Source organism: Mycobacterium sp. smrl_JER01 (assembly GCF_048513595.2).
In the GTDB taxonomy this organism is placed as follows: domain Bacteria; phylum Actinomycetota; class Actinomycetes; order Mycobacteriales; family Mycobacteriaceae; genus Mycobacterium.
In genome coordinates this window covers 453,012-567,085 of record NZ_JBLXXK020000001.1, presented here as the reverse complement: position 1 = coordinate 567,085, position 114,074 = coordinate 453,012, and the positions used below count along the sequence as shown (strand labels likewise).

Genomic DNA, 114,074 nt, shown 5'->3' with positions numbered 1-114,074 from the left:
CGAGCACCTCGAAGGCGCGGTGTTTGGCCGCATCCGGGCTCGTGGCTCCCCCACTGGTTTTCAGCTCGAAGGTGATGACGGTGCCCCCGCCGGTCATCTGCCGCTTGGCGAGGTCGTACTGAGGGTGCGACTCCAGGAACGGGTACTTCACCCAACTCACCGAGGGGTGGCCCTGCAGGAACTCGGCGATGCGGTGCGCAGATGAATTCTGTTGCTGGACGCGAAGAGCCAGCGTCTCCAACCCTTTGAGCAGCGTCCACGCGTTGAACGGGCTCAGCGCCGGTCCGGTGTGGCGCATCAGTTTCTGCACCGGACCGTCGATGTACTCCTTGTCGCCCAGGATGGCCCCTCCCAAAACGCGGCCCTGGCCGTCTATGTGCTTGGTACCCGAGTACACCACCACGTCGACCCCGAGCGGAAAGCCCTGCTGCAATATCGGCGTGGCAAAGACGTTGTCCAACACCACTTTCGCGCCGGCAGCATGCGCGAGGTCACAGACTGCGGCGATGTCGACCAGCGACTGCATCGGGTTCGACGGGGTCTCGAAGAACACCGCCTGGGTCGGCACCGACAGCGCCTCCTCCCACTGCGCGAGGTCGTCACCGTCGACGAATACCGTCTCCACACCCCAGCGCGGCAGGATTTCGTCACAGACCACAAAGCACGACCCGAACAAGCTGCGCGCGGCCACCAACCGGTCCCCGGCGCCGAGTAACGCACCCAGCGAGGTGAAGACCGCCGACATCCCGGTCGCGGTCGCGAAACAGGCCGGCGCGCCTTCGAGCAGCCGCAGCCGCTCCTCGAACATCGCAATCGTCGGATTGCCGTAGCGCGAGTAGACGAAGCGGTCGATCTCGCCGGTGAACGCCTTCTCCGCCTCGGCGGCCGATTCGTAGACGTAGCCCGAGGTCAAGTAGATCGCTTCGGCGGTCTCCTCGAACCCCGAGCGCAGCAGCCCGCCACGGACACCGATGGTGGCCTGGCTGACCCCGTCCGGAAGCGGAGCCGGGGTGCGCACCGATTCTTGGTCGGTCATGACTGCGTCCAGGGCAGTCCGACGGCCTTCCACCCGGTGGCGCCGCGATGCCTGTTCTGATCGAGATTGCCTTCGAAACCGTCCAGGATGTTGTAGGACGGTCCGATCCCGGCCGCTGTCGCGGCTTCGGCGGCGCCGATGGACCGGTTACCCGAACGACACAGGAACACCACGGGACGTTCTCCGGCGGAATCGTCGACACCGACCTGTTGCACGAGGTCGTCGACGAACCCGTCGTTGCGGGTGCCGTCGGTGCGATTCCACTCGATGAACACCGCGTCCCGTTGCAGCGACGACAGGTCCGGCACTCCGACGAACCGCCATTCGGCGTCGGTGCGCACGTCGACCAGTACCGCATCGGGGTTCTCGCTCAGCAGCGTCCATGCCTGCTCAGGCGTGATGTCTCCGGCGTAGCTCACGGTCGTGAGTGTCCCACAGCTAGCTGGGACCGGTCGAACAGACCTTCCAGGTCCCGGCCTCCCGCGCGAAGGTCATCTCGACCGTCTCCTTGGCATCGGGGTCCTGACCGAAATAGTAGGTGATGTCGGCAGTCGCGCGGTCGCCGTCGATGGCCACACCGGCCACCCGGTCGAGGAACCGCTCCCCCCGACGCTCCACCGATTCCCGTTGTCGGTCAAGCACTTCCATCTCATCAGCGAGCTGACCGGCGCAGCTGAACTCGACCAGATCCGGGTAGTCGCTGCGCTGCAGTGCGTCGTTCTGGCCCGAGGCGGCCAGCGCGATCTGCTGTTCGTCGGTCAAGCCGTCACCGGAGAACAGGTTCATCAACCAGATTCCGATCACGGCGGCGACAATTATCGCCAGCGCCCCCAGAAACGGCGCCACCGCCGAGCCGCTGGAGGTCTCGTCGGACCCGGTCACCGGAGCCTGCGCACGGTCGCCGCCACCCGCCGGGCCCGGTCACGGGCCACGATCGGGTCCTGCGCGGTCGCCGAGGACAGGGTCGACCAGCGCCGTTGCCCGGTCTCGGCGGCGGGGAACACCCGGACGTCACTCTCGGCGACGGCCAGCGCATCGGCCAATACAGCGCGCATCTCGTCGCCGGAGACAACCTTGTCGGTTGCCTCGGAGTAGCTCAACTCGACCGCCCCGGGCGAGATCATGATGGTGTCGACCGGCAAGCCGAGGATGGCGCGGGCGTGCAACTCGAACTGCGACAGCCGTTGCGAACGCAGGGTCACCAGCCCGCTGTCCTGCAGTCGCGGTCGGACGTCGGAGAAGTAGACCTCGTCGCCCCGCACCAGCAACTCGACCGCGAACACCCCCCGGCCACCCAGGGAGTTGACGATTCGAGCCGCGATCGACTTCGCCGAATCCAGCGCGGTCGGCGACAGCGGTTGCGGCTGCCACGATTCGAGCGCATCGACGTCGTTCTGGCGGTGGCCGATCGGTTCACAGAAGCTCACCGCCGGCCCCGCCGCGCCGATCGTCCGCACCGTCAGCAGGGTCACTTCGAAATCGACCTCGACGACGGTCTCGGCGATGACGCGCTGCGCTCCGGTCTCCCCACCCACCGCCCGGTGTTTCTCCCCACCCACCGCCCGGTGCCACGCGGGCTCGACGTCATCGGGCCGCAGCAGCACCGACTCACCCTCGCCGGGAGCCGCCGCCACCGGTTTGACCACCAGCGGAAAGCCGGCGTGTGCGGCGATTGCGGCGAGTTCCTCCGCCGAACCGGCGAACCAGAACGGCGCGGTGGGCAGTCCCAACTCGTCGGCGGCGAGCTTGCGCAGACCCTCACCGTCCAGGGACAGCCGGGCGGCGCGCGGGGTGGGATACACCTCGACGTCGTCTCGATCGGCCACCCCGAGCAAGGTGCCGGGGGCGACCGTGGCCGTGTCGGCGACCACATAGCGTGGCCTGCACTGGTCGATCAGTGCGGTCAGTGCCGAAGCGTCCTCGTGCTCACCCACCGTGACGACCTCGGCACCGAGCCGGCGGAACGCCGACGCCAGTTCGGCGCTGCGCTCGCCCCCGCCCAGCAGCATGACCGTGTCGCCGTGCGTCGTTTCAGTCAAAGTCATCTCACCGCTGTCATCTCACACCCAGGCCGTCTCACACCCAGGCCGTCTCACACCCAGGACGTCTCGCCTGATGGGCGCCCGGCCGGATGGGGTCTGGGCCATCATGACGTCGCGCTCATCGGTCTTCCACCCTGCCAGACGGGCCCGGAGAATCCGAACCGGGCGCAAGGGCCGCGCGGAACGTGCTCATCGCATCGATCAGTGCCCCGAAGACCCGGTGGGCGGCCGCCAGATCGCGGTCGGTCAATCCGGCCAGCGCTTCATGGGTGTGCTCGGCCAGCGGGGTGAAGAACGCACCCGCGACCTCCATGCCGTGATCGGCGACCCGCAGCATCACCTTGCGCCGGTCGTTCGGATCGGAGTCGCGCAACAGATGACCCGAGGTGATCATCCGCTCGACGAGGTAGGTGATCGCCGCGCCCGAGGTACCCATCCGCTTTCTGAGCTCACCGGCCGTCAGCGGCGCCCCGGCGCTCTCGGCGACGATGACGTGCAACAGCGCCCGGAAATCGTTGGCTGTCAGCGTGTGCCGGGCGGCGAACACATGCCCGATCCGATCGGACTCCGCCGTCAGCGCTCGAACATCGGCGGCTATCGACGCTTCCAGCGTCATCCGGTCGGCATCCTGCACCACCCTGTCACCATAGCCAAAAAATTCAATTGATTAATGTTTAAATATCTGAAATAGTCTCATCCATGACCCGCCGTCTGTCCTGGTTGATCGCCGTGGCGATCGTTCTCGCGTCCGGCGCCCTGATGGGGCTGCTCGGAGGCGGCGACGCCGAATCACAGTCGCCGGTGGCCGTCCCGCCGTCCGCCGAGTCCGCCCGGGCCGACGCGGCCCGGACGCAGTTCCCCGGCGGCGACCAGGTGCCCGCCATCCTGGTCGTCACCCGCGATGACGGGTCACCGCTGAGCCCTGCCGACCTGGCCGCGGTGGACGAGACCCGCACCCGCGTGCTGGCCGCCGCGGGCATTGAGGCAGGCAGCCCGCCGCCCCAGGTCTCCCAGGACGGTGCGGCCGCGGTGACGACGGTGCCGCTGTCGGCCGACCTGTCCGGATTCGACCTCAACGACGAGGTCAACGAGTTGCGCGCCGCGGCAACCGACGGACTGCCCGGCGACTTGCGGGCCCAGGTGACCGGGGGACCGGCTTTCGGCGCCGACATCGCCGACTCGTTCTCCGGCGCCAACTTCACCCTGCTGGCCGTCACCGCGGCGGTGGTCGCACTGCTGCTCGTCATCACCTATCGGTCGCCGGTGCTCTGGCTGGTGCCGCTGCTGGTGATCGGCTTCGCCGACCGGGTCGCCGCCGTGCTCGGGACGGCCGTCGCCGAGGCGTTCGGAGTGAGCCCGGACGGCTCCACCTCCGGCATCACCAGCGTGCTGGTCTTCGGCGCCGGCACCAACTACGCCCTGCTGTTGATCTCACGCTATCGAGAAGAGCTGGGACGCAACCAGTCCCATCACGTGGCACTGAGCACCGCGGTGCGCCGCGCCGGACCGGCGATCCTCGCCAGCAACGCCACGGTGGTGTTGGCCCTGCTCACACTGCTGTTCGCCTCATCGCCGAGCACCCGCAGCCTGGGTGTACAGGCCGCCGCCGGACTGGTGATCGCAGCGGTGTTCGTGTTGCTGGTGCTGCCACCGGCGCTCGGGATGTTCGGCCGGAAACTGTTCTGGCCGTTCATTCCCCAGCTGGGAGCTGAACCGCTCACCGACAGCGGCGTCTGGCACCGGGTGGCCTCCGCAGTCGCGCGTCGGCCGGGCCCGGTGGCCGCGGTGTCGATCGGTCTGCTGGCTGTGCTGTGCATGGGACTGGTCGGCACTCCCGTCGGCCTGTCACAGACCGAACAGTTCCGGGTCGAGGCGGAGTCGGTCGAAGGGTTCGAAACGCTGTCGGCGCACTTCCCCAGCGGCCTGACCGACCCGGCACGGGTCATCGCCGCCACCGACCGCGCCGCCGAGGTGCAGCGCGCGGTCACCGAGACCCCCGGCGTGGTGTCGGTGATCCCGGCCGGTGAGTCACCGGACGGGCTGAGCCAGTGGTCGGTGGTGCTCGACGCCGACCCGGCGTCCGACGAGGCGTTCGAAACCATTGACGCCCTCCGTGATTCGGTGCACCGCGTCGATCCCGGCGGCCTGGTCGGCGGATCGGACGCGACCGCGCGTGATGCCGCCTCCGCGGCGCGACACGACCGCGTCGTGGTCATCCCGGCGATCCTGGTCGTGGTGCTGGCAGTGCTGTACGTGCTGCTGCGCGCGGCACTGGCCCCGCTGGTCCTGATCGCGGCCACGGTGCTCAGCTCGCTGGCGGCACTGGGCCTGGGCAGCTGGGCCGGCGTGCACCTGTTCGGCTTCCCGGCGCTGGACAACACCGCGCCGCTGTTCGCGTTCCTCTTCCTGGTCGCGCTCGGGGTGGATTACACGATCTTCCTGGTGACGCGCGCCCGCGAGGAGACCCCGGACAACACCCGCGCCGGCACCCGCGACGGGATCGTGCGGGCCGTCTCGGCGACCGGCGCCGTGATCACCAGCGCCGGAATCGTACTGGCAGCGGTGTTCTGCGTGCTGGGCGTGTTGCCGCTGATCGTGCTGACGCAGGTTGGCATCATCGTCGGACTGGGCATTCTGCTCGACACCTTCGTGGTCCGGACCGTCGTCATTCCCGCGCTGTTCACCCTCATCGGGCCGCGCATCTGGTGGCCAGCGCTAAGCGGGGACACCGGATCCGGCGGGTAGCGTCGAAAGATGAACCAGGCCGCCCACCCCGATCTGCCCCCGGTCCACATGCGGCGCGACGGCTTCGACCCGACGCCCGAGTTGCGCCAGATCCGCGACATCGACGGCGTGCGGACCGTCACCAACGCGTTCGGCATGTCGGTGTACCTGATCACCCGCTATCAGGACATCAAGGCGGTGCTCTCCGACCACACCCGGTTCTCCAACGGTCGGCCACCGGGGTTCGTCGTTCCCGGCGCGCCGGCCGTCGACGAGGACGAGGCGGCCCGCAACCGGGCCGGGAATCTGCTGGGCCTCGACCCGCCCGAGCATCAGCGGCTGCGCCGCATGCTCACCGGTGAGTTCACCATCCGGCGGATGCAGCGGCTCCAGCCACGCATCGTCGAAATCGTCGAGGCCCAGCTGGATGCGCTCGCCGCGGCGGGCAAGCAGGCAAGCACGAGCACCGGTGCCCCCTCAGCGGATCTGGTCGAGCATTTCGCGCTGCCGATCCCGTCCCTGGTGATCTGTGAACTGCTCGGGGTGCCGTACCAGGACCGCGACGACTTCCAGCGCCGCAGCGCCCGCCAGCTCGACCTGTCCATCCCGATCCCGGAGCGCTTCGAACTGGCCCGCCAGGGACGCGAGTACATGGGCGGCCTCGTCGGCGCCGCCCGGACCCGGCCCGGCGATGACATCCTCGGCATGCTGGTGCGCGAACACGGAGACGAACTGACCGACGACGAACTCATCGGCATCGCAAGCCTGCTGCTACTTGCCGGGCACGAGACCACGTCGAACATGTTGGCGCTGGGCACGCTCGCGCTGCTGCGTCATCCCGAGCAACTCACCACGGTGCGCGACGACCCGGCGGCGGTCGCTCCGGCGGTGGAGGAACTGCTGCGCTGGCTGTCGATCGTGCACACCGCCATCCCGCGTATCACCACCACCGACGTCGAGATCGCCGGCGTCGAGATCCCGGCCGGACAGCTGGTGTTCGCCTCGCTGCCGGCGGGGAACCGCGACGGCGAATTCGTCGACGCGCCGGACATTCTGGACATCGACCGCGGTGCGCCGGGCCATCTGGCGTTCGGTCACGGGGTGCACCACTGCCTGGGTGCGCCGCTGGCCCGGATGGAGATGCAGATCGCCTTTCCCGCGCTGTTGCGCCGGTTCCCGAACCTGGCGCTGGCAGAGGACTTCGCCGAGGTGCAGTTCCGGTCGTTCCACTTCATCTACGGGGTCAAGTCGTTGGAGGTGACCTGGTGAGCATCGTCATCGCGGACCGCGAGCTGTGCATCCAGGCGGGCAACTGCGTGATGGTCGCGGGCGAGGTGTTCGATCAGGACGATGCCGGGGTCGTCGTGGTACTCGACGAGGAGGTCAGCGGTCCGGTGGCCGAGCGTGCGCGCCGCGCGGTTCAGTGGTGCCCGGCGGGTGCGTTGCGGCTGGAAGATCGATGACGCCCGCGCGCACCAGCAGCAGCAGGCTGACGACCAGCACCCAGAACGGGAACGTCACCGTCATCCATGGCGTGATGTCGCTACCGACCAGAACAGCCAGCGCGAGCAGGTAGGTCGAGATCGCCAGCCACGTCGGCATCAGCCTGGTTCGGAGCCAGATGGTGGCCAGCGACATCATGAACACCGCGGCCATCCGCAGCGCATAGGTGTTCGACAGCGACACCAGTAGCGCCTGACCGAAGGTCGAAACCTCGGTGCGGGCCACGGGCTCGGTGACGCCGCGGGCGGCGATCAAACCGGCCCCGACCGCTGTCGAGGCGAAGATCATGGCCAAGAAGAGCAGGCCGCTGCCGAGGAACACCGTCGAGAAGAACTTGTCCTCCAGGGTGCCCAGACCGTCACGCACCACCCCGATGAACCACAGGAATGCGATGCCGGCGAAGGGCATCAGCACGACGGCCACGCGCAGCCGGTGTTCGGATCCGTCCACCCACGGCGCGCCCAGATGTGCCCCGTCGGGCAGGGTGGTGCGGATCAACACCAGCGCGGTGCCGAACAGCACGGCGAACAGCACACCGGCGAACGCGGCGGCGCGCGGTGTCGTCAGGCGGTGCAGGTGGCGATCGGCGGAACGGGTCACCGCCCCATGCTGACCGATCACGGCTCAGTCTTCAGCCGGAACGGCATCATCAGGACCCGCCGGAACGGCATCATCAGGCCCCGCCGGAACGGCATCATCGGCGGCCACGGTCTGGTTTCCGCCCGCCTGTTTGGCCCGGTACATGGCCGAGTCGGCGCGTTCCAGCAGGCGGCGCACGACGGCGGCCACGTCGCCGTCGACGCGCGCCGTGGCCGCCCCGATGCTCATCGTCGGCACCGCCGCGGCGGCACACCGCGCCACCGTCTCATGTAACCGCGCCGCCACCGCGAGCAGAATCGACGGGCCTCCGTCGATCACCACCACGAACTCTTCGCCGCCGGTGCGCGCGATGACCGACCGCACCCCGAGGTCGGCGACCGCGTCGCGGGCCGCGTCGGCCACCGCGACGAGCACCTGGTCCCCGACCTCATGCCCGTGTCCGTCGTTGATGGTCTTGAACTTGTCGATGTCCACCGCCAGCACTCCCACCCGGGTTCCGCCCGGGGCCACCACCTCGGTGAGGTATGCCTCCAGTCCGCGACGGTTGTACAGCCGGGTCAGCGGATCATGCAGCGAGTCCAGCGCGCCCATCCGCAGCGCCAGCAGGTAGGACTGCACGATGACGGGTACGCCGATCACCGTCGGCACGAGCACCAGGAGGCGCACCGTGATCACCGACACCGGCACGGTGGCCTGAGCGATCGCCATGCCGTAGATCGCCGCGAACACCGCCACCGTGAATGCCAGATGCAGCAGCAGCAACCGCGGACCGTGCACCACGACGATGTAGATGCCGTTGGTCGCCAGCAGTGCCAGCCCGGGCATGGCGGTGAACGCATCCTGATAGCAGGCCATCACGACCACGACCGCGACGTCGGCGTACACGGCGAACGCCAGGGACTGCCGCTCGGTGGGCCAGGGACCGAAGATCCACATGACCCCGAGCACAGCCGAACTCACGGCGATGGCCAGGACCAGGACCCGTGCCACGACGGATCCGCCGTCGAAGAGGGCCCATACCACCGTCAGCAGTGCGGTCAGTCCGTAGAGCAGCGAAAAGCAACCGATGAACACCTGGTGCACGCGCATCAGGCCCTGGGCACGAAAGTGCCGCGCGGTCCATTCGAACTCGTGCGGTTGCCGCCACCAGATCAGGAGGAACTCGCGAAAGCCCTTTTCCATCCAACCCCACGCCGCACTATGGCTGCCCGGGCAACAGCCTGATCATCAACCCGTTGGCCTCGGCGAGTAGCTGACCGTCGGGGTCGCGCAACTCGGCGTTGACGAACGCTTTGCGTCCCTGCGCCTCACGCACCCAACCCCGGGCGGTCAGCACCGTGTCGATCGGTGTCACCTTCCGGTAGTCGACGTGCAGGAACGCGGTCCGGCTGATCGGACGTCCCGCGGCGTGGATCACCATGCCGAACACCGAGTCGAACAGCAGTGGCAGCACGCCTCCGTGCACGGCGTTGTTCCCACCCACCGAGAACCGGCTGAACTGTACCTGCAGTGCGACACCGTCGGGATCGAAACCGACAATGCGATACGGCGGCATCAGCAAGCTGCCCGCGCCGGGTAGCGCAGGCACCCGGTTGGCGGGTCCGACACCTTCGGCGGCCTCGAACGGGCCGAGCAGCTCCACCAGTTCCTCGGTCAGCGCGGCGGCGCGATCCCAGGTCGCCGGGTCGGGGTCCGCCGACACCGCCAGGTCCTGTGCGCGCCGCATCGCCGTCAGGAACCTGCCGAAACCTGGTCCGGGCTCGGCCGGGGTGAAGTTCGGGAAACCGCCGTGACTGTCGTACTCGGGATCAAGCGCCCTGGGATCCTCGCCCGGATCGTTGCCGACGCCCGTACCGGTCACGCCAGTACGTCGCGGCGCACGATGGTCTGATCTCGACCCGGACCGACACCGATGCACGAAACATGGGCTCCGGCAAGGTCTTCCAAACGAAGCACATAGTCACGGGCCTTGGCCGGCAGCTCCTCGAACTCCCGGGCACCGGAGATGTCCTCCCACCACCCGGGCAGTTCCTCGTAGATCGGCTCGGCACGGGCGATGTCGCTCTGGGTCATCGGCATCTCGTCGGTGCGCTTGCCGTCTATCGCGTAGCCGACGCAGATCGGCACCGTCTGCAGGCTCGACAGCACGTCGAGCTTGGTCAGGAAGTAATCGGTGATGCCGTTGACGCGCGTCGCGTAACGGGCGATGACCGCGTCGAACCACCCGCAGCGTCGGGCCCGGCCGGTCGTGACACCGACTTCGCCACCGGTCTTGGCCAGGTAGGCGCCGTGTTCGTCGAACAGCTCGGTCGGGAACGGTCCGGAGCCGACCCGGGTGGTATAGGCCTTGAGGATTCCCAGCACGGTGGTGATCCGCGTCGGACCGATACCCGAGCCCACGGACGCACCGCCGGCGGTCGGATTCGAGGATGTGACAAAGGGATACGTGCCGTGGTCGACGTCGAGCAGGGTGCCCTGCGAGCCCTCCAGCAGCACCGTCTGGCCATCGTCGAGCGCCTCGTTGAGCAGCAACCGGGCGTCGGCGATACGGTGCCGGAACCCTTCGGCCTGTGCGAGCAGGTTTCCTACCACCTCCGCCGGGTCCAGCGCCTTGCGGTTGTAGATCTTGACCAGCACCTGGTTCTTGAATTCCAGTGCGCCCTGGATCTTTTCCGCGAGCAGCTCCGGATCGAGGACATCGGCGACCCGGATGCCCTGGCGGGCAATCTTGTCCTGATAACAGGGCCCGATACCCCGACCGGTGGTGCCGATCTTCTTGCTACCGGCGTAGCGCTCCACGACCTTGTCGATGGCGACGTGGTACGGCATCAGCAGGTGCGCATCGGCGGAGATCAGCAGCCGCCCGGTGTCCACCCCGCGATCTTCGAGGCCCTTGAGTTCGGTCAACAGCACACCGGGGTCGACGACGACGCCGTTGCCGATCACGTTGGTCACCCCGGGGGTCAGGATTCCGGACGGGATCAGGTGCAGCGCGAAGTTCTCGCCGGTCGGCAGCACCACGGTGTGCCCGGCGTTGTTGCCACCCTGGTAGCGAACCACCCACTGGACCCGTCCACCGAGGAGATCGGTGGCTTTACCTTTGCCCTCGTCGCCCCACTGGGCGCCGATGAGGACGATTGCCGGCATCGCAGTCCTTCGCGTCTTCGGGCTGATTTCTCACGCTCGTGCTGCGCTCGATACAGTGTGCAGCCGGTGAGCCACCCTATCTCAAGGAACGCATCGGACCCGTCATCAGTGGCGGTGGTGCGCTCGGCCGGCCGCCGGATTCCGCGCACCCTGCGCGATCTGCCCGTCGTGGACCCCGCCGACACCGACCGTCTGACCGCCTATCGGCGGCTCATCGTCGTGGGCGGCCACCCGGAGCTGTCCCAGGTGCTGACCCGGTTGCTGCGCGCCGACCGGCTCGACATCGAGGTGGCCCAGGTGCGGCGGCCGTGGCAGGCCCGGCAGGCCCGCACCGGCGCCGCGGCCCGGGTTCCGCTGATCCGCGATGAGACCGGGGCGGTCGTCACCGGGGCGGCGCAGTGGCTTCCGGCGCAGGGGTCCACCCTCCGTGGCGAGGCCGTCGTCGACGACGAACGTCTCTTCGACGGCGACGCCTCGGGCGTGCGTATCGAACCGCTCGCGGCCATGCCGGGGTTGCGGGCCGGTGTCCGGCCCGGCCGGCTGCGGCCGCGCCGGTGGGTCAGCGGGCGCGCCGCGCAGCTGGGCACCACCGGCGCGGTGGTGGTGCGCGACGGCGTGGCGGCGACCCGAGCGGTCCGACGCTCCACCTTCTACCGCCACACCGAGGGCTGGCTGCGGGTGGGTCGGGGATAACCGCAGGTAGTTTCGGTGAGGTGAACATCCGTCCGCTGCATCGGTCGGTGCGGCCGAGCCCGGTCTTTCTCGGGCTGATCGGGTTGACCGGGCTGGGCGGTGCGCTGGCCTGGTCGGCCGCCGGACCGATCGGGCCGATCGCCTACCTGGGGGTGTTCGTCTTCGTCATCTTCGGATGGCTGGTGACGCTGTGCCTGCACGAGTTCGGGCACGCCTATTCGGCCTACCGCTTCGGTGACCGCGACGTCGCGCTGCGCGGTTATCTGACGCTCAACCCGCTGAAGTACTCGCACCCGCTGCTCTCGCTCGGGCTGCCGGTGCTGTTCATCGCGCTCGGCGGCATCGGACTGCCCGGCGGTGCGGTCTACCTGCAGACCGCGGCGATGACGTCGCGGCAGAAGACCCTGGTGAGTCTGGCCGGCCCGGCAGTCAACCTGTTCTTCGCCATCCTGCTGCTGTCGTTGGCCCGGCTGCTCTACGACCCGGACCACTCCGTCTTCTGGGCCGGCGTCGCGTTCCTGGGGTTTCTGCAGGTCACCGCGCTGCTGCTGAATCTGCTGCCGATCCCGGGCCTGGACGGCTACGGCGCACTGGAACCGCATCTGAGTCCGCAGACGCAGCGCGCGCTCGCCCCGGCCAGACAGTGGGGGTTCTTCCTGCTGTTGCTCCTGCTCATCGCGCCGCCGTTGAACCAGTGGTTCTTCGGCGCGGTGTACTGGTTGTTCGAGCTGTCCGGCGTCCCGCCGACGTTGTCGGCCCTCGGTGGGCAGCTGACCAGGTTCTGGTCGGCTCTGGGTCAGGGGTGGTGACGGCGCAGCCGCCGGCCGACCGGGACGGTCGACCACGACGATCGACCAGGACGGTCCACTACGCGGGTCGGTAGATCTCTCGGGCGAGCCCGAGCTTGCGCTGTCGCAGCCGCTCGACGGTACCGGTGGCGAAACCGCCGCCGGCGGGTCTGGCCGGCACCTTCATCGCGTCCCCGGCCACATCCGCGACCAGCGTCCACCCCGACCCCAGATCGATCAGCGACTGGTGCTTGGTGACGTAGTAATCCTGGTTGACCGCCAGGGCGACCCCTCCGGCGCCCGCAGCAGCCGCCGCCATGTGCATGTGAAAGCGGGTGGAGATCCACACCTGGTCACCCGAGACCGGCAGGCCTTTCTCCCACACGTCGGCGAACGGATAGAACATGGCCCCGGGCAGTTCGTGCTCGATCAACGCGTAGACCTCGCGGTCCACCCGGGGGATGCCCTCGACCACGCAGACGTCCTCGCCGCTGACCTGCCAGTCGCGCAGCATCGCAAGCACCGCACCGGCCACCGACTGATTGCCGGCCTCACTGAGGTCCGACTGCAGACACAGCATCACCTCGGGCAGCGGCCCGCTGGGCCACACGTCCCGGGGCCGCACGACGTGCTCACGCCCGACACACAGGAACGCGTCGTCGATGCCGGTGGCGATGTCGAGCAGCTCGGCTGAGTGCGCATCGCGTACCTCCGCCACCGTGAACCGCTCGATCAGGGCGCGCAGCAGCGGTCCTGAACCGGCGGGCTCCGGGGTCAGTCCGTGACCGGTCATCGCCGCGCGGGCACCGGAGAGGCGGGCGGCCGCCGCAGCACCCGCGAGGAGGCCGACGTGATGCGGCCAGATCCGGTTGACGTAACCCCCGCCGACGACGTGCACGACGTCGACCTGGCGCAGTGCCATGATTCCCTGGTGCCAGCGCGGCGCCAATCCGGGATTGCCGAGGGCATGCTGCACCCACGCGGCGACCTCCCAGGGATCCTCCGAGGGTGCTTCCCAGCACAGCCGCCACAGCGTGTCGGTGAAGCGCACCTTCGGGTGTGCATCCCCGACCAGCATCTGCGCCGAACCGGGCGAGTGGGTGTCCACCCACACCGTGGCGTGCGGCGCGGTCTCGGCGAGGTGGCGGAGCCACCCTCGAAGGATCAACTCGTCGCCGAAGTTCGGAAACCCCGCTGTGGCAATCAGGTAATACACAGGAGACTTCCAGTTTTCTGGCACCCCGAAATGGTATCCGCCCGGTCACGACGGGACACCTTGCAATACATGCAGACTTACGCATATATTCGGCGCATGGGCGCCGGACACGATCACAGCCACGGTGGGGCGGGCAGCGGGGACACCAAGGTCTCCCGCATGGTCATGGCGGCAGCGATCCTCACCGTCTTCTTCGTCATCGAGTTGACGACCGCGCTGGCCATCAACTCGATCGCGCTGCTCGCCGACGCCGGGCACATGCTGACCGACCTGGTCGCGATGTTCATGGGCCTGACCGCGGTGCTGCTCGCCCGGCGCGGCAGCACCTCCCCGTCGCGGACCTACGGCTGGCACCGCGCGGAGGTGTTCACCGCCGTCGCCAACGCGGTACTGCTGCTCGGCGTGGCAGCGTTCATCCTGTACGAAGCCTTCGAGCGACTCGGGGATGCGCCCGAGGTGCCCGGGGTACCGCTGATCGTCGTCGCCCTGGCCGGCCTGCTGGCCAACCTCGTGGTGGTGCTGCTGCTGCGTTCGCACTCCGCCCACAGCCTGGCGGTCAAGGGTGCCTACATGGAGGTGATGGCCGACACCCTGGGCAGCGTCGGGGTGCTCATCGCCGGCATCGTCACCGTCACCACCGGATGGCCCTACGCCGACGTGGTCGTCGCGGTGCTGGTCGCCCTGTGGGTGTTGCCCCGGGCGATCGCGCTGGCCCGGGCGGCGCTGCGGATCTTGTCGGAATCCTCGCCCGCCCATATCGACGTCGACGAACTGCGCTCCGCGCTACGCGCCGTGGACGGGGTGACCGAGGTCCACGATCTGCACGTGTGGACGCTGGTCCCGGGCAAGGACATGGTGACCGCCCATCTCACCAGCGACCGGGATTCCGCGCGGGTACTCGACGATGCGCGGGCCGTTCTGACCGCCCGCGGACTCGACCACGCCACGGTGCAGGTGGAACCGCCGGACACCGCCGCGCAATGCGAGTGCGAGAGCCGGAGCCGGTAGCCGGAGCCGCCCGAGCCGGTCAGCCCAACCCGAGTGCGGTGCGTGCCGCCGGATCGCAATCGTCGAGCAGATCCAGACAACGCTGGTATTCCGGCAGCTCACCGATCGCCTCGGCGGCCCGTGCCAGCGCCGCCACGCAACGCAGGAAACCTCGGTTGGGTTCGTGGCCGAAGGGGACCGGGCCGAAACCCTTCCAACCGTTGCGGCGCAACGCATCGAGACCCCGGTGATACCCGGTTCGGGCGTAGGCGTACGCGGTGACGGCCTGGTCGGCCTCCAGTGCCTGCTCGGCCAGCACCGCCCAGGCGATGGACGCCGCCGGATGTGCCGCGGCGACGATCGCGGGGTTCTCCGCGGCGTCCAGCTCGGCCTCCGCGGCCGGGTCGCCGGGTAGCAGCACTGGGTCCGGTCCGAGAAGATCACCCATCCGAGTCATGGCCCCATTGTGCAGTGCGGCTCTGCGCGGGCGTCACCGTGGATGGCTAAGCTCCGCGGTATGTCCAACGCTGGAGGGCCTGACGACCCGGACGAGAACACCGACGCGGGAGCCCTGTCCGATGACGGGTCCGCGGAGCGGGCCGACGGCCCGTCCGACGAGCAGGACCCGGCGGCCGCCGACGCGCAGACCGAAGTACTGCCGGGGAACGACCACGAACCCGCGACCGAGGTGTTCGCTCCCGCCGATCCGCAGGGCCCCGACCAGCCGAACCAGTCCGGTGACCGCCGGTTCACCGCACCCTCCGGATTCGACGCCGGCTCCACCACGATCATCAACCGGCCGCATGACCCGGCCACCGAGCAGTTCTCCGTCCACGATCCCGGCGCCGCCCCGACCGAGTCCTTCGCCGCCCAGAAAGCCGCTGCGCCGCAGATGATCCCGCCTCGCGGCGAGGCACCGAAAGCACTGAAGAAGAAGCGCAGCTGGGGCTGGGTGATCGCCATCGCCCTGGTGATCGCCGCGCTGGCGGCGGTCGCCATCCTCGGCACGGTGCTGCTGACCCGCGGCTCCGCACCCGGGGTGTCACAGGAGGACCGGGTCCGGTCCACGATCCAGAGCTATGACGCCGCGATCGAGAAGGGCGACCTCGCGACGCTGCGCAGCATCACCTGCGGCACGACCGCCGAGGCGTACAACAACCTCGACGACCGAAAGTGGGCCGAGACGCACCGGCGCGTCGCCGAGGCCGGCCGCTACCCCGTCGTCGCCAGCATCGACCAGGTCATCGTCAACGGCGACCACGCCGAGGCCAACGTCACGACCTTCATGGCGTTCGCGCCGCAGACCCGCTCAACCCGCAGCTTCGACCTGCAGTTCCGCGACGACGAATGGAAGATCTGCCAGGCACCCGCGTCCTGAGACCAGTGCCGTCCACCACAGTGCCGTCCACCACAGTGCCGTCCACCACAGTGCCGTCCACCGCAAAGGCGCCATATGACCTTCTCCATCTGCGCGTACGACCCGGCCACCGGACAGCTCGGTGTCGGTGCGATCACCGCCGTGCTCGGTGTCGGCAAACTGGTGTGCCATGCGAGGGCGGGCGTGGGCGCGGTCGCCTCGCAGGCCATGATGAACCCCTACCTGGCGGTGGACGGGCTGGAGCTGATGGCGTCGGGTCACACTGCGCAGGCGGCGCTCGACGAGGTCATCGGCCGCGACGACGGCCGACAGTACCGCCAGGTCGGAATCGTCGACGCGCACGGTGACACCGCGGCATGGACGGGCGCGAAAACCGAGGACTGGTCCGGACACCTTCAGCGGGGAACCGCTGTCGCACAGGGCAACCGACTGGTCGGGGCCGAGACGCTGGAGGCGACGCTGGGCGCGTACGCCGACCACGCCGACCTCGACCTCGCACACCGGATACTCAAGGCGCTGCAGGCCGGCGAATCCACCGGAGCGGACCGGAAGGGCTCCCTGTCGGGCGCCATCTATGTCGTCAGCACCGAGGACTACCCGCTCTGGGACGTCCGCATCGACCACGCAGACGACCCGGCCGCCGCGCTGGAGTCCCTGGTCGGCGAATTCGAGGAAGGTCTGCTGCCGCACATCGCCAAGATGCCGACGCGGCACGACTACGTCGGCGAGATGGCCCGCGAAGCGATGGCCGGCGAGTCCTGACCTTCGCCCCGGTCGGGGCTACCCGGACACGCTGCGACCCGCGCTGTGCAGGTCGTTGCAGGCCTCGACCACCCGCTCGGCCATCGAGGCCTCGGCCTTCTTGAAGTAGCTGCGCGGGTCGTAGACCTTCTTGTTGCCGACCTCGCCGTCGATTTTCAGCACCCCGTCGTAGTTGCTGAACATGTGCCCCACGATCGGGCGGGTGAACGCGTACTGGGTGTCGGTGTCGACGTTCATCTTCACCACGCCGTAGCGCAGCGAATCCTCGATCTCGGACTTCAAAGAGCCCGAGCCGCCGTGGAAGACGAAGTCGAAAGGTTTCGAACCCTCCTCCAGACCGAGCTTGGCCGCGGCGACCCGCTGCCCCTCGGCGAGCACCTCGGGCTTGAGCTTGACGTTGCCGGGCTTGTAGACGCCGTGGACGTTGCCGAACGTCGCGGCCAGCAGGTACCTGCCGTGCTCGCCGGCACCGAGCGCGTCGACGGTCTTCTCGAAATCCTCGGACGTGGTGTACAGCTTGTCGTTGATCTCGGCCTCGACGCCGTCCTCCTCACCGCCGACCACGCCGATCTCGATCTCCAGGATGATCTTGGCGGCCGCGGCCTGCTTGAGCAGTTCCTGCGCGATCGACAGGTTCTCGTCGATCGGGACCGCCGAGCCGTCCCACATGTGCGACTGGAACAACGGGTTGGCTCCCGCGCGCACCCGCTCCGACGAGATGTCCAGCAGCGGCCGGACGTAGCTGTCCAGCTTGTCCTTCGGGCAGTGGTCGGTGTGCAACGCCACCGTGATCGGGTACCGGGCCGCCACCACATGGGCGAACTCGGCCAGCGCCACCGCGCCGGTGACCATATCCTTGACGCCCAGACCCGAGGCGAATTCCGCACCGCCGGTGGAGAATTGGATGATGCCGTCGGAACCGGCGTCGGCGAACCCCTTGATCGCGGCGTTGACGCTCTCCGAGCCGACGCAGTTGATCGCGGGGAACGCGAACGAATGCTCCTTGGCGCGGCTGAGCATCTCTGCGTAGACCTCGGGCGTGGCGATGGGCATGAGCGGTCCTTTCCGAGACGGGCTTGCACCCGAGTATTTCAGGAAAGCGATTCCGGCGCGCTGGTCGGCTCGAGATCCTCGTCGGGCTCGCCAACGCCGTCGTTTGTTGCCATGATTCGCTGGTGGGGGTACTCGGACGCCAGGCGGAGTCCGCTGCCGTCGCGGAGTTCCTTGCCGCCACCGCACCCGCGGGCCTGGTGATCAGTGGTGAACGCGGCATCGGCAAGACCACGGTGTGGTGGGACGCCATCGAACAAGCCCGCGCTCTCGGCTGGCAAGTGCTGATGGCCCAACCTGTCGACGCCGAGTCGGAGCTCGCCTATCGAGGCCTGGCCGACCTACTCGCCTCCGTCGATGGCGGGCTGTTCGCCGTCTTGCCGAGCCCGCAGCGGGCGGCAATCGACCGTGTGCTTCTGCGCGGTAAGGCTACGGCCGCGCCGGCCGAATCCCGCGCGGTCGCCGCGGCCTTCCTCACCGTGATCGAGCAGTTGTCCGAGACAGCACCGGTGCTCATCGCCATCGACGACGTGCAGTGGCTAGACCGGTCCAGCGCGACGGCCGTAGCGTATGCAGCGCGTCGAATGTCGGGTGCGCAAGCTGTGTTGACCACGGTGCGCACCGGCAGCGACGCGTCCTGGCTGCAGCTGCCCCGCCCCGACGCCGTCCGGCAGATCACACTCGGCCCGTTGACCGTCGGCCTGCTGCACAAGATCGTCACCGAGCGGCTACACCGGTCATTTCCCCGCCCAACGATGGTGCGGATTGCCGAGTTGTCGAACGGGAATCCGTTCTACGCCATCGAGCTGGCCCGAGCGATGCCTGATCCTCGTGCCAGTGGCGATTTGACCCTTCCGACAACGTTGTCCGATCTGCTGCGCACCCGTCTCGACGGCCTCGACCCGGCAGTCAGCGAGCTTCTCCTGGCAGCCGCATGTGCGGAGGCACCTACCGCCGAGCTGATCGCGCGAGCCACCGGCAACAGCACGGCGCACGTCGACGAGTTACTCGCCGACGCCGAAGCCGACGGGATCGTTCACTTCGACGGCATCCGGCTGCGCTTCGACCACCCGACGTTGTCGGCCGGTATTCGCGCAGGCGTGAGCCCAGCTGAGCGCAGGGCCATGCATCGCCGGCTGGCCGACGTGGTGACCGAACCCGAGTTGCGCGCACGTCATCTCGCACTGTCGGCGGTTGCCGGGGACGAGACCACTTACGCCGCGCTCGACGCGGCGGCGCGATCGGCCAGTGCTCGCGGAGCACCGGCAGCGGCAGCCGAACTACTCGAGCTCGCGATCGGGCTGGGCGGCGACAGTGCCGAACGCCGCATCGAGCTGGCACGACACTGTTTTTACGCCGGCGACGCGGGACGCGCCCGCGAGCTGCTGGAGACGACCATCGCCCGGCTGGACGCGTGTCCCGAGCGGGCGGGGGCACTGGCCTTCCTCGGTGTGGTGCGGCTGTTCGACGAAAGCTTCGCGACCGCTGCCGAGGTGCTCGCACAGGCTCTGGCCGAAGCCGACGACGATGTCGGTCTGCGGGTGCACATTCGCATCACGCTGGCGTTCGCGTTGTTCAACGCCGGAACCGTGGACGCCGCGGTGGTCTGCTGCGACCGTGCGGTCGCGGATGCGGTCACCCTCGACGAGACCCCCGAGGCCGACGATGCGCTCAGCCGGGCGCTGAGTCTGCGCACGGTTCTGCGATTTCTGCGCGGAGACGGGCTCGACGAGACCGTTCTGCAGCGCGCTCTGGAGTTGGAGGACCGATCCGCGGCCACCCCTGTGGCGTTGTCTCCGTTCGCGCACTGCGCGACCTTGCGGGCATGTACCGGTGATCTCGACACTGCGGCCGCCATGCTCGCCGACGAGATGCGGCGCCGTCTGGAACGCGGTCAGGAGAGCGAACTCGTCTATATCGCTTTGCACGCGGTGCTCACCGATGTGTGGCGCGGAGACTTCGTCGCCGCGAGTCTGCTCAGCGAGGATTTCCTCGAGCACGCCGAGCAACTGGGCGGCGAGTTCCCCCGCGCGGTGGCGTTGACCTGCCGAGCCATTGTGGGGGGTCATCTCGGACTGCGAGAAGACGCCGAGCGAGACGCCGCCGAGGCGATCGCCCTGGCCCAGCGGAGCAGCGCTTCGAGGCTCGGTGAGTGGCCACGGATGGCACTGGGTTTCGTCGCGGTGTCCCGGGGCGATCACCACGCGGCGATAGCCGCCCTCGAGCCGCTGCGGGTTGCACTGTTGGCGGCGCCAGCGAACACCGAGATCATCACCGCGTGGTTCGTGCCCGACGCCGTCGAGGCACTGATCGGCGTCGGCCGCCTCATCGATGCCGAACCGCTCATCACCGCGCTGGAACGGAACGGACGTCGTCTGGACCGGGCGTGGATGTTGGCCTCCGGCGCGCGTGGACGTGCCATGCTCGAGGCTGCCTGCGGCAACCTCGAGGCCGCGGTCGACCACATGGGGCGGGCGATGACCGAGTACCAGCGGTTGTCGATGCCGTTCGACATCGCCAGAGCCCAACTGCTCGGCGGCCAACTCGCGCGACGCCAGCGCCGTGACCAGACCGCCGCTACCTTCTTCCGGCGAGCGCTGGAGACCTTCGAGAGCCTTGGCACCCCGCTGTGGGCCGACCGCGCCCGCGCCGAACTGGGACGCGCCAACGTCGGTCCACATTCGGCCGGCTCCCTGACGCCCTCCGAGCGACGGGTGGCCGAACTCGCCGCGTCCGGGATGACGAACCGCGCGGTGGCCTCCGCGTTGTTCATCAGTCCTAAGACCGTTGAGGCCAACCTCGCTCGCGTCTACCGAAAGCTCGGCATCCGGTCACGGGCAGAACTCGGCCATCTGATGGCTCAACTTCCTGATCCCACCGCAGCGAGCTGATGCACGCCCCGGCACAGTCGGTGAAGTAGGGAAACACCCTATTTAGTTGGCACGGGCTCGAGTGCCATCGTGAGGGTTCAGAGTTGCCGATCGCGACCACAGGAGATGTCATGCCCAAGTCATTGCAGCCGATGATTCGTGACAGCGCGACGATCCCGTCCCGTCAAGATCACCAACGACGATTGACATGCCTGGTGCCCAACGCATTTGCAGTAGCGGTTCTCGCTGCTGCGTTGCCCCTCGCATCACCGGAGGCCCACGCGTTGCCACAATTTCCCCTGGCACCTGCATGCAGCAGCTACTCCTACAACAGTCCTGCGATCGAGTTCGCGCAGGACAACAACGTGACGGTGGTGGTCGACAAGTCTGGCGACTTCTTCTCCGGTAAAGCCGGATACACGCAGAACGGAAGTGGGGTGTGGACCAACGGAACCGCCAACGGACGAATCAGTGGCCGCAACATCACCGTCGACTTCACATGGAGCAACGGCTTGACGACCCACTGGGACGGTTACATCGACGATAACCTCACCGCCCGAGGAACCGCCAAGAACAGCGAAGGTGCGGTCAATACCTGGTATTCGAAAGCCAAGTTCCATTGCGTCCCCGCCGCGACACCGCCTGCGCAGTCGTCAGGGCCGGTGGATAACCCTCCACCACCGGAAGAGCTGACAGCCACGGTGAACGCCGATACCGACCTCTACAACAAAGCTAATGACGACGGTGACGCCGTGGTCATCGGCCAGCTGAACGTCGGACAGGTGGTGAAGGTGCAGAGCGCATGCTCACCCAACGCGTGGTGCTTCTTAGTCGAGCCCAGGGGCGCGGCCTGGGGAAGAGATCTCACGAACAACTGATCGCGGAGGCGGCGTTCGGAGGCGCATGACGAATGGGCCTGCAACTGGTCCGCGGATGGTCGCTGCGGATCGGAAGTAAGGCGTTGAACCCTTGAATTAGCCAGCAGTACACGGGATTACCGTGCTGGCCATTCACCCGATTAGGTCGACCGATATGACACCAACCATCACACCGATGGGCCCTGGCGTACCGTGTTACCTGGTCGAATGGTACCAGCCTCCGATGTGCGACGCGGCGCTCACTAGGGCGGTGGCCCGACTGGAGGCCAGTGCCGCGATCATGGCTGCGCGCGGCGTTTCCGTAATGCTGTTGACCATAATCTCAGTTCCCTCCGACGAGGTGCTGTTCGGGATCTTCGCCGCCGACTCCGCCGAATCTGTCGACGAGACGTGCGATCGCGCAGGTCTGTCCGCATCGCGACTCGCGACTGCAACCGCAACGTCTGCGTCCCCCAATGGACCGACGACATTCTAGGACAGCGTCGAAGCCGTCACCGAACGGCTCTCGTAACCCCTCGTCGGCGCCTAAGCCTCGATCCACTGATGAATTGGCTGGTCAGTGAGTGTCGGAACGAGGAAAGTGCCCCTTGAGCTGGGATGATTGGTGTTCTCTAGGCATCAATCAGACCGGTTCAGAAAGGCACTTCCAGTGCAAGTGTCCCATAGGTTCGCCGTGTCCTCGGCAGTGTTCGACGATGCCCATCTCGTGTCGTGCGCTGGGCTTGTGCCGGTGATGACCTTGGCGGAGCAGTGCGGACTGACGGCGCTGCTGGAACGCAAGGTTCGGTTCACCTGCGAGCGGATCAAATCTGGTGCGGCCAATCCGTCACCCAAGCTGAGCACGCTGATCGCCGGGATGTGCGCCGGTGCAGACAGCATCGATGACCTCGACATCGTGCGCTGCGGCGGGATGAAAACGCTCTTCGACAGTGTGTATGCGCCATCCACGATCGGAACTTTGCTGCGGGAGTTCACCTTCGGTCACGCTCGCCAACTCGATGGTGTGCTGGGAGAACACCTGGGCGCACTCTGCGAGCGAGTGCCACTGCTGCCCGGTGCTCACGAACGGGCATACATCGACATCGACTCGCTGCTGCGCCCGGTCTATGGTCACGCCAAACAGGGCGCTTCCTACGGACACACCAAGATCGCCGGGAAACAGATCTTGCGCAAAGGTCTCTCACCGTTGGTGACCACCCTGAGCACCGACCACGGCGCTCCGGTGATCACCGGAGCCCGACTGCGGGCCGGAAAGACCAACTCTGGCAAGGGCGCAGCGAGCATGATCGCTGCGGCCGTGGCGACCGCCCGCGGGGCCGGAGTCAGTGGCCAGATCCTGGTCCGCGGCGACTCCGCCTACGGCACCAGCACCGTGGCCGCGGCCGCCCGCCGCGCCGGAGCCCGGTTCTCGCTGGTGCTGAACAAAACAACAACCGTGGCTGCGGCGATCGAGTCGATCCCCGAGAACGCCTGGACCCCCGTGTCCTACCCGGGTGCGGTCCGCGACCCCGACACCGGTGTCTGGATCTCCGATGCCGAAGTCGCCGAAATCGGCTACACCGCCTTCAGTTCCACCGAAACCCCGATCACCGCCCGCCTGATCGTGCGCCGCGTCAAAGACGCCCGCTACCCCGACGCGTTGTTCCCGGTGTGGCGGTATCACCCGTTCTTCACCGACTCCGACGAACCCATCGATGCCGCTGATATCACTCACCGCCGCCACGCGATCATCGAGACCGTGTTCTCAGATCTGATCGACGGACCCCTGGCCCACATGCCCTCAGGACACTTCGCCGCGAACTCAGCATGGATCCTGTGCGCGGCTATCGCCCACAACCTGCTGCGCGCCGCCGGCGTACTCGCCGGAGGAACCCACGCGGTGGCCCGCGGGGCCACCTTGCGCCGCACAATCGTCAACGTCGCGGCCCGGCTGGCCCGGCCCCAACGCCGACCGATCTTGCACCTACCAACACATTGGCCGTGGACAGACCAGTGGCTGGCACTGTGGCGCAACACCATCGGCTACAGCCCACCAGCAGCCACCCCCGCCTGACCACCGCCGAGAGGCCCGACCAGAAAACCACAGGAAAAGCTGGACAGACCAGCGACTACCTCGTGCTCACACCCCTGCAGACCGAAAAACAGCCACAACAGACACATCAACCACTTCAGTCCACGGATCGAGGCTAAGCACTACGGCGCTTGCTAACCGGCGAAATCCGGGCACAGATGTGTCGTGGCCGCGCTGACGAACAGGGCGCCTTGGCCGAACCGGTGCAGCGACTCCACCCGGCTCATCTCGTCAAGTACCGAGTTGAATCCCCATCGCAGACATAGGGAAACACCCTATTTTTCCGCTGACACGGGCGGCTTACGGTCGAGCCACTGAGTGAGTAGCCGGCGACGGACGAACACCCGAGGAGGCAGCCGTGATCCCCGTTCGAACCTCTAGATATGCAACCCCTGCAGTGGTTCTCGCGGGTGCGTGTGCACTGTCCGGCGTCACGGTGGCACCCGTCGCGCAGGCCAGCCCGCTCGACGGCATCCGAGCTGCCGTCAACGCGGCTCGCAGCGGCTCACCCTGCGGCCCTCTGAACTACAACATCGACCTCGAAGGCGAGGCGCAGCACAGGGTCGGCAACAGGCTGCCCGGGGTGCCCCCGGCAGGCCAGTACAGGGGCAGGATGTACCAAGGTCACGCCTCCTCCGATCCCACATCGAGAGCGACGGAGATCCTCGTCAACGAGATGCGCCCCCAGATCACCAACTGCAGCTACAAGGATTTCGGTGTAGGCATGGCCCGAGACGACGGCGAAGAGACGAGTTTCGTGAGCATTGCGCTGGGCGAGCCCCCTGCCGCGGCCCCGGAACCCGCGGGGAGGCCCATCAAATGCACCGGCGGCCCGACCATCCCGGCCGGCCAAACCTGTCCGCCCAAACCGCCTGCCCCTCCCGTCGAACAAGCGCCGACGAACGCCGTCACACTGGACATCAGGCGCGAGGGCTTACGCACCAAAGTAACCGTGGGAAACACGTCGAATCTGCGGGCACAGTGCACCTACAACGCCACGGAAGTGAACAGACTGGGCATTCCGGTCAACCGAGACTTCGAGGTCAACCCGAAGAGCACCACCCCTCTGGAGTTCCCAGCTCCGCTCATCGGGCAGACCTACACCGTCGTGGTGACATGCCGCGCCAATTTCAACGGCAAGGACATCGAGATCGGTCGGGTGCAGCAGGACTTTTCGAGCTTCTGACGACAATTTGGACCACGTTGCCGCGCCCTCCAGCCGGGAACTCCACCTGCCCGTTCACCGAGATGCGCCATACCGGTCTTGGGGCGCGAGACGGATGTCGGTCGCCGCGGTAAGCCGGTCGGCGGGCAAACCGGCGTGCCGACATACCTTCGAGACCAGGTCGGCTGAAGCGGCACAGAAGACCCCGAAGACCATCTCGTCGTTGGGGACCACGATCATGGACACCAATTGGACCGTTGGGCCCAGCGCCGATGCTGCTGCGGCACTCGATTGCAGGACAGCCGATGTCCGTTCGAGCGATCCCCGCACGACGGCGGGCAGGTACCACTCGACCAGATAGCACGGTTCTGGAGGACCCACAATCGGAGGCTATCGGGTCGCGCGGCCAGTTAAATCGGGCGAATCCCTATCCAGCGCGACCGAGCCGAGCGGCACCGGCTGTGACATGATCCTGGGGTGGCCGCGGGGGTGGTGAGCCGCGATGCCGAATGCGCGGCAGTCGCTGGGTTTCTCGATGCCGCGACCCACGAACCCAGCAGCCTGCTGATCGAAGGCGAGGCGGGAATCGGAAAGACCACCATTTGGCTGGCCGGCGTGGAGCAGGCCCGTGAGCGCGACTTTCAGGTGCTTGCCACCCGGCCGGCGCACACGGAATCGGTGTTGTCCTACGTTGCGCTGGCGGACCTACTGAGCCGTGTCGACGCGACGGTGCTGGACAGCCTGCCTGACCCGCAACGACTCGCGTTGGACCGGGTGTTGCTTCGGGGTGATACCGGTGACGCCCCGACCGATCCGCGGGCGGTGGCCGCGGCGTTCCTGTCGGTCATCGAGACGCTGGCAGAGGTCGGGCCGGTGTTGATCGCCATCGACGATCTGCAATGGCTCGATCACGCCAGCGCGGCCATCGTTTCCTACGCCGCGCGGCGGCTTTCGGGCGCGGTCGGGGTGCTGGCGGCGGTGCGCAGCGAGGCGACCCCCACCATCGATCTGATCGGGCAGCAGCTGCCCCGTCCGGACTCCAGCAGGCGCCTGCCGATCGGTCCGCTGAGCTTGGGGGCGCTACGGACCATCGTCGCGCAGCGGCTCGGTCTGTCGTTGCCGCGACCGGCACTGGTACGCATTCACGACATCTCCCGCGGAAACCCCTTTTACGCTCTGCAGCTGGCATATTCATCCCATGACGGCGAACTCTCTATGCAGACAACGCTTTCCGACCTGGTTCGGGACAGGATCGCCGGAGTCGGTGCGCAGGCGCAGGAAGCTCTGCTCACCGCCGCGTCTGCCGGGTCGCCGACCTTCGACCTCATTGCACGGGCAATAAAGGTCAGTGAATCTCGGGCGATGGAGATCCTCGACAAGGCAGAAGGCAAAGGGCTCATCCACTACGACGGACAGCGGGTGCTGTTCTCGCATCCGCTGCTGGCGGCCGGCATCTACGCCGTTGCATCTCCGGCCCAGCGGCGACAGACGCACGCCGTTCTCGCCGGGATCGTCACCGAACCCGAGCTGAAGGCCCGGCATCTCGCGCTCGCGGCGACCACCGCAGACGAGCAGACGCTGCGCTCACTGGACGCCGCCGCGCTGTCGGCGGCCAACCGAGGCGCGCCCGGCGCCGCCGCAGAGCTGCTCGACCTGGCGATCGGCCTCGGTGGCGACACTCCCGCGCGTCGCATCCGGGCAGCCGGGCATCACTTGCACGCCGCGAACTTCAACGAAGCAGCGACGCGGCTCAACCAGATCATCGACACGCTGCCACCTGGTCGGTCGCGCGCGGAAGCACTGACCCTGCTCGCCAAGGTCCGTACCGCCGAAGAGAACCTCGCAGAGGTAATCGCGGTTCTCACGCGCGTGCTGGCCGACTCCGCTGACGACCCCGCCCGACGCGCGCACGCCCTCATCCTGCTGTCTCACGCGCAACTCAATGCGGCCCAGTTCGACGAGTCGGCCTGCAGCATCGACGAAGCCGTCACGCTCGCCACCGAACTGGACCGAACCGACCTACTGAGTGCTGCCCTGGCCCTGCACGCGATGCAGAACTTCGCCTCCGGGCATGGTTTCGACGACGAGACAATGTCCCGCGCCCTTGCGCTTGAGGATGGTGCGTCCGACATTCCTCTGGTGCTGCGGGCACCCGTCAACAATGCACTCCTCTTGGCGTGGACGGGCCAGCTTCAGCGTGGGCACGATGCGATGATGGCCGTGCGGCGACAGTCGCTGGACCGAGGCGAGGAGCACGAGCTTGCCATCCTCGACTTTCATTGCTTCCTGATGGCTCTCTGGCGCGGTGACCTGGCAGATGCCGGCTTGCTGGCCGAGGACGCGCTCGAACGGGCGAACGCCCTGGGCGACCCGGAGCCCGTGTGCATCGGTTTGACGACGCGGGCCACTCTTGCCGCCTACGCCGGCCACGAACAGCGGGCCAGGGACGACGTCGCGGAGGCGTTGGTGCAGTTGCAACTGCTCGGCACACCCCCGATGACTCGATACCCGCTCGCGATGCTGGCCTTTCTGGAGGTGTCCCTGGGCAACCACGCCGCCGCGCTCAGCGCGCTAGAGCCGGCGTTGGCGCTGATCGACTCGACACCCATGGCGCTGGAAATCATGATCGGTCTGTTCGTTCCGGACGCCGCCGAGGCGATGGTCGCCGTGGGGCGTCTCGACGACGCCGAACGGCTGATCGAACGGTTCCTCGACGACGGCCGACGGTTGGACCGGGCATGGATTCTGGCCTGCGGCGGACGCTGCCGCGCGATGCTGCTCGCTGCCCGCGGTGACGTCGACGCCGCGGCCAACGCTGCCCAGCTGGCGATGCTCGATCACCAGCGGCTGCCCATGCCGTTCGAACGCGCCCGAACGCAACTTCTGGTCGGCCAACTCGAACGCCGGCAACGGCACAACCAGGCCGCCTCCGCCGCGCTCAACGAGGCACTGCAGACCTTCGAGCAACTCGGCACCCCGCTGTGGGCCGAACGCGCCCGCACCGAGTTGGGCCGTGCCAACGTCGGCCCGCACCGCGACGCCACCCTGACCCCTTCCGAGCAACGGGTCGCCGAACTCGCAGCATCCGGCATGACCAACCGCGACGTCGCCGCCGCCCTGTTCATCAGCCCGAAGACTGTGGAGGCCAACCTCTCTCGGATCTATCGCAAGCTCGGCATCAACTCGCGGGCCGCACTCGGCCGACGGATGGCCGAGGAATTGGGAGACTCCTAACCGGCGAAATCGGGACACAGATGAGTCGTGGCCGCGCTGACGAACAGCGTGCCCTGCTGAAACTGATAGCGCGATTCCACCCGGCCCATCTCGTCGAGCACCGGCACACCACCACGCAGGTCTGCGCACGCGGCGAAGCCCGCGGCGATGACTTCGTCGGCGTTCTTGCCCGGCAGCCAGGCGTCGTTGATAACGAGTTCCTCCAGGAAGGTTGCCGGGTCAGCCGCAGCGCTCGGGGCGCACACCAGCATGCTGGCACCGCACGTGATCGCGGCGGCTACCAGCCAGTGAAATCTGGGCATCATGATTCTCGTTCCTCCAGGCGCGGGATTGCGTTGCCATCGGTGCGGCCGACGCTATCCGCCCGGACTGGGACTTAAATCGGGTGTTTCCCTATCACTGCCCCAACAGAAGAACGCCAGAAGAGTAGGGAAACACCCTATTTAGTCGCCGGTGATCAACGGCTTACGGTCGACCCACTGGGACTTATCCGAGGGGAATAGCCGTGACCATGACTCGCACCACTGTATCCATCGCATCCGCAACGCTTTTCGCGGCAACGTGGGCGGTGTCCGCAGTAGCGGTGGCGCCAGTGGCGTACGCCAGCCCGCTCGACGGGATCCGCGCCGCCGTCAACGCCATGCGCAGCGAGTCGCCGTGCGGAGCGCTGACTTACAACATCGACCTCGAGGGCAACGCGCAGGCGGCGGCGGGCAACACCCTGCCAGGAGTACCTCCCGCCGGCCGCTACCAGGGCAGAACCGAGGCGAAAATGGCGACCAATGACCCCACATCCGCCGCTATCCGTCACCTCATCTCGGACATGCGGAGTTCAATCATGAACTGCGCCTACAAAGACTTCGGAGTGGGCATGGCGCGACGAGATGATCGAAGCAGTGTCGTCCTCGTCCTCGGCGAGCCACCCGCCGCCGCACCCGTTCCGGCGCCGGTCCCGGACCAGAGGCCGATCAAATGCACCGGCGGCCCGACCATCCCGGCCGGCCAAACCTGTCCGCCCAAACCGCCGCCGGCGGAGATGGCGCCGACAAACGCCGTCACGCTGGATATCCGGCGCGAGGGCTTGCGCACCAAAGTGACTGTGGGAAACACGTCGAATCTGCGGGCGCAATGCACCTACAACGCCACGGAAGTGAACGGACTGGGCATTCCAGTCAGCCGCGACTTCGAGGTCAACCCGAAGAGCACCACCCCGCTGGAGTTCCCAGCTCCGCTCATCGGGCAGACCTACACCGTCGTGGTGACGTGTAATGCCGACTTCAACGGTAAGAATGTCGAAATAGGTCGTGTGCAGCAGGACTTTTCGAGCTTTTAGAACTTCGTCGCGGCGCACCGGTGGGTGAGCGTCAGCGCGGGATCTGGTGACCGATCTTGCGGGCCAAGTCGACGGCGGCGGCGTTGGCCTCGTCCGCGGACATTGACAGGACGGCGACCTGAACCATGTTGTTGCGGCCGCCGGCCGCGAACTCGACCTGTCCGGGCACCAAGAACCGCATGCCGTCCGGACCCGGTGTACCAACGTCGGGAAAACCGGGCTCCGGCGGCGGCAGGGTGTTGTTCACCGCCGAACCCGGATTGCCGACCTCTATCGCGATGGACTCGTCATTGTCCGGGTTCTCCCAGAGACATCCCGGCATCGTGGGGTCGTTGGAGGTGGACCGCCCGTCGATCGCCGCACCCAGCAGCGCCGAGACATCCTGGGCCGACAGCAGCGCGCACGCGTCGATGGTGGCAGAGCCGGCGGCCACCGACGCGGTCTGCGACGGGTCGGCCTCGGCGTTCCCGTCACCGGGGGTGTGTTGCGCACCGCAACCCGCCACGGCGAGAAGTGACACCCACAGCACGGCAGCGCGCGAGGCATTCGCATGGTCGGTCATCGGTCCGACGCTAGCGTCGACCCACGCGCGAGAAATCGGGTGTTTCCCTATGCCGCGCCCGTCATCGGGCGCGGCTCACACGGTCAGCACCCTGCGATAGCGGGCCCGTCCCTCCTCCATCGCGGCGTAGGCCTGCGCGGCCTCGGCCAGCGGCTGCTCCTCGACGACCGCACGCACCCCGGATTCGACCGCGAACGCCATCGTCTCCTCGACGTCGCGGGAGGTGCCCGACGGGTGACCGGTCACCGAGATGCCGGAGTTGATCAGTTGCAGCGGTGAGATCGGCAGCGGGTCCGCGGTCACCCCGACGATCACCAGCTCCCCCTCGGGCCCCAGACCGCCGACGGTGTCGGCCATCGCCTGCGAGTTCGCCGCCGTGGCCAGCACCACCGCCGCCCCACCCAGGTCCTGCAATCCGGCGCTGACGTCACCGGCCGTCGAGTCGAGGTAGTGGTGCGCGCCCAGGGCACGGGCGTCAGCCTCCTTGGCCGCGCCGCGCGCGATCGCGACCGTCTCGAAACCCATCGCCCGCGCCCATTGGACACCCAGGTGGCCCAGGCCGCCGATCCCGAGCACCGCGACCAGGTCGCCGGCTCTGGCCCGCGTCTTGCGCAGCGCGTTGAACGTCGTCACGCCGGCACACCCCATCGGGGCCGCCTCCACGAACGACAGCCCGGCGGGTATCCGCGCCAGCGCCGTCGCGGGGGCCGTGACCGATTCGGCATAGCCACCCGGATACTGCCAACTCGGCACCTGCAGGTTCTGGCACTGCATGAACTTGCCCTTGCGGCACGGCACGCAGTGCGTGCAGTTGCCGCCGAACCATCCGACGGCCACCCGGTCGCCGGCGCTGAACCCCTCGACGCCGTCCCCGACCTCGGCCACCGTGCCGGCGATCTCGTGGCCGGGGGTCAGCGGCCAGGTCAGGCCGGGAAAGTTCCCGGTGACGAAAGCGTGGTCGGTGCCGCACACCCCGCAGGCGGCGACCTGGATACGAACGTGACCCGGCGGCGGATTCTGCGTCGGGACCTCGGTGAGGGTGAGTGTGTCGTGGGCGGAGGCGACCTGTACAGCCCGATGTGTCGGCATCACCGAACCCTAGGCCGCGAGCGTGGATACCGGGGTGTAGATCACACGGCGGTAACCTGAGAAGCCGTGGTCGTCGACAATCTCGCCCTGATGCCGGGCTTCCTGGAGCCGGTCAACCTGCTCAACTCGTTCGGGACCTGGACGCTGGCCGGGCTGTTGCTCGTCGTTTTCGTCGAGTCCGGATTGCTCTTCCCGCTGCTGCCCGGCGATTCTTTGCTGTTCACCGCGGGTCTGGTCGCGGCGGGCGGTTCCGAGGAGATACCGCCGTTCGCCCCGCTGTGGGTACTGATGGTCGCCATCCCGATCGCGGGCATCCTCGGTGATCAGGTCGGCTTCAACATCGGCCGGCTCGGCGGCGAGCGGCTGTTCACCGAGGACGCTCGGGTGTTCAAGCAGCGCTACCTCGACGAGTCGCAGAAATTCTTCGAGAAGTACGGTCCGGCGACGATCTTCCTGGCGCGCTTCGTGCCGGTCGTGCGGACCTACGCACCGCTGGTTGCCGGGGCCTCGCGCATGCGCTACCGCACGTTCCTCATGTGGAACGTCGCCGGCGGCGTCGTGTGGGGTGCCGGGCTGACGCTTCTGGGCTACCTGCTGGGCCAGATCGGCTTCATCCGCGACCACGTGGACGTCATCGTTATCGCCATCGTCGTGCTGTCGGTCGTGCCGATCGTCCTCGAGGTGACGCGGCGACACTCGCGCAGCAAGGACGACGATTCCACCTACGAGCCGACCTCCTAGCACGGCGGCAATCCGAGTTAAGGCCTGGTCTCTTCCTCGGAGATCCCCAGCCGGCGTTCGATGACGATCAGTCCCACGACGGCCAGAATCCCGGCGACGAACAGCAGCATCGCTACCGGCACGTCGGTCGCCGGCGCCAGCAGATCGCGGTCCTCGGACTGCCACGGCCAGAGCGCCCGCAGTGAACCCACCATGAGCCCCGTGATGATCACCAGCGTGATGCGGGCACGGTGCGCGAGCAGCCACCTCAACAGCGTGACGAACGATCCGAGACCGAGGATGGCGCCCAGACCGAACAGCGCGATGTAGCCGAGGTCGCGGCCGTTGACCGCGCTGATGGTCGGTTCGTACATCCCGATGGACAACAGCAGGAACGAGCCGGACACTCCGGGCAGGACGAGGGCGCAAATCGCCACCGCCGCAGCCACGACGATCACGACCGGGCCCGGGTCGCCGATGGTGGCAGGTGGCACACCGGTGAGCCAGAACAGAAAGACGGCAGCCACTGCCCCGACGACCACATCCTGCACCCGCCATGCGCCGGGGGACGTCCGGACCACCATGTGAGCAGGCACGTAGACACCCGCCAGCACGAGCCCGAAGAACAGCGCGCGCATTCGCACCGGATACTCCTCGAGCAACGGCTCGATGAATCGCGCTCCCAGCACGAGGGCGATGACCATGCCGATCGCCACCGGAATCAAGGTCCGCCAAGGCAGCGCGCGGAATGTGGTCGCGAAGGCACGTGCGGAGGGCTTCCCGGTACCCAGTCCGACGAGTTGACGCAGCGACAGCACGACGTTGGCGATGGCGTTGATCAGGGTCTGGTAGATCCCGACGATCAAGGCAACCGTTCCGCCACTCACACCGGGGATGACCTCGGCGACACCCATCAGTGCACCACGGACGAGGTTGGTTACAGGTAAAAGCACGCACACACGCTAGCGGTTGTGGATTCGGGAGACCGCTACGCTTGCTGGCGGGCCTGCTCCAGGGCCCGAATCAGGCTCGCGGCATCCCACGGGCCCCGGTGCCGGATGCCGTTGACGAACACCGTAGGGGTCGCGTTGAGGTCCATCGCCTCGGCGTCCTCGGCATCGTCTTCCACCCGGTGCAGCACAACCTTGGTGTGCACACGCAGATCCTGGTCGAACTGCTCGATATCGCAGCCCGCCGTCACCGCGTAACGATAGATGTCCGACCACTCCAGATCGTCCTGGTGGGCGAACAGTTCCCGCGCCATCTCCCAGAACCTGCCCTGCAGAGCCGCCGCCTCGCTGGCACGCGCGGCGTCGAACGCCCGCGGGTGAGCGCGCTCCAGGGGGAAGTGCCGCCACACGTAGCGCAGTTCGTCGCCGAAGTGCTCAAGCACCTCGTCGATGGCACCCGTGGCGCGGCTGCAGAACGGACATTCGAAGTCGCCGTATTCGACCAGGGTCAGCGGCGCGTCCGGCCGGCCCCGGATGTGGTCGCGGTCCGGTTCGACTGGCCGCAGCAGTTTGAGCCCGACCGGCTCGGGCGGGCTGAGCCAGTCGGTGATGCGGAAGACGGCCCAGCCGAACGTGAACGCGATCACCGACGCGGCAAGCACACCGATGCGGGCCTGATCCTGACGTGCGGGGTCGTCGATGGCGATGTCGACGATGAACAGCGAGATGGTGAACCCGATGCCGGACAACGCGGCCCCGCCGGCGATGCGGCGCAGCGTCAAACCGGGGGCGAGTGCACCGAGGCCGGTTCGGCTGATCAGCCAGGTGGCCCCGGTGATCCCGACGAACTTGCCCACCACCAGCCCGGCGACGATGCCCCAGGTCAGCGTGGAGCCGAGTGCGGCCGTCAGGCTCTGCCGATCCAACACCACACCGGCGTTGACCAACGCGAAGAGCGGCAAGATCACGAACGACACCGTCGGGCCGACGGCGGCCTGCAGCCGCTCGTTGATGGAGATCGATTCCCGCAGTGAGCGACTCGCGGCTCGCGCGTATTGCGAATTGGGTGACTGCCGGAAGGCGCGGATCTGTTCGACGGCCCGCTCGACCGGACCACGTTCCGGGGTGAACACCGGGATCAGCAACGCGACGGCGACACCGGCCAGGGTGGGGTGTATCCCGGCCAGGTACAGCGCAACCCACAACGCCACGCCGAGCACCGCGTAGGCCGGGCCCCGCGCAACGGGCAGGAATCGCACCAGGGCCAGGGCGGCCAACAGCGTCACCGCGACGATCAGGGGCGCGGCCTGGATGCTGTCGGAGTAGAACACCGCGATCGCGATCAGCGCGCCGACATCGTCGACCACCGCGAGGGTGAGCAGGAACAGCCGCACCCGGGCCGGGAACTTGGGTTTGATGATCGCCAGGGCGCCGACCAGGAAGGCGGTGTCGGTGGAGATCACCACACCCCAGGCGTGCGCGTTTTCGCCGGACGGGTTCAACGCCAGGAAGACGACTGCCGGCAGGATCAGGCCCGCGGCCGCGGCGACGATGGGCACCGCCGCACGTGATCTGTCGGTGAGCTCGCCGATGGTGAATTCGCGGGTCACCTCCAGACCGACGATGAAGAAGAAGAAGGCCATCAACGCGTCGTTGACGAGATGCTTGACCGTCATGTCGAACTGTTCGTCACCGAAGCTGAAGCCGACGTGGGTCTCCAACAGCGCCGAATAGCTTTCAGCCCAAGGCGAATTCGCCCACAGGATAGCGATGACGGTGAAAAGCAGCAGCAGGGCCGCAGCGGAATTGTCGGAGCTCTTGGTGGCTTGGCTGCCGCGGCTCAGGCGCGCCGGCAGCAGCGGGAAGCCCCGCGCGGCGGTCGGCTCAGCCACCGGCACCGGCGATCACGTGCGCCGCCTCCATCAGCATCCACCCCGCCAACTGCACCGACAGGTCCCGCTCGGGGATCTCCGAGGAGTTCACCGCGCCCTCGACGAACTGGGCATCTGCGGTGCCCGCGGTCGGCAGTTCGGCGGACCGGTCCCAGAACGCGGCGAACAGCGGCAGGTTGTCGACGGTCTGGCGGTTGTCCCACGCCGACCGCGCAGAGCTGAGCACCAGGGAGGCGGCGGTCCGGCGGGCCGTGTCGTCGGCGTCGGAGTCACCGGGAAGCGCGGTCGCTACCAGGGCCAGGTATCGCGCCAGGATGCCGTCGAACAGCCCGCCGTCACCGCCACCGGCTCCCTTGATCACCCCGTCGGGTGCCATGTGCTCGGCGACGGCGGTCACCAACCGGTGCACCCGTTCTGCGTGCCGGGGATCCTCGGTGCGCACCGCCAACTCGGTCTCCAGGCCGAGAACCACGCCCTGGCAGTAGGTGTACTGCGCGCGGACCAGCGAGCCTGCCTTGATGCCGTCGAACACCAGGTGGGTCTCGGGGTCGATGAGCACCTCGTCCATCCAGTCGGCCATCTGCTGGGGGCGACGCAGGGGTTCACCCGCAGAGTCGAGATGGCGGGCCAGGAAGATCGCCGCCGGACCGTTGGCCGGGGCGTTGAAGAACTGGTCCTGTTTGCGCCACGGGATGCCGCCACCGTCCTCGGGCACCCATGCGGTCAGGAACTGGTCGGCGAACGTGTCCAGCGCCTTCGGGCGTCCGATCCCGGTCAGGCGCTCGGCGCGTTCCAGGGCGAGCGCCAGCCAGGCCATGTCGTCGTAGTAGTCGTTGGTCCACCTGCCGATGTTGCGCAGCCGCTGACCCCGGATCTGGCGGGCGATGGTCGTGAGCCGCTCGGGTCGGGGATCGCGCACCTGAGCGTCGACCAGGTTGTCCAGAAGATGTGCCTGCCACCAGTAGTGCCAGGTCGCGAACCGTCGGTGCCGTGCGGTGGCGGGCCAGGCGACCACCCCGAGCTGCGTCCCCGGAAAACCCCAGAGCCGTCGCAGGTGCCGGGTGGTGATCGCGGCTTCGGCGCTTGCGGCGCGGTTGGCCCACAGCTGATCCATGGTCCTGATCCTGCCCTAACCTTCGCCATCAATCCATGAGACATTTCTGTCTCATATGAGCTATTGTCGTCTCATGTCTTTGTCACGCGACGAGTTGTTGCGCGCGGCTGCGGATCACCTGGGCCGGCGCCCCAATGCGACCCAGGACGAGATCGCCACCGCGGTCGGGGTCAGCCGCGCCACGCTGCACCGGCACTTCTCCGGCCGGCTCGCGCTGATGACCGCGCTGGAGGAACTCGCGATCGCCGAGATGCGCGAGGTGCTCGACGCGGTGCGCCTGACCGAGGGCTCTGCCACCGAGGCGCTGCGGCGCCTGGTCCGGGCCTGCGAACCGGTGTCGCCCTACCTGGCCCTGCTCTACAGCCAGAGCCAAGAACTCGATCTCGACACCACGTTGGAGGTGTGGAAAGAGATCGACGGCGAAATCACCGAACTGTTCCTGCGCGGACAGCGCACCGGCGAGTTCCGGCCCGAGCTCACCGCGGCGTGGCTGACCGAGACGTTCTACAGCCTGATCGGCGGGACCGCGTGGTCGATCCGCGTCGGCCGGGCCGCCGCGCAGGACTTCGACCGACTCATCATCGGGCTGCTGCTCAACGGGGTGACCACATGACCCGACGCTGGCTCGCGCTCGGCGTGCTGACCCTGGCCGTGCTGCTGATCGGCATCGACGGCACCGTCCTGGCGCTGGCGACACCGTTCATCAGCGCCGACCTCGGCGCCACCGGAACGCAGCTGCTCTGGATCGGCGACATCTATTCGTTCGTGCTCGCCGCCCTGTTGATCAGCATGGGCAGCCTCGGCGACCGGATCGGCCACCGCAAGTTGTTGCTCTGCGGCGCCGTGGCATTCGCGGTCTTCTCGGCCGCCAACGCATACTCGACCAGCCCGGAGATGCTCATCGGGACCCGCGCCCTGCTCGGGCTGGCCGGGGCGACCCTGGCACCCGCGACACTGGCACTGATCCGCGGCCTGTTCCCCGACCAGCGCGAACGCAGCATCGCCGTCGGGATCTGGGCCTCGGCGTTCTCGGCCGGCGCCGCACTCGGCCCGGTGGTGGGCGGCGTTCTGCTGGAACACTTCTGGTGGGGCTCGGTGTTCCTGATCAACATCCCGGTGATGGCCGTCCTGCTCGTGGGCGGGCTGATCCTGCTGCCCGAGCACCGCGATCCCGCACCCGGACCGTGGGACCTGCCCAGCGTGGGCCTGTCGATGATCGGGATGCTCGGCGTCGTCTACGCGATCAAGGAAGGCTTCACCGCGCTGGTGCACGGATTCAGCGGCGACATCGCGGTCGCCGGGGCCGTGGGCGTCGTCGCGCTGTACCTGTTCGTGCGCCGGCAGCTGCGCCTGCCCGCACCGCTGATCGATGTGCGACTGTTCGGCAACCCGAAGTTCTCCGGCGTGGTGTCGGCCAACCTGCTCTCGGTGCTGGGTCTTTCCGGGCTGGTCTTCTTCCTGTCCCAGTACTTCCAGCTGGTACACGGTTACGGACCGCTGAAGGCCGGACTCGCCGAGCTGCCGGCCGCGGTCACCGCCATGGTGTTCGGTGTGCTCGCCGGTGTCGCGGTGCGCTACGTCTCGCACCGCGCGGTGCTGACCACCGGCCTCGCGCTGGTCGGGTTCGCGATGGCTGCGCTGATGGCCTCGCTGATCGTCTTCACTCCGGTCACTCCCTATCTGCCGCTGGGGATCTCACTGTTCGTCGTGGGCGTCGGGCTGGGCCTGGCATTCACCGTCGCCAGCGATGTGATCCTGGCCAGCGTGCCCAAGGAACGGGCCGGCGCGGCAGCGGCGGTCTCGGAGACCGCCTACGAACTCGGCATGGCGCTGGGCATCGCGACGCTCGGCTCGATCGTCACCGCGGTGTACCGCACGGTCGTGGTCGCCCCGGGCATCCCGCCCGCCGTTGCCGACCAGGCCCGTGACTCGCTGCCCAACGCGATCCACGCCGCCCAGACGCTGCCGGCGGATCAGCAGGTCGTCTTGCTCGATGCCGCGAAATCTTCTTTCACACACGGACTTTCGGTGGCTTCCGGAGTCGGGGCGGCGCTGCTGCTGAGCGCGGCGGTGGCGGTGTGGTGGCTGCTGCGGCCGAGTTCACCAGGCGCGGCCGAGGTCGGCGTGCTGCCGGACCCAGGTGTGCATCGCGATCCCGGCGGCGACGCCGGCGTTGATACTGCGTGTGGAGCCGAACTGGGCGATCGAAACCACTAGCGGAGCACCGGTTTTCGCATCGTCGGTGATCCCCGGCCCCTCCTGGCCGAAGATCAGCAGACAGTCCCGCGGCAAGGTGACCTCCTCGATGCGGGCGGCACCGGGGACGTTGTCGACGGCGACGACCGCAAGACCGGCCCGGTCGGCGAAGTCGAGCAACGCCGCGGTGCTGTCGTGATGGCACAGCCGCTGGTAGCGGTCGGTCACCATGGCGCCGCGCCGGTTCCAGCGGCGACGACCCACGATGTGCACGGTGTCCACCGCGAACGCGTTCGCGGTGCGCACCACCGACCCGATGTTGGCGTCGTTGCCGAAGTTCTCGATCGCGATGTGCAGCGGATGCCGACGGCGGTCGATGTCGGCGATGATCGCCTCGCGGGTCCAGTACCGGTAGGCGTCGACGACGTTGCGGGAATCCCCCTCGCGCACCAACACCGGATCGTAGCGGTCGTCGGCCGGCGGCGTACCCACCCAAGGGCCGACCCCGGGGCCTGCGCCCCACTCGGTCGGGCCGGGCGGCTCAGTCATCGGTGGTCCACAGCGCCGCATGCGTACCGGTCAGCGAGACCGTGGCATAGAGCAACGCCGCGTTGATCTCTCCCTGGGTGCACAGCGACACATCCACCTGCACGTTCTCCCGGGAGGCGTCGGGCAGCACCAGCACCGAAGACCCGTACACGTCGCAGGCGCGGCTCAGACCGCGGCCGGGCCGGGTGGGCGCGGTCAGCACCATCATCGGCCCGCCCCGCTGAGCGGAGTCGTCACGGTACCGGGCGGCCAGTCCGCTGATACCGAGTCCGATCAACATGTAGCCGTCGCCCTGGAACGCCGCCGGATCTCCGAGGGCGGCCGGGTTCAGCTTGGCCCCGTCGGCGCGGAAGGCGTCGACGCTGGTCGTCGTCAGGGCCAACCCGGTGTCGGTGCCCGTCGTGGGCGGTACACCGACCGGGAACGCCGCCGGGTAGGCCACGGTGGTGCCCGGCATCCGGTCGCGGGGCGAGTAGACGTAGACGCCGCGCACCTGAGACCGGTCACGCTGGGGGCCAAGGCACACCGTCCCGGTCAGCCGGTCGGGCGTCGGCGCCGCCAGCGGCCGGATGTCCAGGCTCGTCACCCCGTCGCAACCACCGATGGCGTTGGCTTCGATCGGATGCACCAGCGCGCCGTACAGGCCGAACCGGATGTCCTCGGGCGCGGCATGGGGTTCACCTTCTCGCGCCGGCGCCGCCTCCACGTCGACCAGGACGTTCTCGGCATCGAAACGCAGATTGGCCACCGACATGTTCCAGCCCAGGATGGCCAGCGACTCACCGATGGTCGCGGTGGCGGCGGAGAAGACGTCGTCACGGCCGTCCGACTGCGCACATGACGTGACGGCGAGCAGGATCGCCGTCAGGGTCGCGATTATCCGCACCGGTTCTCAGGTCCGGCCACGGCCCTTGCCCACCACTCTGGTCAACGCGCGCACGACATTTCGGGGCACCATGCGGCCGCCGGTGGTCAGCGCCTTGTATTGCAGACCCGGGATGATGACCACCTTGCCCTTGGCGATGTCGGCCATGGTCTCGCGTACCACGTCGTCGACTTCCAGCCACAGCAACGACGGCGTGCCCGCCATGTCGATACCGGCGCGCTCGTGGAACTCGGTGCGCACGAAGCCCGGGCACAGCGCGTGCACACCGACGCCGGTGCCGCCGAGGCCGTTGGCCAGCCCCTCGGAGAACGACACCACCCAGGCCTTGGATGCCGAGTACGTCGACCCGCGGCCCGGCAGCAGGCCGGCCACGCTGGCGACGTTGAGCACCGTGCCCGCGCCGGCGGCGACCATCGACGGCAGCGCGGCATGGGTGAGCTGCATGACGGCGGTGACGTTGACGTCGAGCTGCGACTGCAGCGTGGCGTAGTCGGCCGTCCAGAATTCCCCGGACGTACCGAAGCCCGCGTTGTTGACCAGCACCTGCACGCCTTCGCGCAGGCGTTCGGCCACAGCTGCCCGGTCGGCGGCAGCGGCGAGGTCGGCGCGGATGACCTCGACCTGTGTGCCCGCCTCGTCCCGCAGTTCGGCGGCCAGCGTGTCCAGTTTTGCCGCGTCCCGGGCGACCAGAACCAGGTCGTAGCCGTCCACCGCGTAGCGCCGGGCGAAACCCTCGCCGAGGCCGGACGTCGGTCCGGTGATCAGAGCGACGGGGCGAGACATGCCCAGAGGATACTTATCGCTGATAGTTCGGCGACTGCCGCCCGTTGCGGGGCGGGGGCGGCGGCGTACGCCGCGCGGAATCGGGTCGGGCCGCGTCCGGCCGCAACGGGCCGGTGTCCCCGGACGGCGATTCGGTGCGCCCGGCCGGGGCGGGGGTCAGCGGACGACTCGGCGAGCCGACCCGCCGCGCGACCGGTTGCCCGGTGGCCGCGGACGGCAGCGGCGGCAACACCCGCAACAGGTCGTTGAACTGGCGTACGGTGCGCAGCCCCTCGTCCCACTGGGCGCGGGTGCTGGTGACCGGCATGCTGATCAGGGTCCAGTTCTGTTCGTTCCACATGATCTCGGCGCAGTCGGGCGCGGTGTGGGCGAACGTCACCATCCGGCGGTCGCAGGCACGCCGCGCGGCGTCGAGATTGGTGGAGTACACCATCCGCGGTCCGATCGCGCCGAGCAGCCAGATGTCGCTTTCGCGGGGCTCCTTGATGCCCTTGAGCCGCATGTCGACGACGACGTTGGTGCCGACCTTGCGGTGCAACGCGATGACGGTCGCGACGTCGTCGAGGTCGAAGATGAAGACCGCCTCGCCGCGGATCTGGCCGAGCACCACATTGCGGGCGGTGACATCGCCGACAGTGGACATCACACCGCGCTTCCAGCGCTGGAGAATGTCGGTGGACTCGTGCTCGTAGTCGAAGCCGTGGGACTTCGCCCACGACTTCCGGCGACGGCCGAGCCCACGGCGTCGATCGAGGTCGACCCACAGCAGAACCGCCGCACCCACGAAACAGAGTGCGGACAGCGTGAACCAAAGCGGAACCATTGGGTCAAGAGTATCCGCTTGATGCCGTGCGCTCCGAACTCGAACAGATCACAACCGGGTCACGAGGGGCGATCCCGGCATCCACAGTGCGCTCAGCGCGAGTTTCCGGCCCCGATTCGGCCCCGATGAGGCGCTGAACGCCCCCACGCCGACGAATGCCCCCGCCACACCGGGTGTGGCGGGGGCAAGCGCTCATCTTCACCATCGGGTCTTCGCGCAAGCGCTCATCTTCACCATCGGGTCTTCGCGCAAGCGCTCATCCCAGCACCAGGGCGTCCCCGTCCGCGCTGACGTTGACCGGCACCACGTCGCCGTCGTGCACCTCACCGGCCAGCAGCAGCCTGGCGAGCTGGTCACCGATGGCCTGCTGGATCAGCCGGCGCAACGGACGCGCGCCGTAGAGCGGGTCGAACCCGCGCTGTGCCAGCCACTGCTTGGCCGGCAGCGACACCTCCAGGGTGAGCCGGCGCTGCGCCAACCGCTTGGCCAACTGCTGCAGCTGGATGTCGACGATCGACACCAGCTCCCCGGGCTCCAATCCGTGGAAGATGATCACATCGTCGAGCCGGTTGATGAACTCGGGCTTGAACGCCGAGCGCACCGCAGCCATCACCTGCTCCTCCGAGCCGCCCGCGCCGAGGTTCGACGTCAGGATCAGGATCGTGTTGCGGAAATCGACCGTACGGCCCTGACCGTCGGTCAGCCTGCCCTCATCGAGGACCTGCAGCAGCACGTCGAAGACATCCGGGTGCGCCTTCTCGATCTCGTCGAACAGGATCACCGTGTACGGACGCCGCCGCACGGCCTCGGTCAGCTGGCCACCCTGGTCGTATCCGACGTAGCCGGGAGGCGCGCCGACCAGGCGGGCCACCGAGTGCTTCTCCCCGTACTCGCTCATGTCGATGCGCACCATCGCGCGTTCGTCATCGAACAGGAACTCCGCCAGCGCCTTGGCCAGCTCGGTCTTACCGACGCCGGTCGGGCCGAGGAACATGAACGATCCGGTCGGCCGGTTGGGGTCGGCAACCCCGGCACGGCTGCGCCGCACCGCATCCGACACCGCCTGCACGGCCTGCTTCTGGCCGACGACACGCTTGCCGAGCTCGTCCTCCATGCGCAGCAGCTTGGCGGTCTCGCCCTCGAGCATGCGCCCGGCCGGGATGCCGGTCCACGCCGACACCACATCGGCGATGTCATCCGGGCCGACTTCCTCCTTGAGCATCACGTTCTCGCGGGCTTCGGCCTGCGGAACCGCGGCGTCGAGCTTCTTCTCGACCTCGGGGATCCGGCCGTAGCGCAGCTCGGCGGCCTTGGCCAGGTCACCGTCGCGTTCGGCGCGCTCGGCCGCACCGCGCAGGTCCTCCAGCTGTTCCTTGAGCTCGCGCACGATGTCGATCGCGCCCTTCTCGTTCTGCCAGCGGGTGGTGAGCTCGGCGAGCTTCTCCTTCTGGTCGGCCAGCTCGGAGCGCAGCTTCTCCAGGCGGTCCTTCGATGCCGCGTCCTCCTCCTTGGCCAGCGCCATCTCCTCGATCTCCAGGCGCCGGACCAACCGTTCGACCTCGTCGATCTCGACGGGCCTGGAGTCGATCTCCATCCGCAGCCGGGACGCGGCCTCGTCGACCAGGTCGATGGCCTTGTCCGGCAGGAACCGGGCGGTGATGTAGCGGTCGCTCAGCGTGGCCGCGGAGACCAGCGCGGAGTCGGTGATCCGCACACCGTGATGCACCTCGTAGCGCTCCTTGAGCCCGCGCAGGATGCCGACGGTGTCCTCGACCGACGGTTCGCCGACCAGAACCTGCTGGAAGCGACGTTCCAGTGCGGCGTCCTTCTCGATGTACTTGCGGTACTCGTCGAGCGTGGTCGCACCGACCAGCCGCAGCTCGCCGCGGGCCAGCATCGGCTTGATCATGTTGCCGGCGTCCATCGCCGATTCCCCGGTCGCGCCGGCGCCGACGATGGTGTGCAGCTCGTCGATGAACGTGATGATCTGCCCGGCCGAGTTCTTGATGTCGTCGAGGACGGCCTTGAGACGTTCCTCGAACTCGCCGCGGTACTTCGCGCCGGCCACCATCGAACCGAGGTCCAGGGAGACGACGGTCTTGTCGCGCAGGCTCTCCGGCACGTCGCCGGCGATGATCCGCTGGGCCAGACCCTCCACGATGGCGGTCTTGCCGACGCCGGGTTCACCGATGAGCACCGGGTTGTTCTTGGTGCGCCGGCTCAGTACCTGCACCACTCGACGGATCTCGTTGTCACGCCCGATGACCGGGTCGAGCTTGCCCTCGCGGGCACGCGCGGTCAGATCGGTGGAGTACTTCTCCAACGCCTGATAGGTGCCTTCGGGGTCCGGGCTGGTGACCCGGGCGCTGCCGCGCACCTTGGTGAACGCATCCCGCAGGGCCTGCGGAGATGCGCCGTGGCCGGTCAGCAGCTTGGCGACGTCGGTGTCGCCGGCGGGAGCGGAGCTCGCGGAACCACCCATCCCCCCAGCGAGGCCGACCAGCAGGTGTTCGGTGGAGACGTACTCGTCGTCCATCTCGGTCGCCAGCTGAGTGGCCGCGGTGATCGCGGCGATCGCCTGCGGCGCGAGCTGCGGTTGCGACGCCGAACCGGTGGCACTGGGCAGCCGGTCGAGCAGGCGCTGGGCCTCGGTGCGGACGGTGGCGGGATCGACGCCGACGGCCTCGAGGAGCGGTGCGGCAATGCCGTCGTTCTGGGTCAGCAGTGCCATCAACAGATGGGCGGGCGTGATCTGCGGATTGCCCGCGGCGGTGGCCGCCTGCAACGCCGAAGTCAGGGCCGCCTGGGTCTTGGTCGTCGGGTTGAACGAGTCCACGACACCTCCCTTTCATGTACGTCAGGGCTGCACAGCAGGCCCCTGAGAAAATTGCTTGTCGCCTACTCCAACGTCGTCAAGGTTGAGTCTGTTCCACTCAAGTCTGATTAGTTTTACCAGATTTTTCGCGCCACGGACACGGGCTTCATGCCCCTTTTCGCGGGGTTCACCGGGTTAGCTTCGGTTATGTCCGATTCAGGCATGTCCGATTCCGGCGCCGGCGACTTCGAATTCGAACGGAAGTTCTTCGTCGCCAACATGCCCGCGGTCGCGGCCTCCGATCCGCGACCGGTGCTGATCGCGCAGGCCTACCTGTTCGCCGCGGACGGCTACGCGGTGCGGGTCCGGCTGCAGGGGCCGGCCCCGGCCGAGCTGGACGCCACGCCGCGCGAACTCGTGAACGCATTGGGCGACGAGACCATCGGCACCATGACCGCGAAGGGTCCGGCCGCCGGTGGCACCCGCTACGAGGCCGAACGTGAACTCGACCCACTGGTGGCCGGCCAGATCGTCGCGCGGGCAGCCCACGTCGTCCTCAAGGTCCGCTCGTCGGTCTGGCTGGGTGAAGACGGCTGGGTCCTCGACAACTTCCTGGGCGGCAACGCCCCGCTGGTGCTCGCCGAGGTGGAACGCAACAGCCCGGTGGTCGATCTGGCGATCCCGTCCTTCTGCACCACCGAGGTGTCCGAGGACGACCGGTTCCGCAACGAGTACCTGGCGCATCATCCGTACGGCGGGTGGGCCGAGGACTACCGTCGCGAACTCGACAGCCAAGGACCGAATTTCGTGGACAGCCTGGGCCGCAATCAGTTCGAGGGCACCTGAGGCACCACCCAGCCGGAGCACTTTCGGTCAGGGTGAGCCGAACTCTTTCCGTAATCAACTAAAAGCGTGAAACTGGCGCAGCCACTCCGATGTGGCAGGAGCGCGCCGGTCGCGCGTTCCTCCCCCGCCCCAACCCGGTCCGGGCAGGCAGCCGTGTGCGCCGCGCCCGGCCTTGTTGGTGACCTCACCTCGCCGAGGAGCTCACCGTGTTTCAGCCGTCCGACCTTTCGCCCGGCGTCGGCTTCGCGCTGATGTTGGGCCTGGGCGCCTTCATGTTGGTCGTGGCGTTCACGGTGCGCTCGATGGTCAAGAACACCCACGACTTCGTCATCGCCGACCGACGCATCGGATTCGGGTTCGGCGTCGGTTCGGTCATCGCGGTGTGGACCTGGTCGATGGCGGTGATGATGTCGTCGGCGCAGGCATTCACTTGGGGCACATCGGGATTGATCTGGTTCGTCGTCCCGAATGGTCTGGCCGTCATGCTGATGGTGCCGTTCGCGATCCGGCTGCGGCGCCAGATGCCGGCCGGATACACGATCGTCGAGTTCATCCGGGAGCGTTTCCAGAACAAGCCCGCCACCACGGTGATGCTGGCGGTGATGCTGCTCGGCCTGCTCGCCGAGATCTTCATCAATCTCTTCGGTGTCGTGCTCGTCATGGGCGTGGTCTTCGGACTCAACAGCACGACGGTCCTGATCATCACGCTCGCCACCGTCACGGTCTACTCGTACTTCGGTGGTCTGTGGACTTCGGCGATCACCGCCACCTTCAACACCCTGCTGATCACCGTTCCCGCCGCGATCGTGGTGCTCTACGTACTGAACCAGGTGGGTGGCCCCGGTCTGGTCTTCCGGCAGGTTCAGGAGTCGGGACCCGACGCACTCAACGCCTTCGACACCGCCGCGGCCGCCGGGTTCGGCATCTCGCTGGCGCTCGGGCTGCTGGCATCGACGATGGCCGACCAGACGTTCTGGCAGAAGGCCTGGGCGCTCAAGCCGGCGACGATGGGACGCACTTTCGTCTGGGCCGGGATCTGGTTCTACCCGATCCCGCTCGTGCTGGGGCTGCTCGGCCTGGTCGGACTGGCCTTCGGTGTCAGCGCCGATGAGCTCGGCGCCGCCGGAGCGGGCGGTATCGGACCGTACGTGGTCAGCCACCTCGGTCTACCGGTCATTCTCATCGCGCTCTATGTGCTGATCATTCTGAACGCGTGCTACTCCTCGATCGACGGCGCGTTCGCCGCGCTGTCCTCGATCGTCGCCGTCGACGTCCTCAAACGTGCCAAGCCCGATATCGCACCCACGTCGTTGTTCCGCTGGACGAAGAGCTCGATCATCATCGCCGGCATCATCGGCGGAATCGTGGTGAGCTCCGGCATCGACTACGTCGAGCTCGTCACGACGGTCTTCTTCCTCAAGGCCGCACTGATCATCCCGCTGGGGCTGGCCATCTTCTGGAAACGCATGACCTCGACCGCATTCGTCGCCAGCCTGGTACTGGCCATCGCCGTCGGGTATCCGGTACGGCAGTACGTCGGAGAACTCCCGGGAATCATCACGCTGGAGGCGATTTCATTGGTGACCGCAGTCGGTATCAGTTTGCTGTCCAGACAGACCTTCGACTTCGCGTCACTACGTGACCGGGCGCCCGCGCTGCGTGATCGCAGACATGCGGTCGACTTCGGCGGTGCGGTAGTGCCGGCCGACACCGTCGACCCGGACCCGGTCCGATGATCGCCTTCTGGATCGCCGTCATCGTCGGCGGAGCGGTGGCAATCGTCTATGTGGCGCTTGCAGTTCAGGCGTTCACCCGGGTCCGGCGGGACATCCTCACCGCCCAGGACGGTCTGGGCGCGACCGGGGAACCGGCCGAGCTCGCGGTGGATGCGCCCGACACCGAAGTGCACGGGGTCTTCACCTGGAAGGCCGGGATCGCGGTCGTCACCTCGACGACGGTGATCGCGCTGCTCGGGGTCAACGCCGCATTCTGGTATCTGCCACCGGTTCTCGCGATCGGGACGGCGGTCGCCGTGGCCGCCGCCTTCCTCATCGACCGCGGAGCCCCCCGGGGCGCATCACGCGCCGGGGACGAATCAAGCGACGGGAAGGTCTCCGCATGAGCAAGAGGAAGGCGCACCTGCTGGGATTCGTCCAGCACGGGGTGATGAACCACGCGTCGACGATGTGGGCGCACCCGCGCGACAAGGTCGGCTATCACTGGTCGCGGCCGGAGTACTGGCGCGATCTGGGGCGCACCATGGAGCGTGGACTGTTCGATGCGATGTTCATCGCCGACGAACTGGCCCCCTATACCACCTACAAGGGCAACTCCGACCCGGTGGTGAAATACGCCGGCCAGTGTCCGGTGCACGAACCTGCCACCCTCGTGCCGATCATCGGAGCTTTCACCAAGCATCTGGGGATCGGCATCACCTTGTCGACATCCTTTGTGCCGCCATACATGATGGCCCGCCACCTGTCCACACTGGACCATCTCACCAACGGCCGGGTCGGCTGGAACATCGTGACCTCGTACTCCAAGAGCGAGTTCCAGGCGATGGGCAAGGAGAACCTCACGCCACGCGACAAGCGCTACGAGGTGGTCGAGGAGTACATGCAGCTGCTCTACCAGCTGTGGGACTCCTGGGACGACGACGCGATCGTCTACGACCGTGAGAACGGCGTTTTCGCCGACCCCTCCAAGGTGCGTGAAGTCGACTTTCAGGGCGAGTTCTTCCGATCGAAGGGACGCCACTTCGTGGCGCCGTCCCCGCAACAACGGCCAGTGCTCTGGCAGGCCGGATCATCGGAGCAGGGACGCGAATTCGCCTCCAAGCACGCCGAATCGGTGTTCGGCATCTTCCCGACCCCCAAGAGTATGCGGGCCTACGCCGACGACATCCGCACCCGCGCCGACAATCACGGCCGCGATCCGGAATCGGTGAAGCTGATCTACGGCTTGCAGACCGTCATCGACCGCGACAAATCCCGCGCCAATGACCGCTATGCAGAATTCGTCGAGAAGGTCCAGATCGAGAGTGCACTCGGAATCCTTTCTGGCCACACTGGATTCGACTTCTCGACGTTGGGTCTCGACGACAACGTCGTAGACGCTGACGTCCAGGGCATCCGCGGTCTGTTCGATGCGATCCTGGAGGCCAAGGACGGCGCACCGGTCACGGTGCGCGAGGCCGCCCAGATCTACGGTGTGTCGATGGGCGCGCCGGTGGCCGTGGGAACTCCCGCAGACGTCGCCGATCAGATGGAGCAGTACCTCGACGACGGCGGCTGCAACGGGTTCATGATGCTGGCCACCGACACCCCCGGCTGCTTCAACGACATGACCGAGCTGCTCGTGCCGGAGTTGCAGCGCCGCGGCAGGTTCCGTACCCGTTACCCCGGCACCACACTTCGGGAGAGCTTGCAGGAGTACTGAGCCCTCGGTTGGGGCTATCGGGGCCGTGGGGCAGGTGACCGGAAGACCACCCACCGCAGCGCGCCGTACATGTACACGGCCTCGCACGCACCTGCCATCAGACGCGCGATGCGGTAGTCGATGCCCGCCGCGGTCAGCAGGGTCGACAGCGCCAGTATGAACGCCAGGTAGTTGACCACCACGACAATGATGTAGACGGTGATCTGCGGGCCGACCGGCGCATGCGAACGGAAGTTGAAGTACCGGTTCAGTGCATAGCTCAAACCGAAGGCGCACGCGTAGGCCACGGTCACCGCAACGGGATAAGGCAGCCCGGCGCCGCCGCGGAGCACCGTCAGCAGCACCAGATCCACACCGAACGTGAAGCTGTTGATCAGGCAGAAGCCGAGAAAGGTCGGGGGGACGAATCCGCTGAGCCCGAACGGAAGACGACTGACGATCCGGGCGCACCAACGGTGGAACCGCTCGGGGGCAGCCGCCTCGACCGACACGCGTCCACTGTGCCTGGGTCAGGTGGCGCGGGAGTGAGCGAGCGGCCAACGGTAGGCCACGGCTCGGTGCTCGGCGTCAGTAGTAGACGCGGAACCCGCCGATGAGGCAGATGACGTTGCCGTCCGGATCACCGAATCGGCACAGCCGTACGCCCTTGTTCACCTCGATGATGTCACCGGGCTCCAGTCCGCGCCCGCTCAGCTCGGCGACGTGGCCCGCCAGATCGTCGACGGCGAGATTGAGGTTGTCGGTCCCGGCCCGGTCCGGATCATGGAAAACCTGCACCCACGCGCCGGGCAGCACCTGCCATTCGACCAGCGTCGGCATCGGGTTGTTGTCCTCGGGCCTGCCGAACAGCGAGGAATACCATTGCCTGCTCCTCGATATGTCCGTGACGTGGACGACTGCGAGTACCTGGGCGATCGCCATCAACATCTCCTTTTCCGGCACAAGTACCGACCCCGGCCGGCCGCCGATCTCATCGCCACACCCCGCACCCGGGGATCCGACCGCGGTGCGCGCGTCATCAGCTGGGCCTATCGCCCGGCGCCGGGCACCCGACCTTGCTAGGTTTTCCCGGTGCCGGGTAGCTGGGGACCAATCCTGACGGAACTCGTTCCGCTCGCGCTGGTGATCGCGCTGTCACCGTTGTCGATCATTCCCGCGGTGCTGGTGTTGCACAGTTCTCGGCCGCGGCCTACCGGACTCGCATTCCTGATCGGCTGGCTGTTCGGGCTGACCGCGCTGACCGGTATCTTCCTGCAGCTGTCGAACCTGCTCGGCGGGCTCGGCGACAAACCGCCCAGCTGGGCCTCCTGGCTGCGCATCATCGTCGGTGCCGGGCTCATCGTCTTCGGTCTGTACCGCTGGGCGATGCGTGCGAAGTCCGAACACACGCCCGGCTGGATGGCCCGCCTGAGTGCGTTGACACCGCCCAAGGCCGCCGCGACCGCGGCGGTCCTGACCGTACTCAACCCCAAGGTGCTGCTGATCTGCGCCGCGGCGGGTTTGGCGATCGGATCGGCCGGTCTGGATTCCTCGGCGGTGTGGGTCGCGGTGATCTGGTTCGTGGCGGTGGCGGGCCTGACGGTCGCGCTGCCGATCCTGGGCTACGTGGTCTCCGGGGAACGTCTCGATCCGGCGCTCAACCGGCTCAAGGCGTGGATGGAACGCCAGCACGCGACGCTGATCGCGGTGATCCTGGTGGCGATCGGTATCCTATTGGCGTACAAGGGCATTCACGCACTACTCGGGTAGGCCCAGCTCTTCGGCGGGCGCGCAGAGGTACCGCGTCACGGTAGGCGCGACCAGTCGGACCACGTCTTCGCTGGGGAGTTCGGACAGCGGGGCCACCCGCATCACATAGCGCAGCATCGCGGTGCCCACCAGACTGCTCGCGGCCAGCATCGCCCGCAGCCTGGACTGCTCCCCGCCACCGAGTACCTCCGACACCGCCGTCAGCACGTAGTTCTGCATGAAACCCCGAAACGCTTCGTGGGCGTCGGAATTGGAGGTCGCCGAGGCCACCATCGCGCGCATGGTCTCGGCACTGTCAGGGGCTTCCCACACACCGAGATAGGTCCGCACCATCCGGGTCCCGATGTCGGCGTCCGGCCCGCCGGTCAACGCTGCAACCAGCGCGGCGGGGTCGATGATCAGACGCAGTGCCTCGCGGAACAACGCCTCCTTGGAACCGAACAGGTAGAGCACCATCGACGGGTCCACGCGCGCCTCCGCGGCGATGGCCCGCAAGGTGGTCTTCTCGTAGCCGTCCCGGGCGAACCGCGTCTTCGCCGCCGCCAGCACCGCCTCCCGCGACACCGGTTCCCCCTGACGACGCCCGCGACGCGGAGCTGTTTCAGCAGGTCGTGCCATAGAACGACGTTAGCATTTAAATAACTGTTGAAAAGTGACCCGAAACCGATCTACGCTCAGCGCAGCATCTATTTCAACAGCCACTGAAAAAGGGGCGTCATGACGCGAACGAATCCGGGAGCCACTCACGCGCGCGCCCATGCCACCACCCATGCCCTCGATGCGCCGCGGCAGCCGGCCGCGCTTGCCGCAGGCATCGTCGTCGCCGTCACCGCCCTGCTGGCCCTGGTGGCAATCGCCTTCGCCCTGCCCGCCGCGCGGTCCGGGCCGCACGACGTCCCGATCGGCGCCGCCGGACCTCAGGCCGCCGGCGGCCGGATCGGCGCCGTCCTCGACGAGAAGATGCCCGGCGCGTTCGTGGTGACCTACTACCCGGGCGAGGCCGCGCTGGCCGACGCGATCAGAAGCCGCGAGGTCTACGGCGGCATCGCGCTGCCCGCCGAGCCCGGCGACCGGCCCGCACTGCTGATCGCGTCCGGGGGCAGCCCGGTGATCGCCCAACTGCTGACCCAGGTGGGCGGCGAACTGAGCCGCCAGATCGGTGTGCCGTTGCGCATCGAGGACCTGGCTCCCCCCACCGCAGCCGATCCGCGCGGGGCGGGACTGGCGGCCTCGGCGCTGCCCATCACGTTGGCCGGCATCCTGCCCGCGATCGCCCTGATCCTCACGCTGCGCCGCGCGCTGTGGACCGGGTTCGTCGCGGCCGTCGCATTCTCCGGCGTCGCAGGCCTCACGATCGCGGCGTTGCTGCGCTACGTGTTGGGTTCGATCGACGCAAACCTGTGGGGCGTCGCCGCCGGACTCGCGCTCGGTGTCGCCGCGGCGCTGTTGTTCATGTTCGGCCTGGGCGCACTGTTCGGGCGGGTCGGGCTGGTCATCGGCGCGCTCTTGGCGCTGTTGGTGGGCAACCCACTTTCCGGACTCGCTAGCGCCCCGCAGATGCTGCCCGCGGGCATGGGTCAGCTCGGTCAGCTGCTACCCCAGGGCGCCACCGCGACCCTGCTGCGGTCCACGGCGGCGTTCGGCGGCGCCGGCGCCTCGGCGGCGATCCTGGTGCTGACCTGCTGGGCCGCCGCCGGAACCGCGCTCGTGGTCACCGCCGCCGTTCGGGACAGGAAAGCTGTGCCGACGTGACTTAGGATCGTGCGGCGTGGGACTCGAAGACCGCGAATCGCTGCGCCTCCTCCGGGAGGCGCTCGATCTCGACCTCGGGTCCGAAGCGCTGATCGCCGACTTCTACACCCGGTGGTTCGCCGCCGACCTGTCGGCGCGCGATCTGTTCCCGCCGGACATGGAGAAGCAGCGCCAGGTCTTCGCCCAGGCCCTGTGCTGGCTGTGCGATGAGCTGATCGCCCAGCGCGCCGAGGAGCCGGTGGCCTTCCTGGCCCAGCTCGGCCGCGACCACCGCAAGTACGGGGTCACCCCGGCCCACTACACGGCGCTGCGGCAAGCGCTGGTGGTGACGCTGCGCACGGCGCTCGTCGACCGGTGGGACCGCCGGCTCTCCGAGACCGTCGACGACGTCGTCGCCCTCGCGGTCGGGGTGATGAGCGGGGCCGCCGATGCCGAGACCAGTCCGCCGTTCTGCGACGGCACGGTGCTCGAACACCTGCGACCGGCCCGCGACATCTCGGTGATCCGGCTCAAGATGGATCACGCGCTGGGCTATCACCCCGGCCAGTACGTACCGGTTCAGGTACCGCAGTGGCCACGCCGGTGGCGTTACCTGAGCCCGGCCATCCCCGCCGACCCCGAGGGCTACGTCGAGTTCCACATCCGCTCGGTCGCCGGGGGCATGGTCAGCACCGCGATCGTCGGGGAGACCAGACCCGGTGATCGCTGGCGGGTGTCCAACCCGCACGGCGCGATGCAGGTCGACCGCCAGGCCGGCGATGTGCTGATGGTCGCGGGCAGCACCGGGTTGGCCCCGCTGCGCACCATGATCATGGATCTCAGCCGCTTCGCCGAGAACCCGCGCGTACACCTGTTCTTCGGCGCCAGGTACCCGTGCGAGCTCTACGATCTGCGCACCCTGTGGGAGATCGCGTCCCTCAACCCGTGGCTTTCGGTGACGCCGGTCTCGGAACTCAACTTCGACCCGCCGTGGGCGGCGGATTTCCCCGACGTGACCCCGCCGCGCGGACTGCACGTCCGGCAGGTGGGGCTGCTTCCCGACGTGGTGACGCAGTACGGCAACTGGAGTGACCGCCAGATCCTGCTGTGCGGCCGACCCGAGATGGTGCGGACCACCCGATCGGCGTTGATCGCCAAAGGCGCCCCCGCCGAACGGATCCAGCACGACCCGCTGGCCAACTGAGCGGCACATGGCAGGATCGCGGTATGGACGAGTTCGAAACCGTCACGCTGCGTGATCCGTCGTCCGCGCTGACCGCGACCTATGTTCCCGGGGCCGGCATGGTCGGCACCTCGTTGTCCGACGGCTCGTTGTCCGACGGCACGGTGGAGTTGCTCGGCCAGCGACGCGGCCTTGACGCCTACGTGTCCAACCACAAAACCATGGGGATCCCGATCCTCTACCCCTGGGCCAACCGACTCAGCAGCAACGGCTACGGCGTCGACGGCGCGGTGGTCACACTCACCCCGGGCACCGGCGGGGTGCGCACCGACGAGCACGGGGTGCCCATCCACGGCTTCCTGGCCGCCTACCGGGACTGGACCGTGACGACCCTGCTGGAGTCCCAACTCACCGCCGAACTCGATTTCGCGGCCAGACCCGGATTGCTGGCCGGCTTCCCGTTCCCGCACCTGCTCACCTTGGACGTCACTCTGCTCGACCGCACCCTGACGGTCACCACCACCGTCACCGCGACCACCGGATCCCGGGTGCCGCTGTGCTTCGGATTCCATCCGTATCTGCAACTCCCCGAGGTTCCCAGGGCGCAGTGGCGGATCGAGACACCCGCGATGCGGCACTGCCCGGTCAACGCCTGGGGCATCCCGACCGGCGCCGGAGAGCGCCGGCCCGCGAGCTCAGAAGTGCTGGGTGACAAGGTCATCGATGACGGGTACGACGAGGTCGCGCCGGGCTCGGTGTTCGCGCTCTCCGGTGGCGACCGCCGACTGGAGGTTCATTTCGACGAGGGTTACGGCGCCGCGCAGGTGTTCGCTCCGGCCAACGACGACGTGGTGTGCTTCGAGCCGATGGCCGCGCCCACCGATGCGCTGCGCCGGGGCGGTTACCACGAAGTGCAGCCAGGCGAGTCCGCGGTGGCGCGGTTCCGGATCAAGGTCTGCTGACCGCCACGCCTGCCGACCGCGCGGGTCAGGTGAAGTTCGGATAGTCCTGTACCCAGTGAAATCCCTTGCCACGCAATGTGAAACTGTCCAGATCAGTGCGCTCCAACGATATGTTCACCCGCTGCCCGCCAAGGTCACCCTGCAAGCGCAGCCGGTCGGGTGCCGGCCGGTCGACAGCCAAGGTGGCCTGCTGTCCTGGAATCCTCAACGTGGACCCTCCACCGTCCGACTCGACCGGCTCGATGACCAACTCGCCATCCATCAGCTGATAGGCGATCACGCCCGGTTCGTCGAAAATCACACGCTGCCAACGCTGCCCGTCGGAGGTCAGGGGAGGTAGCGCCTCCCCGTCGGCACTGTACTCGGTGACCGACCAGATCCCGTACAGCTCGGGCTTCCCCCGGCCACCACCGTAGTCGTGCCAGGCGCTCCAGGATTGAGCCACGCACCCGGCCAGCACCCATACCCCTGCCAGCGCGACAACGGTGGTGGCGATCCGGTTGGCGCGAGCGCTGTCGAAAAGTGCCGGCTGGGTCATCGGGTCGGAAGGTCGCTGCAGTACCAGGACGTTCGCCAGCCTTCCAATCTGCGGGGCGATCAAGAACAGGCTCAGCAGCAGCAGGTGGAGCGACAGAATCTTCACCGGGACGTCGTAGGTCATGTTGAGCAGGAACACCTGCGCCATCGCCATGACCGAGACCAGGGCACCCAACGTCGCGGTCCTGCCCCAGAACAGCAGCAGACCGCCGATCACTTCGACCGCTCCGAGTGCCATCTGGTAGACGGGCGAGCTGCCCACCTGCAGCCACAGCACCGACGTGGGACTGAGGTCGCCGAAGGGTTGCAGCAGCGCAGTCAGTGGCGGAGCGGGCATCTGGGTCGGGGTGAGTTTGGCGAAGCCGTAGAACAGCATCTGACCGCCCAGGCAGAGCCGCACGAACAGCAGGAACCACGCGTGCAGCCTGTGGTATTCGACCCTGCGACGGTCGATCACCGACCAGGCCAACGTGGCAAGGGCTGCGACGACGAACAGCACGAAGACCATCACCCAGATCACCGCCTGATCGCCGCTGTTGGAATCCCGGTGCAGCACAGCCTCGATGCCGAAGACGTGCTGCCCGGCCCAGGTCAGCACCGGTTCCAGGATCGTCATCTGCCAGATCACCGATTCCGGCGGCAACCATCGTGCCGCGATTCCCGCATAGACGAACACGATCTGCGCGAACGTCAGGCAGAACAGGCCGAAGTAGACGAAACAGAAGCGGAATGCGATCCGGGTCAGCCAATGCCACGAGTATTCCACGTGTGCCATCCTCGCCGCCCGGGGCGGCAGCCGGCAATCCAGCCCACCCCCCGCTCCGGGGGAGGGTCAACCCCCGGCTACCGTTGGTTGCGCGGCTGCCACACCACCAGCGCGGTGCTCTTGGCGCGGGGCTGAGCCCGCAGCCGCTCGACCTCCTCGCCGAGCTCGCGGACCCGGGCCTGCAGCGCCTCGACCTGGTTGGTCAGCTCGATGATGCGCTTGATCCCGGCGAGGTTGACGCCTTCGTCCTGTGACAAGCGCTGCACCTCGCGCAGCAGCTCCACGTCACGCTGCGAATAGCGCCGTCCCCCGCCGGAACTGCGTTGTGGGCTGACCAGGCCGAGCCGGTCGTAGGTGCGCAGGGTCTGCGCGTGCATACCGGCCAGCTCGGCGGCCACCGAGATCAGGAACGTCCTGGCGTCGTCTTTACGGCTGGGACGGCCGGGGCTCACAGTCCACCGGCCCATCCCGCCCGCGGGTCGAACCCGCTGGCGCGTTCCGCCTTCGCGTACGCCTCCAGTGCTTCAGCTGCATCCCCGTCGAGGTGGGGCGGCACCGCCACCTTCACCGTGACCAGGAGGTCGCCGTGACCACCGGATCGCTTGGGCACCCCCCGCCCCCGAACCCGCAGGATGCGGCCGTCAGAGGTGCCCTTGGGCACCCTGACGCCAACCTTGCCTTCCAGGGTTGGTACGGAAAGCGTTGTTCCCAGCGCCAATTCGTGGAAGCTGACCGGCACGGTCACCGTCAGGTCGTCGCCGTTGCGTCCGAAGACCTTGTCCGGCTTGACGTGCACGGTCACGTACAGGTCGCCTGAGGGCGCTCCGCGCAACCCGGCTTCGCCCTGACCGGCCAACCTGATGCGCTGCCCGTCCTCGACCCCGGGTGGGATACGCACGTTGATGGTCCGGGTTCTGGTGGTCACACCCGTGCCTTTGCACTCGTCGCACGGGTGCTCGATGATCGAGCCGCTGCCACGGCATTCCGTGCACGGCTCGGAGAACCCGAACGCGCCCTGGTTCCGGCTGACCACACCGGCCCCGTTGCAGTTCGGGCACACCTTGGGGCTGGTTCCAGGACGGGCACCGCTGCCGTGGCAGTTGGTGCACGGTGCGGGGCTGGTCAGCCGCAGCGGCATCGCCACCCCCTTGGTGGCCTCCAGGAAGCTCAACGCCGTCTCGGTTTCCAGATCATTGCCCCGACGGGGTCGGGACGGGCGCGGCTGCTGCGCGCCGCGCCCGAACAACCCGCCGAACAGATCGCCGATGTTCGCGCCGCCGGCCTGGCCCGCGGCGTCGAACAGATCGTTGAGGTTGAACTCCTGACCGTCGCCCGCTCCGAAGCCGCCGAAACCCCCGCCGCCGCTGTAGCGGCCGCGACCGAAACCGCCGCCTGCGAACAGCCGGCGGGTCTCGTCGTACTCCTTGCGCTTCGCGGGATCGGTGAGCACCTCTTTGGCCTCGGAGGCTTCTTTGTAGCGCTCCTCGGCTTCGGCGTTGCCCGGATTCCGGTCGGGGTGATTCTCCGCGAGGATCTTGCGGGCGGCCCGCTTGATCTCCTTTTCGTCGGCATCGGAAGCGACGCCGAGCACTTTGTAGAAGTCCTTCTCAACCCACTCGCGTTGGGCCATATCGCGTCACCTCCTTACCTGCTCGTCACGGTTATCGGTCGATTCTCATGATTCTGAGGGCTGTTGCGGCTCGGCGTCGGCATTACCGGACGCGTCGGGCACCGTGTCGACGACGCCCACCATGGCGTGGCGGACCACCTGTTCGCCGACCTTGTAGCCCCGCCGCATCACCGTCCCGACGATCGGATGCGTACCTTCTCCCTCGTGCTGCACGGCCTCGTGCAGCGCCGGGTCGAACTCGTCACCCTCGGCGCCGAAACCGGACAGGCCCAGCCCTTCGAGCGCCGAGACGAGTTTGTCCGCGACGGCCTTCAGCGGTCCGGACTCTAGATCGCCGTGGGTCCGTGCCCGTTCGAGGTCGTCGAGTACCGGCAGCAGCTGGCCGATGACCGTCGCCTTCGCGCGGTCGGCGGCCAACTGCTGATCGCGCAGTGCGCGCTTGCGGTAGTTAGCGAAATCGGCCTGCACCCGCTGCAGATCACCGAGCAGTTCGGCGGCCTTGCCGGCTTCCTCCGGCGTCTCTCCGGCGAACTCGTCGTCCGGGGCCGGCCCGCTGGGGGCCGGCTCCGGCGACGGGTTCTCACGCACCTGCCCCGTTTCGGGGTCGATACGCCGCTTGTCGGTGACGGTGATCGGCTCTTCTACTCGATCTGCGTCACTCACTTGCGCTCGCCACCGTTCGGGTTGTCGTCCTCCACCACCTCGGCGTCGACCACGTCGTCGTTGGATCCCGACGGGCCGGCGGACTCGCCGCCGGACGCGGCCTGCTCGGCCTGGGTGGCCTCGTAGATCGCCTGGCCGAGCGCCTGGCTCTCCTCGCCGAGCTTCTCCATCGCCGTCTTGATGGCGCCGATGTCGGTGCCGGCGAGCGCGGTCTTGGCATCCGAGATCGCCGAGTCGACCTTGGTCAGTGTCTCTTCGGGGACCTTGGAGCCGCCCTCGGCGCTGCGCTGCTCGGCGACGAATTTCTCCGTCTGGTAGACCAGCGACTCGGCCTGGTTACGGACATCGGCCTCTTCGCGACGCTTGCGGTCTTCGTCGGCGTGCGCCTCGGCATCCTTGATCATCCGGTCGATCTCCTCCTTGGACAGGCCGGAGCCCTCCTGGATCTTGATCGTGTTCTCCTTGCCGGTGCCCTTGTCCTTGGCGGTGACGTGCACGATGCCGTTGGCGTCGATGTCGAAGGTGACCTCGATCTGCGGCACGCCGCGGGGGGCCGGCGGGATGCCGGTCAGCTCGAAGGATCCGAGCAGCTTGTTGTGCGCGGCGATCTCGCGCTCACCCTGGAACACCTGGATCTGCACCGACGGCTGGTTGTCGTCGGCGGTGGTGAAGGTCTCCGACCGCTTCGTCGGGATCGTGGTGTTGCGCTCGATCAGCTTGGTCATCACGCCGCCCTTGGTTTCGATACCGAGGGACAGCGGAGTGACGTCAAGCAGCAGAACGTCTTTCACCTCGCCCTTGAGCACACCGGCCTGCAGCGCGGCGCCCACGGCGACAACCTCGTCCGGGTTCACACCCTTGTTGGGTTCCTTGCCGCCGGTCATCTCCTTGACCAACTCGGAAACCGCGGGCATCCGGGTGGAACCACCGACCAGCACGACGTGGTCGATCTCGCCGACCGAGATGCCGGCATCCTTGATCACGGACTGGAACGGCTTGCGGGTGCGGTCCAGCAGATCCTGGGTGATGCGCTGGAACTCCGAGCGCGTCAGCTGTTCGTCGAGGAACAGCGGATTCTTGTCCGCGTCGACGGTGATGTAGGGCAGGTTGATCGAGGTGCTCTGCGAGGAGCTGAGTTCGATCTTGGCCTTCTCGGCGGCTTCGCGGAGCCGCTGCATCGCCATCTTGTCCTTGGTCAGGTCGATGCCGCTGGTGCTCTTGAACTTGTCGACGAGCCATTCGACGATCCGGTCGTCCCAGTCGTCGCCACCGAGGTGGTTGTCACCGGAGGTGGCACGTACTTCGACGACACCCTCGCCGATCTCCAGCAGGGACACGTCGAACGTGCCGCCGCCGAGGTCGAAGACCAGGATGGTCTGCTCTTTCTCGCCCTTGTCCAGCCCATAGGCCAGCGCGGCCGCGGTCGGCTCGTTGACGATGCGCAGCACGTTGAGGCCGGCGATCTGGCCGGCGTCCTTGGTGGCCTGACGCTGGGCGTCGTTGAAGTAGGCGGGCACGGTGATCACCGCGTCGGTGATGTCCTCACCGAGGTAGCTCTCGGCGTCACGCTTGAGCTTCATCAACACGCGCGCGCTGATCTCCTGCGGCGTGTAGTTCTTGCCGTCGATCTCCACAGACCAGTCGGTGCCGATCTCACGTTTGACCGACCGGATGGTCCGGTCGACGTTGGTCACTGCCTGGTTCTTGGCGGGCTGACCGACCAGCACCTCGCCGTTGCGCGCGAACGCGACGACCGACGGGGTGGTCCGGGAACCCTCGGAGTTTGCGACGACGACGGGGTCGCCACCTTCGAGCACTGCGACGACGGAGTTGGTGGTCCCGAGGTCGATACCGACCGCACGAGCCATAGTTACTGCCTCCTGAATAGATGGTTCTTCGGTTCTGAGTGCACCGGACTCAAGACTGCTCCCGCAACCCTGGACCTGTCAACTCAAACTTGAGTCTGTGACACTCAACTGTCGATGGGGTCAACGGACCCGTTTCGGGTTTTGTTCCCGTCCCGGACCGATCGACTGCGGAGTCACGGCCGGGCGGCGCGGCTTCTCGGGGGCCCCAACCGGGGAGTGGTATCAGTTCATGTCGGATCCCGGCTCCACGCCGGTACCCGGGTGCCGCTACGAGGTCTCGGTCGGTGCCGCCCCGAACACGAATCGCCGGCCCGTCACATTCAGTGGACGGATCCGTACGAAGTGGTTCTTGACGGTCGCCGTCCACGGCAGCAGATCGGCGGCCTCGGCCTCGGCGATCTCCTCCTCGGTGCGCAACGAGCGGGCGGTGCCCTTGACAATCACGCTCCAGCCTTCGGTCTGCTGGTAACCGTCGGCCTCGAACAGCACTTCCTTGCTGATCGCCGCGGCGATCAGCTTGGTGCCTTCGGCGGTGCGGAACAGCACCGTGCGGTCCTGAACCGCGAAATTCACCGGGAAGATGTGCGGTTCCCCGTCGACGCTGGTGACCAGCCGCCCCAGCGGCGCGCGTGCCAACAGTTCCCAGCATTCCGACACGGGCAGGATCGAGATCGGCTGACCCTCATGCGACCCCTCATGCGACATGGGCGTGATGTTACCGATCTGACGGGCCATCGGGACTCCAAGAGTGAAGGCGGCGCAACAACGAGCTCTTCTTGTCGTGGTGTTCGGTCATCCGGCACAGGATGTCGTCGAGAACAGTGACCGCTTCGGGGATGTGTGGCCCCTTGTTGAGCATGACGCATTCGGCGCGCTCGGCCATCGCCGCGTCACTGACCTCGGCTCTCGACGGCAATCCGGTCTTGGCGAGTTGCTCGAGTACCTGGGTTGCCCAGATCACCGGCAGGTGGGCGGCTTCGCACAGCCACAGGATCTCCTCCTGTAGCTCGGCGAGCCGCTCGTAGCCGATCTCCACGGCGAGGTCGCCGCGAGCGATCATCACCCCGGTGCGGGGCCGGCGCATCGCCGTCAGCAGTAGTTGGGGCAGCCGCTCGAACGCCGCCCGCGTCTCGATCTTGAGCACCACACCCACCCGATGACCCCCGAGCTCGGACAGCACCTCGTGCAGCTGAAGTACGTCCGACGGGTCCTGGACGAAGGACATCTGAACGAAATCGGCGATGTCGACCGCGGTGGTGAGATCCGACCGGTCCTTGTCGGTGAGCGCCGGGATCGGAAGCCGGGTGTCCGGAACGTTGATGCCCTTGGCAGCGCGCAACTTCGATCCGGTCGGGGCCGCGCGATCGATGCGAACCTGCAGTGCATCCGGGGTGACGCCGCGGATCTGGCCGCCGATCTTGCCGTCGTCGAAGAAGATTCGCTCGCCGGGCCGGGCGTTGTCGAACACCTCCGGCAGCGTGCACCCGATGGTCGGACCGTTCCCGGAAGCCGGGACCGCCGGCGAGCAGTCACGGGTGAGCCGCAGCTGATCACCCGGGCGTAGCAGCAGGAACTGCGCCGACTCGGGCAGCGGGCCGACCTCGGCGCTGTCGCGCACACCGTCGACGCGCAGCGGGGTTCCTGTCGTCAGGTAGGTGGTCCGATCGGCGGTCACCATCCGGGCGCCTGTTTCGGATCGCTCGTCGCCCAGGGTCAGTCGGCGTTTGGCACCGCGGGTGTCGTACACGGTGAGGGTCTCACCACTACGCCGGCGGGCAAGCCAGTCACCCGGCACCGGCAGCACCGGCAGGTCCGGCCGCGCAGCCACGGTGGCTTCCGCACCGGGAGTCAACCAGGCCCGGGCGGGTTCGGTGACGTGTCCGAGGGCGTCACGGCGCGGGTGCAGTCTGACCACCCCCGGGCCCGGCCGGATCGGCCCGGTCCGCAACTTCGGCCCGCCGAGATCCATCGCGATCGCGCACCAGCGGTCGGCGGCCGCACCCGCGGCACGGACGTGGCGCGCCATCGCACGCCAGGTCTGGGGGTCGTCATGGGCGCAGTTGATGCGCGCGACGCCCATCCCCCGGTCGATGAGGTCGCGAACCAGCGTGACATCGCCGGCAGCCTCGGTGGGCAGGGTCACCATGATGCGGGTCTCCCGACCGGACGGGGCCACTCCGAAAAGGTCAGAGGACCTGCGTCGCAACATGTCTCGACCCTCCTTCCACCCGACCGCAGCCGGCTCGGGTGGACGCCAGCCGCCGTGCAGCATGGCCAGGGCCGCCGCCCGCACCAGGCCGAGCGTGGATTCGACGTGTGCCTCACTGCGACCCAATGACGACAGGCCGAAAGCGGACAGCCTGCGCTGCAGTCCGCGAAGATCGATCTGACGGATCGCCCAGTAATGCACCATGTTTCGGGCGCTTGCGCGGTATTGCGGTGCCACCGCGGCGATCGCCGGAGCCCAGGACATCTCCGCGGTGTCCAGGTCGGCCAGCAGGTCGTCGAGATCACCCACCAGCCGGACGAGTTCCCGGTCGGTCGGGTTGTCGTGGGCCAGCGACAGACGGCTTTCCTCCGACACCATCGAACTCCTGTTCCGGCCCGACCTGGGCGCGGCCACGTTAACCGCTGCCGGTTACCTTCCGGTGAACTCCGGTTCGCGGACGGGGGCCGACCCCACCCGCGAGTCCCTTCCGTCACTTACACCACATCCTGCGTAGTCTGGACGGGATGAAACCTCAGGTGGCCATGGCCGGGATGGCGCTCACCGGCGCCCTTGCGCTCGTCGGTTGCCAGTCGTTGACAGAGGGCACCGCGACCCGACCGCCGGACTCGTTCGCCGAACCCGAATTCCCGACACCCCGACCCAGCCGGCCGACCTCGGCGCCCCCGTCCACCCCGCAGCCGGCGCCCTCGACACCCTCGCGACCTCCCGGCGGCGAGGTGCTGCAGCCGCAGAACGGCTACGTCTTCATCCAGACCAAGACCGGCAAGACCCGCTGTCAGCTCGACAAGCAGGAGGTGGGCTGCGAGTCAGCGTTCACCAATGCCCCCGAGATCGACGGCCTCCCGGCCAACGGAGTGCGCCTGAGCGCCGACGGGAACCTGAGCTGGGTGCTCGGAAACCTGGGAGCCATACCGGCGGTGACACTGGACTACCGGACCTATTCGGCGGTGGGGTGGACCATCGACGCCGACGTGAACGGCACCCGGTTCACCAACGACGGCACCGGTCACGGCATGGTGATCAGCGTCGAGGGCGTCGAGAGCTTCTGAGCCCGCCCCGGGTTTGGCGGCGAACCGCTTCCGGGAACAGCAGCCGGGTGCGCACACACGATCTGGTCGTCATCGGAGCCGGGTCCGGCAACATGGTCATCGACGACCGGTTCGCCGACCTCGACGTCGCCATCGTCGATGACCGCAGATTCGGTGGCACCTGTGTCAACTACGGCTGTATCCCGTCGAAGATGCTCTCCTACACCGCGCAGATCGCCGGCACCGTGACACACGCCGACCGGTTCGGTGTCGATGCCCAGCACCGCGGGATGCGCTGGACCGACGTCCGCGACCGGGTGTTCACCCGTACTGACCAGGTGTCGGCCGACGGTGAACGGGGCCGCCTCGACAGCGATTTCGTCACCGTCTATCACGGACGCGCCCAATTCACCGGTCCCCGGCGGCTGTCAGTGGCCGTCGCCGGCGAGACGACGCCGATCGCCGCCGATCGCATCGTGATCGCCGCCGGAGGACGGCCACTGGTGCCCGGCATCGTGGCCGGATCCGGACTTCCGTACCAGACCTCGGACACCGTGATGCGCCTCGACCGGCCCCCACGGCATCTAGCGATCCTCGGCGGCGGATACATTGCCGCCGAACTGGCGCAGGTGTTCGCCGCCGCGGGCAGTCACATCACCATCATCGAGAAGTCGTCCCGGCTGCTCGGCAACGCCCAGGACGACACCGTGGCCGACATCTTCACCGAGCTGGCGCGGTCGATGTTCGATGTGCGCTGCGGGCGGGAACTCACCGCGCTTTCCGGCACACCGGGTGACCTCATCATCGAACTGGACGACGGTTCGGAGCTGCGCGCCGACACGTTGTTGGTGGCAGCCGGGCGGCGATCCAACAGCGACCGTCTCGCGGTGGCCGCCGGCGGCATCGAAAGCCATGACGACGGCCGAATCGTCGTCGACGGGTGCTGCCGCACCACCGCCGAGGGCGTCTTCGCCCTGGGTGACGTCAGCAGCGCGATCCCGCTCAAGCACGTCGCGAACCGGGAAGCCGCGGTGGTCCGGCACAACCTGCTGCACCCTGAGGATCTGACCACGATCAGCCACCAGCTCGTTCCGTCGGCGGTATTCACCGATCCACAGATCGCCTCCGTCGGTCGAACCGAAAAGGCCTGCCGCGACGAGGGTCTCGACTACCGGGTGGGCACGGCTCGGTACGCCGACGTCGGGTACGGGTGGGCGATGCAGGACACCGTCGGCCTGTGCAAGGTCCTCACCGATTCCGCCGGCACCATCCTCGGGGCGCACGTCATCGGCGCCCAGGCCGCGACCCTGATCCAGATCTTCGTCGTGGCGATGAACTTCGGGATCGATGCGGCCGCCCTGGCGACGCGGCCATACTGGGTTCATCCCGCGCTGACCGAGGTGGTCGAGAACGCCCTGCTCGATCTGCGCACGGCGACCAGCTGACCGGCCCGCAAGGGCTCAACAGGCTTGTCGACCCGACCTCAGAAGGGAACTACTGACGATGACCGTCGCCCAACGTGAGCGGGCCGCCCTGGTGGCGACCTTCCGTGACGCCGCCCCGGATGCACCGACGCTGTGTGAGGGCTGGGATGTGCGGGACCTGACCGCACATCTCGTGGTCCGCGAACGCCGACTCGACGCGGCGCCGGGCATCATGATTCCGGCGTTGTCCGGGTACACCGAGCGGGTCCAGGAACAGGTCGCAGCCTCCACCGACTGGGACATCCTGCTCGACCAGGTCGCTGAGGGCCCGCCGCTGTACTCGCCGTTCAAGGTGCTCGACCCCATCGCCAACGTCGCCGAGATGTTCATCCACCATGAGGACGTGCGCCGGGCCCGGCCGGGCTGGGAGCCCAGACCTCTCGACGAGCAGACCAGCGCGGCGCTGCGCAGACCGATCGCGATGATGGCCCGGATGACACTGCGGAAGGCCCCAACCCGGGTGGTCTTTCGCACCCCGCAGGGCGAATCGGTGGCCGCCGTGGGCCGCGGCGCCGAGGTGACCGTCACCGGCGATCCCGGTGAGCTGCTGATGTTCGCGGCCGGCCGCGACGAGGCCCGGGTCAGCTTCGACGGTGCCCCGCAACTGGTCGAACGCCTCAAGGCGGCTCGCGGCGGGCTCTGAGCCTAGGCTGGGGTCGTGGCTCCAGTGGACTTTCGCATTTTCGTCGAACCTCAGCAGGGCGCGAGTTACGCCGATCAGCTCGCCGTGGCACGCACGGCCGAAGCCGCCGGCTACTCGGCGTTCTTCCGCTCCGACCACTACGTCGCGATGGCAGGCGACGGCCTTCCCGGCCCGACCGACTCGTGGGTGACGCTGGGCGGCATCGCCCGCGAGACCTCGACCATCCGGTTGGGCACCATGGTCACCTCGGCAACCTTCCGCTATCCGGGACCGCTGGCGATCTCGGTGGCCCAGGTCGACGAGATGAGCGGTGGGCGTGTCGAATTCGGGATCGGCGCGGGCTGGTTCGAGGCCGAACACCAGGCCTACGCCATTCCGTTCCCGCCGCTCGGTGAACGCTTCGACCGGCTCACCGAACAACTGGAGATCCTGACCGGTCTGTGGGGCACCCCGGCCGGCGAGACCTTCGACTACGCCGGGAAGCACTACGTCATCACCGATTCGCCCGCTCTGCCCAAACCCACCCAGCGGCCACACCCGCCGATCATCATCGGCGGCGGTGGGGCCAAGCGCACTCCCGCGCTGGCGGCACGTTTCGCCGACGAGTTCAACATCCCGTTCGTGCCGTTGGAGACCCTGACCGAGCAGTACCGGCGGGTTGCGGCTGCGGTGGAGAAGGCCGGCCGCGCACAGGACTCGCTCATCTACTCGGCGGCATTCGTGTTGTGCGTCGGCCGCGACGACGACGAGGTCGCCCGGCGGGCCGCCGCCATCGGTCGCGAAGTCGACGAGTTGGGCTCCAATTCGCCGGTGACGGGCACGCCCGACGAGGTGGCCGACAAGCTCGGGCCCTTCCTGGAAGCCGGCGTCCAGCGGATCTACCTGCAGGTCCTGGACATGTCCGACCTGGAGCACGTGCAGTTCTTCGCCGAGCAGGTGATCCCCCGGATCGGCTGACCCGGCACCGGCGACGGGCTCACGGCTACTATCGGTGGCCGTGAGCAGCCGGGACCGTGACGCCGAGCCGGACGAGCCCGCTGTCGCGTGGCACAACCGGACGTCCACACTGCTCGCAGCGAGCGTCGCGGGCCTGGCCGCGATCGCTCTGGTGGTCGCCCTGATCTCCTTTGTGGCCCGCCAGTTCACCGAACCCGAGCCGGCCCCGCTGTACTACGTGCCGCCGTCCTCGGCGGTCAGCGCGACCAAGACCGGTCCCTCGACCACCACCGGGACGATCACCAGCACCAGCCCGCCGATGACCAGCGACATCAATCCGGGTGAGACCACCGAGACCCCGGAGCCGACGACGACCACCAGGAGTACCCGGCCGCCGCGCACCCGGGAGACCGAGCGGACCAGCGACGACGAGACGTCGACCTCGCGCAGCCGGCCCCGCACCAATGTGACACGCACGGTGTACCCGGCTCCGTAGCGCCGAGCGCCTACTATCGGACTCCGTGGCGCGAAACGGCGATTCCGACGACCAGAACTACTACTCCGACGACGAGCCGACCCAGCTCAGCAACTACGGCGCCGGCTACGGCGGGTATGACCAGCCCGGGGACGAAGCTCCGACCCCGTGGTACCGCAAACCGGTGGCGCTGGTGTCGTTCGGCGCGGTGGGAGCGGTGCTGATCGCGCTGGTGGTGTTCGGGCTGGCGAGGGCCATCACCGGAGACTCGACGTCCGATACCACCACGACCACCCCGCTGACGCCGCTGACCACGACCTCGGCGCCCGCGCCCGCGCCCCCGGCCACCGTGACCGAGAGCCCCGCGACGACGACCGCCGAGGCCACGACCACCACCACAACCGAACCGACGACGACAACCACCACAACGACGACCACCACGACGACGCCGCCGACGACGACGACGCCGAGCACCTCGGTGAGCACCAGCACCAGCACGGTCACCCAGACCGAGACGCAAACCGAGACGGTCACCGAGACCCCGGCGCCGCCCGCGCCCTAGCAGAGGCTGTCAGTCTCGCAGTCGGACGCCGGCTCGGACGTCTGCTCGGGCTCCTGCTCGGGCGCGGGTCCGGGCTCCGATGCGGGTCCGGGCTCCGGCGTGGCGGTGGGTTGCGGCTCAGGTTCTGGCGCAGGCGCAGGCGCAGGCTCCGGCGCAGGTGCGGGTTCCGGCGCAGGTGCGGGTTCCGGCGCAGGCTCCGGCGCAGGTGCGGGTTCCGGCGCAGGCGCGGGTTCCGGCGATGGGGCCGGTACAGGTTCGGTCGTCGGCGGGACGGTGAACGCCGGCCACGGCATGCGGGGCTGCGCCGGTGCCGGAGCCGGGACGCCCGGTGCGGGGGCCGTGGCAACCGGTGCCGACTGCTTGCTGAGCACCCGCCCTTGGTCTGACGCCGGGGCGGGCGCGTCGACGCCGGGCGCGGGTGGCGCGGCGACGACGGTTTCGGTCACCGCCACAGGTCCGGGGCCGGCGGCATCGTCGGCGTCCCACTGTTGCTCGGCGACCGGTGCCGCTATCCCCGCGGCACCGGCCGGAGCCGTTTCGGCGTCCATCTGATCTGTGGTCACCACGAGCGCTGTCAGCGCAACCGCGGCCAAGCCGGCCGCGCCGGCGAAGAGCACACCCGGCCGTCGGCACCAGGGCCACGACCGGGGCCGGCCGGTCGGCTCCCCGCTCTCCTCCCCCACGTGATCGAACAGGAGCTCCGGCCGCGCGTACGCGGTGTCGTAGTACGCCAGTTCGGTCGACGCCAGGTCGTCGCTCTCGGCCGACCAGGCCAGCGGCACCGCGGCGGCCGCGACGGTGGGAGCCGACGCGGAGGCCGGTACCAGTGCGGTGGGCGCCTCGATGTCGCCGGCTCGGGCCGCCAACAGTTCGGCACCGGCCGCCGCGGCGGCCTGCGGGTTCGACGGCAGCAGGACCGGCACCCGAAATGCTTCCGAAAGCCGTTGAGCAACAACAGGTATGACCGCCCCTCCGCCGACGGCCAGCACGGCGGCCAGTTGGGCGGGCACGATCCCGCGACGGTGCAGGGTATCGCTCAGCGCGGTCAGGAACATGTCCAGCGGGCCGGTGATCAGGTCTTCCAGCTCGGCGCGCGTCACCCGCACCGCCGTGCGCGCCGTGGCCACCGCGGTCGCCGTGTGCGAGCTCAGCCGCTCCTTGGCGCCTCGACACAGCGTGCGCAGTTCGGCCAGCGCGGCCACCTCCGAGGTGCCCGCGGGGTCGACGTCGAGCGCGCTCAACACCCGGCGCAGCAGCAGCTGGTCCACCAGATCGCCGGCGAAGTCGTCGACCCGCACCGGCTGTCCGATCATCGCCATCGCATCGCCGGCGTCAGCCAGGGTGATGCCCGTGCCGGTGGCCCCGAAGTCGCACAGCACGACCACACCGCGGCCCGGCAGGCCCCGCTCGGACTGCACGGCGCGCAGCGCTGCGACCGCGTCGGGCACCACGTTCGCGTGCGGCAGCCGGGCCCGCATCAGCGCGACAGCCGATGCCGGCCAGTGGGCGGGTACGGCGACCGCGACCGAGTCCGGGGGGCCCCACGGCCGGGCGTGCCGCGTGATCGCCTCGACGGCCTCGGCGGTCAACCGGTCGGCCGGGTGCCGTGAGCCGTCGGCTGCGACCAGCGGTACCGGGTCGCCGACCCGCTCGACGAAGCCGGTGAGCCGCGGACCAGGGCCGAACGACAGCGCCGCGGGCCGGACGGTGGGCTTGCCGTCGGCGACGGCGATCAGGTTGGCTGCGCCCAGCGAGACGCCCAGAGAACTGCGCATACCTGTTGATCGTCCGGCGGTCCGGAAACGTTAGGCCACCCCGGGCCGGTCACCGGTTTCGCGAATATTCCACCACCAGCGCCTCGGCGCTCCGCACCGCCGCGCGGCACGCCCTGGCGGTGAAGGGGTCGTTGAGCGGGTGCTCGGCACGTCGGCGCCATCGCTGAGCCGCCGCGAACGCGGCCCGGGGTCCGTCGTCGAGGCTGCCGGCCGACAAGCCCAGCCGGCTCGCGGCGTCGGTACCCGAGCCCCCGATCACGCGGCGCAGCGACATCATCTCGTCGTCGGTGAGCGTGGTCGACCGGGACCGCAACTGGCTGAGCAGCCGCAGCTCTTCGAACGCGTGGGTGTCGGCGAGCAGCGGTTCGATGTCGACCAGGATCTGCGGGGTCGCGTAGACCGGGTTGCGAGTCACGAACTGGCGCAGCGACAACAACGCGGTGTGCGCCTTGAGCAGGTCCGAGCGCTGGGCGAACTGCTGGTCGATCACCGCGCGCAGGGCCGGCAGGCCGCTGCGCTCGAGCAGTTCGTCGGCCAGTGCCACCGCATCGTCGACCCCGGCGCGCAGCACGGCGATCGCGATCCGGATGCCGAACATCCCGAACCGGTCCAACAGCGCGGCGCGGGTGTCCGCCCCGACCGGCAGCGCCGGGTCCTCGCGCGCAAAACGGTCGACCGAGAGCATCGCCTTCGCCAGCTCGGCCGGCTCGAGCCCGGAGAGCTTCTTGAGCGCCACGTACTCGCTCTGGCGCAGCGTCCGTGCGGTGAGCGCCAGCAGACCGGACACCGGCACCACGGCCTGGCAGATCCCGGTGCGCTCCATCTCGGCGGTGAAACGTTGCGCGACGTCGGCGGCGGACATCATCGCGTCGATCCGGCCGGCCCCGATCTCGTCGGCCCGCGATGCCACACCGATCACGCCGAGAGCACCCGCGGAGCCTCCGACCAGCTGACCGATCTGCTTGAGCAGAGCGATGTCGGCGGCATTGAGGGTGCGCAGCAGGAACACCACCGCGTCGACGCGGGGGACGCCGTCTTCGGGCACCAGCAGCCGCAGCGTGCGGGCCGAGGCATCCTGCGACAGTGAGGACGTACCGGGCGTGTCGATGATCGTCGCGTCGACGAGTTCGGTGGCAGGCCACTCGACGTCGAGGTCGATCACATCGTCGGGATCCAGTCGGGCGAAGTCGAAGCTCAGACCTCGTCCGCCGGTGCTGCGGTCGCGCGTGATCGGGACGTTGGAACGCCGTCCTCCGCGGTGATTGGCCGTCACCTTCGGGGTTGGACCGTGTCGGAACCAGGTCACGATGCGCGTCGCCTCGGTGGCGTCGGTGGGTGCGATCTCATCCCCGACCAACGCGTTGACCAGCGTGGACTTGCCGGCCTTGAGCGTCCCGGCCAGGGCGATGCGCATCGGCTCGTTGAGACGGCGCCCGATCCGCTCCAGTTCGGCGTGCACGTCGGGGCGCGCCCGGTATGCGGGATCGGCCCGATAGGCCCCGATGGTGCCGGCCAGGATGGCCCGCACCCGCTCGCTGGTGCTCAGAGTTCCCCGTCTCGGATCGCACGGTCGGTTGACCGTTCGAGCTTAGTGACGTCAGGAGGCCAGCCTCTGCGTATGGTCGAGGACCTGCCGGAGAATGCCGAGCTGACGCTCCAGTTCCCGGACCCGGGTATGGCGTTCGGTCTCCTCCAGTTTCGCCGCGGCGAGGGCAGCCTGCAGCGACTCGTTGAGCGACCGGGTGGTCTGGTCGGCGATCTCCCGGTAGTGGTCGCGCAGCTGACGCTGGATCCCCTTGAGCCGGTCGCGGGATTCCTTGCCGACGACGAAGGCCACGTCGTCGACGAACCGCCGCACGCCGGCCTTGGCCTCGCTGCGCACCCGCAGCATCCGGTTCTCCATGTCCTCCTTGTAGGCCTTGCGCCCCAGCACGAATCCGGCGCCGAGCGAGAGCGGATTGAACATGCCCAGTCCGGCGAAGGAGGTGAGCATGCCGAACATCAGCACCCCGCCGTAGGAGCCCCGCATACCGACGACAACCTTGTGCCCGAACTTCAGCGGTTTGGCCTCCAGTTGGGTGAGCGACCTGAACTCACCGAAGTCCGCACCCATCTCACGGGCGTCGATGGTCGGCATCCGCACCGCTTCCAGCCCGGCCTCCCGGAAGGTGCGCGCCACCTCGGCGGCCAGCGCCTCGGCGCGTTGAAACGCCCACACGAAGTTGTCGCCCACCGCGGTAGCGACCGCATCTTCGAGTTCGGCGCCGATCGCGGCCCAGTTCTGGGTGGGATCGCAGCTGTCGATGACCCGCTCGGTGTGGAACGTGATGTTGCGGAACCGGTGTCGTAGATCATGGTCCACATCGGCGGTCAGGTCGGAGATGCCGTCGGTGAGCACCTGCTGCCAGAGCGCGGTGTGCTGCAGCGCATCCTGGGCTTCCCGCTTGCGGCGTTCCAGGTCGGCGGTCAGCTGCTCGCGGGCGCCGGGGTCGTTGAGAGCCGAGAGTTCGGACTCCACCGCCAATTTCAGATGTTCGGCCGCCGAGCGCACCTCGCCGAGCACCTGGTCGCGCACCCGATCCCGTTGGCGGGCAAGGACTTCCTCGGAGAGAAATTTCACGATTGTGGGAAAGTTGGATTCCTCGTTGAGCTCTTTGTCGTTGAGGGCCACGGCATGGCTGCGCAGTGTCGAGGACACCGGGACCAGCGCGGCGGTGACGCCGGCGCGTCGCAGATGTGCCCGGTTGGCCTCGATCACCTCGCGCCAGTGCGGGTAGAGGTCGGTCTTGGTGCCCACGATCAGCGCGACGGGGCAGATCTCCAGGGCCTGCCGGATGAACGTCATCTCCGGTTCGGTGAACTCCTGACTGGTGTCGCTGATCATCAGCAGCGCGTCGGCGTCGGGCAGCAACCCCAGCGTCGCCGACAGATGCGGCTGGCCGTGGCCGCCGACTCCGGGGGTGTCGATGAACGCCAGACCGCCTTTGAGCAGCGGGCTGGGCGCGTTCACCTCGACCCGGAGCACTTCGCGGCCGCCGGCCTGGGGGGCCCGGCGCAGATCGTTGCGCAGATCGGCCGTCGGGATCGTCACGACTTCGGGCTCCTGCCCGTGGGGTCGGGCCACGACCAACCGCGCCGACGCCTCCTCGCCGTAGGACACCACCGTGGGCAGGACGGTCGACTCGTCGTCGCCGACCCGCGCGACGGGCATGTTCAGCAGCGAATTGAGCAGTTGGCTTTTGCCTTGTTTGAGCTGACCGGCGATCACCACCCGGATCTGCGGGTCCCCGAGGCGCGTCGCGGCACGGCCCAGCCGATCAGCCAGATCACCGCGTTGCTGGGCACGCGCGATGGTGCTGACGTGGTCGATCAGCTCGCCGATCGCCGTGTTGGCCGGCTGCGTCATGGTGGCCCCTCAGGTTGTGACGTCGCTTCACGGTAGGCGCGCGAACCGGCGGGAACCATGCCGGTTCCCGCCGGTGTCGCGTGGCGGTCGGATCAGAACGCGTCCAGAGCCGCCGAGGTGTCGTTGTTCGAGGCCACGTCGGTGTCGAAGGCGATGCCGGTGTCGATGCCGGTGACGTTGCCCGAGAACAGGTCGGTCTGGTTGCCCGAACCGATGTTGGACTCGAAGCTCGACGAGTTGTCCTCCACCGAGGTCTTCGTCGACGTGGACAGATCGGTCTTGACCGTGCTGTCGACCGAGTTGTCCTCGACGTTCCTGCTGCCCACGTCGCCGTCGATCTGGGTGCCGGTGTTGACGCTGTTGTCGGTGATGATGATGCCGCCTCCATTGCCGCCGGATCCACCGACCGCGTTGCCGCCGCCGATGCCGATCAGGCTGCCTCCACCGTCGGCGCCGCCGCCGTTGCCGCCACCGGTGTTGACATCGTTGAGCACCGGTGCCTTGTTGTCGGTGATCAGGTCACCGCCGGCGGTCTTGGAGTTGTCCTCCACCGCGTTGTCCTTGCCGACCACGACGTTGGAGCCGGAGCCGGCGAGGATGTCGCCGTTGTTCATGGTGTTGCCGTCGCCGAGCACGGCACCGTCGCCGCTGACGATGTCACCGTCGTTGTTCCCGCCGACCACGACCCCGCCGTCGGTGGCGGTGTTGCTCGTCTTGTTCCCGAAGGTGATGTCACCGAAGCCCAGGTTGAACGCGCCGTTCTGGGCGTTGGCGCCGGCATCCTGCACCGGGCTGGCCACCGGCACATTGTTGCCGCTGAGCAGATCGGTGTTGGTCTCCGGGGCGAACGTCGGGGCCCACGACGTCTGCGGGGAGAACGGCGAGGCGAAGTTGGATGCGAGCTGGTGGTGGTCGGCGACCGCGCGCTGCAGGCCGACGATCGGGTCGCCGCCGCCGAGTGCGTAACCGGCCGGGGCGGCGGTGGCGGCCACCGAGGCCAACTGCGCCGCGGTCACGTTCGGCAGGCCGGCGTCGCGCAGTGCCCCGTCCGGGTCCATGACGAACGATGCCGCCGACGCCGGGCTGCGGAACAGGTCGAGGATGAAGTCGATCAGGGTGTTCATGGCGTGCCTTTCCGGATGTGTCTCTCGGTGTTCGCCGGCGGTGTCCCGGCGATCTGGAGACCAGATTATGGACCGGCATCGACCCCGGAAACGGGGTTCGGTCCTATCCCCGAACGGGCACCCCTAGGGGTGGTGGTGGGCATTCCTTAGGGGATTAGGGGCACGCTCGGGGATGTCGTGCGGGCGGTGGCGACGAGGACCGGACAGCAGAAAACCCGCACGGATCTCTCGATCCCTGCGGGTTCTGGCGCGGACTGCGGCGTGGTGGCGGGGTCAGTCGAACGGGTCGAACCCCACCCCGCCATTCGGCGGGTCCTCATTCGGCGGGCCGAAGTCGGCGGCCTGCGACCAGGCGTCCAGCGGATCGGACTGTGCGGCGAACACATCCGCTGCCGGATCGCTCGCCACGTCGACGGCAAGGTCCATCGCGTCATCCAGCCCCGCGGCCGGCACCCCGACCAGATCGCCGGGATCGATCACCGCAGGCACGGACACGCCCGGGTGGCCCCCGTCGACATCATCGAACGCGTCGAACGCCGCGGTGGCCGCTCCACTTGCCCATACGTTGCCCGCCGGTTCCGGATCGAAGGCGTCCAAGCCGTGGACGGGGGCGACCATCGACAGCGACTCGGCCACCACCGGGATGAGGTTCTGCACATCAGCACCGGTCACGCCGGTCAGATCGGCATCGGCGAGGGCTCCGGCGGGGTCGGCGGCATAGCGGGCGGCAGCCTCGGGGTCACGCACCAACGACATCACAAAATCCAGCAATGCGTTCGCCATGGCCCCACCCTCGTCCCGCCGTCGTCTGCGCGTGCCGTCTACTGTCGCTGACGATGCTAGGCGTGTCATCGGCGTGTGGGACCGGTGACCGACCGAGGACCGGCAGACCGCTGTTAGGGGCCATGCCATTAGGGGATCTGCGACATTAGGGGCAGTTCCGGGGCAGACCGCATGCAGGCCGCTAAGGTGGGGACCGGTCCAGACAGGAAAGAGCTGACATGACCGAACCCCTGGGGTTGTCGATCGGGATGACCAACCTGGTCGCGGCCCGTGTGGGTCACCCGCCGGTGACCCGGCGATCCATTCTCAACCTCTACGCCGACCGGGCACCCGAAGTGGGCGCACCGGCCGAGATCGCCGGCTTCACCGAGCCCCAACTCGTCCTCGACGGTTTCGTCGAGCGTGTCGGCGACCCGGTCCCCGTGGTGGCTGCCGACGGTTCGGCACATCGCGGCGAGCAGTCCCTGGCGCGCGCCCTGGATGCGATGGCGCGCCTGGTCGACGGCGGCGCCCCGATCGCCGTCGCGGTTCCCGCGCACTGGGGGCCGGGCACGGTGGGCGCCCTGCGCGGAGCGCTGCGGGGAGAACCCCGGCTGTCCCCCGGTGGCGTCCCGCCGGCCCTGATCCCCGACGCGACGGCCGCGCTGGCCGCGCTGCGGGTGGCACCGGGACTACCGGCACAGGGGGTCATCGTGCTGGTCGACCTCGGCGGCAGCGGATCGAGCGTCACGCTGGCCGACGCCGGCTCCGGCGCCGCCACGATCGGGCAGACCGTCCGCTATCCGGAGTTCTCGGGTGAGGGGATCGACCAGGCACTGCTCGATCACGTGCTGTCCGGGATCGCATCGGCCGAGACCGCCGACCCGGCCGGCACCGCAGGCACCGCCGCAGTCGGTCCGCTGGCCCGGCTGCGCGACAACTGCCGCGCCGCCAAGGAACGGCTTTCCGGTGAGACGGCCACCGCCGTTGCCGTCGAGCTGCCCGGCTTCCAGTCCGACGTCCGGGTGACCAGACCCGAGCTGGAACAGCTGATCTCCGAACCGCTGACCGGCCTACTGTCGGCGATCGAGGATGCCTTGCAGCGCAACGGCATCGCCGCCGGAGACATCTCGGCGGTCGCCACGGTCGGCGGCGGCGCAGCGATCCCGCTGGTGACCCAGCGCCTGTCGGAGCGACTGCGCGCACCCGTGATCACCACCCCCCAGCCGGCTCTCAATGTCGCCGCGGGCGCGGCGCTGGTCGCCAACCAGAGCCTGGCCGCCGACGCGCCGACCGGGATGGCCCCGGCAGCCGACGCGCCGACCGCCATGGGCCATGCCGCCTGGGCGGCCGGCGCCGCCGGATTGGCCGCCACCGAGTCCGCCGGAGACGGAGCCCCGTCGGCGACGTTCCGCGCGCTGGCATGGTCGCAGGACGACGCGCCCGGGGCGGCCGATCCGTTGCCCTACACCGGCGAGGACTACACCTCTGCCGGGACGTATCCGGACCCCGGCGGAACCGCGGCTCGTCCCGCGGTCGATTTCGCCCGTCCGGACGAGCCCTTCGACGACGAAGTCGCCCCGCTGCCCTGGTACAAGCGCCCGCCTGTGCTGTTCGGGGTGGCAGCCGCGGCGGCACTGCTGGCCGCCGGTGGTCTGGCGGTGACGTTGACGAGTTCACCCGGCGAAAGCGGCACCGTCACCGAGACCGCCCCGGTGCCGTCGGAGACAGTGCCGGAGCTGCCTCCACCGGTCACGACGGTGACGGTCGGTCCCGACGGCGTGGCCACGACCACGGTGAGCCAGCCGCCTCCGCCACCACCGTCGCCCGCCCCGACGACGCCGGTGACCACGACCGAGACGACGTCGCCCACCACCACGACCACGACGACCACCACGACCAGCCCGACCACCACCACGACCAGGACCACCACCACCCAGCCGACCACCACCCAGCCGACCACCACCCAGCCCCCGCCGACGACGACGCCACCGCCCACGACACCGCCCACGACGGTGCAGCCGCCACCTACCGTGGATCCACCCGACCCGGTCGTGACCACGGTCATCGTTCCTGAAGCCGGCGCCTGATTGCGCTGATGACCAGTCCGGCGGCGCTACGGCTCTCGGATCTCCCGCCGGCGGCACGCGACGTCGTCGCGGACGTCGACGCGGACCCGCAGGGGGTGGTGAAGCTCGTCGTCGCAGGTGGTGTGGGCACCGGCAAGTCCACCGTGCTGGCCGCGGTGCGCTCGGCGCTGCGCCGGGCCGGCCGACCGGTGCTGAGCCGCTCCCGCGGACCCGACGACCCCGCCGACGCCGCGATCGTCGTCGACGACAGCCATCTGCTCGACGACACCGAACTGGCCCGGCTGACCCAGCTGGTGACCGATCCCGGCGCAACCTTGGTGGTCGCGACCCGACCGCTGGCTCACCGTCGGTCGCTGCGCGAGTTGTTGACCGCGCTCGAGCGCGAGCGGCCCGCCGTGGTGCTGGGTCCGCTGGCGCCGGTGGAGCTCAGCAGGATCGCGGCCGCCACCTTGGGGGTTCCGGCCTCCCCGGAGTTGGTGCGGGCCTTGATGACGGCGACGGCCGGGTTGCCCTTCCTGGTGCGGCCCGCCCTGTCGGCGGCCGCCGAAGGAGGGACGGCCGTCGGGCAAGCGATGGCGCAGGCGGCGCGTTTCGGGCTGATCGAGCGGCTGCGCGGCTACGACGAGCGGTTGCTCGACACCCTCGTCGTGTCATCGCTGAGCTTCGACCTCGGCCCCGACGACGTGGGCGCGGCGCTGCGGCTGCCCTCCGAGCAAGCGCTGGCGTCGGTCGACCAGGCCCGGGCCTGCGGACTCGTCGAGCCGTCATACCCTCCGTTGTTCCAGCGCATCGTCCACGATGCAGTGGCCCAGATCGTCGGCGCTGCCCGACATCACGAGATCGAGCTGGCGGTACTCGCTTCGCAACTTGAATTATCCACTCTCACAAGCGATCTGGCGCTGCGCCTGGCCGAGCACGGACTGCGGGACCAGCGCCTGGCCACCGCCCTGACCGAGCTGGCCGAGCACACCCGGGACCGTCCGGCCCGCACCGCGCGCCTCTATCGCGCCGCAGCCGAGGCCGGGGCCACCACATCGACAGCGCAGCTGGCCGACGCACTCGCCCTGACCGGCGACTGCACGACGGCGGCCCGGCTCGCCGACGAGCTGCTGACGTCCTCGGATCCCGACGAGCGCAGCGCGGCGGTGCGCATCGCGGCCAGCATCGCACTGCACGACGGCGCCGCGGCGCAGGCGCACGCGCTGTTCGGCTGGCTCGGTCCGGTCCCCGACGCCGTGCTGGGCGCCGCGGCGACGATTGCGGCGTTGGCAGCGGGTGACGCCCCGGCGGCGCGGTCGACTGTGCAGGCCCCGCCCTCGGGGCCGCCGACCTCGACGGCGCGCGCGGCAGCCGGCCTCACCGAGGGCCTGCTCATGACGCTGGATCGGCCGTACCCGACCGCCGTGGCCCGGCTCAGCCAGTCGCTGGGCTCCGATCTGGGTCTGGCCATGACCCTGCCCGACACCCCGACCGCCCTGGTGGCCCTGACCGCGTTACACGGTGGCGACGCGGTGCGGGCGCGCAGTGTGGTGGGCCGCGCCGTGCACACCGACGGCCGCCACGAGCCCGCCGATGCCGCGTTCGCCACACTGCGTCACCGGCTGCTGCAGGGCTGGGCGTTGATGCAGGACGGCCACCTACAGGCTGCGGTCGCGGCCGTCCGGCCCGATGACGGGCAGGTGGCGCACCGGCGCGACGCGCTGTGGGCGGCCGCGCTGCGGACCGCCGTCGCCCGCCGCAGTGGCGACAGCGGCGCCATGCAGAAGCACTGGTACTCCGCAATGGAGGTGCTCGCGGAGTACTCGGTCGACGTGTTCAGCATGCTGCCCCTCGGTGAGCTGTGGATCGCCGCCGCCCGGATGCGGCAGGTCGATCGGGTACGACACGCGCTCGACGAGGCGTTCGCGCTGCTGCACCGACTGGGCGATCCGGTGCTGTGGGCCGTTCCCCTGCACTGGGCCGGGGTGCACGCCGGGATCCTGGCCAATTCGCCGGACTCGGTGGCCCCGCATGGGCAGGCACTCACCGCGGCTGCGCCACAGTCGTCGTTCGCGCGGGCGCTGGCCGCCGCCGGCCGGACCTGGTTGAAGGTGCTGGCCGATCAGGTGGAAGTCGAGGAGGTGGCGGCCGCGGCGCGTGCCCTCGCCCAGTTCGGCCACACCTGGGATGCCACTCGGCTGGCCGGGCAGGCGGCGCTGCAGACATCCGACCCGCGCGCGTCGCAGGCAATGCTGCAGCTGGCCCGTGATCTCAAACACACGTCGACGGGTGACACCGTGTCCGACGCCCCGGACGGCGGTAACGCACCGGTGGCCGTGACAGCCTCCGCCCGCCCCACCACGGCCCGGCTCTCCGACCGCGAACGCGAGGTCGCCGAACTCCTGCTGCAGGGTCTGCCGTACCGCGACATCGGCGCTCAACTGTTCATTTCGGCCAAGACCGTCGAACATCACGTGGCCCGGATCCGCCGCCGACTGGGCGCCGAATCGCGCTCGGAGTTGTTGTCCATGCTGCGCGCGCTGATGGACTGATCCGCGCCTGACCGGACGTTCCAGCCACGAGTTAGGCCAGCCTTTGTAGCGGCCTTTCCGCGGCGGATGTCACTATGAGCAGGCACCGAGCTAAAGTTACTGACCAGTAACATACTGTAAGTTACCCACGGGTAACGCGAAAACCGGAGGCCCGCGTGGATACGCAGATGTTGATCAGGATCATCGTCGGGGTCCTGATGATCGCCGTCGTCGGCGTGTTCGCCGTCAAGCGCGTCCTCTGGCTGACCACGTTGATCCGCTCCGGCCAACCGCTCAGCGAGGGCAACAACCGCAAAGACCACCTACAGAAGCGCATCACCACCCAGTTCGAAGAAGTGTTCGGGCAAACCCGGCTACTGCGCTGGTCGATCCCCGGCATCGCCCACTTCTTCACCATGTGGGGCTTCTTTGTCCTGGCGACCGTCTACCTGGAAGCCTTCGGGCTGCTCGTCGACCACGACTTCCACATCCCGCTGATCGGCCGCTGGGATGCGCTGGGATTCCTCCAGGACTTCTTCGCCGTCGCGGTGCTGGCCGGCATCATCACCTTCGCGATCATCCGGATCGTGCGCGAGCCTAAGAAGCACGGCCGCGACTCACGCTTCTACGGTAGCCACACCGGCGGCGCCTGGCTGATCCTGTTCATGATCTTCAACGTCATCTGGACCTACGCGCTGGTCCGTGGCGCGGCCGCCGTCGTCGGCAACCTGCCCTACGGCAACGGCGCGTTCTTTTCGCAGTTCATGGGCTGGATCATGCGCCCGCTCGGGCACACCGCCAATGAGTGGATCGAGACGTTCGCGCTGCTCGCCCACATCGCGATCATGCTGGTCTTCCTGCTGATCGTGCTGCACTCCAAGCACCTGCACATCGGCCTGGCGCCGATCAACGTCACGTTCAAGCGGCTGCCCGACGGCCTGGGCCCGCTGCTGCCGGTGGAGTCCAAGGGCGAGATCGTCGACTTCGAGGATCCCGCCGAGGACGCCGTGCTGGGCCGCGGGAAGATCGAGGACTTCACCTGGAAGGGCTACCTCGACTTCACCACCTGCACCGAATGCGGCCGTTGTCAGTCGCAATGCCCCGCCTGGAACACCGGCAAGCCGCTGTCCCCCAAGCTCGTGATCATGAACCTGCGCGACCACATGTTCGCGAAGGCGCCGTACTTCCTCGACGGCAAGGAGAGCCCGCTGGAGAACACCCCCCAGGGTGGGCTCGGTGAGGAACTCGGCGGTGAAAAGCGCGACGAGAAGCACTCGCACGACCATGTACCCGAATCCGGCTTCGAGCGGATTCCGGCGGACTCCCCGCTGCAGGCCACCCGTCCGCTGGTGGGAACCCTGGAGCAGGCCGGTGTGATCGACCCGGACGTGCTGTGGTCGTGCACCACCTGCGGCGCCTGTGTCGAGCAGTGCCCGGTGGACATCGAGCACATCGACCACATCGTCGACATGCGCCGCTACCAGGTGATGATGGAGTCCGAGTTTCCCGGCGAGCTCGGCGTGCTGTTTAAGAACCTGGAGACCAAGGGCAACCCCTGGGGTCAGAACTCCAAGGACCGCACCAACTGGATCGACGAGGTCGACTTCGACGTGCCGGTCTACGGCCAGGACGTGGAGTCGTTCGACGGGTTCGAGTACCTGTTCTGGGTCGGCTGCGCCGGCGCCTACGAGGACCGTGCCAAGAAGACCACGAAGGCCGTCGCCGAGCTGCTCTCCGCCGCCGGGGTGAAGTTCCTGGTGCTCGGCGAGGGCGAAACCTGCAACGGCGACTCGGCCCGACGCTCGGGCAACGAGTTCCTGTTCCAGCAGCTCGCCGCCCAGAACGTGGAAACCCTCAACGGGCTGTTCGAAGGTGTGGAGCGGGTCGACCGCAAGGTCGTGGTCACCTGCCCGCACTGCTTCAACACCCTGGGCCGCGAATACCCGCAGCTCAACGGCAACTACACGGTGCTGCACCACACCCAGTTGCTCAACCGGCTGGTCCGGGACAAGAAGCTGGTTCCGGTCACGTCGGTGACCGGGGACGGCAGCCCGGCGGGCCAGGAGATCACCTACCACGACCCGTGCTACCTGGGCCGGCACAACAAGGAGTACTCGGCGCCGCGTGAGCTGATCGGGGCGTCCGGCGCGAAGCTGACCGAGATGCCACGGCACGCCGACCGCGGCCTGTGCTGCGGTGCCGGCGGGGCGCGGATGTGGATGGAAGAACACATCGGCAAGCGCGTCAACGTCGAGCGCTCCGAGGAGGCCGTGGACACCGGGGCGTCGGCGATCGCGACCGGCTGCCCGTTCTGCCGGGTGATGATGACCGACGGCGTCGACGATGTGTCGGCCACCCGCGACATCGAGAAGGTCGAGGTCCTCGACGTCGCGCAGCTGCTACTCGGGTCGCTGGACAAGAGCACGTTCACGCTGCCCGAGAAGGGCACCGCCGCCAAGGAGGCCGAGGAGCGCGCGGCCCGGCTCGCGGCACAGGCGCCCGCCGAGGTCGAGGAGGCCCGCGAGGAGGCCGTCGAGGAGACCCGCGAGGAAGCCGAAGCACCCGCAGAAGCCGCAACCGACACCGCATCCAAGCCGGTGACCGGCCTCGGTCTGGCGGGCGGGGCCAAGCGCCCGGGCGCCAAGAAGACCGCAGCAGGTACCACCGAGGACACGTCGGCTCCGGCTGCGCCCGCGCCCGCGAAGGGCCTCGGCATCGCCGGCGGAGCCAAGCGCCCCGGCGCCAAGAAAAAGGCCGCCCCTGCGGCAGCCCCCGCGCAGGCGTCCGCTCCTGCCGAGGCGCAAACCGAGGCGCCTGCCGACACACCGGCCAAGCCCGAGCCCGAGGTCAAGGGCCTCGGCATCGCGGGTGGAGCCAAGCGCCCCGGCGCCAAGAAAAAGGCCGCCCCTGCGGCAGCCCCCGCGCAGGCGTCCGCTCCTGCCGAGGCGCAAACCGAGGCGCCTGCCGACACACCGGCCAAGCCCGAGCCCGAGGTCAAGGGGCTGGGACTCGCCGCAGGCGCCCGCCGCCCCGGCGCGAAGAAGACGCCGGCCAAGCCGGTGCCTGCCGCGACGCCTGCCGAGCCTGAGTTGCCGAACGAGGGCGCCGGTACCGTCGTCCAGCCGCCGAATGTCGACCCGGACCAGGCCGTCGCCGGGACCGAAGCGGCCGACACCGCCGACTCCGACCGGGGTCTGACGCCGTCCAAGCCCGAGCCCGAGGTCAAGGGTCTGGGCATCGCCCCTGGTGCCCGCCGGCCCGGACGGCGCTGACAGCTCCGAAGGCTCCGAACGCTCGCGTCGAGAGTGCGTTCACGGTCGTTGTGATCGCCCAGCAACGACCCTGGGCGCACTCTCGATTCATATTTCGGTGGACGACGGTGCGATCATGAGTTTCGTGAGTACCCATCAGGCGTCGTGGCACACGGGAAGTGGCCAGCATGGGCGCCAGCGTGAGTTCACCCAGTCGAGCAAGCTGCAGGACGTTCTCTACGAGATCCGCGGCCCGATCCACGAGCACGCCTCCCGCCTGGAGGCCGAGGGCCACCGGATCCTGAAGCTCAACATCGGCAACCCTGCCCCGTTCGGGTTCGAGGCCCCCGACGTGATCATGCGCGACATCATCGCCGCGCTGCCCTACGCGCAGGGCTACTCCGACTCCAAGGGGATCGTCAGCGCCCGACGTGCGGTCTTCACCCGCTACGAGCTCGTCGACGGCTTCCCGCGCTTCGACATCGAGGACGTGTTCCTCGGCAACGGTGTCTCCGAGCTGATCACGATGACACTGCAGGCTCTGCTCGACAACGGTGACCAGGTACTGATCCCGGCACCGGACTACCCGCTGTGGACGGCGTCGACCGCGCTGGCCGGCGGCACCCCGGTGCACTACTTGTGCGACGAGACCCAGGGCTGGAACCCCGACATCGCCGACCTGGAGTCCAAGATCACCGAGCGCACCAAGGCGCTGGTGGTGATCAACCCGAACAACCCCACCGGCGCGGTGTACAGCCGCGAGATCCTCCAGCAGATGGTCGAGCTCGCGCGCAAGCATCAGCTGCTGCTGCTGGCCGACGAAATCTACGACAAGATCCTCTACGACGACGCCGAGCACATCAGCCTGGCCACCCTGGCCCCGGATCTGCTCACGCTGACGTTCAACGGGCTGTCGAAGGCTTACCGCGTCGCGGGTTACCGCTCGGGCTGGTTGGTGATCACCGGTCCCAAGGAGCACGCGAGCAGTTTCATCGAGGGCATCAGCCTGTTGGCCAACATGCGGCTGTGCCCGAATGTGCCTGCCCAACATGCGATTCAGGTTGCACTTGGCGGTCATCAGAGCATCGAGGACCTGGTCCTGCCCGGTGGCCGTCTGCTCGAGCAGCGCGATGTCGCGTGGGAGAGGCTCAACGAGATCCCCGGTGTGTCGTGCGTGAAGCCTCGGGGTGCGCTGTACGCCTTCCCGCGGCTCGACCCCGAGGTGTATGACGTCGCCGACGACGAGCAGTTGGTCCTCGACCTGCTGCTGCAGGAGAAGATCCTGGTCACCCAGGGGACCGGATTCAACTGGCCCACACCGGATCACCTGCGTATCGTGACGCTGCCGTGGGCGCGTGACCTGGCCAACGCCATCGAGCGGTTGGGCAACTTCCTGGTCAGCTACCGGCAGTGAGGCCGAGGGCCTCTACCCTGTGCGGGTGGCGCACTCACACCCGCACTCGCACTCACTGAGCGGTCCGTCCCCGCTGGGACCGCTGGCGGCACGGATCGTCGTCGGCCTGCTCGTGGTCACCGGTGTCGCGGTCCTCATCGGTGCCGCCCTGCTGTGGCCCAGCGGCGACAAGGCCGACATCCCGTTGCCCTTCCAGAACGCCGCGGGCGGGGCCGTCACGACCGAGGTCGGGCACGTGGAGTCCACCAGCGCCGCGGTGTGCGGCAGTCCGTCGGCGGGCGCGGTGCTGACTGCGCCCCCGATCCCGGCCGACGGGCAGAACGCCGGATGTGTGCACACGCTGGTGGCCATCGACTCCGGGCCCAACCGGGGGGCCAACACCCTGCTCGAGTTCAGCGGCGGTCCCGGTCAACCTGTCCTGGCCGTCGGCGACGACATCCGTCTGAGCAGACAGGTCGACGACACCGGTATCACCACCTACGCGTTCTACGACTACGAACGCACGTGGCCACTGACCGCATTGGCCGCCGTGTTCGCTGTGGTCGTCGTCGCGGTGGCCCGCTGGCGGGGGTTCCGCGCGCTAATCGGCATCGTGATCGCCTTCGGTGTGCTCGTGGTGTTCCTGCTGCCGGCGCTACGCGACGGCGCGCCCGCCGTTCCGGTATCCCTGGTCGCCTCCTCGGTGATCCTCTACGCGGTGATCTACCTCGCCCACGGTGTCAGCCTGCGCACCAGCGCCGCGCTGCTCGGAACCCTGGCCTCTATGCTGTTGGCGGCGGTGTTGTCCTGGGCGGCAATCGAACTGACGCATCTGACCGGACTGTCTGAAGACCAGAACAACCAGGTCGCTGCCTATATGGGCAACGTGTCGATCACCGGCCTCTTGCTGGCCGGCTTCATCATCGGTTCGCTCGGCGTGCTCAACGATGTGACGGTCACCCAGGCGTCCACCGCGTTCGAACTCGCCGCACTCGGCGATGGGGCCGGACGTCGGGAGATCTTCGTCGGTGCGATGCGGGTCGGCCGCGACCACATCGCCTCCACCGTCTACACCCTGGTGCTGGCCTACGCGGGCAGTGCGTTGCCGCTGCTGTTGCTGTTCAGCGTCGCCAACCGCTCCCTGGGCGATGTGCTCACCAGCGAGAGCGTGGCCATCGAGATCGCCCGCTCCGCGGTCGGGGGTATCGCTTTGGCCCTGTCGGTGCCGCTGACCACCGGCATCGCGGCCGTGTTGGCCACGCCGAACCGCGATCGGCGCTGAACGTTTGGCGCAGGGTGCCCCGGGTACTCGGCGGCGGTGAGTGAGCCCCAGCACACCTCGGACGTGACCTTGGAGGTGGACGGCCACCGGCACGCGCTGACCGTCGATCACCGCCTCACCCTGCTGGACGCCCTGCGCGAGAAACTCGGGGTCACCGCCCCGAAGAAAGGGTGCGACCACGGACAGTGCGGATCGTGCACCATCCTCGTCGAGGGCCGCCGGGTCACCAGCTGCCTGACGTTCGCCGTCGCCGCCGACGGGGCACGCATCACCACCGCTGCCGGACTCGGCACCGCCGACGATCTACATCCGGTGGCGCAGGCCTTCCACGACGAAGACGCGTTCCAGTGCGGCTACTGCACCCCGGGCCAGATCTGTTCGGCGATCGGAATGATCGACGAAGTGAAAGCGGGCGCACCGAGTGTGGTCAGCGACGACCTGGAGGCCTCGCCGGAGCTCACCGCCGACGAGATCAGGGAGCGGATGAGCGGCAACCTGTGCCGGTGCGCCGCGTATCCGAACATCGTCGCCGCGATCAGCAAGGCGGCCGCGTCATGAAACCGTTCCGATACCACCTCGCCACCAGCCCGGACGACGCCGTCGCGACCCTCGCCGGGAGTCCCGACGCGGCCTATCTCGCCGGCGGCACCAATCTCGTGGATCACATGAAACTCGGTGTGGCCCAACCGACTCTGCTCGTCGATGTCAGTCGACTCGCACTCGACGAGGTCGAGGAGACCGAGCAGGGCGGGATACGCATCGGCGCCAACGTGCGCAACAGCGATCTGGCCGCGCACCCGGTGATCCGGTCGCGCTACCCCATGCTGTCGCGGGCGCTGCTCTCCGGCGCGTCGGGCCAGTTGCGCAACGCGGCGACAACGGCCGGAAACCTGTTGCAGCGCACTCGATGTGTCTACTTCCAAAACGTCACCACACCGTGCAACAAGCGCGACCCCGGCAGCGGCTGCTCGGCGATCGGCGGCTATGTCCGCTATCACGCGATCCTCGGCGCCTCGACGCACTGCGTCGCGGCCCACCCCTCCGACATGGCGGTGGCCATGGCCGCATTGGACGCCCGGGTACTGGTCGAAGGGGTCGACGGTGCGCGCTCGGTCCCGATGACGGATTTCCATCGGCTTCCGGGCGACGAACCCCAGCGCGACACCGTGCTTCGGCACGGCGAATTGATCACCGCGGTGGAACTGCCCGCTCCCCCGACGGGCGCGCTCTCCGACTACCGCAAGGTCCGTGACCGGGCATCCTATGCGTTTGCGCTGGTATCGGTGGCCGCCGAACTCAGCTTCGTCGGCGAAGCCATCGCCACCGCGCGCATCGCGCTCGGTGGGATCGCGCACAAGCCGTGGCGGGCCCGTCACGCCGAGCGGTTGCTGGCCGGGGCAACCGCCACCCCGGACACCTTCGCAGAAGCGGCCAAGGCCGAGCTGTCGGGTGCCGAGCCGTTGCCGGGCAACGAGTTCAAGGTGGAACTGACCCGCCGAACGCTGATCGCGCAGCTGCGCATGCTGACCGAACGGGGCACCCGATGACCCTTCTCGAACCACGCGCCATCGGCGCATCGGTCGCGCGCCGCGACGGCCGCGCCAAGGTCACCGGCACCGCCCCCTACGCCTTCGAACACCGCACCGACGAGCCGGTGTACCTCCACCCGATCCAGGCCACGATCGCCCGTGGCCGGGTCGTCGCGATGGACGTCGGCGCCGCGCACGACCTGACCGGCACCCACGACGTCCTCACGGTGTTCGACGCGCCCGAACTGGCCGATACCTCCGACGGCGAACTGGCCATCCTGCAGGACACGCGGGTGCATTTCCGCGGCCAGATCATCGGCGGCGTGGTGGCCGCGAATGCCGAGATCGCCCGTGAGGCAGCGGCCCTGGTCCGTGTGGAATACCTCGCCGAGCCGCATGACGTGGAGCTGCGTGCCGACCATCCGGGCCTCTACACGCCCGAGTCGGTGAACCCGTCGTACCCGCCGGACACCGACGACGGCGACGTCGACACGGCGTTGGCCGGCGCGCGGTACACCGTGGACCGGACCTACACCACACCCATCGAGCACAACAATCCCATGGAGCCCCACGCGTGCATCGCACAGTGGACCGCCCGGGACGGCGGGGTCGCGGTCACGCTGTTCGACTCCACCCAGGGCGTGCATGTCGCACGCAAGACGCTGGCACCGCTGTTCGGGCTCGAACCCGGCCAGGTCCGGGTCCTGGCACCGAACGTCGGCGGCGGCTTCGGCTCCAAGGGTGCTCCGCACGCCCACAATGTGCTGGCGCTGATGGCCGCCCTGCGTGCCGGCGGGCGTCCGGTCAAGCTGGCGTTGACCCGCCAGCAGATGTTCTCCCTCGTCGGCTACCGCACCCCCACCATCCAGCGGGTGCGCCTGGGCTGCGGCGAAGATGGCCGGCTCACCGCGATCGTGCACGATGTCGTCGAACAGACCTCTGCGGTGAAGGAATTCGCCGAGCAGACCGCGGTCACGTCCCGCAAGATGTACGCCGGAGCCAACCGCAGGACGTCGCACCGGCTGGCCGCGCTGGATGTCGCGGTGCCGTTCTGGATGCGGGCCCCGGGCGAGTGCCCGGGCACCTACGCCGCCGAGGTCGCAATGGACGAACTCGCCGCAGCGGCGGGTATCGACCCGATCGAGCTGCGGATCCGTAACGATCCTGCGGTGGACCCGGAAACCGGAAATCCCTGGTCAGCAAGACATCTGGTGGAGTGCCTGCGGCTGGGAGCCGAACGATTCGGCTGGGCTTCCCGCAACGCGCGGCCGGCCGCCAGCTGTGTCGGTGACTGGTTCACCGGGATGGGAGTGGCGTCGGCGACCTATCCGGGAATGGCGATGCCGGGTAACGCGGCCCGCATCACCTATGCCGCCGAGGGTCGTTACGAGGTGCACATCGGCGCGGCCGACATCGGGACCGGGACCTGGACCACGCTGGCTCAGATCGCCGCGGACGCGCTGGCGTGTGAACTGGCAGCGGTCGACCTGCGTATCGGCGACAGCGATCTCCCGTCGGCTTCGGTGGCGGGTGGGTCATCGGGTATCACGTCCTGGGGTTCGCCGATCGTCGCGGCGGCGCGCCAGTTCCGCCGTGATCACGGCGACCCCCCTGCCGTCGGCGCTTCCACCACTGCCGAGGCACCCGACAATCCGGACGCGGACGCGTTCACCGTGCAGTCCTTCGGAGCGCATTTCGTCGAGGCCCATGTCAATCGGGACACCGGCGAGGTGCGGGTGCCCCGCATGTTGGGCGTGTTCTCGGTGGGGCGGGCCATCAACACCCGTACCCTGCGGTCCCAGCTGATCGGCGGTATGACGATGGGACTGTCGATGGCGCTGCACGAGGAGAGCGTGCGCGATTCCCGCTTCGGGCACGTCGTCACTCAGGACCTGGCGACCTATCACTTCAGCGCACACGCCGACGTGCAGGATATCGACGCGATCTGGCTCGACGAGGTCGAGGAGCACTTCAACCCGATGGGGTCTCGCGGCGCCGGGGAGATCGGCATCGTCGGTTCGGCCGCGGCGGTGGTCAACGCGGTCTACAACGCGACCGGGGTCCGAGTGCGGGATCTGCCGGTCACGGTGGACAAAGTGCTGGCCGGATTGGGCGCACCCTGAATCAGGCGGCGTCGGCCGGCGCCATCCGGTGCCGGCAGGACGCGACAAAGCCCTCCAGAATGCGATAGGAGTATTCGCAGCCGGCCCAGTTGACCTCGGGATGCCATTGCACCGCGGTGACCGGGTGGTCCACGGATTCGAAGGCTTCCACCAGACCGTCGGGGGCGTGCGCGGCGGCGATGAAGCCCTCCGCGAGCCGACGTACCCCCTGGTGGTGCTGGCTGTTGACCTGCATCCGGGAGCCGGCTTGCGTCCACTGCGCGATCCGGCTGCCGTCGACAAGCTCCACGTCATGCGCGGTGCTGAGCAGCGCCTCCTCCCCCAGTCGGTGCGCGATCGGCGAGCCGAGATCACGTGGCAGATCGGTGTAGAGGACACCCCCGCGGGCAGCCGTGACGAGCTGGGCGCCGCGGCAGATCGCCAGAGTGGGCAGGTCGTGCCGCCAGGCGGCTTCGAACGCCGCGATCTCGTTCTCGTCGCGGACCGGGTTCACCCAGCTCAAAGTCGGGTCATCGGTCGGCCCTCCCCACCGACGGGGATCCACATCGCCACCTCCGCTGAGGATCAGACCGTCCACGGTCCCGACCGTGTGATCGATGTCAAGGATCGAGCTGCCGCACTCGACGGCCATCGGAATCGCTCCGACAGTTTGCAATCCGTTGAACATGTTGCGCCAGTGCACCATCCGGTCGAGCTCCCGGGCGTTGAGGGTGACGGCGATGAGCGGCTTGGCGGCCATGGGGTCCTCTCGTCGGAGTCTGTGTCAGCTCAGTCGGACCGCGATCCTGCGAAGTAGTTTGGTCGCCAGGATGTACGGCGTCGCGCCGAACGGCCACTGCGATACGACTTTCCCGGTTCCGGCACGGAAGTAGTTGTCCGTCTTGGCCCACACCGTCTTGGCGAGCTGTGCCTGCAACCAGTCGTTGTAGATGACGAACGCCGCCCGGCGCACGTCGATAACCCGGCTTCCGGTTCGCGCGGCACGGTTGATCAGTGCCGCTGCGAAGTCTGCCTGTGCCTCGTAGAAGTGCACGAGGGGAACCGAGTTGGTGTTGGGGCCGTACATGATGAAGAAGTTTGGGAACCCGGGCACCATCATCCCGAGGAAGGCTTCAGGCTCGCCGCGCCAAGCGCTGTGCAATTCTTGGCCACCCTGCCCGTACACCTGATAGTTGCCCAGGTAGTTCGCCGCGTCGAAGCCGGTGGCCAGGACGATGACGTCGAGGTCATGCTCGTCACCGTTGGCATCGACGGCACCGGTGCGGGTGAGCCCTTTGACGGCATGTGGGACGAGGGAGACCTTCGGGCTGCGCAGCGCCGCGTAGTAGGTGTCACTACACACCGTCCGTCTGCCCTCGAAAGGAATTGTCGGCGTAACTTTTTCGAGGATGTCAGGACGGTCGGCGAGTTCCCGTCGCATGAAGTCCAGTGCGATCTGATGCCGGCTGCGGTTGAACCGACCGGTGCTGCGGGCGTGACTGGACCGCAGTTGTCTGCGGTCGTAGTCCAGATAGAGCGCCCACCGCCGCCATGAGTAGACCGCCCGCAGTTTGTTGAGCCGCCGCTCCCGCGGCGTGAAGTCTCGACTGTTCTTGGGCACCACCCAGTTGGGTTCGAGCTGGAAAATGGTCACGTCACGGGCGACCTTCTCGGCCTCGGTGACCACCTGTACCGCTGAGGATCCGGTGCCGAGAATGCCGACAGACTTGCCGGTGAGGTCAAGGCCGTCGATCCAGGTTGAGGTGTGGCACATTGCACCCTGAAACTCGTTGTCACCACGGGCGAATGGTGGGATGACAGGGATGTTGAGGAATCCAACGGCGCTGATGACAGCGGTGAATTGTCCATGGTTGGAACCAGAGGACGTGGAGACAGTGTGGGTGTGCTCCTCATCGGACCAGCGCACATCGACGACCTTCTCGTTGAACCTGATCCGCCTCGGCAGGTCCCAGTCGCGCGCGACCCGCTCGAGGTACTGCTGCAGTTCCTGCCAGCCCACGTGGGTACGGGTCCAGTCGCTGCGCGCGAAGGAGAACGAGTACACATGGGACTCCAAGTCGACCTCCGCACCCGGATAGCGGTTGAACCACCAGGTGCCGCCGATCCCCTCGGACTGTTCGAAGATGACGAAGTTCTCGATACCTCGACGGCGCAGAGCGATCGCCGCTGCCAGACCGCTGAAGCCGGCACCGATGATCGCCACGCGTGGGCTCTGGACGGTTGCGGTCATCGGCGCTGTTCTCCTCGTTCGTGCCCGAGTGGGCAAAAGCAGATAAGTCTTATAGGTCGAGTATTTAGACCTATAAGGTCGGTGTCAATAGCCGATGGCTACGGCCGACTACTTGGTCTGGGCGATCCAGCCACCGTCGACGACAAGGTCGGTGCCGGTGATAAAGGAGGCCTCCTCAGACAACAGGAAGCGGATGGCATTGGCGATGTCATCGGGAAGCCCGATGCGGCCCAACGGTGTTCGTTGTTCCATGTCGGTCCGTCGGGCCGGGTCGAACCGATAGAGCGGTTCGATCATCGGGGTGAGTACCGCACCGGGGCACACGGTGTTGGCACGGATGCCTTCAGGCCCGAGTTGCAGCGCCAGGGTGCGGGTGAGTGACACCACCGCAGCCTTGCTCACCTGGTAGGCATCCAACGGTGAATCCATGTTCCGCAGACCGGCGATGCTGGCCACGTTCACGATGCTCTTGCCTCGGCCGGCCCGCAGATAGGGCACCGCGGCGACCGTGAGTCGTCGCGTCCCGTGCAGATTGACCCCCAGGGTCAGCTCCCACACCGATTCCTCGACGTCCAGAGTCGACCCGTCGCGGTCGAAGAACGCCACCCCCGCCGCGTTCACCAGGTAGTCGAGTGCGTCGCCGGGCAGAGCTCGCAGTAGGTCCTGCGGGTCGCCGTCGACCAGGTTGTGGCGAACGTATCTGACTTCGGCCGGCAACCCGGGGACGCTCGCGACGACATCGGTGGCGACGACACGGACACCGTCGGCTACCAGGCGCGCCACCGTTGCCGCACCGATGCCCCCGCCGGCGCCGGTCACCAAGGCGGTACGAGTCACTGAGGCACCGCCAGAGCCTCGGCGAGCCGTTTACCGGCGAAGTCCATCGCGTCGTCGGCGGTAGGAAACACTTCGGTGAGACCGAAGAATCCGTGCACCATGCCCGGACTCAGGTGCGTCGTCGTCGGCACCCCGGCAGCGGTGAGCGCCTCGGCGTACAGCTCGCCCTGCGGCCGAATCGGATCGCATTCGGCGAGGATCACCGTGGCGGGGGCGACACCGGCGAGATCGGCGCCCAGGATGCTGACCCTGGGATCCGCGGCGGCGTCGGGGCCGGGTAGATAGTTGTCCTGGTGCCACTGCATCTCGTCGCGTTCCAGCATCACGGCCTGGTACTCGTCGTCGAAGCCGCGCACCAGGTCCGTCGTGGTGACCGGGTACACCAGGAGTTGATGGCGCAGTGCCGGCGCGCCGGTATCGCGGGCGTGCAGTGCGACGGCGCCGGCGAGGTTGCCGCCGGCACTGTCGCCGGCGACTGCCAGTCGGCTGGTGTCGACACCGAGACCCGAACCGGTCTCGGCCGCCCAGGTGAGGGCGTCGACGGCGTCGTCAACCGCGGTGGGGAAGCGGAACTCCGGTCCGCGACGGTATCCGACCGACAGCACCGCGCTGCCCGACGCCTTGGCCAGCAGGCGCGTCGCCACGTCGTGGGAGTCGATGCTGCCCAACAGCCAACCACCGCCGTGGTAGTACACCGTCAACGGCAGTGCGGCGATGTCGGCGGTGGGCAGGTACAGCCGTCCAGGAATGGTCTGGCCGTCGCGGGTCGGGATCGCCACATCGCGAAGCCGGTGGATGGGTGGCTTCGTCAGCGCTGCGAAGGTGTCCTCGAAGTTCTGGCGGGCTGTCGACACCGGAAGCAGATGGGCGTTGGGGCGCCCGGACTTCTTGGCATCGTCGAGCATCTTCTGGGCGATGGGATCGATCGGCAACGTAACTCCTTCGAAGTCAGTTCTTCTGAAGCGGGGTGGGTTCAGACGCGTTCGTAGTAGCGGCGCATCTCCCAGTCGGTGACGGTGTGGGAGTCGAAAGCGACCAGCTCGCTGCGCGACGAGGACAACAGATGATCGAACACGTCGTCCCCGAACGCCGCGCGGGCCATCTTGCACTCTTCGAAGAGTCGTAACGCCTCGTGCAACGAGGTGGGCACGATCGGCACACCGTCACCGTCCCAGGCATTCCCGTCGAAGATATCCGGCATCGCCAGTTCGCGGTTGATGCCATCCAGACCTGCGGCGATGGTGGCCGAGTAGGCGTAGTACGGGTTGACGTCCCCGCCGGGGATGCGATTCTCCACCCGGAACGACGGCCCGTTGCCAACCAGCCGGAAGGCGCATGAGCGGTTGTCTGAGCCGAGCGCGATGGCGGTCCCCGCGAACTGATCGGGCTGAAAGCGTTTGTAGGAGTTGACTGTCGGTGCCAGCATCAGTGCGATGTCGGTGGCATGCAGCAGCTGACCGGCCACGAACGACCCGAACTGTGCCGACATGCCACCGCCGGACTCCGACGACCAGCTCAGCGGACGGTTGTCTGCCGACCAGATGCTCACGTGCAGATGACACGAGGAACCGACGTCGTCGATCTTGGGCTTCGCCATGAATGTCACGGTCAGATCCGCCGCGTGCGCCAGTTGTTTGACCCCGTACTTGAACAGCACATGCCGATCGGCCATCTCCAGGGTGTCGCAGTAGTCGAGGGTGACCTCCTGCTGGCCGAGTCCCCATTCCGGCTTCGACGACTCGATGGACACGCCGAAACCCGGCATCTGGTTGCGGATCCGCTCGATGAACCAATCGTCACGGCTGGATTGGATCATCTGGTAGTCGGATCGGTAGTCCGACAGCATCTTCAGATCCTGGTAGCCCAGCTCCCAGGCCTGGCGGGGCGGTGTGGCGGCGAGGAAGAACTCGAGCTCAGAGGCGAATTTGAAGATCAACCCCTGGGCGCGCGCCCGCTCGATCTGCCGTCGGAGAATGGTGCGCGGCGCCACCGGGAGCATGGTGTCGGATTGCGATTCGTAGGCATCGCAGAGCACCAACGCGACATGTGGCTCCCAGGGCACCCGCCGCAGCGTGCTCAGGTCCGGTACCAGCCGGATGTCGGCCCAGCCGTTGGCCGCATTGGACACCGGCAGATCCAGCGGGTTCATCTCGAGGTCGACGGCGAAGATGAAACTGCTGGCGTTGATGCCTGCGCCACTCAATCCCAGGGATCTGAACGCCGGGATGGTCAGCCGTTTGCCGACCAGTCGACCATAGGGGTCGGGGGTGGCACACACGACGGTGTTGATCTCCCCAGAGGCAGCGAGCCCCTCGAACTGGTCGAGGTCGAGGCGGGTGCATTCGTCGTTCATTGATGCTCCAGATGACGGGTGAGTTCCCAGGATGTGATGGTGGTCCGCAGCCAGTGCGCATAGCGTTCGGCCTCGGCGCGGCGAGTGGCGGCGAAGGACGCGCAGAACGCCTTGCCGACCAGGTCGGGCAGCCACACCGAGCTTTGAAAGGTGTCCAGCGCGGCCGGCAGGTCACCGGGCAGCGGCGCGGGTTCCTCACCTTCGGCAGGCAGGCTCAGGTTGCCCTCAAGACCGTGCAGTCCGGCGGCCAGCAGCGCCGCTGCGGTGAGGTACGGGCTGGTGTCGGCGCCCGGCCTGCGATGTTCGACGCGGGCGGACTTGGCATCGTTGAGGATCAGCCGGCATGCCGCAGCGCGGTCGTCGTATCCGTAGGTGGCCGCGGTGGGCGTGAACATCTGAGGATCGATGCGTTTGTACGAGTTCACATAGGGATTGAACAGAACCGTGGTGTCGGCCATACCGGCGAGCAAGCCCGCCAGGTAGTGCGAAGCCTCTGTGGAGAGCAGCCCGGGTCCGGTGGAGAAGATGTTAACGCCATCACGGTTGAGGCTGGAGTGCACGTGGCCACCGGCCCCGGATTTGTCGCCGAACGGTTTGGCCATGAAGCTGGCGTGCAGGCCGCGTTCGGCGCATAGTTCGCGCAGGTACTGACGGGCCCGCACCGCCGCATCGGCCGCCCGGCAGGCCGGGGCGGGCGCCATGGTGAACTCGAAGAACCCGGGTCCGAGTTCGGTGTGGAACATCTCGATCTCGATGCCGATCGAGTGCATTCGATCGATGAACTCGACTGCCAGGAGCTGCATCTGGGCCATCCTGGTCAGCGAGTACGCGTTCTCCGTCGAACCGAGCGGTCGTCGCGTCCCGTCCTCGTCGGGGCCGTCCTGGAAGACCCAGAACTCGAACTCGAACCCCAGTACCGGCTCCAATCCACGCTCGGCATATCGCTCGACCAGGGCGCGCAGGCAGTGACGCGGTGACATCTCGACCGGAGTGCCGTCGGCGGCCACCAGATCGGCGATGACGGCGTCGGTGCCCGGCCGCCAGCCCAACTCGACCCGGGTGGACTCGTCGGGGGTCAGCAGTGCGTCGGGGTATCCGTTGGCGGCGTTGCTGTACGGGGTGTCGGTCACCTCGTCGGCGAGCGACAGCCCGTAGACGATCGTGCAGAACGCCAGGCCGGTCGGATCGACGGTCTTCTCGGCGCGGACCAACTTCCCGCGGATTCCCAGGTCGTAGTCGGGAACTTCAACTTGTGTCATCGCGACCGCCATCACTGATCTCCTCGTCGGCTCGGCCTGCGGTCGGGATTGCGTCCGACTCTTGCGTACACGTCATCGGGTATGTCGGCCGGGTCCCGGTACACCCACCAGGTGCACTCGGAAACCGGTTGCTCGGGATCCCAGACGGGCGCATCGATCACCCGGGTGGGGAAGCCGAGCCGATCGATCGGCATCACCTCGTTGAGCAGGCAGCAGTGCACGCAATAGCTGCAGACCCCGACGGCGTTCCAGGCCCAGTCGTGAGGCTCGGTGGTGACGGCGAATCCGAACGGCGCACCTGCACGAGGTGCACCGTCGGTGATGCGCTCATCCAGACTGCGACCTCCGGAACCGCACGGTGCGAAGCGAAATCCAATTCGGGTGGGCTCGGTAATGATCTCGATGTCACCCTGACGGCCGGTGCCGGCCAGGTGGGCATGGAAGCCGTCGACGATCGCGACCATCAGCTGATGGGCCGAGACGTCCCACGACTGGTTGCTCACCGCGTACCGCGCAGCATGCACCTCGTACCAGTCGGCCATCAGCGCATCCCACAGATCGCCGAGGCAGTGTTCACCGAGAGTGCGCACGGCAATGTCGATCATGCCGCTGACCCGGTCCACCGCCTGGTCGTGCACACCCTGCCATACGGCGCGAGCGGTCTCGATCGCCACGGCGGCGTCCTCTCGCCGCGAGCGACAGGCCCGAGCGGCTGCCTCGACGGCGCTGAGGTAGCGGGGCCACTGCGCCTCGATGCCCCGCATGGCCGGCGCACCGATCAGCCCGGTCAGCCGTGATTCCCATTCATCGATGAGATCCCCTGCCACACCGTGAGATCGAATCCACTCCCGGATCGCGATCGGCCAGCGCTGATAGACCTCGCGCAGTTCCTCGGCCTCGGCAACCGAGACCTCGACCAACTCCGCGGCAGCCTCCCAGTTCCCGCACTTGAGGTGCTCGACGGCCACTCGAAACGTGCCCTTGGACAACTCTGCCCAGCTGCCCACCCGTGCCGCCCGGCCCAGTGCCGGTTCGTAGGCCACCACCGTGGTGGACCCGATTTCGGTCATGTCAGCTGGAACCCTCCATCGACGCGCAGGTCACTGCCGGTGATGTAGCCGGCCTGGTCACTGAGCAGAAAGGCGACCGCGCACGCGATATCGGCCGGATCGGCGAATCGGCCCGCGGGCACTCGGCAAGCCAGTGTGGGCGGCAGGGTAGCGGTGCCCCCGTGCGGGGCGGCCATCGGTGTGGCGACGAACCCCGGCGAGACACTGTTGACCCGCACCCCGTCGGCAGCCAGCGCGCGGGCAGCGGACTGAGTGAGCATCTGCAGCGCCGCCTTGGACGCCGCGTACTGCGGCGTCGGGTCCGGATCTGTCAGAGCCACGACCCGGCCGGCTTCGATCGAGCTGATGTTCACCACCGCGGCCGGGGAGGCGTCCCGCAGCAGCGGGGTCAGCGCATCGATGGTGTTGTAGGCGCCCACCACGTTGATCTCCAGGCAGCGCATCCATATCTCGCGCGACACCCCGCTGAATCCGGTGTCATCCAGCACTCCGGCACAATTGACCAAATAGGCAATCCGCTGCGGTACAGCTCCGATCGCGTTCAGGCGCTCCAGCAGCGCGGGTTCGCGAACGTCGATCGCCGCGACCGCCTGCAGTTCGGCCCGATGATCGGGATCCGGTTGCGGCGTGCGTACGTCGAGGCGGATGGTGCGCACCCCGGCCGACATCAGCATGCGGGAGATCGCCGCGCCGATCCCCGACGCGGCGCCGGTCACCAATGCTTCCCCACCGCTGAAGGTCAGTGGGAGCGTGGGAGTCGGCGCGGCGGGGCTCATTTCGCGCCGAACCGGCGGTGGTGCTCGGTCAGCGCGTCGGCGAAGCACTCCCGAGGGGCGCGGATCACTCCGGCGCCGATCTGTCCGCCATCCCTGCCGGCCAGTCCGACGTCCATCACCGGCAGCACCCCGGTCTCGAGGACCTTGCGTGCATCGATGCCGGTCGGCGTGCCGCGGAAAGCGAACTGCGGGATGCGGTAGGTGCTGTTCTCTCCGTGGGTGATCGAGTACATCTGCAGATTGCGCTCGATCATCACCTCGGGCGACCCGCCCTGGTACTCCTGCAGTGAGAGCGCACATGCCTGGGCGAATCCGCCCAGCCCCACCGTCTCGGTGATCGGGGATTCACCACCCATCCAGGTGATCTCGTCCTCGGTATGGCCGGCGAAGAGCTTGCCCTGATGTATCGGCGGAGGTCCCTCGAACCAGGTGTCGCCGAGTCCGGCGAGCTTGATCGCGAAACCCCGGCAGCTGAATGCCATCGCCGAGACCAGGGTCGAGCCCGGCACCACCATCGCGTCTGCGGAGGCCTTGGCCGCGGCCATCGACAGGCGCAGAAAGAAGTAGTCGTTCTCGGCCAGGTGCAGCATCGTCTCCCGCACCCCGGGCACTCCGTCGTCGCACATGTCCAAGATTGCCGGCATGATCTCGCGATTGAACAGGATGGAGGCTGCGGCATTACGACTGTGCACCTCGTCACCCATCCGCAGCGCCCGCGCGATCAGGGGTTTGAGGGCTATACCGCCCCGGCGTCGGATCGCCTCCCCCACCACCGGGGCCAGCACGGTGTTCACATGGAGCAGCCTGTCGTGGACGCCCTCGTCGTAGCAGCCGTAGTTCAGCCGCCGGGGCTCCTTGCCTTCGTAGAAGTTGCAGAACCCGCGGTTGCCGTGGTTGCGGTTCTCGACGACGAACACCGGCATCGATGCGGTGTAGATCCCGGCCAGCGATCCGACGGCGCCGTAGTCCTGGCAGGCGCCGACCTCGATGCGCCCCGACTCGAATCCTTCGATGGCCCCACCGCGGTCATCGGCCAAACCCTCGAACAGCGCGCCGCCGATCAACGCCTCGCGCTGCCCGCCGGTGTAGTGCGACCACGCCATGGGCGCTCCTGAGGTCAGCACCAGATTGTCGCGGTACCCAGGCAGCACGTCACGTGCGGCGGCCACGTCGACCACCCACGGGTCGGCGGCGTCAAGCCGTTCGAAGGACCTGGCATTGGCCTGCTCGACGGAGCCCAGGCTCGAGGCCGGGTCGCTGCTCAGCCCGGCGGCGGTCACCATGCGACCACTCCCCCATCCACCAGCAGAGTCTGAGCGGTGATGAACGATGCCCGCGGCGACAGCAGGAACTCCACGGCCTCGGCCACCTCCTCGGGTTCCCCGATGCGCTTGAGCATCGCGTAGGACGCGCTGACCTCCTCGCCGCCCGACACTCGCGCCATCGACGGGCTCATCGGCGCCCGGATGACGCCGGGAGCAACGTTGTTGGCCCGAATCGAGCGCGGCGCAAGCTCTTCGGCGATGTAGCGGGTGTAGGCAGCAATGCCCGCCTTGGTGGCGCCGTAGACCGATGCCCCGCGAAATCGCCCGAAGTGTCCGGTGAGACTACCCACGTTGACGATGGCGCTGCCGGCGGTGAGCAGCGGTGCCACTGCGTCGGTGACCCGCGCCATACCGGCGATGTTGACCTGGAACATCAGCGCGAGCTTGTCTTCATCGAGTTCGCCGAGGAACGAATCTCTGAGTATCCCCGCACAATTGACCAGACCGAACAGCGTCTCGCCGGGATCGACCACCGAGGCCACCGCCGCGTCGACGGCGGCCCGGTCGGTGATGTCCATGACGACGGGTTGCGTGCCCGCCAGGCCCTCGGCAGTGAAGTCGGCGGCCTCCACCGCATCCTTGAGGTCGGCTGCCACCGGTTCATATCCGCCCTGCCGCAACCGGCGACAGATGGCCTGTCCGATGACACCGGCGCCGCCGGTCACGATGACTTTGTTTCCCAACACCTCAACCCTTCTCGGCCGGCGATCCACCACTGGATCCATTCCCGAAGTCTCACCCATAAAGCACTATTGGTCAAGTTTTTAGGTCTTTAAATTCGATCCAGTCTCTGCCCAAGTCCTGATTCACCCTTTGGACCAAAGGGCGGGTCAAAGTGCTCATCACGCCTGATGCGGTAACGTGCGGACAGAGGAAAGGGGGCTCCACATGACCGCGGAACGCCCGTCGGCGTTGAGCCCGGTTCGCCAGATCCCCGCTCATGAACTCGTCGTGGATCAGATGCGCCGAGCGCTGGAGCTGGGCCAGTTCCGGCCTGGCGACCGCCTGCCCACCGAACGCGAACTCTCCGAAATGCTCGACGTGTCCAGGACCACCGTGCGTACCGCGGTGGCGGTGCTCGAACGTGAGGGCCTGATCGCCGTGCGCCGCGGCCGCGGCGGCGGCTTCACCGTTCAGGCGCCGCACATCGATCCGGTCGAGATGCGTCGCGAACTACGCCGCAACAAGCGGGCAATCCGCGATGCCTTCGACTACCGCATCATCGTCGAGACCGGGGCCACCCGACTTGCCGCCAGCCGACGCAGAGCCGCCGACGTGGCCGACCTGCGCAAGCTGCTCGGAGGTATGGAATCGGCACTGGAGGTGGCGCTCCGGGAGAAGTCGGCACAGCGGACCATCGAATTCCAGACCCTGGACTCCGCGTTCCACATGGGCATCGCCCAGGCCGCCCAGAACGACCGCCTGCTCGACGCCGTCGGCGATGCCCGCCGGCGGATGTGGCTTCCCGTCGGTGCGATCTTCGGCCGGCTGGAACCCAACGCCAACGACTTCCACGAGTCGATTCTGGAGGCGATCGAGAACCGCGACCCGGAACTGGCCGCCTCTAGGATGGAAGCCCACATCAACGACACCCGCAATACGCTCGAAAGCTGGCTCAAGCGCTGACCTTCGCGCACCACGCCGGATCATCAGCCGACCGGCTTGTCATCGAACACTGTGGAGCCGATCCGTGCGTAGAGCTCCGGCTTGGCCTTGCGCCAGTACACCGCCACCGCGATCGACCCGAACAGCAGGGTCAGCAAGATGTACGGAATCATCTTGAAAAACAGGGTGTCCGACGCGCCGCCGGCCGCGGCCGACATATTGGAGGCCATCAGATAGATGACGTACACCATGCCGGCTCCACCGATGATCGGCGCCGCCAATGTCCGCCACCAGTTCGCGGTCTCCGGATGCTGCTTCTTGACGTGGAAGTACACCACGGTGGCTATCGAGGACATCGTCTGCACGGTGAGCAGGCACAAGGTGGCCAGAATCGCCACCAGGACGAAGAGCACCGCGTAGGGGTCTGATCCGCTCACAGCACACACGATCAGCACGATCGATGCGAACACGCTCTGTGTCAGCGACGCGATGTAGGGCGACGCGTGCTTGGGGTGTGCCAGCCCGAGGCGGCGAGGTAGCAGCCCATCGCGGCCGAAGGCGAACAGATAGCGCGCGGCGGAGTTGTGAATCGCCAGTGCACAGGCGAACGAGCCGCCGACCATCAACCATTCGAAGATCACTATCGCCCACTGACCGAGGTACTGCTGCGTCGGCGCATAGATGAGGTCGAATGGAGCAGCACCCGAGGATAATTCGACGGCCTTCGCCGGACCGTTGCCGACGATCATCCCCCACGCGATGAACGTGTAGAACACCCCGATACCGATGACGGCGATCATGGTGGCCTGCGGCACGATCTTCTTGGGGTTCTTCGATTCTTCCCCGTAGATTGCGGTGGACTCGAAGCCCACCCACGACCAGAACGCCATCAGCAGACCCAGACCCACCACGCCACCGGCCACTCCATTGGTGCTCAGCGCGCTGACGGGGTTCAGCGACGCCCAGCTCATCCCCTCCGGATGGGCCACCAGGGAAGCCGTCGCGGTCAGCGCCAGCATCACGATCTCGGCGACGAGTACGGCGCCGAGCACCTTGGCAGCCACCGAGATGTCCCAATGGGACAGCGTCGCAATGACGATGACACCGATCGCGGCGTAGACCAGCCACGGCAGTTCGATCCCGAACTGCGCGGACATGGCCTGATCGGCGAAGACGGAGAAGATGCCGATCAGGCCGGCCTCCATCGTCATGTAGGTAAACATCGACATCACCCCGGCCGGTAGACCGGGAATCTTCGACCAGCCTCGGGACACGAACGTGTAGAAGGCGCCGGCGGCGGTGATATGCCTTGCCAGCGCTATGAATCCGATGCTGAAGATGCTCAGCACGACGGTGGCGATGATGAAACCCGCCGGCGCTCCGAGTCCGTTGCCGAAGCCGACCGCGACCGGGAGGTTACCCGTCATCGCGGTGATCGGTGCGGAGAAGGCGACCACCATGAAGACCACACCGGCCAGGCCGATGGCGCCTCGCTTGAGGGTGTGCCCTTCGCCGGTTTCGGTGGCGATTTGCGCCGGGGGATCTGATCTGACGGCCATTCAGAGCCTGCCTTTCGTCGATGGTGACATGAGTCACTGACCTGACAGGAGCGTAGGTTGGTAAAGACCTAAAAACAAGACCTATAGACCATATGTTTACACGCGCTTGACACAACGCCGGACGAAGGCGCCCGGGACCATCCTGATAGTTACCAGCGCGCACGCGTCAGCAAGGGGTGAGGACGCCGGCAGAAGCGCATCGCGACCTCCACACCGACGTCGCGATACACCGGCGTCATCGCGTTTCCGGAATGCGCTGACGGTTCAGCGCTGCAGCAGCTCCAGCAGATAGGCGCCGTAGCCCGATTTGAGCAGCTTCCTGGCACGGGCTTCCAGCGCCGCATCGTCGATGAAGCCGACCCGCCAGGCCACTTCTTCGGGCACGCTGATCTTCAGCCCCTGTCTGCGCTCGATGGTTCGAACGAAGTCGGCGGCGTCCAGCAGCGAGTCGAATGTTCCGGTGTCCAGCCACGCAGTACCCCGGGCGAGCACCTCGACGCTGAGCCGGCCCTGGTCCAGATAGGTCTGGTTGATCTCGGTGATCTCGTATTCGCCGCGCGCGGACTTGCGCAGCGAGCGTGCGATCTCGATGACGTCGTTGTCGTAGAAGTACAGGCCGGGCACCGCGTAGTGCGACTTCGGCGTCGCCGGCTTTTCCTCCAGCGACAGCGCTGTGCCGTCCGCGTCGAACTCGACGACACCGTATGCCGACGGATTGGCCACCCGGTAGGCGAATACCGCGCCACCGCTGACGTCGCGGAAGCGCTGCAGACTGGTGCCCAGGCCGGGACCGTAGAAGATGTTGTCCCCCAGCACCAGCGCGACGGAGTCGGAGCCGATGTGCGCCGCGCCGATGACGAACGCCTGCGCCAGGCCCTCGGGCTCGTCCTGCACCGCGTAGCTCAGATCGATGCCCAGATCCGTGCCGTCGCCCAGCAGCCGGTGGAACGCCTGGACGTCCTGCGCGGTGGTGATGACCAGGATGTCGCGGATACCCGCCATCATCAGCGTCGAGAGCGGGTAGTAGATCAGCGGCTTGTCGTACACCGGTACCAGTTGTTTGCTGACGCCCATGGTGATCGGGTACAGCCGGGTGCCCGAGCCGCCGGCCAGGATGATTCCGCGCATCAGCCCGTCAGATCCGCCTCGGTCAGATCGGTGGCGGCCAGCGCTGCGGCGAGATCGGGGTGCAGGAAGACCGAGGTGACGCGGTCGTGCACCACCCGGAAGGCCGACGCCGCCGAGCCGGTCTCCCCGGTGACCGAGACCGTGCGCTGTTCGGCCACCACCACGCCGTCGCGGACGAAGATACGGCCGGGTTCAATCTTGGCGTCCAGCGACTGTGCCCAGTCGCGTAGCGCGGCGTGTCCCTGGGCGGCTCCGCCGGCGTGACCGATCTCGATGTCGTCGCTGGACAGCTCCAGCAACGTGTCGAGGTCGGCGGCGTTGAGCGCGTCGTGCCAGGCGAGGACGGTGGCCATCTCCGAAGTGGTCATGCTGGCGAAGGTACTCACTCAGAACGGGGTGCGCTCCAGCCACCCGTCCCAGACGGTGGCGTCACCGAGAACTTCCAGTCCGGCCTCGGCGGCGGTCTTGCGCCGCACCGTGGCCATCAGCAGCGCGTTCACCGGCCCGCGCAGGGCCACGCTGCTCTTGTTGTGGCTGTGCGCCCACCACAGGCCGTCGTCGTCGTGGGCGATGGTCCACTCCCCCGTCGGCCCGAGCTTCTCCTCGGTGGCGTGCAGATGGATGGACTGGCCGCGATCCAGGGCGGGCGGATGGCGCTTGTCGACGGTGGCCAGTTCGATCCACTCGCTGAGGCCGTCGGCGGCGAAATCGGCGGGCAACTCGAACTCCGCACCCAGTGCCAGCGCTGCGTCGGCGCGGTGCACTGCGGTTTCGTGCACACGTCGACGGATCCACCAGCCGGCGGGCCGCGGCCCGACGAACGTCCACACCCGCGCGTCGGAGCCGACGTGGTCGACCGCGTCGATGATCATCTGCGCTCCCCGGTCGAGCCACTGGGCCGCGGCGTCGGGATCGTCGGGCGGCCTGCCGTCACGTACCTCGCGGGGGTCCAGCGGCTGGTTCCGCCGTTCACTGATGATCTGTGCGGCCCAACGGTTTCCGCGTCCCACGTGGCGGTACAGCTGTTTGAGGGTCCACTCCCCGCACGTGGGTACCGGCGTCGCCGGGTCTGCCGACCGGATCAGTTCACCGAAGGCTCGAGTCTGCTCGAGCAGGGCTGCTCGGAAGTCCACCCCTACGAACCTAGCGCGGCGCGCGTCTTCCCAAGGGTGATCGGCAAGGTTGACCACCCGCGCAACACCCGGGTGTCGCGGCGAGCGCCCTGGCCGGCCAGCCGGGCTTCCGGATAACGCTCGAAGAACGTCCGCAGCCCGACCTCACCCTCGGCGCGGGCCAGGGCCGCGCCCAGGCAGAAGTGTCGCCCGCCCGAGAACGACAGGTGCCGCCCGGCATTGTCGCGTTCGATGTCGAAGCGGTGCGGGTCGGTGAACACCTTCGGGTCGCGGTTGGCGCCGGCCAGGTGGATCACCACCAACTCACCGCGTTTGATCTCGGTGCCGGCGATGGTGAGGTCCTTGCGCGCGAATCGGGCGCTCATCTGCACCGGTGAGTCCAGCCGCAGGATCTCCTCGACCGCGGTGGGCCACAGCTCGGGGCGGGCGGCCAGCGTCTCCAGGTGGTGCGGGTTGTCCAGCAGCATCCGGATGCCGTTGCCCAGCAGATTCACCGTGGTCTCGAACCCGGCGGCCAGCACCAGCCCGGCGGTGGCCTGCAGTTCCCGCTCCGACAACCGGCTGGCTTCGTCGGCGGCCCCGCTGGCCTGGATCAGCTGACTCATCAGGTCGTCGCCGGGGTCGCGGCGCAACGCGGCGAGATGGTCGCCGAGCCACGCGTTGAAACCCACCAGACCCTCGTGGACCCGGGTGTACTGCTGCCACGACAGCCCGATGTCCAGGCTGGGGGCGCCGAGCTCGCCGAAGTGCAGAATGTGCTGGCGGTCCCGCTCGGGAACACCGAGGATGTCGCTGATCACCGCGACCGGCAGCTGCGAGCAGTAGCGCTCGACGACGTCGACGATCCCGGGTTCGCTTTCCAGGTCGTCGAGCAGCGCGTCGGCGGTGTCCTGAACCCTGTCGCGCAGCGCGGCGACGGCCCGGCTGGTGAACACCGAGGACACCAGCTTGCGGCACCGGGTGTGGTCGGGCGGTTCGATCGACAGCAGCGACGGCGGCTCGATCGGGTGCAGCAGCCCGGGATGAGTTTGCCGGTTCACCCACTGCAGGGGTTTGGGCAGCCCGGCACCCAGTGCTGACACCCGAAAGTCGTCGGAGCGCAGGATCTCGCTGGCGACCTCGTGGTCGACGGTCATCAGCACCGCGCGGCAGCGGATCACCGGCCCCCGGTCACGCAGTCCGTCGGCGAAGGCCGCCGGATCGGCCCGCGCCACCGGGTCGGCGATCAGCCTGGCCTGCGGGTCGTCGCCCCGGCGCACCGCGAACTTGGCCAGCCCGCGCACCACACCGTGCAGCGCCAGCCATCTGATGCGTTGTCGCAAATCGGCTGCCATCACGCCAGCTTAAGCACAGCCATACGCGCGACGCTACGCCGACGCCGGCTCCCCGCCGAAGCGACCCAATGCGTACACCTGCCACCCGGCCGCTCGCCATCGCTCGACGTCGAGGCAGTTGCGGCCGTCCACAACGACTTTCGCCCGCACCGTGTCGGCGAGCCGGGTGGGGTCGAGGGCGACGAACTCGTCCCACTCGGTGAGGACCAGCACCGCATCTGCGCGTTCGCAGGCCTCGGCGACCGTCGTCGAGTAGTTCAGCGTCGGGAACAGCCGGCGGGAGTTCTCGATCGCCTGCGGGTCGTAGACGTTGACCGTGGCGCCGTTGAGTTGCAGCATTCCGGCGACGTTGAGCGCCGGGGAGTCCCGCACATCGTCGGACTCCGGTTTGAACGCCGCGCCGAGCACCGCGATGTTGGCCCCCAGCAGTGAACCGCCGCACGCCTTGGTGGTCAGCTCCACCATCCGGGTGCGGCGGCGCATGTTGATGCTGTCCACCTCGCGCAGGAACGTCAGCGCGTGGTTGGCGCCGAGCTCACCGGCGCGGGCCATGAACGCGCGGATGTCTTTGGGCAGGCAACCCCCACCGAATCCGAGGCCGGCGTTGAGGAAGCGCCGCCCGATCCGGGCGTCGTAGCCGAGCGCGTCGGCCAGCAGTGTGACGTCGGCATCGACGGCCTCGCACACCTCCGAGATCGCGTTGATGAACGAGATCTTGGTGGCCAGGAACGCATTGGCAGACACCTTCACCAGCTCGGCGGTTTGCAGATCGGTGATCAGCAACGGCACCCCGTCACCGAGCAGCGCAGCGTACATCTCCCGCAGCACCGGCTCGGCGAGTCGTGAATTTCTTTGCACCCCAAGCACAATGCGGTCGGGGTGCAGGGTGTCCGCGACGGCGAACCCCTCCCGCAGGAACTCCGGGTTCCAGGCCACCTCGATGGTGACGCCCTCCGGAGCGAGGCCCGCGGCACGCTCACTCAACTCTGCTGCGGTGCCGACCGGCACCGTCGACTTGCCGACGATCACCGCCGGACGGGTCAGCAGTGGCACCAGGGTGTCGATCACGGCATGGACGTGACGCAGGTCCGCGCCGTACTCACCCTTCTTCTGCGGTGTTCCGACCCCGAGGAAGTGCACATCGGCGAAGCCCGCCGCCTCGGCGTAGTCGGTGGTGAACCGCAGCCTCCCGGCCTCGATGTTGCGCTGCAACATCTCTCGCAGTCCGGGCTCGAAGAACGGGACGTCGCCGGCGGCGAGTTTGGCGATTTTACCGGCGTCGATGTCGACCCCGAGAACGTCGTGGCCGAGCTCGGCCATGCCCGCGGCGTGGGTCGCACCGAGGTAGCCGGTCCCGAAGACGGTGCACCGCATACCGACTGTATAGGCAGCCTCGGTGAGCTGGCCGCTACGCGACACTGAGCGGCAGGCCAACGGCAGGTGACGAATGCCCGCTCAGGCCCGGTCGCCGGCCGTGAGATCCAGGGCGATGTCGACCAACATGTCCTCCTGACCGCCGACCAGACCGCGCCGCCCTGCCTCTTCGAGCAGCGTGCGGGCGTCGAGACGGTAGCGCTTTGCGGCGGCCTCGGCGTGACGCAGGAAGCTGGAGTACACGCCGGCGTAACCCAGCGTCAGGGTTTCCCGGTCGACGCGCACCGGCCGCTGCTGCAGCGGCCGGACCAGGTCGTCGGCCGCGTCCTGCAGCGCGTGCAGATCGCAGCCGTGCGTCCAGCCCAGCTTGTGCGTGGCGGCGACGAACACTTCCAAGGGCGCGTTGCCGGCACCGGCGCCCATGCCTGCCAGCGACGCGTCGATCCGGGTGGCCCCGTGCTGCACCGCTGTGATCGAGTTGGCGACCCCCAACGACAGGTTGTGGTGCGCGTGGATCCCGATTTCGGTGCTCGCGAGCAGGGTCTGCCGGAGCGCATCGACACGCTCGGCGACGTCTTGCATCACCATGGCACCACCGGAGTCGACCACATACACACAGCCGGCGCCGTGCGCTTCCATCATCTTGGCCTGTGTGGCCAGCGTCGACGGGTCACTCAGGTGGCTCATCATCAGGAATCCGGCGGTGTCCATGCCGAGCTCGCGGGCCGCTGCGATGTGCCGGGCGCAGATGTCGGCCTCGGTGCAGTGCGCGGCCACCCGCACCACCGTCGCGCCCGCGTCCCGGGCCGCTCTGAGATCGCGCACCGTGCCGATGCCCGGCAGCACCAGGGTCGCCACCCGGGCGCGCTGCACCACCGACGCCACGGCCTCGATCCACTCCAGATCAGTGTGCGCACCGAACCCGTACGTGCATGTGCCCCCCGCCAGCCCGTCACCGTGCGCGACCTCGATCGAGTCGACGCCCGCGGCGTCGAGGGCCGCGGCGATCGCCGCCACCTGGTCGACGCTGTACTGGTGGGCGACAGCGTGCATCCCGTCGCGCAGCGTCACGTCGCTGAGGTAGAGGCGCCGACTCCCATCACGCATGTCGTGTGGCTCAATCATGCTGTCGCATCCGTGGTTCGGGTGCTGGCGACGCGCTCGGCGGTTGCCACCGCCGCCGAGGACATGATGTCGAGAGCGCCCGCGTGGTCGGGAAGGTGATCGGAGACAGCGACGATCTCCAGCAGCACGGTGAGACGTGTTCCGGTGAAGGATCCGGTCTCCGGGAGGTACAGTGGAGCGGCCGCGGAGAAGGTCTCGAATTGCACCCGTTGCTTGAGCCGGTAACCCGGGACATAGGTATTGACCCTGTCCACCATGGCACCGACAGATCCGGTGATGGCGGGCTGCGACACGTCGCCGCCGACCAGACAGTAGACAGTTGTGCGGGCCGCGATGGGCGGGTCGGCGGGATTGAGGATGAGCACTGCGCGGGCTCGCCGGGCTCCGCCTACGGATTGCACTGCCGAGACCGTGGTTTCGATGAATTCGTCGATGCCGGCCCGCGCACGCGGACCGGTGGAGCTCGCCGAGAGCGCGCAGACGACCTCGGCGTAGGACACCGTGGCGACCTGACCGACCGCGGCCACGATCGGCGCGCCCGCCTGAGCACCCCAGGTGCCCATGTTCAGGTACGGCGCGCCGAGGTGCTCGTCGATGTTGACCGCGGGCACACAGTGCGGCCCGGCCGCCGCCGGACCCAGATCCAGGACCCGCACGCCGCGTTCGCCCCATCCGGCCTGGGCACCCGATTCCCCTGCGTCGAACACGATTTCGACGTCGTCGTCTGCCGGCGCTCCGACGGTGAGCGCCCCACCCCTGCTCAGGATCTTGGCCCGTAGGTCCGTACCGAGGTCCCCCGACCCGAGGATCGCCACCGGGCAGCGGTGCATCGGTGTCATCGCATCCTCAGCCGAATGCCACCGACACGGTCCCCAGCCCGCCGATGGCGGCCGACGCCGCATCCCCGGTTGTGACGAACGCGGCGGTCGTGAAGGAACCGGACATCACGAACTGCCCCTCCGGTAGCTGCGCACCCCACGGGGCGAGCGCATTGGCCAACCAGGCCACCGCGGCGGCCGGATCTCCCAGCACGGCCGATCCCAGTCCGGTGTCGATCTCGATTCCGTTGAGACGCAGCGAGGCCCGAGCTGCCACCAGGTCGATGGTGTCGACGTAGGGCACCCACGGACCCAGGACCACCGCACCCGAACTGGCGTTGTCCGCCACCGTGTCACACAGGGTCAGTTTCCAGTCGGCGATCCGGCTGTCGACGACCTCCAGTGCGACTGCGACCGCCCGGGTGGCGTCACGCACCTGGCCGGCGGTGATGCCCGGGCCCCGTAACGGCCGGTCGAGCAGGAACGCCACCTCGGGTTCGACCCGCGGCGCGCAGAACCGACTGCGGGGCAACGTCGATCCCGACGCCACCACCATGTCGTCGAGCAGATGGCCGAAGTCCGGCTGGTCGACCCCGAGCAGGGTTTGCATCGGCTCCGAGGTCAGCCCGATCTTGTGTCCGACCACCATTCGGCCGCGTTCCAGCGCTCTGGCCAGGTTGACCTGCTGAATCGCGTACGCGTCGGCGATGTCCATCTCCGGATACCGGCGGGTGAGCTGCTCGATCGGGGCCACCCCCGTCGCCGCGGTGTCGAGCAGGTCGGCGGCGTGCTCGATCAGCTCCCTGGCCATCGTCATCGGTTGCCGTTCTCCTCGATCATGCGCACGGCGGTGTGGTAGATCGCCTGTCCGTGCAGGGCGAACAGCGTGACGAGATCCACGGTGTCGCCGCCGATCTCCTTGGCGATGAACAGACCGTCGGCTCCGGCGATGGCGTAGGTGCACAGTTGGCGCACCTGATCCTCGGAGAGCGTCGGGCCCAGTTCGCGGATGCTGGTGGCCAATGCGGCGAAGGCCTGCTCGCGGACCTGAACGAACATAGTCCGCGCCTTGGGCTCCACCGGCCGGCGTTCCAGCGCCAACATCAAACCGAGACGCAGGAAGTCCGGCGAGTCCATCACCGCCTTGGCGGTACCCGCGGCCACTTCCAGCAGGCGGTCCCGGGCCACCACGTCATCGGGAAGGCGCCACACCGTCAACCAGTTCGCGAAGCTGCGTTCGATAACGGCGGCGATGAGGTCGTCTTTGTCCTTGAAATGCCAGTAGATGGAGCTCGCGGGCAAGCCGCACTTGGCACTCACCGCCCCGATGCTCGTGCCCTCGTAACCCCGCTCGGCGGCGATCTCGGTCGCCGCATCCAGGATCCGTGTGCGCGACATCTCGCCGTCGGCGCGACGTCGCCGTTTCGGCTGATCCGCCATGCTCCACCTTTTTCGTGTCTTGACTCCGTAGTGATCACTACATTACCGTAATGATCACTACGGATCAAGCTCGCAGCCGACGTGCTGCGGCATGTCGGATAGCGAGACAGCCATGGACGACCCCTCGACATATGACGTCGCAATCGTGGGTTACGGCCCGGTGGGCGCCACCGCGGCGAATCTGTTGGGCCGGCGGGGACTGAAAGTCGTTGTCGTCGAACGCGACCCGGACATCTATTTCCGGGCGCGGGCGATCTCGACCGACGAGGAGGTGATGCGGATCTGGCAGCAGGTCGGTCTGGACGCGCAGCTCAACGCCGACATGCAGCCCGGGTGCGGCGCCGACTTCGTCGACGCCGACGGGAGATCCTTCGTCAAACTGCTGCCCGCGGACCGGGGAAACGGACACCCGCCGCAGCAGTTCATCTATCAGCCCGCCGTCGACAGCACGCTACGCTGCGGCGTCGACCGTTACCCCAACGTCACGGTGCTGCTGCACCACGAGTGTCTGCGCCTCCTACCCCATCCCGACAACGTCGAGTTGATGCTCGCCGATCTCACCGATGACCGCTTCAGACGGATCCGCGCCCGCTACGTGATCGCCGCCGACGGCGGGTCCAGCGCAATTCGCGGGCAGTTGGGCATCGGTTTCACCGGAAGTACCTACTCCGAGCGCTGGATCGTCATCGACACCAAGGTGATCAGGCAGTGGCCCGGCCACGACAGGCTGCGTTTCCACTGCAACCCCGTGCGCCCGACCGTCGACTGCCCCACCCCGCTGGGGCACCACCGGTGGGAGTTCCCGGTCCGCGACGACGAGGACGAACAGAACCTGCTCACCGCCGAAGCCATCTGGGACGTGCTGCACCGCCAGGGCATCTCCGAGGACGAGGTCGAGATCATCGGGTTCGCCTGCTACAGCCACCACGTCCGGTTCGCGGACCGGTGGCGGGTGGGCCGGATCTTCCTCGCCGGGGATGCGGCGCACGCCATGCCGCCGTGGATCGGCCAGGGCATGTGCGCCGGCGTCCGTGATGTCGGCAATCTGTGTTGGAAGCTCGACGCGGTGCTGACCGGATCGCTGCCCGAGTCGGTTCTCGACACCTATCAGGCCGAGCGGCTGCCCCACGTCCAAGAGGTCACGGCGCGGGCGGTGAAGGTCGGGCGGCTCATCATCGAGCGAAATCCGCTGCGCGCCAAGGTGCGTAACCACATCTTCCGAACGGCGAGCAGGCTGCCGTTCTTCACCGCCTGGCTGCGCGAGCACCGCTGGCTGCCCGACGCGCGGTACCGATCCGGCCTGCTGGCGGCCGAGCCGCATCCCGCGGTGGGTTGGCTGCTCCCGCAACCCTGGGTCGCCGACGAGAAGGGTGACCGGGTGCGCCTCGACGTCGTCCTGGCCGGCGACTGGGCGGTACTGCACACCGGTCCGGAAAACACCTGTCGGTCCTGGCGATCGGCCGGCGTCCCCGTCATCGAAATCGTCCCCCCGGGGAACGCGCCGGCGCCGGGTCGCATCGTCGACCGCGACGGCGCGTTGATCCGCTGGCTGCGGACCAAACGGGCCACCGCCGTGGCTGTGCGGCCCGACGGTTTCGTCTACGCCGCCACCGCAGATCCGCCGTTGCCGGCGCCGCCGGCCGGATTCACCCCACGAGTGAGGCAGCAAGCATGACCAGATCTGATTCCGAGTGCCGGGTTCGCGTCGGTACCGCCGAGATATCGGTGACCGACACCGGGGGCGAGGGGACGCCGGTCGTGCTGCTGCACGGCGGCGGCCCCGGAGCATCGGGGATGTCGAACTACGCCCGCAACGTCGATGCGCTGGCGGCGTCGTATCGGGTGATCATCCCCGATCTGCCCGGGTACGGCCGCTCGACCAAGTACGTCGACCACCGGGATCCGTTCGGCTATCTCGCCGACAGCATTCGCGGCATGCTCGACGAATTAGGCGTCCAGCGGGCACATCTGGTGGGTAACTCGTACGGGGGCGCGGCCGCGCTGCGACTGGCGCTGGACACCCCGCACCGCGCCGACAAACTGGTGCTGATGGGGCCCGGCGGTATCGGCACCACCCGCGGCCTGCCCACCCCGGGTCTGAAGAGTCTGCTGGGCTACTACAGCGGCGAGGGACCGAGCCGCGAGAAGCTCGCCACCTTCATCCGCAGCTACCTCGTGTATGACGGGGCGACGGTGCCCGACGAACTGATCGACCTGCGCTACCAGGCCTCCCTCGATCCGCAGGTGGTGGCCGAACCACCGCTGCGCCGCCCCTCGGGCCTGCGCACACTGTGGCGCATGGACCTGACCCGGGACAAACGGCTCCGGCAGTTGGCCAACCCCACCCTCGTGCTGTGGGGACGCGACGACAAGGTCAACCGCCCGGCAGGCGGACCGATGTTGTTGCGCACCATGCCCAACGCCGAACTGGTCATGACATCCCACACCGGCCACTGGATGCAGTGGGAACGCGCCGAACTGTTCAACGAGCTCGTCGGCGATTTCCTCTCCCCCGACTCCAGATTGGCCAGTTCGTGACCGCGGACGTGTTCGGAAAGGTGCACCTCGGCTACCTGGTGGTCGAAACCGACAGGTTCGCCGACTGGCGACGCTTCGGTCGGGACGCCATCGGCATGCACCTCGACGAAACACTGACCGACACGATGCGTTTCCGCCTCGACGACAACGCCTGCCGCGTTCTGCTCACCCGCGGGCCGGCCGAGGACACCACGGCGCTGGGCTGGGAGGTCGACGACCAGGACACCTTCGACACCCTCGCCGCGCGTATCCACGACCACGGTGTTCCGGTCTGTGCCGGAAACGCCGAGGAGGCGGAGCTTCGCGGTGTGGAACACTTCCTGCGCTTCCCCGGCCCCAACGGCCTGGCCCAGGAGCTGTACGTCAGTCCCCGAAAAGGCTTGCAGCGACTTCAATTGGGGGCCGCGGGCGGTTTCGTCACCGGTGTCGACGGGATGGGCCACGTCGCGATCGCCACCAAGAAACCCCATCAGATGCACGGCTACTACCGCACGGTCTTCGATGCGCGGCTGTCGGACTACATCGACGAGACGATCAGCGGACTGAAGTTCAAGATCCGCTTTCTGCGGGTCAACGAGCGCCACCACAGCATCGCCATCGCCGCGGTGAACCGGTTGCCGCTCAACCCGATTCGGACCCGTATCCAGCACTGCAACATCCAGGTCGCCGAACTCGACGATATGGCGGCGGCCTACCGCCGGGTCAAGGACCTCGGTTTCGAGATGGCCTTGTCGATCGGCCAGCACACCAACGACAAGGAGTTGTCCTTCTACGCCGTCACACCGTCGGGTTTCGAGTGGGAGGTCGGATGGAACCCCATCGTCGTCGACGAGACGACCTGGGAACCGACCACGCACCAGGGCATCAGCCTGTGGGGACACACCCCGGAGGGGCACACGATCGTCCACCTTCTGGAACGGTTCAAGGCCGGCGCCCGATCGGTCTGGCACGCCGAGGACAGCGTGCCAGCGCTCGCCGGCGACATCTCGGCTGCGGGCTAGCCGCGACCCCCGCCGGGCGCACAGAACACCAGGAAGCAGCCGTCTCCGTTGAGGTCGCCGGGGACTCCGCTGCCGGAGCCACCGCGCGACGACGACCCGGAGTCACCGCGCCCGGAGCTGCTCTCGCCCCGGCTCCCGGAACTGCCGGGACCACTGCTTGAACCCGAACTGCCCGAACCACTGCCTGAGCCACTGCCGGGCCACTGAGCAACCGGAGGAACCGTCGGCACCTGCGGGCGGGTGGGCTGAACCGTCTGGGTCGGCAGGCTCGGCACACTGGGTTGAGTGGGTGTGGGCCGGGTCGGGGTGGGCCGGTCGTCGTCGTCCTGCCACGGTGGCCGCCACGGCTCGTCGGGTTCGTCCGGCTCGGCGGTGCGGGTGGGCCACGTCCAGGCCGGCTTGGGTGGGGTCCATTGTGGGCGCGGAAGCACCACCACCGGGGGCGGCACGACCACCGGGGCGACCACGGGCGGGGCCGCAGGTGCGGGGGCCGGCGGCGGGGCCGCAGGTGCGGGGGCCGGCGCGGGCGCTTCGGGGGCCGGCGCGGGGGCCTGCTCGACGTAGACGGTGCGCGGCGCCTGCTGGGGCGCTTGCTGCACCACGGGGATCGGAGGCTTGATGGTCTCCGCGGACGGCGGGTCGGGCGGTATGTCGGCGGCTTCCTGTCGCGCCGGGGCCGGTTCGGAGGCGGGAACCTGCACACTGGGCACGATCACGGCCTGAGCCGGGCTGGGCCGCTGGTCTGCGGTGGGCCGGATGCTGATCGCCAACGAGACCACCAGCGCGGCGACGCCGATGACGAACAGCGAGGTCAGCGCGCTGCCGACAAGCAGGAAGGGCTTACGACCCTCGTCGATCGGGCGCATCTCGGTGGGCGCGAACTCGTCGACAACCTCATCGGCGGCCGAGCCGGCGAAAGCGTCGACGGGCGCCAGGGCGGTGTCGGCACCGGCCAACCCGGCGAACACCGATCCGGCCGTGGGGCCGTCGGGGTCCTGGGAGTAGGCCAGCCCCACGGTCGTCGCCTCGAAGGTCGGCGCCGACGCCGAGGCCAGTGCGGCGCCACGGGCCAGCGCCAGGTCACCGTCCTCGGGGGCGCTCACCGGAAGCGCGACAAGGTGGTCCAGGTGGGCCTTCACCGAGCCGATGTCGACTCCGGAGCCCACCACGAACAAGCCCTGCGGCGGCGTCGGCTGCGCGGCGACCGCCTCGGCCATCTCGGTGAGCACCGCCAACGCATCGGCGCTGTGCAGGCTCCGGCTGAGGACCTTGACCACCGTCCCGTCCTCGGTCTGCACCACCGAGAGGGTCGCGGTGTCGCGGTCGACGAACAGCAG

The 114,074-nt window shown here is 68.0% G+C and carries 103 protein-coding genes (2 of these 103 cut by a window edge); 43 read left to right on the top strand and 60 right to left on the bottom strand.

All coding sequences use genetic code 11. The features are described 5' to 3' along the window. The 5 genes from ACNUDN_RS02675 to ACNUDN_RS02655 all read right to left on the bottom strand — a co-directional run. On the bottom strand, positions 1–1,036 hold the 5' portion of the coding sequence (locus ACNUDN_RS02675; RefSeq protein WP_419120508.1) for an O-succinylhomoserine sulfhydrylase. It extends 200 nt beyond the left edge of the window; 1,036 of the gene's 1,236 nt are visible here — the first part of the coding sequence; its start codon is at positions 1,034–1,036; the stop codon falls past the left edge of the window. Then, on the bottom strand, positions 1,033–1,455 hold the full coding sequence (locus ACNUDN_RS02670) for a rhodanese-like domain-containing protein (RefSeq protein ID WP_419120507.1): 423 nt from the start codon (positions 1,453–1,455) through the stop codon (positions 1,033–1,035). The genes ACNUDN_RS02675 and ACNUDN_RS02670 overlap by 4 nt, the downstream gene beginning before the upstream one ends. A 19-nt stretch (positions 1,456–1,474) precedes the next feature. Continuing rightward, positions 1,475–1,918, bottom strand: a complete 444-nt coding sequence (locus tag ACNUDN_RS02665) for an Rv0361 family membrane protein (RefSeq protein WP_419120506.1) — start codon at positions 1,916–1,918, stop codon at positions 1,475–1,477. Then, a complete protein-coding gene (gene purT / locus ACNUDN_RS02660) occupies positions 1,915–3,081 on the bottom strand; it encodes a formate-dependent phosphoribosylglycinamide formyltransferase (RefSeq protein WP_419120505.1) in 1,167 nt (388 codons plus the stop codon). The genes ACNUDN_RS02665 and purT overlap by 4 nt, the downstream gene beginning before the upstream one ends. Positions 3,082–3,196: 115 nt before the next feature. Next, positions 3,197–3,712, bottom strand: coding sequence for a MarR family winged helix-turn-helix transcriptional regulator (locus tag ACNUDN_RS02655; protein ID WP_419124985.1), 516 nt, complete (start codon positions 3,710–3,712; stop codon positions 3,197–3,199). 65 nt (positions 3,713–3,777) lie between these two features. Between ACNUDN_RS02655 and ACNUDN_RS02650 the strand changes: the two genes are divergently transcribed. Genes ACNUDN_RS02650 through ACNUDN_RS02640 form a run of 3 tightly spaced genes read left to right on the top strand, consistent with a single transcriptional unit; the run spans position 3,778 to position 7,265 of the window. Next, positions 3,778–5,823: an MMPL family transporter gene (locus ACNUDN_RS02650; protein WP_419120504.1), complete on the top strand. Its 2,046-nt coding sequence runs from the start codon at positions 3,778–3,780 to the stop codon at positions 5,821–5,823. 9 nt (positions 5,824–5,832) lie between these two features. Further along, positions 5,833–7,071: a cytochrome P450 gene (locus ACNUDN_RS02645; protein ID WP_419120503.1), complete on the top strand. Its 1,239-nt coding sequence runs from the start codon at positions 5,833–5,835 to the stop codon at positions 7,069–7,071. Next, positions 7,068–7,265 carry a ferredoxin gene (locus ACNUDN_RS02640; RefSeq protein WP_419120502.1) on the top strand — a complete coding sequence of 66 codons (198 nt, stop codon included), beginning with the start codon at positions 7,068–7,070 and terminating at the stop codon, positions 7,263–7,265. Before ACNUDN_RS02645 ends, ACNUDN_RS02640 begins: the two co-directional genes overlap by 4 nt. Here ACNUDN_RS02640 and ACNUDN_RS02635 read toward each other — a convergent pair. The 4 genes from ACNUDN_RS02635 to ACNUDN_RS02620 are packed head-to-tail and all read right to left on the bottom strand — an operon-like array spanning position 7,186 to position 11,052. Then, a complete protein-coding gene (locus ACNUDN_RS02635; protein WP_419120501.1) occupies positions 7,186–7,905 on the bottom strand; it encodes a hypothetical protein in 720 nt (239 codons plus the stop codon). The two genes, ACNUDN_RS02640 and ACNUDN_RS02635, sit on opposite strands and share 80 nt — an antisense overlap. A gap of 24 nt (positions 7,906–7,929) precedes the next feature. Continuing rightward, positions 7,930–9,087, bottom strand: coding sequence for a GGDEF domain-containing protein (locus ACNUDN_RS02630; RefSeq protein WP_419120500.1), 1,158 nt, complete (start codon positions 9,085–9,087; stop codon positions 7,930–7,932). Positions 9,088–9,103: 16 nt separating this feature from the next. Then, positions 9,104–9,766, bottom strand: a complete 663-nt coding sequence (locus tag ACNUDN_RS02625; RefSeq protein WP_419120499.1) for a PaaI family thioesterase — start codon at positions 9,764–9,766, stop codon at positions 9,104–9,106. After that, a complete protein-coding gene (locus tag ACNUDN_RS02620) occupies positions 9,763–11,052 on the bottom strand; it encodes an adenylosuccinate synthase (RefSeq protein WP_419120498.1) in 1,290 nt (429 codons plus the stop codon). Before ACNUDN_RS02620 ends, ACNUDN_RS02625 begins: the two co-directional genes overlap by 4 nt. Before the next feature lie 78 nt (positions 11,053–11,130). On the opposite strand from ACNUDN_RS02620, the gene ACNUDN_RS02615 reads away from it, so the two are divergent. Continuing rightward, complete coding sequence (locus tag ACNUDN_RS02615) at positions 11,131–11,745, top strand: peptidase M50 (RefSeq protein WP_419124984.1); 615 nt, start codon at positions 11,131–11,133, stop codon at positions 11,743–11,745. A 20-nt stretch (positions 11,746–11,765) separates the two neighbouring features. Continuing rightward, entirely contained in the window at positions 11,766–12,554 is a 789-nt protein-coding gene (locus ACNUDN_RS02610; protein WP_419120497.1) for a site-2 protease family protein, read from the top strand. A 58-nt stretch (positions 12,555–12,612) separates the two neighbouring features. Here ACNUDN_RS02610 and ACNUDN_RS02605 read toward each other — a convergent pair whose 3' ends face one another. Continuing rightward, positions 12,613–13,773 (bottom strand): polysaccharide pyruvyl transferase family protein, encoded by a 1,161-nt coding sequence (locus ACNUDN_RS02605; RefSeq protein WP_419120496.1) that lies wholly within the window; start codon positions 13,771–13,773, stop codon positions 12,613–12,615. A 72-nt stretch (positions 13,774–13,845) separates the two neighbouring features. On the opposite strand from ACNUDN_RS02605, the gene ACNUDN_RS02600 reads away from it, so the two are divergent. After that, positions 13,846–14,757, top strand: a complete 912-nt coding sequence (locus tag ACNUDN_RS02600) for a cation diffusion facilitator family transporter (protein ID WP_419120495.1) — start codon at positions 13,846–13,848, stop codon at positions 14,755–14,757. A 19-nt stretch (positions 14,758–14,776) separates the two neighbouring features. Here the strand turns inward: ACNUDN_RS02600 and ACNUDN_RS02595 are convergent, their stop codons facing one another. After that, positions 14,777–15,193, bottom strand: a complete 417-nt coding sequence (locus ACNUDN_RS02595) for a DUF3151 domain-containing protein (protein WP_419120494.1) — start codon at positions 15,191–15,193, stop codon at positions 14,777–14,779. 60 nt (positions 15,194–15,253) lie between these two features. On the opposite strand from ACNUDN_RS02595, the gene ACNUDN_RS02590 reads away from it, so the two are divergent. Both ACNUDN_RS02590 and ACNUDN_RS02585 read left to right on the top strand, forming a co-directional pair. After that, the gene (locus tag ACNUDN_RS02590; protein ID WP_419120493.1) at positions 15,254–16,114 is read left to right on the top strand and encodes an Rv0361 family membrane protein; all 861 of its coding nucleotides are present in this window, start codon (positions 15,254–15,256) and stop codon (positions 16,112–16,114) included. A 75-nt stretch (positions 16,115–16,189) separates the two neighbouring features. Beyond that, on the top strand, positions 16,190–16,876 hold the full coding sequence (locus ACNUDN_RS02585; protein WP_419120492.1) for a DUF1028 domain-containing protein: 687 nt from the start codon (positions 16,190–16,192) through the stop codon (positions 16,874–16,876). A gap of 18 nt (positions 16,877–16,894) precedes the next feature. Here ACNUDN_RS02585 and fbaA read toward each other — a convergent pair whose 3' ends face one another. Next, the gene (gene fbaA / locus ACNUDN_RS02580; RefSeq protein ID WP_419120491.1) at positions 16,895–17,929 is read right to left on the bottom strand and encodes a class II fructose-bisphosphate aldolase; all 1,035 of its coding nucleotides are present in this window, start codon (positions 17,927–17,929) and stop codon (positions 16,895–16,897) included. Positions 17,930–18,051: 122 nt separating this feature from the next. On the opposite strand from fbaA, the gene ACNUDN_RS02575 reads away from it, so the two are divergent. The 4 genes from ACNUDN_RS02575 (at position 18,052) to ACNUDN_RS02560 (ending at position 24,931) form a co-directional block, all read left to right on the top strand. Beyond that, entirely contained in the window at positions 18,052–20,817 is a 2,766-nt protein-coding gene (locus tag ACNUDN_RS02575; RefSeq protein ID WP_419120490.1) for a helix-turn-helix transcriptional regulator, read from the top strand. A gap of 110 nt (positions 20,818–20,927) precedes the next feature. Further along, complete coding sequence (locus ACNUDN_RS02570) at positions 20,928–21,674, top strand: hypothetical protein (RefSeq protein ID WP_419120489.1); 747 nt, start codon at positions 20,928–20,930, stop codon at positions 21,672–21,674. Positions 21,675–22,323: 649 nt separating this feature from the next. Continuing rightward, positions 22,324–23,727 (top strand): IS1380 family transposase, encoded by a 1,404-nt coding sequence (locus ACNUDN_RS02565; protein WP_419120488.1) that lies wholly within the window; start codon positions 22,324–22,326, stop codon positions 23,725–23,727. Between the two features lie 376 nt (positions 23,728–24,103). After that, entirely contained in the window at positions 24,104–24,931 is an 828-nt protein-coding gene (locus tag ACNUDN_RS02560; RefSeq protein WP_419120487.1) for a spore germination YkwD domain-containing protein, read from the top strand. Positions 24,932–24,985: 54 nt separating this feature from the next. Here the strand turns inward: ACNUDN_RS02560 and ACNUDN_RS02555 are convergent, their stop codons facing one another. Further along, on the bottom strand, positions 24,986–25,291 hold the full coding sequence (locus ACNUDN_RS02555; protein WP_419120486.1) for a nickel-binding protein: 306 nt from the start codon (positions 25,289–25,291) through the stop codon (positions 24,986–24,988). Positions 25,292–25,387: 96 nt separating this feature from the next. Here ACNUDN_RS02555 and ACNUDN_RS02550 point away from each other — a divergent pair, with 96 nt between their 5' ends. After that, positions 25,388–28,144 carry an AAA family ATPase gene (locus tag ACNUDN_RS02550; RefSeq protein WP_419120485.1) on the top strand — a complete coding sequence of 919 codons (2,757 nt, stop codon included), beginning with the start codon at positions 25,388–25,390 and terminating at the stop codon, positions 28,142–28,144. Here ACNUDN_RS02550 and ACNUDN_RS02545 read toward each other — a convergent pair. After that, positions 28,141–28,446 (bottom strand): DUF732 domain-containing protein, encoded by a 306-nt coding sequence (locus ACNUDN_RS02545; protein ID WP_419120484.1) that lies wholly within the window; start codon positions 28,444–28,446, stop codon positions 28,141–28,143. The genes ACNUDN_RS02550 and ACNUDN_RS02545 overlap by 4 nt on opposite strands. Positions 28,447–28,655: 209 nt before the next feature. Here ACNUDN_RS02545 and ACNUDN_RS02540 point away from each other — a divergent pair, with 209 nt between their 5' ends. Continuing rightward, positions 28,656–29,477 carry a CAP domain-containing protein gene (locus ACNUDN_RS02540; RefSeq protein WP_498450144.1) on the top strand — a complete coding sequence of 274 codons (822 nt, stop codon included), beginning with the start codon at positions 28,656–28,658 and terminating at the stop codon, positions 29,475–29,477. A 31-nt stretch (positions 29,478–29,508) separates the two neighbouring features. On the opposite strand, the gene ACNUDN_RS02535 is transcribed toward ACNUDN_RS02540, so the two are convergent. Further along, on the bottom strand, positions 29,509–30,039 hold the full coding sequence (locus ACNUDN_RS02535; RefSeq protein WP_419120482.1) for a DUF3558 family protein: 531 nt from the start codon (positions 30,037–30,039) through the stop codon (positions 29,509–29,511). A 75-nt stretch (positions 30,040–30,114) separates the two neighbouring features. Next, a complete protein-coding gene (locus tag ACNUDN_RS02530) occupies positions 30,115–31,128 on the bottom strand; it encodes an alcohol dehydrogenase catalytic domain-containing protein (RefSeq protein ID WP_419120481.1) in 1,014 nt (337 codons plus the stop codon). Positions 31,129–31,218: 90 nt separating this feature from the next. Between ACNUDN_RS02530 and ACNUDN_RS02525 the strand changes: the two genes are divergently transcribed. Continuing rightward, positions 31,219–31,869, top strand: coding sequence for a VTT domain-containing protein (locus ACNUDN_RS02525; RefSeq protein ID WP_419124983.1), 651 nt, complete (start codon positions 31,219–31,221; stop codon positions 31,867–31,869). Positions 31,870–31,886: 17 nt separating this feature from the next. Here the strand turns inward: ACNUDN_RS02525 and ACNUDN_RS02520 are convergent, their stop codons facing one another. From ACNUDN_RS02520 to ACNUDN_RS02510, 3 genes are read right to left on the bottom strand one after another with little or no spacing between them, the layout of a single operon-like run. Next, positions 31,887–32,801, bottom strand: coding sequence for a DUF368 domain-containing protein (locus ACNUDN_RS02520; protein ID WP_419120480.1), 915 nt, complete (start codon positions 32,799–32,801; stop codon positions 31,887–31,889). A 35-nt stretch (positions 32,802–32,836) separates the two neighbouring features. Next, a complete protein-coding gene (gene nhaA, locus ACNUDN_RS02515) occupies positions 32,837–34,696 on the bottom strand; it encodes a Na+/H+ antiporter NhaA (RefSeq protein WP_431959274.1) in 1,860 nt (619 codons plus the stop codon). Further along, positions 34,683–35,804, bottom strand: coding sequence for a glycoside hydrolase family 76 protein (locus ACNUDN_RS02510; RefSeq protein WP_419120479.1), 1,122 nt, complete (start codon positions 35,802–35,804; stop codon positions 34,683–34,685). Before ACNUDN_RS02510 ends, nhaA begins: the two co-directional genes overlap by 14 nt. Before the next feature lie 73 nt (positions 35,805–35,877). Between ACNUDN_RS02510 and ACNUDN_RS02505 the strand changes: the two genes are divergently transcribed. Both ACNUDN_RS02505 and ACNUDN_RS02500 read left to right on the top strand, forming a co-directional pair. After that, positions 35,878–36,417: a TetR/AcrR family transcriptional regulator gene (locus ACNUDN_RS02505; protein WP_419120478.1), complete on the top strand. Its 540-nt coding sequence runs from the start codon at positions 35,878–35,880 to the stop codon at positions 36,415–36,417. Further along, a complete protein-coding gene (locus tag ACNUDN_RS02500) occupies positions 36,414–38,021 on the top strand; it encodes an MFS transporter (RefSeq protein WP_419120477.1) in 1,608 nt (535 codons plus the stop codon). The genes ACNUDN_RS02505 and ACNUDN_RS02500 overlap by 4 nt, the downstream gene beginning before the upstream one ends. On the opposite strand, the gene ACNUDN_RS02495 is transcribed toward ACNUDN_RS02500, so the two are convergent. The 5 genes from ACNUDN_RS02495 to clpB form a co-directional block, all read right to left on the bottom strand. Beyond that, positions 37,905–38,549 (bottom strand): TrmH family RNA methyltransferase, encoded by a 645-nt coding sequence (locus ACNUDN_RS02495; RefSeq protein ID WP_419120476.1) that lies wholly within the window; start codon positions 38,547–38,549, stop codon positions 37,905–37,907. The genes ACNUDN_RS02500 and ACNUDN_RS02495 overlap by 117 nt on opposite strands. Then, positions 38,542–39,435, bottom strand: coding sequence for a hypothetical protein (locus tag ACNUDN_RS02490; RefSeq protein ID WP_419120475.1), 894 nt, complete (start codon positions 39,433–39,435; stop codon positions 38,542–38,544). Before ACNUDN_RS02490 ends, ACNUDN_RS02495 begins: the two co-directional genes overlap by 8 nt. Before the next feature lie 6 nt (positions 39,436–39,441). Next, positions 39,442–40,218 carry an SDR family NAD(P)-dependent oxidoreductase gene (locus tag ACNUDN_RS02485; protein WP_419120474.1) on the bottom strand — a complete coding sequence of 259 codons (777 nt, stop codon included), beginning with the start codon at positions 40,216–40,218 and terminating at the stop codon, positions 39,442–39,444. Between the two features lie 13 nt (positions 40,219–40,231). Beyond that, complete coding sequence (gene ttfA, locus ACNUDN_RS02480; RefSeq protein WP_419120473.1) at positions 40,232–41,041, bottom strand: trehalose monomycolate transport factor TtfA; 810 nt, start codon at positions 41,039–41,041, stop codon at positions 40,232–40,234. Between the two features lie 256 nt (positions 41,042–41,297). Beyond that, a complete protein-coding gene (gene clpB / locus ACNUDN_RS02475) occupies positions 41,298–43,877 on the bottom strand; it encodes an ATP-dependent chaperone ClpB (RefSeq protein WP_419120472.1) in 2,580 nt (859 codons plus the stop codon). A 201-nt stretch (positions 43,878–44,078) separates the two neighbouring features. Here clpB and ACNUDN_RS02470 point away from each other — a divergent pair, with 201 nt between their 5' ends. From ACNUDN_RS02470 to ACNUDN_RS02455, 4 genes are all read left to right on the top strand, one after another. Continuing rightward, the gene (locus tag ACNUDN_RS02470) at positions 44,079–44,702 is read left to right on the top strand and encodes a CYTH domain-containing protein (RefSeq protein WP_419120471.1); all 624 of its coding nucleotides are present in this window, start codon (positions 44,079–44,081) and stop codon (positions 44,700–44,702) included. Between the two features lie 206 nt (positions 44,703–44,908). Continuing rightward, positions 44,909–46,438, top strand: a complete 1,530-nt coding sequence (locus tag ACNUDN_RS02465; protein ID WP_419120470.1) for a sodium:solute symporter family transporter — start codon at positions 44,909–44,911, stop codon at positions 46,436–46,438. Further along, a complete protein-coding gene (locus ACNUDN_RS02460; protein ID WP_419120469.1) occupies positions 46,435–46,824 on the top strand; it encodes a hypothetical protein in 390 nt (129 codons plus the stop codon). Before ACNUDN_RS02465 ends, ACNUDN_RS02460 begins: the two co-directional genes overlap by 4 nt. Next, positions 46,821–48,140 (top strand): LLM class flavin-dependent oxidoreductase, encoded by a 1,320-nt coding sequence (locus ACNUDN_RS02455; RefSeq protein WP_419120468.1) that lies wholly within the window; start codon positions 46,821–46,823, stop codon positions 48,138–48,140. Before ACNUDN_RS02460 ends, ACNUDN_RS02455 begins: the two co-directional genes overlap by 4 nt. A gap of 14 nt (positions 48,141–48,154) precedes the next feature. Here ACNUDN_RS02455 and ACNUDN_RS02450 read toward each other — a convergent pair whose 3' ends face one another. Both ACNUDN_RS02450 and ACNUDN_RS02445 read right to left on the bottom strand, forming a co-directional pair. Beyond that, positions 48,155–48,631, bottom strand: a complete 477-nt coding sequence (locus tag ACNUDN_RS02450; RefSeq protein WP_419120467.1) for a GtrA family protein — start codon at positions 48,629–48,631, stop codon at positions 48,155–48,157. Positions 48,632–48,707: 76 nt separating this feature from the next. Further along, positions 48,708–49,061 (bottom strand): VOC family protein, encoded by a 354-nt coding sequence (locus ACNUDN_RS02445; protein ID WP_419120466.1) that lies wholly within the window; start codon positions 49,059–49,061, stop codon positions 48,708–48,710. Positions 49,062–49,211: 150 nt separating this feature from the next. Between ACNUDN_RS02445 and ACNUDN_RS02440 the strand changes: the two genes are divergently transcribed. Next, on the top strand, positions 49,212–49,889 hold the full coding sequence (locus tag ACNUDN_RS02440) for a GAP family protein (protein ID WP_419120465.1): 678 nt from the start codon (positions 49,212–49,214) through the stop codon (positions 49,887–49,889). Here ACNUDN_RS02440 and ACNUDN_RS02435 read toward each other — a convergent pair. Next, positions 49,878–50,507, bottom strand: a complete 630-nt coding sequence (locus tag ACNUDN_RS02435; protein ID WP_419120464.1) for a TetR/AcrR family transcriptional regulator — start codon at positions 50,505–50,507, stop codon at positions 49,878–49,880. The two genes, ACNUDN_RS02440 and ACNUDN_RS02435, sit on opposite strands and share 12 nt — an antisense overlap. Positions 50,508–50,606: 99 nt before the next feature. Between ACNUDN_RS02435 and ACNUDN_RS02430 the strand changes: the two genes are divergently transcribed. From ACNUDN_RS02430 to ACNUDN_RS02420, 3 genes are read left to right on the top strand one after another with little or no spacing between them, the layout of a single operon-like run. Then, positions 50,607–51,641 carry an ABC transporter permease gene (locus tag ACNUDN_RS02430; protein WP_419120463.1) on the top strand — a complete coding sequence of 345 codons (1,035 nt, stop codon included), beginning with the start codon at positions 50,607–50,609 and terminating at the stop codon, positions 51,639–51,641. Between the two features lie 16 nt (positions 51,642–51,657). Beyond that, on the top strand, positions 51,658–52,824 hold the full coding sequence (locus ACNUDN_RS02425; RefSeq protein ID WP_419120462.1) for an FAD-binding oxidoreductase: 1,167 nt from the start codon (positions 51,658–51,660) through the stop codon (positions 52,822–52,824). Between the two features lie 23 nt (positions 52,825–52,847). Continuing rightward, positions 52,848–53,765 (top strand): aldose 1-epimerase, encoded by a 918-nt coding sequence (locus ACNUDN_RS02420; RefSeq protein ID WP_419120461.1) that lies wholly within the window; start codon positions 52,848–52,850, stop codon positions 53,763–53,765. Positions 53,766–53,790: 25 nt separating this feature from the next. Here ACNUDN_RS02420 and ACNUDN_RS02415 read toward each other — a convergent pair whose 3' ends face one another. From ACNUDN_RS02415 to ACNUDN_RS02385, 7 genes are all read right to left on the bottom strand, one after another. Next, complete coding sequence (locus tag ACNUDN_RS02415) at positions 53,791–55,077, bottom strand: DoxX family protein (protein ID WP_419120460.1); 1,287 nt, start codon at positions 55,075–55,077, stop codon at positions 53,791–53,793. A 68-nt stretch (positions 55,078–55,145) separates the two neighbouring features. Further along, positions 55,146–55,535, bottom strand: a complete 390-nt coding sequence (locus ACNUDN_RS02410; RefSeq protein ID WP_419120459.1) for a heat shock protein transcriptional repressor HspR — start codon at positions 55,533–55,535, stop codon at positions 55,146–55,148. Further along, positions 55,517–56,698: a molecular chaperone DnaJ gene (dnaJ, locus tag ACNUDN_RS02405; RefSeq protein ID WP_419120458.1), complete on the bottom strand. Its 1,182-nt coding sequence runs from the start codon at positions 56,696–56,698 to the stop codon at positions 55,517–55,519. Before dnaJ ends, ACNUDN_RS02410 begins: the two co-directional genes overlap by 19 nt. Before the next feature lie 45 nt (positions 56,699–56,743). Further along, entirely contained in the window at positions 56,744–57,361 is a 618-nt protein-coding gene (gene grpE, locus ACNUDN_RS02400) for a nucleotide exchange factor GrpE (protein WP_419120457.1), read from the bottom strand. Then, on the bottom strand, positions 57,358–59,229 hold the full coding sequence (gene dnaK / locus ACNUDN_RS02395; protein WP_419120456.1) for a molecular chaperone DnaK: 1,872 nt from the start codon (positions 59,227–59,229) through the stop codon (positions 57,358–57,360). The genes grpE and dnaK overlap by 4 nt, the downstream gene beginning before the upstream one ends. 267 nt (positions 59,230–59,496) lie before the next feature. Then, positions 59,497–59,934 (bottom strand): pyridoxamine 5'-phosphate oxidase family protein, encoded by a 438-nt coding sequence (locus ACNUDN_RS02390; RefSeq protein ID WP_419120455.1) that lies wholly within the window; start codon positions 59,932–59,934, stop codon positions 59,497–59,499. A 10-nt stretch (positions 59,935–59,944) separates the two neighbouring features. Beyond that, positions 59,945–61,816, bottom strand: a complete 1,872-nt coding sequence (locus ACNUDN_RS02385; protein WP_419120454.1) for a pyruvate kinase — start codon at positions 61,814–61,816, stop codon at positions 59,945–59,947. Positions 61,817–61,962: 146 nt separating this feature from the next. On the opposite strand from ACNUDN_RS02385, the gene ACNUDN_RS02380 reads away from it, so the two are divergent. The 6 genes from ACNUDN_RS02380 to ACNUDN_RS02355 are packed head-to-tail and all read left to right on the top strand — an operon-like array spanning position 61,963 to position 66,587. Continuing rightward, positions 61,963–62,508, top strand: a complete 546-nt coding sequence (locus tag ACNUDN_RS02380) for a hypothetical protein (RefSeq protein ID WP_419120453.1) — start codon at positions 61,963–61,965, stop codon at positions 62,506–62,508. Between the two features lie 47 nt (positions 62,509–62,555). After that, positions 62,556–63,932, top strand: coding sequence for a mycothione reductase (locus tag ACNUDN_RS02375; RefSeq protein ID WP_419120452.1), 1,377 nt, complete (start codon positions 62,556–62,558; stop codon positions 63,930–63,932). Positions 63,933–63,990: 58 nt separating this feature from the next. Next, positions 63,991–64,614, top strand: coding sequence for a TIGR03085 family metal-binding protein (locus ACNUDN_RS02370; protein ID WP_419120451.1), 624 nt, complete (start codon positions 63,991–63,993; stop codon positions 64,612–64,614). Positions 64,615–64,638: 24 nt separating this feature from the next. Then, positions 64,639–65,571 (top strand): LLM class F420-dependent oxidoreductase, encoded by a 933-nt coding sequence (locus ACNUDN_RS02365; protein WP_419124982.1) that lies wholly within the window; start codon positions 64,639–64,641, stop codon positions 65,569–65,571. 40 nt (positions 65,572–65,611) lie between these two features. Beyond that, positions 65,612–66,046: a hypothetical protein gene (locus tag ACNUDN_RS02360; RefSeq protein WP_419120450.1), complete on the top strand. Its 435-nt coding sequence runs from the start codon at positions 65,612–65,614 to the stop codon at positions 66,044–66,046. 25 nt (positions 66,047–66,071) lie between these two features. Then, entirely contained in the window at positions 66,072–66,587 is a 516-nt protein-coding gene (locus ACNUDN_RS02355) for a hypothetical protein (RefSeq protein WP_419120449.1), read from the top strand. Here ACNUDN_RS02355 and ACNUDN_RS02350 read toward each other — a convergent pair. The 5 genes from ACNUDN_RS02350 to ACNUDN_RS02330 all read right to left on the bottom strand — a co-directional run bounded on the left by ACNUDN_RS02350 (position 66,584) and on the right by ACNUDN_RS02330 (position 73,675). Then, positions 66,584–68,362 (bottom strand): Hsp70 family protein, encoded by a 1,779-nt coding sequence (locus ACNUDN_RS02350; protein WP_419120448.1) that lies wholly within the window; start codon positions 68,360–68,362, stop codon positions 66,584–66,586. The two genes, ACNUDN_RS02355 and ACNUDN_RS02350, sit on opposite strands and share 4 nt — an antisense overlap. Before the next feature lie 49 nt (positions 68,363–68,411). Continuing rightward, a complete protein-coding gene (locus ACNUDN_RS02345; RefSeq protein ID WP_419124981.1) occupies positions 68,412–69,908 on the bottom strand; it encodes a dynamin family protein in 1,497 nt (498 codons plus the stop codon). Positions 69,909–69,959: 51 nt separating this feature from the next. Continuing rightward, on the bottom strand, positions 69,960–71,768 hold the full coding sequence (gene iniA / locus ACNUDN_RS02340) for an isoniazid-induced dynamin-like GTPase IniA (RefSeq protein ID WP_419120447.1): 1,809 nt from the start codon (positions 71,766–71,768) through the stop codon (positions 69,960–69,962). Positions 71,769–71,860: 92 nt separating this feature from the next. Continuing rightward, positions 71,861–72,892, bottom strand: a complete 1,032-nt coding sequence (locus ACNUDN_RS02335) for an IniB N-terminal domain-containing protein (RefSeq protein ID WP_419120446.1) — start codon at positions 72,890–72,892, stop codon at positions 71,861–71,863. Between the two features lie 273 nt (positions 72,893–73,165). Beyond that, positions 73,166–73,675, bottom strand: coding sequence for an Rv0340 family IniB-related protein (locus ACNUDN_RS02330; protein WP_419120445.1), 510 nt, complete (start codon positions 73,673–73,675; stop codon positions 73,166–73,168). A gap of 218 nt (positions 73,676–73,893) precedes the next feature. On the opposite strand from ACNUDN_RS02330, the gene ACNUDN_RS02325 reads away from it, so the two are divergent. The 8 genes from ACNUDN_RS02325 to ACNUDN_RS02290 all read left to right on the top strand — a co-directional run bounded on the left by ACNUDN_RS02325 (position 73,894) and on the right by ACNUDN_RS02290 (position 87,832). Beyond that, positions 73,894–75,744, top strand: coding sequence for an Hsp70 family protein (locus tag ACNUDN_RS02325; RefSeq protein WP_419120444.1), 1,851 nt, complete (start codon positions 73,894–73,896; stop codon positions 75,742–75,744). Positions 75,745–75,752: 8 nt separating this feature from the next. Continuing rightward, positions 75,753–78,275 carry an isoniazid response ATPase/transcriptional regulator IniR gene (gene iniR, locus ACNUDN_RS02320; RefSeq protein WP_419120443.1) on the top strand — a complete coding sequence of 841 codons (2,523 nt, stop codon included), beginning with the start codon at positions 75,753–75,755 and terminating at the stop codon, positions 78,273–78,275. A 155-nt stretch (positions 78,276–78,430) separates the two neighbouring features. Continuing rightward, positions 78,431–81,526 carry a heterodisulfide reductase-related iron-sulfur binding cluster gene (locus ACNUDN_RS02315; RefSeq protein WP_419120442.1) on the top strand — a complete coding sequence of 1,032 codons (3,096 nt, stop codon included), beginning with the start codon at positions 78,431–78,433 and terminating at the stop codon, positions 81,524–81,526. Positions 81,527–81,641: 115 nt separating this feature from the next. Beyond that, positions 81,642–82,919 carry a pyridoxal phosphate-dependent aminotransferase gene (locus ACNUDN_RS02310; protein ID WP_419120441.1) on the top strand — a complete coding sequence of 426 codons (1,278 nt, stop codon included), beginning with the start codon at positions 81,642–81,644 and terminating at the stop codon, positions 82,917–82,919. Positions 82,920–82,944: 25 nt separating this feature from the next. After that, positions 82,945–84,180, top strand: a complete 1,236-nt coding sequence (locus ACNUDN_RS02305) for a YibE/F family protein (RefSeq protein WP_419120440.1) — start codon at positions 82,945–82,947, stop codon at positions 84,178–84,180. A 36-nt stretch (positions 84,181–84,216) separates the two neighbouring features. Further along, complete coding sequence (locus ACNUDN_RS02300; RefSeq protein ID WP_419120439.1) at positions 84,217–84,738, top strand: 2Fe-2S iron-sulfur cluster-binding protein; 522 nt, start codon at positions 84,217–84,219, stop codon at positions 84,736–84,738. Then, entirely contained in the window at positions 84,735–85,727 is a 993-nt protein-coding gene (locus ACNUDN_RS02295) for an FAD binding domain-containing protein (RefSeq protein WP_419120438.1), read from the top strand. The genes ACNUDN_RS02300 and ACNUDN_RS02295 overlap by 4 nt, the downstream gene beginning before the upstream one ends. Next, a complete protein-coding gene (locus tag ACNUDN_RS02290; protein WP_419120437.1) occupies positions 85,724–87,832 on the top strand; it encodes a xanthine dehydrogenase family protein molybdopterin-binding subunit in 2,109 nt (702 codons plus the stop codon). The genes ACNUDN_RS02295 and ACNUDN_RS02290 overlap by 4 nt, the downstream gene beginning before the upstream one ends. Position 87,833: 1 nt before the next feature. Here the strand turns inward: ACNUDN_RS02290 and ACNUDN_RS02285 are convergent, their stop codons facing one another. From ACNUDN_RS02285 to ACNUDN_RS02240, 10 genes are all read right to left on the bottom strand, one after another. Continuing rightward, entirely contained in the window at positions 87,834–88,571 is a 738-nt protein-coding gene (locus ACNUDN_RS02285; RefSeq protein ID WP_419120436.1) for a gamma-glutamyl-gamma-aminobutyrate hydrolase family protein, read from the bottom strand. Between the two features lie 24 nt (positions 88,572–88,595). Then, positions 88,596–90,062: a flavin-containing monooxygenase gene (locus ACNUDN_RS02280; protein ID WP_419120435.1), complete on the bottom strand. Its 1,467-nt coding sequence runs from the start codon at positions 90,060–90,062 to the stop codon at positions 88,596–88,598. A gap of 108 nt (positions 90,063–90,170) precedes the next feature. Continuing rightward, positions 90,171–90,899, bottom strand: a complete 729-nt coding sequence (locus tag ACNUDN_RS02275) for an SDR family NAD(P)-dependent oxidoreductase (protein ID WP_419120434.1) — start codon at positions 90,897–90,899, stop codon at positions 90,171–90,173. Next, the gene (locus ACNUDN_RS02270) at positions 90,896–91,831 is read right to left on the bottom strand and encodes an alpha/beta hydrolase (RefSeq protein ID WP_419120433.1); all 936 of its coding nucleotides are present in this window, start codon (positions 91,829–91,831) and stop codon (positions 90,896–90,898) included. The genes ACNUDN_RS02275 and ACNUDN_RS02270 overlap by 4 nt, the downstream gene beginning before the upstream one ends. 41 nt (positions 91,832–91,872) lie before the next feature. Then, entirely contained in the window at positions 91,873–93,252 is a 1,380-nt protein-coding gene (locus tag ACNUDN_RS02265; protein WP_419120432.1) for a glutamine synthetase family protein, read from the bottom strand. Beyond that, positions 93,249–94,523 (bottom strand): type I glutamate--ammonia ligase, encoded by a 1,275-nt coding sequence (locus ACNUDN_RS02260; RefSeq protein ID WP_419120431.1) that lies wholly within the window; start codon positions 94,521–94,523, stop codon positions 93,249–93,251. Before ACNUDN_RS02260 ends, ACNUDN_RS02265 begins: the two co-directional genes overlap by 4 nt. Further along, positions 94,523–95,581 carry a hypothetical protein gene (locus tag ACNUDN_RS02255; RefSeq protein ID WP_419120430.1) on the bottom strand — a complete coding sequence of 353 codons (1,059 nt, stop codon included), beginning with the start codon at positions 95,579–95,581 and terminating at the stop codon, positions 94,523–94,525. The genes ACNUDN_RS02260 and ACNUDN_RS02255 overlap by 1 nt, the downstream gene beginning before the upstream one ends. Next, positions 95,578–96,357, bottom strand: coding sequence for an SDR family NAD(P)-dependent oxidoreductase (locus ACNUDN_RS02250; protein WP_419120429.1), 780 nt, complete (start codon positions 96,355–96,357; stop codon positions 95,578–95,580). Before ACNUDN_RS02250 ends, ACNUDN_RS02255 begins: the two co-directional genes overlap by 4 nt. Further along, on the bottom strand, positions 96,354–97,640 hold the full coding sequence (locus ACNUDN_RS02245) for a YlbE family protein (protein WP_419120428.1): 1,287 nt from the start codon (positions 97,638–97,640) through the stop codon (positions 96,354–96,356). Before ACNUDN_RS02245 ends, ACNUDN_RS02250 begins: the two co-directional genes overlap by 4 nt. Next, on the bottom strand, positions 97,634–98,365 hold the full coding sequence (locus ACNUDN_RS02240) for an SDR family NAD(P)-dependent oxidoreductase (protein ID WP_419120427.1): 732 nt from the start codon (positions 98,363–98,365) through the stop codon (positions 97,634–97,636). Before ACNUDN_RS02240 ends, ACNUDN_RS02245 begins: the two co-directional genes overlap by 7 nt. Positions 98,366–98,570: 205 nt before the next feature. Here ACNUDN_RS02240 and ACNUDN_RS02235 point away from each other — a divergent pair, with 205 nt between their 5' ends. After that, complete coding sequence (locus ACNUDN_RS02235) at positions 98,571–99,308, top strand: FadR/GntR family transcriptional regulator (protein ID WP_419120426.1); 738 nt, start codon at positions 98,571–98,573, stop codon at positions 99,306–99,308. 23 nt (positions 99,309–99,331) lie between these two features. Here the strand turns inward: ACNUDN_RS02235 and ACNUDN_RS02230 are convergent, their stop codons facing one another. From ACNUDN_RS02230 to ACNUDN_RS02185, 10 genes are all read right to left on the bottom strand, one after another. Then, a complete protein-coding gene (locus ACNUDN_RS02230; protein WP_431959253.1) occupies positions 99,332–100,846 on the bottom strand; it encodes an APC family permease in 1,515 nt (504 codons plus the stop codon). A gap of 264 nt (positions 100,847–101,110) precedes the next feature. After that, positions 101,111–101,974: a glucose-1-phosphate thymidylyltransferase RfbA gene (gene rfbA, locus ACNUDN_RS02225; RefSeq protein ID WP_419120424.1), complete on the bottom strand. Its 864-nt coding sequence runs from the start codon at positions 101,972–101,974 to the stop codon at positions 101,111–101,113. Next, positions 101,974–102,342 carry a nuclear transport factor 2 family protein gene (locus ACNUDN_RS02220; RefSeq protein ID WP_419120423.1) on the bottom strand — a complete coding sequence of 123 codons (369 nt, stop codon included), beginning with the start codon at positions 102,340–102,342 and terminating at the stop codon, positions 101,974–101,976. The genes rfbA and ACNUDN_RS02220 overlap by 1 nt, the downstream gene beginning before the upstream one ends. An 18-nt stretch (positions 102,343–102,360) precedes the next feature. Then, positions 102,361–103,107 (bottom strand): maleylpyruvate isomerase family mycothiol-dependent enzyme, encoded by a 747-nt coding sequence (locus tag ACNUDN_RS02215; protein WP_419120422.1) that lies wholly within the window; start codon positions 103,105–103,107, stop codon positions 102,361–102,363. Positions 103,108–103,109: 2 nt separating this feature from the next. Next, positions 103,110–104,441 carry a cytochrome P450 gene (locus ACNUDN_RS02210; RefSeq protein ID WP_419120421.1) on the bottom strand — a complete coding sequence of 444 codons (1,332 nt, stop codon included), beginning with the start codon at positions 104,439–104,441 and terminating at the stop codon, positions 103,110–103,112. Between the two features lie 33 nt (positions 104,442–104,474). After that, on the bottom strand, positions 104,475–105,815 hold the full coding sequence (locus tag ACNUDN_RS02205) for a UDP-glucose dehydrogenase family protein (RefSeq protein ID WP_419120420.1): 1,341 nt from the start codon (positions 105,813–105,815) through the stop codon (positions 104,475–104,477). Between the two features lie 81 nt (positions 105,816–105,896). After that, positions 105,897–106,940: a 4-hydroxy-2-oxovalerate aldolase gene (gene dmpG / locus ACNUDN_RS02200; protein WP_419120419.1), complete on the bottom strand. Its 1,044-nt coding sequence runs from the start codon at positions 106,938–106,940 to the stop codon at positions 105,897–105,899. Further along, positions 106,937–107,779 (bottom strand): acetaldehyde dehydrogenase (acetylating), encoded by an 843-nt coding sequence (locus tag ACNUDN_RS02195; protein WP_419120418.1) that lies wholly within the window; start codon positions 107,777–107,779, stop codon positions 106,937–106,939. The genes dmpG and ACNUDN_RS02195 overlap by 4 nt, the downstream gene beginning before the upstream one ends. A gap of 7 nt (positions 107,780–107,786) precedes the next feature. Next, on the bottom strand, positions 107,787–108,575 hold the full coding sequence (locus tag ACNUDN_RS02190) for a 2-keto-4-pentenoate hydratase (RefSeq protein WP_419120417.1): 789 nt from the start codon (positions 108,573–108,575) through the stop codon (positions 107,787–107,789). Next, a complete protein-coding gene (locus tag ACNUDN_RS02185; protein WP_419120416.1) occupies positions 108,572–109,198 on the bottom strand; it encodes a TetR/AcrR family transcriptional regulator in 627 nt (208 codons plus the stop codon). Before ACNUDN_RS02185 ends, ACNUDN_RS02190 begins: the two co-directional genes overlap by 4 nt. A gap of 112 nt (positions 109,199–109,310) precedes the next feature. Here ACNUDN_RS02185 and ACNUDN_RS02180 point away from each other — a divergent pair, with 112 nt between their 5' ends. From ACNUDN_RS02180 to ACNUDN_RS02170, 3 genes are read left to right on the top strand one after another with little or no spacing between them, the layout of a single operon-like run. Beyond that, positions 109,311–110,873 (top strand): bifunctional 3-(3-hydroxy-phenyl)propionate/3-hydroxycinnamic acid hydroxylase, encoded by a 1,563-nt coding sequence (locus ACNUDN_RS02180; RefSeq protein WP_419120415.1) that lies wholly within the window; start codon positions 109,311–109,313, stop codon positions 110,871–110,873. After that, a complete protein-coding gene (locus ACNUDN_RS02175) occupies positions 110,870–111,736 on the top strand; it encodes an alpha/beta fold hydrolase (protein WP_419120414.1) in 867 nt (288 codons plus the stop codon). The genes ACNUDN_RS02180 and ACNUDN_RS02175 overlap by 4 nt, the downstream gene beginning before the upstream one ends. Next, entirely contained in the window at positions 111,733–112,737 is a 1,005-nt protein-coding gene (locus ACNUDN_RS02170) for a VOC family protein (protein ID WP_419120413.1), read from the top strand. The genes ACNUDN_RS02175 and ACNUDN_RS02170 overlap by 4 nt, the downstream gene beginning before the upstream one ends. On the opposite strand, the gene ACNUDN_RS02165 is transcribed toward ACNUDN_RS02170, so the two are convergent. Continuing rightward, positions 112,734–114,074 carry the 3' portion of a DUF7159 family protein gene (locus tag ACNUDN_RS02165; protein ID WP_419120412.1) on the bottom strand. 363 nt of this gene lie beyond the right edge of the window, so only the last 1,341 of its 1,704 coding nucleotides appear in the window; its start codon lies off the right edge, out of view; its stop codon occupies positions 112,734–112,736. The two genes, ACNUDN_RS02170 and ACNUDN_RS02165, sit on opposite strands and share 4 nt — an antisense overlap.

What these genes read in the sequence shown, in the direction of transcription:
- ACNUDN_RS02600 (WP_419120495.1), top strand. Translation starts at nt 13,846, where the DNA reads ATGGGCGCCGGACACGATCACAGCCACGGTGGGGCGGGCAGCGGGGAC.
- ACNUDN_RS02185 (WP_419120416.1), bottom strand. Translation starts at nt 109,198, where the DNA reads ATGGCGGATCAGCCGAAACGGCGACGTCGCGCCGACGGCGAGATGTCG.
- ACNUDN_RS02500 (WP_419120477.1), top strand. Translation starts at nt 36,414, where the DNA reads ATGACCCGACGCTGGCTCGCGCTCGGCGTGCTGACCCTGGCCGTGCTG.
- ACNUDN_RS02530 (WP_419120481.1), bottom strand. Translation starts at nt 31,128, where the DNA reads ATGCCGACACATCGGGCTGTACAGGTCGCCTCCGCCCACGACACACTC.
- ACNUDN_RS02545 (WP_419120484.1), bottom strand. Translation starts at nt 28,446, where the DNA reads ATGCCCAGATTTCACTGGCTGGTAGCCGCCGCGATCACGTGCGGTGCC.
- ACNUDN_RS02290 (WP_419120437.1), top strand. Translation starts at nt 85,724, where the DNA reads ATGACCCTTCTCGAACCACGCGCCATCGGCGCATCGGTCGCGCGCCGC.
- ACNUDN_RS02645 (WP_419120503.1), top strand. Translation starts at nt 5,833, where the DNA reads ATGAACCAGGCCGCCCACCCCGATCTGCCCCCGGTCCACATGCGGCGC.
- ACNUDN_RS02485 (WP_419120474.1), bottom strand. Translation starts at nt 40,218, where the DNA reads ATGTCTCGCCCCGTCGCTCTGATCACCGGACCGACGTCCGGCCTCGGC.
- ACNUDN_RS02310 (WP_419120441.1), top strand. Translation starts at nt 81,642, where the DNA reads ATGAGTTTCGTGAGTACCCATCAGGCGTCGTGGCACACGGGAAGTGGC.
- ttfA (WP_419120473.1), bottom strand. Translation starts at nt 41,041, where the DNA reads ATGGTTCCGCTTTGGTTCACGCTGTCCGCACTCTGTTTCGTGGGTGCG.
- ACNUDN_RS02535 (WP_419120482.1), bottom strand. Translation starts at nt 30,039, where the DNA reads ATGACCGACCATGCGAATGCCTCGCGCGCTGCCGTGCTGTGGGTGTCA.
- ACNUDN_RS02180 (WP_419120415.1), top strand. Translation starts at nt 109,311, where the DNA reads ATGGACGACCCCTCGACATATGACGTCGCAATCGTGGGTTACGGCCCG.
- iniR (WP_419120443.1), top strand. Translation starts at nt 75,753, where the DNA reads ATGACCAGTCCGGCGGCGCTACGGCTCTCGGATCTCCCGCCGGCGGCA.
- ACNUDN_RS02380 (WP_419120453.1), top strand. Translation starts at nt 61,963, where the DNA reads ATGAAACCTCAGGTGGCCATGGCCGGGATGGCGCTCACCGGCGCCCTT.
- ACNUDN_RS02175 (WP_419120414.1), top strand. Translation starts at nt 110,870, where the DNA reads ATGACCAGATCTGATTCCGAGTGCCGGGTTCGCGTCGGTACCGCCGAG.
- ACNUDN_RS02460 (WP_419120469.1), top strand. Translation starts at nt 46,435, where the DNA reads ATGATCGCCTTCTGGATCGCCGTCATCGTCGGCGGAGCGGTGGCAATC.
- ACNUDN_RS02415 (WP_419120460.1), bottom strand. Translation starts at nt 55,077, where the DNA reads ATGGCACACGTGGAATACTCGTGGCATTGGCTGACCCGGATCGCATTC.
- ACNUDN_RS02330 (WP_419120445.1), bottom strand. Translation starts at nt 73,675, where the DNA reads ATGGCGAACGCATTGCTGGATTTTGTGATGTCGTTGGTGCGTGACCCC.
- ACNUDN_RS02255 (WP_419120430.1), bottom strand. Translation starts at nt 95,581, where the DNA reads ATGACCGAAATCGGGTCCACCACGGTGGTGGCCTACGAACCGGCACTG.
- ACNUDN_RS02410 (WP_419120459.1), bottom strand. Translation starts at nt 55,535, where the DNA reads ATGGGCCGGTGGACTGTGAGCCCCGGCCGTCCCAGCCGTAAAGACGAC.
- ACNUDN_RS02190 (WP_419120417.1), bottom strand. Translation starts at nt 108,575, where the DNA reads ATGACGATGGCCAGGGAGCTGATCGAGCACGCCGCCGACCTGCTCGAC.
- ACNUDN_RS02505 (WP_419120478.1), top strand. Translation starts at nt 35,878, where the DNA reads ATGTCTTTGTCACGCGACGAGTTGTTGCGCGCGGCTGCGGATCACCTG.
- ACNUDN_RS02195 (WP_419120418.1), bottom strand. Translation starts at nt 107,779, where the DNA reads ATGACACCGATGCACCGCTGCCCGGTGGCGATCCTCGGGTCGGGGGAC.
- ACNUDN_RS02620 (WP_419120498.1), bottom strand. Translation starts at nt 11,052, where the DNA reads ATGCCGGCAATCGTCCTCATCGGCGCCCAGTGGGGCGACGAGGGCAAA.
- ACNUDN_RS02245 (WP_419120428.1), bottom strand. Translation starts at nt 97,640, where the DNA reads ATGGTGACCGCCGCCGGGCTGAGCAGCGACCCGGCCTCGAGCCTGGGC.
- ACNUDN_RS02335 (WP_419120446.1), bottom strand. Translation starts at nt 72,892, where the DNA reads ATGAACACCCTGATCGACTTCATCCTCGACCTGTTCCGCAGCCCGGCG.
- ACNUDN_RS02650 (WP_419120504.1), top strand. Translation starts at nt 3,778, where the DNA reads ATGACCCGCCGTCTGTCCTGGTTGATCGCCGTGGCGATCGTTCTCGCG.
- ACNUDN_RS02630 (WP_419120500.1), bottom strand. Translation starts at nt 9,087, where the DNA reads ATGGAAAAGGGCTTTCGCGAGTTCCTCCTGATCTGGTGGCGGCAACCG.
- ACNUDN_RS02445 (WP_419120466.1), bottom strand. Translation starts at nt 49,061, where the DNA reads ATGGCGATCGCCCAGGTACTCGCAGTCGTCCACGTCACGGACATATCG.
- ACNUDN_RS02470 (WP_419120471.1), top strand. Translation starts at nt 44,079, where the DNA reads ATGTCCGATTCCGGCGCCGGCGACTTCGAATTCGAACGGAAGTTCTTC.
- ACNUDN_RS02205 (WP_419120420.1), bottom strand. Translation starts at nt 105,815, where the DNA reads ATGCGGTGCACCGTCTTCGGGACCGGCTACCTCGGTGCGACCCACGCC.
- ACNUDN_RS02235 (WP_419120426.1), top strand. Translation starts at nt 98,571, where the DNA reads ATGACCGCGGAACGCCCGTCGGCGTTGAGCCCGGTTCGCCAGATCCCC.
- iniA (WP_419120447.1), bottom strand. Translation starts at nt 71,768, where the DNA reads ATGACGCAGCCGGCCAACACGGCGATCGGCGAGCTGATCGACCACGTC.
- ACNUDN_RS02585 (WP_419120492.1), top strand. Translation starts at nt 16,190, where the DNA reads ATGACCTTCTCCATCTGCGCGTACGACCCGGCCACCGGACAGCTCGGT.
- ACNUDN_RS02390 (WP_419120455.1), bottom strand. Translation starts at nt 59,934, where the DNA reads ATGTCGCATGAGGGGTCGCATGAGGGTCAGCCGATCTCGATCCTGCCC.
- ACNUDN_RS02510 (WP_419120479.1), bottom strand. Translation starts at nt 35,804, where the DNA reads ATGGATCAGCTGTGGGCCAACCGCGCCGCAAGCGCCGAAGCCGCGATC.
- ACNUDN_RS02525 (WP_419124983.1), top strand. Translation starts at nt 31,219, where the DNA reads ATGCCGGGCTTCCTGGAGCCGGTCAACCTGCTCAACTCGTTCGGGACC.
- rfbA (WP_419120424.1), bottom strand. Translation starts at nt 101,974, where the DNA reads ATGCGCGGAATCATCCTGGCCGGCGGCTCGGGCACCCGGCTGTACCCG.
- ACNUDN_RS02220 (WP_419120423.1), bottom strand. Translation starts at nt 102,342, where the DNA reads ATGACCACTTCGGAGATGGCCACCGTCCTCGCCTGGCACGACGCGCTC.
- ACNUDN_RS02590 (WP_419120493.1), top strand. Translation starts at nt 15,254, where the DNA reads ATGTCCAACGCTGGAGGGCCTGACGACCCGGACGAGAACACCGACGCG.
- ACNUDN_RS02495 (WP_419120476.1), bottom strand. Translation starts at nt 38,549, where the DNA reads ATGACTGAGCCGCCCGGCCCGACCGAGTGGGGCGCAGGCCCCGGGGTC.
- ACNUDN_RS02435 (WP_419120464.1), bottom strand. Translation starts at nt 50,507, where the DNA reads ATGGCACGACCTGCTGAAACAGCTCCGCGTCGCGGGCGTCGTCAGGGG.
- dnaJ (WP_419120458.1), bottom strand. Translation starts at nt 56,698, where the DNA reads ATGGCCCAACGCGAGTGGGTTGAGAAGGACTTCTACAAAGTGCTCGGC.
- ACNUDN_RS02325 (WP_419120444.1), top strand. Translation starts at nt 73,894, where the DNA reads ATGACCGAACCCCTGGGGTTGTCGATCGGGATGACCAACCTGGTCGCG.
- ACNUDN_RS02455 (WP_419120468.1), top strand. Translation starts at nt 46,821, where the DNA reads ATGAGCAAGAGGAAGGCGCACCTGCTGGGATTCGTCCAGCACGGGGTG.
- ACNUDN_RS02295 (WP_419120438.1), top strand. Translation starts at nt 84,735, where the DNA reads ATGAAACCGTTCCGATACCACCTCGCCACCAGCCCGGACGACGCCGTC.
- ACNUDN_RS02210 (WP_419120421.1), bottom strand. Translation starts at nt 104,441, where the DNA reads ATGGCAGCCGATTTGCGACAACGCATCAGATGGCTGGCGCTGCACGGT.
- dnaK (WP_419120456.1), bottom strand. Translation starts at nt 59,229, where the DNA reads ATGGCTCGTGCGGTCGGTATCGACCTCGGGACCACCAACTCCGTCGTC.
- ACNUDN_RS02280 (WP_419120435.1), bottom strand. Translation starts at nt 90,062, where the DNA reads ATGACCGCAACCGTCCAGAGCCCACGCGTGGCGATCATCGGTGCCGGC.
- purT (WP_419120505.1), bottom strand. Translation starts at nt 3,081, where the DNA reads ATGACTTTGACTGAAACGACGCACGGCGACACGGTCATGCTGCTGGGC.
- ACNUDN_RS02370 (WP_419120451.1), top strand. Translation starts at nt 63,991, where the DNA reads ATGACCGTCGCCCAACGTGAGCGGGCCGCCCTGGTGGCGACCTTCCGT.
- ACNUDN_RS02570 (WP_419120489.1), top strand. Translation starts at nt 20,928, where the DNA reads ATGCCCAAGTCATTGCAGCCGATGATTCGTGACAGCGCGACGATCCCG.
- ACNUDN_RS02430 (WP_419120463.1), top strand. Translation starts at nt 50,607, where the DNA reads ATGACGCGAACGAATCCGGGAGCCACTCACGCGCGCGCCCATGCCACC.
- fbaA (WP_419120491.1), bottom strand. Translation starts at nt 17,929, where the DNA reads ATGCCCATCGCCACGCCCGAGGTCTACGCAGAGATGCTCAGCCGCGCC.
- dmpG (WP_419120419.1), bottom strand. Translation starts at nt 106,940, where the DNA reads ATGATTGAGCCACACGACATGCGTGATGGGAGTCGGCGCCTCTACCTC.
- ACNUDN_RS02260 (WP_419120431.1), bottom strand. Translation starts at nt 94,523, where the DNA reads ATGGCGGTCGCGATGACACAAGTTGAAGTTCCCGACTACGACCTGGGA.
- ACNUDN_RS02250 (WP_419120429.1), bottom strand. Translation starts at nt 96,357, where the DNA reads ATGAGCCCCGCCGCGCCGACTCCCACGCTCCCACTGACCTTCAGCGGT.
- ACNUDN_RS02420 (WP_419120461.1), top strand. Translation starts at nt 52,848, where the DNA reads ATGGACGAGTTCGAAACCGTCACGCTGCGTGATCCGTCGTCCGCGCTG.
- ACNUDN_RS02265 (WP_419120432.1), bottom strand. Translation starts at nt 93,252, where the DNA reads ATGAACGACGAATGCACCCGCCTCGACCTCGACCAGTTCGAGGGGCTC.
- ACNUDN_RS02350 (WP_419120448.1), bottom strand. Translation starts at nt 68,362, where the DNA reads ATGCGCAGTTCTCTGGGCGTCTCGCTGGGCGCAGCCAACCTGATCGCC.
- ACNUDN_RS02385 (WP_419120454.1), bottom strand. Translation starts at nt 61,816, where the DNA reads ATGGTGTCGGAGGAAAGCCGTCTGTCGCTGGCCCACGACAACCCGACC.
- ACNUDN_RS02230 (WP_431959253.1), bottom strand. Translation starts at nt 100,846, where the DNA reads ATGGCCGTCAGATCAGATCCCCCGGCGCAAATCGCCACCGAAACCGGC.
- ACNUDN_RS02285 (WP_419120436.1), bottom strand. Translation starts at nt 88,571, where the DNA reads ATGGCCGCCAAGCCGCTCATCGCCGTCACCCTCAACGCCCGGGAGCTC.
- ACNUDN_RS02595 (WP_419120494.1), bottom strand. Translation starts at nt 15,193, where the DNA reads ATGACTCGGATGGGTGATCTTCTCGGACCGGACCCAGTGCTGCTACCC.
- ACNUDN_RS02540 (WP_498450144.1), top strand. Translation starts at nt 28,656, where the DNA reads ATGACTCGCACCACTGTATCCATCGCATCCGCAACGCTTTTCGCGGCA.